The sequence below is a fragment of the Limnohabitans sp. INBF002 genome, assembly GCF_027924905.1.
Classification (GTDB): domain Bacteria; phylum Pseudomonadota; class Gammaproteobacteria; order Burkholderiales; family Burkholderiaceae_C; genus Limnohabitans.
In genome coordinates this window covers 1,430,049-1,545,391 of record NZ_AP027055.1, presented here as the reverse complement: position 1 = coordinate 1,545,391, position 115,343 = coordinate 1,430,049, and the positions used below count along the sequence as shown (strand labels likewise).

The 115,343-nt window shown below is 55.5% G+C and carries 105 protein-coding genes, 1 other RNA gene and 1 pseudogene (2 of these 107 cut by a window edge); 52 read left to right on the top strand and 55 right to left on the bottom strand.

The window, feature by feature from the left end:
* The 4 genes from arsB to QMG15_RS07550 form a co-directional block, all read right to left on the bottom strand.
* Positions 1–614: the 5' portion of an ACR3 family arsenite efflux transporter gene (gene arsB / locus QMG15_RS07565; protein WP_281788083.1), read on the bottom strand. The gene continues 421 nt to the left of window position 1, outside the view; 614 of the gene's 1,035 nt are visible here — the first part of the coding sequence; its start codon is at positions 612–614; its stop codon lies off the left edge, out of view.
* Entirely contained in the window at positions 611–1,123 is a 513-nt protein-coding gene (locus QMG15_RS07560) for an arsenate reductase ArsC (protein ID WP_281788082.1), read from the bottom strand. The genes arsB and QMG15_RS07560 overlap by 4 nt, the downstream gene beginning before the upstream one ends.
* 63 nt (positions 1,124–1,186) lie before the next feature.
* Complete coding sequence (locus tag QMG15_RS07555) at positions 1,187–1,696, bottom strand: DUF6428 family protein (RefSeq protein ID WP_281788081.1); 510 nt, start codon at positions 1,694–1,696, stop codon at positions 1,187–1,189.
* A gap of 18 nt (positions 1,697–1,714) precedes the next feature.
* Positions 1,715–2,041 (bottom strand): metalloregulator ArsR/SmtB family transcription factor, encoded by a 327-nt coding sequence (locus QMG15_RS07550; protein ID WP_108402755.1) that lies wholly within the window; start codon positions 2,039–2,041, stop codon positions 1,715–1,717.
* Positions 2,042–2,164: 123 nt separating this feature from the next.
* Between QMG15_RS07550 and pstS the strand changes: the two genes are divergently transcribed.
* From pstS to phoR, 7 genes are all read left to right on the top strand, one after another.
* The gene (pstS, locus tag QMG15_RS07545) at positions 2,165–3,196 is read left to right on the top strand and encodes a phosphate ABC transporter substrate-binding protein PstS (RefSeq protein WP_281788080.1); all 1,032 of its coding nucleotides are present in this window, start codon (positions 2,165–2,167) and stop codon (positions 3,194–3,196) included.
* 99 nt (positions 3,197–3,295) lie between these two features.
* Complete coding sequence (gene pstC, locus QMG15_RS07540) at positions 3,296–4,288, top strand: phosphate ABC transporter permease subunit PstC (RefSeq protein WP_211308665.1); 993 nt, start codon at positions 3,296–3,298, stop codon at positions 4,286–4,288.
* Positions 4,289–4,297: 9 nt separating this feature from the next.
* The gene (pstA, locus tag QMG15_RS07535; RefSeq protein WP_108401458.1) at positions 4,298–5,152 is read left to right on the top strand and encodes a phosphate ABC transporter permease PstA; all 855 of its coding nucleotides are present in this window, start codon (positions 4,298–4,300) and stop codon (positions 5,150–5,152) included.
* Positions 5,153–5,170: 18 nt separating this feature from the next.
* Complete coding sequence (gene pstB, locus QMG15_RS07530) at positions 5,171–5,947, top strand: phosphate ABC transporter ATP-binding protein PstB (RefSeq protein ID WP_108401457.1); 777 nt, start codon at positions 5,171–5,173, stop codon at positions 5,945–5,947.
* 14 nt (positions 5,948–5,961) lie between these two features.
* Complete coding sequence (gene phoU / locus QMG15_RS07525; RefSeq protein WP_104797256.1) at positions 5,962–6,663, top strand: phosphate signaling complex protein PhoU; 702 nt, start codon at positions 5,962–5,964, stop codon at positions 6,661–6,663.
* Between the two features lie 17 nt (positions 6,664–6,680).
* Complete coding sequence (gene phoB, locus QMG15_RS07520) at positions 6,681–7,367, top strand: phosphate regulon transcriptional regulator PhoB (protein ID WP_281788079.1); 687 nt, start codon at positions 6,681–6,683, stop codon at positions 7,365–7,367.
* A 156-nt stretch (positions 7,368–7,523) separates the two neighbouring features.
* Entirely contained in the window at positions 7,524–8,735 is a 1,212-nt protein-coding gene (phoR, locus tag QMG15_RS07515; RefSeq protein ID WP_281788078.1) for a phosphate regulon sensor histidine kinase PhoR, read from the top strand.
* Here the strand turns inward: phoR and QMG15_RS07510 are convergent.
* The 5 genes from QMG15_RS07510 to ppk2 all read right to left on the bottom strand — a co-directional run bounded on the left by QMG15_RS07510 (position 8,732) and on the right by ppk2 (position 12,413).
* Positions 8,732–8,950: a hypothetical protein gene (locus tag QMG15_RS07510; RefSeq protein ID WP_108401455.1), complete on the bottom strand. Its 219-nt coding sequence runs from the start codon at positions 8,948–8,950 to the stop codon at positions 8,732–8,734. The genes phoR and QMG15_RS07510 overlap by 4 nt on opposite strands.
* Before the next feature lie 11 nt (positions 8,951–8,961).
* Positions 8,962–10,233: a CorA family divalent cation transporter gene (locus tag QMG15_RS07505; RefSeq protein ID WP_281788076.1), complete on the bottom strand. Its 1,272-nt coding sequence runs from the start codon at positions 10,231–10,233 to the stop codon at positions 8,962–8,964.
* 119 nt (positions 10,234–10,352) lie between these two features.
* Positions 10,353–11,051 (bottom strand): hypothetical protein, encoded by a 699-nt coding sequence (locus QMG15_RS07500; protein ID WP_281788075.1) that lies wholly within the window; start codon positions 11,049–11,051, stop codon positions 10,353–10,355.
* Positions 11,052–11,075: 24 nt separating this feature from the next.
* Positions 11,076–11,471, bottom strand: coding sequence for a diacylglycerol kinase (locus tag QMG15_RS07495; RefSeq protein ID WP_281788074.1), 396 nt, complete (start codon positions 11,469–11,471; stop codon positions 11,076–11,078).
* Positions 11,472–11,531: 60 nt separating this feature from the next.
* Positions 11,532–12,413: a polyphosphate kinase 2 gene (ppk2, locus tag QMG15_RS07490; protein WP_281788073.1), complete on the bottom strand. Its 882-nt coding sequence runs from the start codon at positions 12,411–12,413 to the stop codon at positions 11,532–11,534.
* A 156-nt stretch (positions 12,414–12,569) separates the two neighbouring features.
* Here ppk2 and QMG15_RS07485 point away from each other — a divergent pair, with 156 nt between their 5' ends.
* From QMG15_RS07485 to QMG15_RS07475, 3 genes are read left to right on the top strand one after another with little or no spacing between them, the layout of a single operon-like run.
* Positions 12,570–13,421: a TRAP transporter TatT component family protein gene (locus tag QMG15_RS07485; protein ID WP_281788072.1), complete on the top strand. Its 852-nt coding sequence runs from the start codon at positions 12,570–12,572 to the stop codon at positions 13,419–13,421.
* 9 nt (positions 13,422–13,430) lie between these two features.
* Complete coding sequence (gene dctP, locus QMG15_RS07480) at positions 13,431–14,456, top strand: TRAP transporter substrate-binding protein DctP (RefSeq protein ID WP_281788071.1); 1,026 nt, start codon at positions 13,431–13,433, stop codon at positions 14,454–14,456.
* Positions 14,456–16,258, top strand: coding sequence for a TRAP transporter large permease subunit (locus tag QMG15_RS07475; RefSeq protein WP_281788070.1), 1,803 nt, complete (start codon positions 14,456–14,458; stop codon positions 16,256–16,258). The genes dctP and QMG15_RS07475 overlap by 1 nt, the downstream gene beginning before the upstream one ends.
* Here QMG15_RS07475 and QMG15_RS07470 read toward each other — a convergent pair.
* A complete protein-coding gene (locus tag QMG15_RS07470) occupies positions 16,248–16,991 on the bottom strand; it encodes a lysophospholipid acyltransferase family protein (protein WP_281788069.1) in 744 nt (247 codons plus the stop codon). The two genes, QMG15_RS07475 and QMG15_RS07470, sit on opposite strands and share 11 nt — an antisense overlap.
* Before the next feature lie 142 nt (positions 16,992–17,133).
* On the opposite strand from QMG15_RS07470, the gene QMG15_RS07465 reads away from it, so the two are divergent.
* From QMG15_RS07465 to lplT, 6 genes are all read left to right on the top strand, one after another.
* Complete coding sequence (locus QMG15_RS07465; RefSeq protein ID WP_108401448.1) at positions 17,134–17,982, top strand: GNAT family N-acyltransferase; 849 nt, start codon at positions 17,134–17,136, stop codon at positions 17,980–17,982.
* Positions 17,982–18,752, top strand: coding sequence for a UDP-2,3-diacylglucosamine diphosphatase (locus tag QMG15_RS07460; protein WP_281788067.1), 771 nt, complete (start codon positions 17,982–17,984; stop codon positions 18,750–18,752). Before QMG15_RS07465 ends, QMG15_RS07460 begins: the two co-directional genes overlap by 1 nt.
* On the top strand, positions 18,749–19,816 hold the full coding sequence (locus QMG15_RS07455) for a glycosyltransferase family 1 protein (RefSeq protein ID WP_281788066.1): 1,068 nt from the start codon (positions 18,749–18,751) through the stop codon (positions 19,814–19,816). The genes QMG15_RS07460 and QMG15_RS07455 overlap by 4 nt, the downstream gene beginning before the upstream one ends.
* On the top strand, positions 19,813–20,196 hold the full coding sequence (locus QMG15_RS07450; RefSeq protein ID WP_281788065.1) for a hypothetical protein: 384 nt from the start codon (positions 19,813–19,815) through the stop codon (positions 20,194–20,196). The genes QMG15_RS07455 and QMG15_RS07450 overlap by 4 nt, the downstream gene beginning before the upstream one ends.
* A gap of 128 nt (positions 20,197–20,324) precedes the next feature.
* Positions 20,325–21,746 carry a UDP-glucose/GDP-mannose dehydrogenase family protein gene (locus QMG15_RS07445; protein ID WP_281788064.1) on the top strand — a complete coding sequence of 474 codons (1,422 nt, stop codon included), beginning with the start codon at positions 20,325–20,327 and terminating at the stop codon, positions 21,744–21,746.
* Positions 21,739–22,944: a lysophospholipid transporter LplT gene (gene lplT, locus QMG15_RS07440; RefSeq protein WP_281788063.1), complete on the top strand. Its 1,206-nt coding sequence runs from the start codon at positions 21,739–21,741 to the stop codon at positions 22,942–22,944. The genes QMG15_RS07445 and lplT overlap by 8 nt, the downstream gene beginning before the upstream one ends.
* Here lplT and QMG15_RS07435 read toward each other — a convergent pair whose 3' ends face one another.
* Positions 22,945–24,138, bottom strand: a complete 1,194-nt coding sequence (locus QMG15_RS07435) for a glycosyltransferase family 1 protein (RefSeq protein ID WP_281788062.1) — start codon at positions 24,136–24,138, stop codon at positions 22,945–22,947.
* A gap of 151 nt (positions 24,139–24,289) precedes the next feature.
* Between QMG15_RS07435 and QMG15_RS07430 the strand changes: the two genes are divergently transcribed.
* Positions 24,290–24,898, top strand: coding sequence for a hypothetical protein (locus QMG15_RS07430; protein WP_281788061.1), 609 nt, complete (start codon positions 24,290–24,292; stop codon positions 24,896–24,898).
* A 55-nt stretch (positions 24,899–24,953) separates the two neighbouring features.
* On the opposite strand, the gene QMG15_RS07425 is transcribed toward QMG15_RS07430, so the two are convergent.
* The gene (locus QMG15_RS07425; protein WP_281788060.1) at positions 24,954–26,585 is read right to left on the bottom strand and encodes an aminotransferase class III-fold pyridoxal phosphate-dependent enzyme; all 1,632 of its coding nucleotides are present in this window, start codon (positions 26,583–26,585) and stop codon (positions 24,954–24,956) included.
* Between the two features lie 140 nt (positions 26,586–26,725).
* On the opposite strand from QMG15_RS07425, the gene asd reads away from it, so the two are divergent.
* Complete coding sequence (gene asd / locus QMG15_RS07420) at positions 26,726–27,517, top strand: archaetidylserine decarboxylase (RefSeq protein WP_281788059.1); 792 nt, start codon at positions 26,726–26,728, stop codon at positions 27,515–27,517.
* Positions 27,518–27,520: 3 nt separating this feature from the next.
* On the opposite strand, the gene QMG15_RS07415 is transcribed toward asd, so the two are convergent.
* Positions 27,521–28,753: a DUF4010 domain-containing protein gene (locus QMG15_RS07415; RefSeq protein WP_281788058.1), complete on the bottom strand. Its 1,233-nt coding sequence runs from the start codon at positions 28,751–28,753 to the stop codon at positions 27,521–27,523.
* 124 nt (positions 28,754–28,877) lie between these two features.
* On the opposite strand from QMG15_RS07415, the gene ppk1 reads away from it, so the two are divergent.
* Both ppk1 and QMG15_RS07405 read left to right on the top strand, forming a co-directional pair.
* Positions 28,878–31,007: a polyphosphate kinase 1 gene (gene ppk1, locus QMG15_RS07410; RefSeq protein ID WP_281788057.1), complete on the top strand. Its 2,130-nt coding sequence runs from the start codon at positions 28,878–28,880 to the stop codon at positions 31,005–31,007.
* Between the two features lie 22 nt (positions 31,008–31,029).
* Positions 31,030–31,530 (top strand): histidine phosphatase family protein, encoded by a 501-nt coding sequence (locus QMG15_RS07405; protein ID WP_281788056.1) that lies wholly within the window; start codon positions 31,030–31,032, stop codon positions 31,528–31,530.
* Here QMG15_RS07405 and QMG15_RS07400 read toward each other — a convergent pair.
* Entirely contained in the window at positions 31,499–31,741 is a 243-nt protein-coding gene (locus QMG15_RS07400; RefSeq protein ID WP_281788055.1) for a hypothetical protein, read from the bottom strand. The two genes, QMG15_RS07405 and QMG15_RS07400, sit on opposite strands and share 32 nt — an antisense overlap.
* Before the next feature lie 4 nt (positions 31,742–31,745).
* Between QMG15_RS07400 and QMG15_RS07395 the strand changes: the two genes are divergently transcribed.
* Complete coding sequence (locus QMG15_RS07395; protein ID WP_281788054.1) at positions 31,746–31,937, top strand: hypothetical protein; 192 nt, start codon at positions 31,746–31,748, stop codon at positions 31,935–31,937.
* 102 nt (positions 31,938–32,039) lie between these two features.
* Here QMG15_RS07395 and ppx read toward each other — a convergent pair whose 3' ends face one another.
* Entirely contained in the window at positions 32,040–33,548 is a 1,509-nt protein-coding gene (ppx, locus tag QMG15_RS07390) for an exopolyphosphatase (RefSeq protein WP_281788053.1), read from the bottom strand.
* Between the two features lie 96 nt (positions 33,549–33,644).
* On the opposite strand from ppx, the gene QMG15_RS07385 reads away from it, so the two are divergent.
* Positions 33,645–35,555 carry a PhoX family phosphatase gene (locus tag QMG15_RS07385; protein ID WP_281788052.1) on the top strand — a complete coding sequence of 637 codons (1,911 nt, stop codon included), beginning with the start codon at positions 33,645–33,647 and terminating at the stop codon, positions 35,553–35,555.
* Between the two features lie 13 nt (positions 35,556–35,568).
* Here the strand turns inward: QMG15_RS07385 and QMG15_RS07380 are convergent, their stop codons facing one another.
* From QMG15_RS07380 to QMG15_RS07355, 6 genes and pseudogenes are all read right to left on the bottom strand, one after another.
* Positions 35,569–36,933, bottom strand: coding sequence for a protein kinase (locus QMG15_RS07380; RefSeq protein ID WP_281788051.1), 1,365 nt, complete (start codon positions 36,931–36,933; stop codon positions 35,569–35,571).
* 16 nt (positions 36,934–36,949) lie between these two features.
* A complete protein-coding gene (chrA, locus tag QMG15_RS07375) occupies positions 36,950–38,323 on the bottom strand; it encodes a chromate efflux transporter (protein WP_281788050.1) in 1,374 nt (457 codons plus the stop codon).
* Positions 38,320–39,990: an FAD-dependent 5-carboxymethylaminomethyl-2-thiouridine(34) oxidoreductase MnmC gene (gene mnmC, locus QMG15_RS07370; protein WP_281788049.1), complete on the bottom strand. Its 1,671-nt coding sequence runs from the start codon at positions 39,988–39,990 to the stop codon at positions 38,320–38,322. Before mnmC ends, chrA begins: the two co-directional genes overlap by 4 nt.
* Before the next feature lie 6 nt (positions 39,991–39,996).
* Positions 39,997–40,269 (bottom strand): oxidative damage protection protein, encoded by a 273-nt coding sequence (locus QMG15_RS07365; protein WP_104797267.1) that lies wholly within the window; start codon positions 40,267–40,269, stop codon positions 39,997–39,999.
* Between the two features lie 56 nt (positions 40,270–40,325).
* Positions 40,326–41,900, bottom strand: coding sequence for a rhodanese homology domain-containing protein (locus QMG15_RS07360; protein ID WP_281790100.1), 1,575 nt, complete (start codon positions 41,898–41,900; stop codon positions 40,326–40,328).
* A 135-nt stretch (positions 41,901–42,035) separates the two neighbouring features.
* Positions 42,036–42,518 (bottom strand): annotated as a pseudogene (locus QMG15_RS07355) (cysteine dioxygenase); the annotation flags it as partial.
* A 101-nt stretch (positions 42,519–42,619) separates the two neighbouring features.
* Between QMG15_RS07355 and QMG15_RS07350 the strand changes: the two are divergent.
* Entirely contained in the window at positions 42,620–43,147 is a 528-nt protein-coding gene (locus QMG15_RS07350) for a disulfide bond formation protein B (RefSeq protein ID WP_281790099.1), read from the top strand.
* A gap of 44 nt (positions 43,148–43,191) precedes the next feature.
* Here QMG15_RS07350 and argA read toward each other — a convergent pair whose 3' ends face one another.
* The gene (argA, locus tag QMG15_RS07345) at positions 43,192–44,541 is read right to left on the bottom strand and encodes an amino-acid N-acetyltransferase (RefSeq protein ID WP_281788048.1); all 1,350 of its coding nucleotides are present in this window, start codon (positions 44,539–44,541) and stop codon (positions 43,192–43,194) included.
* Positions 44,542–44,609: 68 nt separating this feature from the next.
* On the opposite strand from argA, the gene hrpA reads away from it, so the two are divergent.
* Positions 44,610–48,809 (top strand): ATP-dependent RNA helicase HrpA, encoded by a 4,200-nt coding sequence (gene hrpA, locus QMG15_RS07340; protein WP_281788047.1) that lies wholly within the window; start codon positions 44,610–44,612, stop codon positions 48,807–48,809.
* Position 48,810: 1 nt separating this feature from the next.
* Here hrpA and QMG15_RS07335 read toward each other — a convergent pair whose 3' ends face one another.
* From QMG15_RS07335 to lptF, 10 genes are all read right to left on the bottom strand, one after another.
* Entirely contained in the window at positions 48,811–49,146 is a 336-nt protein-coding gene (locus QMG15_RS07335; RefSeq protein ID WP_281788046.1) for a helix-turn-helix domain-containing protein, read from the bottom strand.
* A complete protein-coding gene (locus tag QMG15_RS07330; RefSeq protein ID WP_281788045.1) occupies positions 49,121–49,402 on the bottom strand; it encodes a BrnT family toxin in 282 nt (93 codons plus the stop codon). Before QMG15_RS07330 ends, QMG15_RS07335 begins: the two co-directional genes overlap by 26 nt.
* Positions 49,403–49,582: 180 nt before the next feature.
* Entirely contained in the window at positions 49,583–49,987 is a 405-nt protein-coding gene (locus QMG15_RS07325; RefSeq protein ID WP_281788044.1) for a YkgJ family cysteine cluster protein, read from the bottom strand.
* Positions 49,984–50,907, bottom strand: a complete 924-nt coding sequence (locus QMG15_RS07320) for a class I SAM-dependent methyltransferase (RefSeq protein WP_281788043.1) — start codon at positions 50,905–50,907, stop codon at positions 49,984–49,986. The genes QMG15_RS07325 and QMG15_RS07320 overlap by 4 nt, the downstream gene beginning before the upstream one ends.
* Before the next feature lie 7 nt (positions 50,908–50,914).
* Positions 50,915–51,853 carry a cyanophycinase gene (locus tag QMG15_RS07315; protein ID WP_281788042.1) on the bottom strand — a complete coding sequence of 313 codons (939 nt, stop codon included), beginning with the start codon at positions 51,851–51,853 and terminating at the stop codon, positions 50,915–50,917.
* A gap of 15 nt (positions 51,854–51,868) precedes the next feature.
* On the bottom strand, positions 51,869–53,032 hold the full coding sequence (locus tag QMG15_RS07310; protein WP_281788041.1) for a pyridoxal phosphate-dependent aminotransferase: 1,164 nt from the start codon (positions 53,030–53,032) through the stop codon (positions 51,869–51,871).
* A 10-nt stretch (positions 53,033–53,042) separates the two neighbouring features.
* A complete protein-coding gene (locus QMG15_RS07305) occupies positions 53,043–53,984 on the bottom strand; it encodes a CysB family HTH-type transcriptional regulator (RefSeq protein WP_108402749.1) in 942 nt (313 codons plus the stop codon).
* Between the two features lie 57 nt (positions 53,985–54,041).
* Positions 54,042–54,428, bottom strand: a complete 387-nt coding sequence (locus QMG15_RS07300; RefSeq protein WP_281788040.1) for a CbiX/SirB N-terminal domain-containing protein — start codon at positions 54,426–54,428, stop codon at positions 54,042–54,044.
* Between the two features lie 9 nt (positions 54,429–54,437).
* Positions 54,438–55,538, bottom strand: a complete 1,101-nt coding sequence (gene lptG / locus QMG15_RS07295) for an LPS export ABC transporter permease LptG (protein WP_281788039.1) — start codon at positions 55,536–55,538, stop codon at positions 54,438–54,440.
* The gene (gene lptF, locus QMG15_RS07290) at positions 55,535–56,638 is read right to left on the bottom strand and encodes an LPS export ABC transporter permease LptF (protein ID WP_281788038.1); all 1,104 of its coding nucleotides are present in this window, start codon (positions 56,636–56,638) and stop codon (positions 55,535–55,537) included. The genes lptG and lptF overlap by 4 nt, the downstream gene beginning before the upstream one ends.
* Positions 56,639–56,662: 24 nt before the next feature.
* Here lptF and QMG15_RS07285 point away from each other — a divergent pair, with 24 nt between their 5' ends.
* The 9 genes from QMG15_RS07285 to QMG15_RS07245 all read left to right on the top strand — a co-directional run bounded on the left by QMG15_RS07285 (position 56,663) and on the right by QMG15_RS07245 (position 67,475).
* A complete protein-coding gene (locus QMG15_RS07285; protein ID WP_281788037.1) occupies positions 56,663–58,141 on the top strand; it encodes a leucyl aminopeptidase in 1,479 nt (492 codons plus the stop codon).
* On the top strand, positions 58,138–58,584 hold the full coding sequence (locus QMG15_RS07280) for a DNA polymerase III subunit chi (RefSeq protein ID WP_108358786.1): 447 nt from the start codon (positions 58,138–58,140) through the stop codon (positions 58,582–58,584). The genes QMG15_RS07285 and QMG15_RS07280 overlap by 4 nt, the downstream gene beginning before the upstream one ends.
* A gap of 40 nt (positions 58,585–58,624) precedes the next feature.
* On the top strand, positions 58,625–59,767 hold the full coding sequence (locus tag QMG15_RS07275; protein ID WP_281788036.1) for a branched-chain amino acid ABC transporter substrate-binding protein: 1,143 nt from the start codon (positions 58,625–58,627) through the stop codon (positions 59,765–59,767).
* Between the two features lie 193 nt (positions 59,768–59,960).
* Complete coding sequence (locus tag QMG15_RS07270; RefSeq protein WP_108358784.1) at positions 59,961–60,152, top strand: hypothetical protein; 192 nt, start codon at positions 59,961–59,963, stop codon at positions 60,150–60,152.
* A gap of 161 nt (positions 60,153–60,313) precedes the next feature.
* Positions 60,314–61,357, top strand: a complete 1,044-nt coding sequence (locus tag QMG15_RS07265) for a rod shape-determining protein (RefSeq protein ID WP_281788035.1) — start codon at positions 60,314–60,316, stop codon at positions 61,355–61,357.
* A gap of 52 nt (positions 61,358–61,409) precedes the next feature.
* A complete protein-coding gene (locus QMG15_RS07260) occupies positions 61,410–61,838 on the top strand; it encodes a hypothetical protein (protein WP_281788034.1) in 429 nt (142 codons plus the stop codon).
* A 62-nt stretch (positions 61,839–61,900) separates the two neighbouring features.
* Positions 61,901–63,025: an efflux RND transporter periplasmic adaptor subunit gene (locus QMG15_RS07255; protein WP_281788033.1), complete on the top strand. Its 1,125-nt coding sequence runs from the start codon at positions 61,901–61,903 to the stop codon at positions 63,023–63,025.
* A complete protein-coding gene (locus QMG15_RS07250; RefSeq protein WP_281788032.1) occupies positions 63,025–66,129 on the top strand; it encodes a CusA/CzcA family heavy metal efflux RND transporter in 3,105 nt (1,034 codons plus the stop codon). The genes QMG15_RS07255 and QMG15_RS07250 overlap by 1 nt, the downstream gene beginning before the upstream one ends.
* Positions 66,126–67,475 carry a TolC family protein gene (locus QMG15_RS07245; protein WP_281788031.1) on the top strand — a complete coding sequence of 450 codons (1,350 nt, stop codon included), beginning with the start codon at positions 66,126–66,128 and terminating at the stop codon, positions 67,473–67,475. The genes QMG15_RS07250 and QMG15_RS07245 overlap by 4 nt, the downstream gene beginning before the upstream one ends.
* Positions 67,476–67,496: 21 nt before the next feature.
* On the opposite strand, the gene QMG15_RS07240 is transcribed toward QMG15_RS07245, so the two are convergent.
* The 4 genes from QMG15_RS07240 to QMG15_RS07225 all read right to left on the bottom strand — a co-directional run bounded on the left by QMG15_RS07240 (position 67,497) and on the right by QMG15_RS07225 (position 75,405).
* The gene (locus tag QMG15_RS07240) at positions 67,497–67,952 is read right to left on the bottom strand and encodes a RidA family protein (protein WP_108401414.1); all 456 of its coding nucleotides are present in this window, start codon (positions 67,950–67,952) and stop codon (positions 67,497–67,499) included.
* A gap of 58 nt (positions 67,953–68,010) precedes the next feature.
* Positions 68,011–69,075, bottom strand: a complete 1,065-nt coding sequence (locus tag QMG15_RS07235; protein WP_281788030.1) for a transglutaminase family protein — start codon at positions 69,073–69,075, stop codon at positions 68,011–68,013.
* Between the two features lie 3 nt (positions 69,076–69,078).
* A complete protein-coding gene (locus QMG15_RS07230; RefSeq protein WP_281788029.1) occupies positions 69,079–71,736 on the bottom strand; it encodes a circularly permuted type 2 ATP-grasp protein in 2,658 nt (885 codons plus the stop codon).
* 102 nt (positions 71,737–71,838) lie between these two features.
* Entirely contained in the window at positions 71,839–75,405 is a 3,567-nt protein-coding gene (locus tag QMG15_RS07225; RefSeq protein ID WP_281788028.1) for a transglutaminase family protein, read from the bottom strand.
* A 509-nt stretch (positions 75,406–75,914) separates the two neighbouring features.
* On the opposite strand from QMG15_RS07225, the gene QMG15_RS07220 reads away from it, so the two are divergent.
* The 5 genes from QMG15_RS07220 to QMG15_RS07200 all read left to right on the top strand — a co-directional run bounded on the left by QMG15_RS07220 (position 75,915) and on the right by QMG15_RS07200 (position 85,317).
* Positions 75,915–79,823, top strand: coding sequence for a hemagglutinin repeat-containing protein (locus tag QMG15_RS07220; RefSeq protein ID WP_281788027.1), 3,909 nt, complete (start codon positions 75,915–75,917; stop codon positions 79,821–79,823).
* 62 nt (positions 79,824–79,885) lie between these two features.
* Entirely contained in the window at positions 79,886–80,284 is a 399-nt protein-coding gene (locus tag QMG15_RS07215) for a surface-adhesin E family protein (RefSeq protein ID WP_281788026.1), read from the top strand.
* 106 nt (positions 80,285–80,390) lie between these two features.
* A complete protein-coding gene (locus tag QMG15_RS07210) occupies positions 80,391–82,871 on the top strand; it encodes a DNA internalization-related competence protein ComEC/Rec2 (protein ID WP_281788025.1) in 2,481 nt (826 codons plus the stop codon).
* 44 nt (positions 82,872–82,915) lie between these two features.
* A complete protein-coding gene (locus QMG15_RS07205) occupies positions 82,916–84,361 on the top strand; it encodes a circularly permuted type 2 ATP-grasp protein (RefSeq protein WP_281788024.1) in 1,446 nt (481 codons plus the stop codon).
* A gap of 2 nt (positions 84,362–84,363) precedes the next feature.
* Positions 84,364–85,317, top strand: coding sequence for an alpha-E domain-containing protein (locus QMG15_RS07200; protein WP_108401409.1), 954 nt, complete (start codon positions 84,364–84,366; stop codon positions 85,315–85,317).
* Positions 85,318–85,325: 8 nt separating this feature from the next.
* Here QMG15_RS07200 and rho read toward each other — a convergent pair whose 3' ends face one another.
* On the bottom strand, positions 85,326–86,588 hold the full coding sequence (rho, locus tag QMG15_RS07195) for a transcription termination factor Rho (RefSeq protein WP_108358770.1): 1,263 nt from the start codon (positions 86,586–86,588) through the stop codon (positions 85,326–85,328).
* 208 nt (positions 86,589–86,796) lie between these two features.
* Positions 86,797–87,129, bottom strand: a complete 333-nt coding sequence (gene trxA / locus QMG15_RS07190; RefSeq protein WP_108358769.1) for a thioredoxin TrxA — start codon at positions 87,127–87,129, stop codon at positions 86,797–86,799.
* A 69-nt stretch (positions 87,130–87,198) separates the two neighbouring features.
* Between trxA and QMG15_RS07185 the strand changes: the two genes are divergently transcribed.
* Positions 87,199–87,852, top strand: a complete 654-nt coding sequence (locus QMG15_RS07185; protein WP_281788023.1) for a DsbA family oxidoreductase — start codon at positions 87,199–87,201, stop codon at positions 87,850–87,852.
* On the opposite strand, the gene QMG15_RS07180 is transcribed toward QMG15_RS07185, so the two are convergent.
* Positions 87,849–88,721 carry a formate/nitrite transporter family protein gene (locus tag QMG15_RS07180; protein ID WP_281788022.1) on the bottom strand — a complete coding sequence of 291 codons (873 nt, stop codon included), beginning with the start codon at positions 88,719–88,721 and terminating at the stop codon, positions 87,849–87,851. The two genes, QMG15_RS07185 and QMG15_RS07180, sit on opposite strands and share 4 nt — an antisense overlap.
* An 86-nt stretch (positions 88,722–88,807) precedes the next feature.
* On the opposite strand from QMG15_RS07180, the gene QMG15_RS07175 reads away from it, so the two are divergent.
* Positions 88,808–89,089 (top strand): hypothetical protein, encoded by a 282-nt coding sequence (locus tag QMG15_RS07175; protein ID WP_281788021.1) that lies wholly within the window; start codon positions 88,808–88,810, stop codon positions 89,087–89,089.
* Here QMG15_RS07175 and QMG15_RS07170 read toward each other — a convergent pair.
* From QMG15_RS07170 to QMG15_RS07155, 4 genes are all read right to left on the bottom strand, one after another.
* Positions 89,079–89,516: a hypothetical protein gene (locus QMG15_RS07170; RefSeq protein ID WP_281788020.1), complete on the bottom strand. Its 438-nt coding sequence runs from the start codon at positions 89,514–89,516 to the stop codon at positions 89,079–89,081. The two genes, QMG15_RS07175 and QMG15_RS07170, sit on opposite strands and share 11 nt — an antisense overlap.
* Before the next feature lie 54 nt (positions 89,517–89,570).
* Positions 89,571–89,667: signal recognition particle sRNA small type (gene ffs / locus QMG15_RS07165), an RNA gene on the bottom strand.
* A 44-nt stretch (positions 89,668–89,711) separates the two neighbouring features.
* Positions 89,712–90,191, bottom strand: a complete 480-nt coding sequence (locus tag QMG15_RS07160) for a hypothetical protein (RefSeq protein WP_281788019.1) — start codon at positions 90,189–90,191, stop codon at positions 89,712–89,714.
* A 193-nt stretch (positions 90,192–90,384) separates the two neighbouring features.
* Positions 90,385–92,109: an alpha/beta fold hydrolase gene (locus tag QMG15_RS07155; protein WP_281788018.1), complete on the bottom strand. Its 1,725-nt coding sequence runs from the start codon at positions 92,107–92,109 to the stop codon at positions 90,385–90,387.
* A gap of 412 nt (positions 92,110–92,521) precedes the next feature.
* Here QMG15_RS07155 and QMG15_RS07150 point away from each other — a divergent pair, with 412 nt between their 5' ends.
* Positions 92,522–94,762 (top strand): FAD-dependent oxidoreductase, encoded by a 2,241-nt coding sequence (locus QMG15_RS07150; RefSeq protein ID WP_281788017.1) that lies wholly within the window; start codon positions 92,522–92,524, stop codon positions 94,760–94,762.
* 1 nt (position 94,763) lies between these two features.
* On the opposite strand, the gene QMG15_RS07145 is transcribed toward QMG15_RS07150, so the two are convergent.
* The 9 genes from QMG15_RS07145 to QMG15_RS07105 form a co-directional block, all read right to left on the bottom strand.
* On the bottom strand, positions 94,764–95,219 hold the full coding sequence (locus QMG15_RS07145; RefSeq protein ID WP_348773315.1) for a universal stress protein: 456 nt from the start codon (positions 95,217–95,219) through the stop codon (positions 94,764–94,766).
* 157 nt (positions 95,220–95,376) lie between these two features.
* On the bottom strand, positions 95,377–96,489 hold the full coding sequence (locus QMG15_RS07140) for a hypothetical protein (RefSeq protein WP_281788016.1): 1,113 nt from the start codon (positions 96,487–96,489) through the stop codon (positions 95,377–95,379).
* Positions 96,490–96,495: 6 nt separating this feature from the next.
* Complete coding sequence (locus QMG15_RS07135) at positions 96,496–97,980, bottom strand: DUF4384 domain-containing protein (protein WP_281788015.1); 1,485 nt, start codon at positions 97,978–97,980, stop codon at positions 96,496–96,498.
* A gap of 228 nt (positions 97,981–98,208) precedes the next feature.
* Entirely contained in the window at positions 98,209–98,631 is a 423-nt protein-coding gene (locus tag QMG15_RS07130) for a hypothetical protein (protein ID WP_281788014.1), read from the bottom strand.
* A gap of 88 nt (positions 98,632–98,719) precedes the next feature.
* Positions 98,720–99,193: a hypothetical protein gene (locus QMG15_RS07125; RefSeq protein ID WP_281788013.1), complete on the bottom strand. Its 474-nt coding sequence runs from the start codon at positions 99,191–99,193 to the stop codon at positions 98,720–98,722.
* A gap of 251 nt (positions 99,194–99,444) precedes the next feature.
* Positions 99,445–99,945 (bottom strand): hypothetical protein, encoded by a 501-nt coding sequence (locus QMG15_RS07120; protein WP_281788012.1) that lies wholly within the window; start codon positions 99,943–99,945, stop codon positions 99,445–99,447.
* A 52-nt stretch (positions 99,946–99,997) separates the two neighbouring features.
* Positions 99,998–100,471, bottom strand: coding sequence for a hypothetical protein (locus tag QMG15_RS07115; protein ID WP_281788011.1), 474 nt, complete (start codon positions 100,469–100,471; stop codon positions 99,998–100,000).
* Positions 100,461–100,856, bottom strand: a complete 396-nt coding sequence (locus QMG15_RS07110; RefSeq protein ID WP_281788010.1) for a hypothetical protein — start codon at positions 100,854–100,856, stop codon at positions 100,461–100,463. The genes QMG15_RS07115 and QMG15_RS07110 overlap by 11 nt, the downstream gene beginning before the upstream one ends.
* A gap of 34 nt (positions 100,857–100,890) precedes the next feature.
* Positions 100,891–101,229, bottom strand: coding sequence for a hypothetical protein (locus QMG15_RS07105; protein ID WP_281788009.1), 339 nt, complete (start codon positions 101,227–101,229; stop codon positions 100,891–100,893).
* Positions 101,230–101,488: 259 nt separating this feature from the next.
* Here QMG15_RS07105 and QMG15_RS07100 point away from each other — a divergent pair, with 259 nt between their 5' ends.
* The 3 genes from QMG15_RS07100 (at position 101,489) to QMG15_RS07090 (ending at position 103,193) form a co-directional block, all read left to right on the top strand.
* Positions 101,489–102,124 carry a response regulator transcription factor gene (locus QMG15_RS07100; protein ID WP_281788008.1) on the top strand — a complete coding sequence of 212 codons (636 nt, stop codon included), beginning with the start codon at positions 101,489–101,491 and terminating at the stop codon, positions 102,122–102,124.
* Positions 102,125–102,237: 113 nt separating this feature from the next.
* Positions 102,238–102,882 carry a response regulator transcription factor gene (locus tag QMG15_RS07095; RefSeq protein ID WP_281788007.1) on the top strand — a complete coding sequence of 215 codons (645 nt, stop codon included), beginning with the start codon at positions 102,238–102,240 and terminating at the stop codon, positions 102,880–102,882.
* A gap of 14 nt (positions 102,883–102,896) precedes the next feature.
* The gene (locus QMG15_RS07090) at positions 102,897–103,193 is read left to right on the top strand and encodes a hypothetical protein (RefSeq protein WP_281788006.1); all 297 of its coding nucleotides are present in this window, start codon (positions 102,897–102,899) and stop codon (positions 103,191–103,193) included.
* Positions 103,194–103,206: 13 nt separating this feature from the next.
* On the opposite strand, the gene QMG15_RS07085 is transcribed toward QMG15_RS07090, so the two are convergent.
* On the bottom strand, positions 103,207–103,947 hold the full coding sequence (locus tag QMG15_RS07085) for a Crp/Fnr family transcriptional regulator (protein WP_281788005.1): 741 nt from the start codon (positions 103,945–103,947) through the stop codon (positions 103,207–103,209).
* 412 nt (positions 103,948–104,359) lie between these two features.
* On the opposite strand from QMG15_RS07085, the gene QMG15_RS07080 reads away from it, so the two are divergent.
* The 4 genes from QMG15_RS07080 to recR all read left to right on the top strand — a co-directional run bounded on the left by QMG15_RS07080 (position 104,360) and on the right by recR (position 107,818).
* On the top strand, positions 104,360–104,758 hold the full coding sequence (locus QMG15_RS07080; RefSeq protein WP_281788004.1) for a hypothetical protein: 399 nt from the start codon (positions 104,360–104,362) through the stop codon (positions 104,756–104,758).
* A gap of 89 nt (positions 104,759–104,847) precedes the next feature.
* A complete protein-coding gene (gene dnaX, locus QMG15_RS07075) occupies positions 104,848–106,857 on the top strand; it encodes a DNA polymerase III subunit gamma/tau (protein ID WP_281788003.1) in 2,010 nt (669 codons plus the stop codon).
* Between the two features lie 40 nt (positions 106,858–106,897).
* Positions 106,898–107,221, top strand: coding sequence for a YbaB/EbfC family nucleoid-associated protein (locus QMG15_RS07070; protein ID WP_281788002.1), 324 nt, complete (start codon positions 106,898–106,900; stop codon positions 107,219–107,221).
* Positions 107,222–107,818 (top strand): recombination mediator RecR, encoded by a 597-nt coding sequence (gene recR, locus QMG15_RS07065; protein WP_281788001.1) that lies wholly within the window; start codon positions 107,222–107,224, stop codon positions 107,816–107,818.
* Between the two features lie 37 nt (positions 107,819–107,855).
* On the opposite strand, the gene QMG15_RS07060 is transcribed toward recR, so the two are convergent.
* Both QMG15_RS07060 and gloB read right to left on the bottom strand, forming a co-directional pair.
* The gene (locus QMG15_RS07060) at positions 107,856–109,187 is read right to left on the bottom strand and encodes a transglycosylase SLT domain-containing protein (protein ID WP_108358747.1); all 1,332 of its coding nucleotides are present in this window, start codon (positions 109,185–109,187) and stop codon (positions 107,856–107,858) included.
* Positions 109,184–109,966 carry a hydroxyacylglutathione hydrolase gene (gene gloB / locus QMG15_RS07055; protein ID WP_281788000.1) on the bottom strand — a complete coding sequence of 261 codons (783 nt, stop codon included), beginning with the start codon at positions 109,964–109,966 and terminating at the stop codon, positions 109,184–109,186. The genes QMG15_RS07060 and gloB overlap by 4 nt, the downstream gene beginning before the upstream one ends.
* Between gloB and QMG15_RS07050 the strand changes: the two genes are divergently transcribed.
* From QMG15_RS07050 to QMG15_RS07035, 4 genes are all read left to right on the top strand, one after another.
* Complete coding sequence (locus tag QMG15_RS07050) at positions 109,965–110,717, top strand: methyltransferase domain-containing protein (protein ID WP_281787999.1); 753 nt, start codon at positions 109,965–109,967, stop codon at positions 110,715–110,717. The two genes, gloB and QMG15_RS07050, sit on opposite strands and share 2 nt — an antisense overlap.
* Positions 110,714–111,166, top strand: coding sequence for a ribonuclease HI (gene rnhA, locus QMG15_RS07045; protein WP_108358745.1), 453 nt, complete (start codon positions 110,714–110,716; stop codon positions 111,164–111,166). Before QMG15_RS07050 ends, rnhA begins: the two co-directional genes overlap by 4 nt.
* A gap of 96 nt (positions 111,167–111,262) precedes the next feature.
* A complete protein-coding gene (locus QMG15_RS07040) occupies positions 111,263–112,723 on the top strand; it encodes an efflux RND transporter periplasmic adaptor subunit (protein WP_281787998.1) in 1,461 nt (486 codons plus the stop codon).
* Between the two features lie 20 nt (positions 112,724–112,743).
* A protein-coding gene (locus QMG15_RS07035; protein WP_281787997.1) for an efflux RND transporter permease subunit crosses the window boundary here: on the top strand, positions 112,744–115,343 show its 5' portion. Its footprint extends 502 nt past the window's final position; only the first 2,600 of its 3,102 coding nucleotides appear in the window; it begins with the start codon at positions 112,744–112,746; its stop codon lies off the right edge, out of view.

Below are 115,343 nucleotides of genomic sequence, written 5' to 3'. Positions count from 1 at the left end.
CCTTGGGTCAGCAATGCTTTGCGAATCAGCTGCGCCAAGATCACTGGAATGACGATATACAACACCACCGACGTGATGAGCGTGTCCCAGGGCACGATGATGGCCGATAGCCCAAGCAAGAACGCCACCAGTGGTGCAAACGCCACCACCATGATGGCGTCGTTCAAGGCCACTTGTGACAAGGTGAACAAAGGGTGACCGTTGGTGAGGCGGCTCCACACAAACACCATGGCCGTGCAGGGCGCCGCAGCCAACAAAATCAGGCCTGCGATGTAGCTGTCAATCTGGTCGGCTGGTAGCAGCGGTGCAAACAAGTAGCGAATGAAAAACCAACCCAGCAAGGCCATGGAAAACGGCTTGACCAACCAGTTCACAAACAGCGTCACGCCAATGCCCTTGATGTGCTGCCGCACTTCGTGCAAAGCACCAAAGTCAACTTTCACCAGCATCGGGATGATCATCACCCAAATCAGCAAACCCACAGGCAAGTTCACTTGCGCGTATTCCAGGCTGCCAATGGTTTGAAACAGTTCAGGTTGCCACTGTCCTAAAGCAATGCCAACCACGATGCACAAAGCCACCCAAGCGGTGAGATAGCGTTCAAAGAAATTCATGCGTGGTCCTGGCTCAGTTCGCGTGCGGTGTGTTGCAACATGGTTTTTTGTAGCTTGTCGGCGGGCAAGTCCACCAGCAGTTGCAAACGTTTCTGAATCATGTAGAGCGTGTTGCGAAATGCGACCATGCGGTCTTCATCACTGCCTTCTACCGCGGATGGATCGGCATAGCCCCAGTGGGCGGTGGCGGGTTGGCCTGGCCAATAGGGGCACACCTCACCAGCGGCGTTGTCACAGACGGTGATGACCAAGTCCATGTGTGGCGCATCGGGCTTGACAAATTCATCCCAGCTTTTGCTGCTGAGGTAAGACGTGTCAATGCCAGCGGACTTCAACACTTGCAGGCCCAGTGGGTTGGGCTGTTGGTTCTCGCGTGGGCTGCTGCCCGCCGAAAACGCTTTGAAGCGTGTGCCACTGGCGCCTGTGGCCATGTGGTTGAGCAAGGCTTCCGACAAGATGCTGCGCGCAGAGTTGTGCGTGCACAAAAAGAGAACGTTCAAGGTGGTCATGGTTGATGTGACGGGGTAAAGGTGTGAAAGATAAAGAAGAAGTTTTTCAAACGTGTGTCAGACTCAACAGCAGCCACTGGTGGGCGAGCAACAAGAGCCTGCTTTGACGCGTGGTTTTTCGGCAGTGGTCAGTGGCGCAGTTGTCGCAACCGCAGCGGCGGGTGCGCAGCACACATCCATCGCCAAGCAAGCGGTGTGTTTGAGCCCCGTGGTCAAGGTCAAGGTGTGGCCATCACTGCTGCCTGCGGTCACGGGGTATTGCGACACCACACCCGCTTCGTGCTCAATCTCTACGGGCAAGTCGAGCGAGGGCAGCACATCACCTGCGATGCGCAAGATGTTGGCGAGCTTGCTGGTTTCTAAGCGGTGGTCCACATCGCTGTGTACCCAGGTTTGCAGCAGGCAACTCTCTTGGCTGCGCTTTGTTCCGCCGCAGTCGAGAAAGTTTTTGGTGACATGGCCCACTTCGGTGATGTGAAAGTGCGGGGCCACCGCTTCGCCGTTGGGCAACACAATGCGCAGGGCTTGGTGTGGGTGGGCTTCTAAGAGGCCTAAAAATTGATCAACATTCATGGCGTTTCCTTTGAAAAATTAACAACAGGTTTTCGATGTCTCGGGCACCACGGCGCACGATTGGCCTTGGCAGCAGTCTTGGGTGAGGTAGGTCAGCAAGTCGTTCATGCGTGCAAACTCGGCACGGTAAATCAGGTTGCGACCACTGGCCTCCGCGCTGACCAAGCCTGCATGGCTCAGATTTTTAAGGTGAAAGGACAAAGCGCTGGGTGCGATTTGTAACAAAGCGGCAAGCGCGCTCGGTGTCAATCCTTCCTTGCCAGCGACTACCAAAGCGCGAAATGCCCGTAAACGCTGGCCCTGTGCCAGCGCTGCCAAGGCTTCGACCACTTGTGTCTCGAGAATCTTTTGCTTTTTCATGTTTCAATAATACTTGAAATATTGAATTGATCAAGCGTCATATTTGTCACAGTTTCGTCACAATGGCTAGCTAAAGTCACAGCTGTTCTAACCAATTGAAGGAATCACATGAACACGAAACGCACATTCATCAAATCCGTGGCCGCTGCTGCAATGGCAACTTTGGCCATGGGTTCTGCCTTCGCTGCCGACATCACTGGCGCAGGCGCAACCTTTCCATTTCCTATCTATGCCAAGTGGGCTGAAAGCTACAAAGCCGCCACAGGTAACGGTTTGAACTACCAATCCATTGGTTCTTCTGGTGGTATCCGCCAAATCAAAGCCAAGACAGTGACTTTTGGTGCAACTGATGCACCGATGTCCGGTGAGGACTTGGACAAAGAAGGCTTGGTCCAGTTTCCTGCCATCATTGGCGGCACTGTGCCAGTTGTGAACTTGGAGGGCTTCAAGCCTGGTGAGTTGCGTATCACGGGTGCTGTGCTGGCTGATATGTTCTTGGGCAAAGTTGCGAACTGGAACGACCCCAAAATTGCCGCTTTGAACCCCGGCAAAAAATTGCCTGACCAAGCCATCACCATCGTGCACCGCGCTGACGGCTCTGGCACGACGTTCAACTTCACCGACTACTTGACTGCAGTCAGCAAAGACTGGTCTTCTACAGTGGGCAAGGGCGCTGCCGTCAAGTGGCCAGCTGCTTCTTCCGTGGGTGGCAAAGGCAACGAAGGTGTGGCGGCAAACGTCAACCGTGTCAAAGGTTCTTTGGGTTACGTGGAATACGCTTACGTGAAAAAGAACAACATGACTTTCATGCAGTTGCAAAACGCCGATGGCAAGTACGTGGCACCCGATGATTTGACATTTGCTGCGGCTGCGGCTGGTGCTGACTGGATGAGTGTCCCAGGTATGGGCGTGTCGATGGTCAACGCCAAAGGCGCTAACAGCTGGCCGATCAGCACAGCCTCATTCATCTTGATGTACAAGCAACCCACCGACAAAGCGGCTGCTGCAGAAGCAGTGAAGTTCTTTGATTGGGCTTTCACACATGGCAAAAAGATGGCACAAGACCTCGACTACGTGGCTTTGCCTGAGAGTTTGACAACTCAAATCCGCGCCAAGGTGTGGACACAAATTCAAAAGTAATTTGAATTGAGCTAATCAATTCCGTCGGCTTGGTTTGTACATGCCGACGGATTTTTAGTTTTTAAGAAGTAGGGTGTTTCTATGAGTCTAGGGTCCGTCATGAGCTCACACAATTTTCTAAAAGAAGAATCAGGTCAAGCCGTGAGTGCTGACATGGTGGCAGTTGCCAAGAAGCAGCGCACGCAAGATTTCTTCTTTCACCGCATCACGCAAGCGTTTTCATTGCTTGTGCTGGCGGCTTTGTTGGGCATCATCATTTCCTTGTTTGTGAATGCATGGCCCACCTTCCAAAAGTTTGGTTTTAAATTTTTGTGGCATGTCGAGTGGGACATCATCAATGAAGATTTTGGTGCCGCCATTGCCATCGTTGGCACCATGGCCAGTGCAGGCATCGCGCTGTTGTTGGCCGTACCTCTGGCGTTTGGCGTGGCCGTATTTTTGACCGAGACATGCCCAACTTGGTTGCGTCGCCCGCTGGGTACTTCGATTGAGTTGTTGGCGGCCGTGCCCTCCATCATCTACGGCATGTTTGGTTTGTTTGTGTTTGCCCCTTTGTTTGCGGATTACGTGCAAGTGCCGTTACAGCAAGTGTTGGGCGGCATGCCTTTGGTGGGCTTTTTGTTTGGCGGTGCGACCAACGGCATGGGCATCTTGGCGGCGGGCATTGTGCTGGCTTTCATGGTGCTGCCGTTTGTCGCAGCGGTGATGCGCGATGTGTTTGAAATCACACCGCCCATCCTGCGTGAATCTGCTTATGGCTTGGGTTGCACCACGTGGGAAGTGGTGCGCCAGGTGGTGTTGCCCTACACACAAAAAGGTGTGATCGGCGGCATCATGTTGGGGCTGGGTCGTGCTTTGGGTGAAACCATGGCCGTGACCTTTGTGATTGGCAACGCCAACCGCATGCCCACCTCGTTGTTTTCTCCCGGCACCTCGATTGCCTCTGTTTTGGCCAACGAGTTTGGTGAAGCTGAGGCCTTGCATTTCTCCACCTTGTTTGCACTGGGCTTCTTGCTTTTTGTCATCACCTTTGTGGTGTTGGCCATGGCCAAGATGATGATTCTGCGTGCTGAAAAAGCCAAAGGCAATTAAGAGAACCCTATGGAAATGAACAATCAACTTTATACAAAACGCCGCATCACCAGCATGCTCGGCTTGGTGTTTTCCATGGCCGCCATGGCCATTGGCTTGGCCGTCTTGTTGTGGATTCTTTATGTGTTGTTTGCCAACGGCCTCTCGGCATTGGATGCGAACTTGCTGACCAGCGACACGCCAGCACCTGGCACCGAAGGTGGCGGTTTGCGCAACGCCATTGTGGGCAGTTTGATGATCGTGGGTTTGACCGTGTTGGTCTCTACCCCCGTAGGCATCTTGGCGGGGGTGTACTTGACCGAGTACGGTGACGAGAGCAAAACCGCTGAGCTCACCCGCTTTGTGACCGACATCATGTTGTCAGCGCCATCTATTGTGCTGGGCTTGTTTGTGTACGCGATTGCAGTGGCCACGGTGGGTAACTTTTCAGGCTACGCCGGTAGCTTGGCTTTGTCACTCATTGCTGTGCCCGTGATCATGCGCACCACCGAAAACATGTTGCGCTTGGTGCCTGGCAGCTTGCGCGAAGCCGCATTTGCTTTGGGCGCGCCGCGTTGGAAGGTCTCTACCTTCATCACTTTGCGCGCGGCCAAGAGCGGCGTGATGACGGGTTTGTTGCTGGCGGTGGCCCGCATCAGCGGTGAAACAGCGCCTTTGCTGTTTACCGCTTTGAACAATCAATTCTTCAGCACCAACATGGGGGCACCCATGGCCAACTTGCCAGTGGTGATTTTCCAGTTCGCCATGAGCCCCTACGACAACTGGGTGCGTTTGGCTTGGGCTGGTGCCTTGTTGATCACCTTGACTGTCCTTGTGCTCAACATCTTGGCACGTGTGTTTTTCCGCGACAAAGTCAGCGCTTAATTTCAATTGGATTTACAAATGTCTGAAATCAAAACAGCACCCAAAAACGCCATCGAAGTTCGTGACTTGAACTTCTTCTACGGCAAGTTTCAAGGCTTGCGCAATGTCACCATGGACATCGCAGAACGCAAGGTCACCGCATTCATTGGTCCCTCGGGCTGCGGCAAATCCACCTTGTTGCGCACCTTGAACCGCATGTATAGCCTGTACCCAGGTCAACGTGCCGAGGGTGAAATCAACTTTTACGGCCAAAACATTTTGGACGCCAAGCAAGATTTGAATTTGCTGCGTGCCCGCATTGGCATGGTGTTTCAAAAGCCCACCCCATTCCCAATGACGATTTACGACAACATCGCTTTTGGCGTGCGTTTGTACGAAAACCTCAGTAAAACAGAGATGGATGAGCGCGTTGAATGGGCCTTGACCAAAGCCGCGTTGTGGACCGAGGTCAAAGACAAACTCGGCCAAAACGGCTTGTCACTCTCGGGTGGTCAGCAGCAGCGTTTGTGCATTGCGCGCAGCGTGGCGGTGAAGCCCTCGGTGTTGTTGTTGGACGAGCCCACCTCGGCGCTCGACCCCATTTCGACGGGCAAGGTGGAAGAGTTGGTGCATGAGCTCAAGGCCGACTACACCATTGCCATCGTGACCCACAACATGCAGCAAGCCGCGCGTTGTAGCGACTACACGGCTTATATGTATTTGGGCGAATTGGTTGAGTTTGGCGAGACCGAACAAATCTTCTTCAAACCCAATAAAACTGCCACAGAAGACTACATCACTGGCCGATTCGGCTAATAGGAGAGATCACCATGCCAGAAAAACACCTGTCCTCACAATTCGATTCCGATCTCAACAACATCTCTTCACACGTGATGGAGTTGGGTGGTTTGGTCGAGTCACAAATTCGCCAAGCCGTGTTTGCTTTGTCTCAGTTCAGCCCCGAAGCGGCTGACGATGTGTTGGTGACTGAAAACAAAGTTAACAGCTTAGAGGTTGAAATCGACCGCGAAATCGCCTCAGTCATTGGCCGTCGCCAGCCCACGGCACGCGATTTGCGCTTGCTCATGGCCATGTCTAAGACTACCGCCAACTTGGAACGCGTCGGCGACGAAGCGGCCAAGATTGCTCGCATGGTCAAGTCCATCATTGAAGGCTCTGCACCACGTTCCTTGCCATCCAGCGATTTGCGTGTTTCGGCTGATTTGGCTTCAGGTTTGTTGCGCAAAGCACTGGATGCCTTTGCCCGCTTGGATGTGCCGATGGCGGTGAGCATCTTGCGTGAAGACAACGAAATCGACAAAGAGTTCGACGGCTTTGTGCGCAAGCTCATCACCTACATGATGGAAGACCCACGCACCATCTCGGCCAGCTTGGATTTGCTGTTCATTGCCAAAGCGATTGAGCGCATTGGTGACCACTCCAAAAACATTGCCGAATTCATCATCTACATCGTCAAGGGTGAAGACGTGCGTCACACGCCGTTGGCCGATGTTGAATCGTCGATGAGTTAATTGAAGGTTTTTAGAAGATGAAAATTGCACGCGTTTTGGTGGTTGAAGATGAATCTGCAATTGCCGAACTCATATCGATCAATTTGCGTCATAACGGCATGTTGCCTTTGTTGGCTTCTGATGGCGTAGCAGCGCAGAAGCACATCGACGAGGTGTTGCCCGATGTGATCTTGTTAGATTGGATGTTGCCTGGTCAAAGTGGTTTGGAGTTGGCCCGCCGGTGGCGTGCCGACCCTCGCACCAAAACCACACCCATTCTGATGCTCACTGCTCGCGGTGATGAGCCCGACAAAATTGCAGGTCTTGATGCCGGTGCGGATGACTACATCACAAAACCGTTTTCTACCCAAGAGCTGTTGGCCCGTATTCGTGCCGTGCTGCGCCGTCGTGCCCCTGAACAAGCCAGCGATGTGGTGCGCATTGGCGGCTTGCAATTGGATGGTTCGACACACCGCGTCAGCTTCAACGACCAAGGCATCAAGCTGGGCCCAACAGAGTTTAAGCTGCTCAACTACTTGATGCACCACGCTGAACGTGTGCACAGCCGCAGTCAGTTGCTGGACCGTGTGTGGGGTGATCACGTGTTCATCGAAGAACGCACGGTGGATGTGCATGTGAAGCGTTTGCGTGAAGCTTTAGGTGCAGCGGGTAACATGGTAGAGACTGTTCGTGGCGTAGGCTACAGAATCACTCATCAGTCCTAAAGCACCTGCAAGGTTTATGTGATCAGTCGATTTCTTTCATTTTTCTCTCTCTTAGCCTTTGGTGCCGCTATCGGTTTTGCATGGGCTGTGATCGGCGACAAGCCGCAACCTGTCATTTATCTGTTGGTTGGGGCGTTGACTGCAGGTGTCATCTGGATGCTGGTTGACGCGTGGCGTGGTTACCGAGTGCGCTCTTGGTTGCGTCATGGGGATTTGGGCATCGTGCCGCAAATGTCTGGCTGGTGGGGGGTGGTCTTAGAGCGTGCGCGCAAGCTTTTACGCGAACGTGAACGCAGCATTGATGCTGGCGAACAACGCTTGAAAGATTTCTTATCGGCGATTCAAGCCTCACCCAACGGCGTGGTGATGCTGGATGCCAATGCGCAAATTGAATGGTGCAACCAAACGGCAGCATCGCAGCTGGGCATTCACCCCGAGCGCGATGTCATGCAACGCATTGGCAATTTGCTGCGTGATCCGGTGTTCACTGCGTACATGGCAGTTGAGCAGCCCAATGAGCCTATCGTGATGGCGGGTCGCAAAGACCGGGTTGAACGTCCAGTGCGCATTTCCGTGCAACGCCATCGTTATGGGGAAGGTAAGCAGCTGTTACTCACCCGCGATGTCACGATGTTGGAGCAAGCTGAGGCCATGCGCCGTGATTTTGTGGCTAATGTGTCGCACGAAATTCGAACCCCGTTGACGGTGATGTCTGGGTTTGTCGAAACATTGCAAACGCTGCCATTGAGTGTCGAGGAGCAAAAGCGCTACCTGGCCTTGATGGCGGTACAAGCCATTCGGATGCAAGGTTTGGTGGAGGACTTGCTCACGCTCTCGCGTTTAGAGGGCAGCCCCATCCCTAATTTTTCTAACACGATGCTCGTGTCGAACTTGGTGCAGACGTGTGAATCAGAGGCGCGTGGTTTATCAGATGCAATTGCTCAGGGGGCCGCAGCGCAAATCATCCAATTTGAGATGAATCCTTTGCTTGCCCAAGCATCACTGATGGGGGAGCCACGTGAACTGCAAAGTGCTTTGTCAAATTTAGTGAGCAACGCGGTCCGTTACACCCCGGCAGGGGGGCATATCTATGTCAACGTTGATCAAGGTGTGGATGGCAGTTTGTTTATCTCAGTGCGTGACACGGGAGCGGGAATTGCTGCAGAGCATTTGCCGCGTTTGACCGAGCGTTTTTATCGTGTAGATCGAAGCCGTTCGCGCGAATCGGGTGGCACAGGCTTGGGGCTGGCGATCGTTAAACACGTGATGCAGCGCCATGGTGGTAGCTTGTCTATCACCAGTGAAGTGGGGCAGGGTTCGTGCTTTAAATTGGTATTTCCATCGACCCGGTGGCGCCTACCCGCTTAAGCTGGAACCGCGCGGCATTCTCCGCAAAAAAAATGGTTGGCATTTAAAAAGCGTCGAAATGAGCCGCTAGATCTTGGCTTGTGCGTGCCGCATTTGATGCAACTCATCATCTCGCCGGTTCTACCTGTGCCCTCAAAAGGAGAGCCATTTTTCTTTTTGCTGTAACGCAAGCCATCGTCTTTGATTTCAGAAGATTCGTGTTTGTGATAAGTCATATCTGTGTTCCTCATTGTTTTTTAAGACGTCGTTTCTCGAAATGCTTGAGCAACACATACGTGATCAAACCGATGAATGCAGAACCTAATAAAAACCCACCATATGCCAGCGGCCAAGGCGTACCTTCCGTCATCATGGAAAACTCAGACATGCCACCCACGCCAGCCAAGATGTTGATAGGCATGAACACCACACTGAACACAGTGAGCTGATTCACGCGTTTGTTTTGGTTGATATTGATGAAACCAATCGTGGCATCCATCAAGAAGTTGATCTTGTCAAACAGAAAAGCCGTGTGACTGTTCAGTGAATCAATGTTGCGCAAAATTTGCTTGGCATCTGAAATCTGATCCGGTGTGAGCAATCGACCGCGCATTAAAAAACTCAAGGCCCGTTGTGTATCAAGAATGTTGCTGCGAATGCGACCGTTTTGATCTTCTTCTTCTGCGATGTCTGCCAAGATACCTGCTGCTTCTTGGTCGGTGATGGCTTCGCTGAGCACATGCCGCCCCACCACGCCTAGCTTGGCGTAAATGTTTTCCAAAGAGTCGGCTGACACCTCAACATCTGCGCCGTACAGGTCTAGCAACAAGTCAATGCAATCGGTGACGTAGTTTGGTTGTGTGAGTGCCCGTCGTCGTTGCAGTCGAAACACAGACAGCTCTTCATTGCGCAAAGAAAACAAAATACCACCATGCAAGATGAAGGCCACTGGTACGCTTTTAGAGCTTCCATCACGGTCCAACAGAAAGTTAGAGTGCAAGTGGATGTCGTCGTTTTCTTCCACATGAAATCGGGCGCTCACTTCCAAATCGGTGGCTTCAATGGGATCTGGTAATTCAACGCCAAAGTGCGACCCTACAAACACCCGCTCTGCTTTGCTGGAGTTGACCAAATCAACCCAAATTGGTTTTGCACCCTCTAGGTCTTTGCGGCCAGACAGTGGAATACTTTTAAGTCGACCGTCAACAAGTTCATAAACATTGATCTTGCTGTCTTCAAAACCAGGTTGTCGATCGCCTGCAATGTCGATGCGGCGTTCGTCCGAGATTTCCCACAGCACATCGTTTTCACGCTCTGCGGGAATCTTGTACCAAAGTTTTTGGGCTTCTTCGAGCGGCAATGCGTCAAGATAGCTGCCGATTTCGGTGGCACTTTGTTTGGCAATAAAGTTTTGCAGTTCTGCATCGTGTTGTTTTTGAAGCAAGGATTCCACAAAATCATGCTTGTGCATGTGTTGGCTGTGGACCATGCCATCGACTAACTTTTGTTTGTTCAACATATCGATTAAATTTTTCAGTGACATGCAACGTAATGACAGGTTTATTTACCTGACGAATTTATTAAATTTTTATGACATGGTGATGAATATTGGGACGTATAGCGTCCTCATCCACAGGATCAAAATATTTTCTCGGGTGTAATCCTCAGCCCAAACGAAATCCAACGTGTGTCGTTGGTGCTATTGAATTGACGGCCCATGGTGGTGTCGAGTTGAAACAAATTTGGAATGATGGTGTAGCGTGCGCCAATTTGCCAATAAGGTGTGCTCTTGTTGTCGCCAAATGATTCGGCGATGAACAAGAGACGTGATGTGGCTTGCACCTCTGCACCCCCACCCCAAGTCGCGCGGTTTTCAGCTGTTGCTTTGTCTCTTAACCAACCCATATTGGTATGAAAAATCACCTTGTCGTTGAGCGTCGAAAATGACACGGGAATATAGGCGTATGTGTTGCCCAATAAGTTTGGCCCAGGTGCAATGTCAGGGTGGTTCACTTTGCCGAGGGCAAGGCCCCACCCCCATCCGTTGGTGGTGAGTTCGCGAAATAGGGTCTTGCCTTGAAGGATGAAATCTTGCGTGGCAATGCCCCCCTCATTTTTTGCTGTTCCGGTGCCTGCCGTGATCTCAAAGTTACCCGTCAAATTGCAAGCGGGAAGTATCCAGAATTCATGGCTTTTTTGGTAAGAACGCGACCAGCTTTCGAGCTGACAGCTTTCGGCGCTGGTTAATCTTGCGTCATCGGTGACGAATGGTCTGGCTGCAAAACTTGGCTCAGAGGTTGTGAGAAGCAATCCCAGTAATAAACGACGAATGCTCATGAAGGCCATCACGCGTGAGCTTTTCTAAAAGTAGTGAGAAAACTTCAAGAAAAGTGCGGTGAGCCAAATGCTCATGCAAAGCAGAATGCTGAGCAGCACAGCGGCGCTTCCCAAATCTTTGCAACGCTTAGAAAGATCGTGCCACTGAGGGCCCACACGATCGATGGCAGACTCTAAGCCCGTGTTTAAAAGTTCGACTGTCAAAACAAAAATCACCGATCCTGAAAGAACTGAAATTTCAACCCAGTTGCTGCCTAAACAAAACGACAACGGAATTAACACGAAAGCAAGATAAGCCTCTTGCTTGAACGCGGGCTCATGCATGGCAGCTTGCAAACCTTGTATGGAATAGCCAAATGCATGGATGACGCGGTTCAAGCCACGTCTTTGCTTTTGTAGGTTTTCATGAATCTGATTCATGGATTATTAATTTACAAATGATTTGTGACGTTGGCATGAAATTCAGACAATGGCTGATCATCAATAGATTTCTGGGACAACCATGTTGTCTGGTACGGGATGGCGGATGTAGTCTGGATTTCGCACACGTGCAGGCAAGTCAATTTCTGGATGCGCGATTTCGTGATAGTTGAAATGCGTGAGCAAGTGGTGAATGCAATTCAGGCGAGCACTCTTCTTGTCCACCGCTTGCACCACCCACCATGGCGATTCGTGTGTGTGTGTGCGCTCGATCATGGTTTCTTTGGCGACGGTGTAGTTCTCCCAGCGTCGACGGCTTTCTAAGTCCATCGGGCTGAGCTTCCACTGCTTCAAGGGGTCGTGAATGCGACCTAAGAAGCGTGCGTGTTGTTCATCGTCGGTGATGGAGAACCAATACTTGATGAGTGTGATGCCGCTGCGTGCCAACATTTTTTCAAACTCAGGCACGGTACGGAAAAACTCTTCGTACTCGTCGTCGTTACAAAACCCCATCACACGTTCGACGCCTGCGCGGTTGTACCAACTGCGGTCAAACAACACAATTTCACCCGCAGCAGGTAGGTGCGCCACATAGCGCTGAAAGTACCACTGCGTACGCTCGCGGTCGTTGGGGGCGGGGAGTGCGGCCACACGGCACACGCGTGGGTTAAGGCGTTGTGTGATGCGCTTGATCACGCCACCTTTGCCTGCGGCATCGCGACCTTCAAACAAGATGACCACTTTTTGTTTGGTAGCCACCACCCAGTCTTGCAGCTTGACCAATTCGCCTTGCAAACGCAGCAATTCGCGAAAGTATGTCACGCGGTCTGTGTTGCTGCCTTCTTCGTCAATGGACATTTCAAGCTCTTCATCCAACGTGTCCAAGAGGTCGTCGCGCAGGCGTTGCATTTGTTCTTCATCGAGTTGGTGTTTATCAGACATGATGTTTTCCTTTCCTCACATCATGGCCAAGCACTGTTTCAGTTTGATGACGCCATGTCATCGAATATTCACATGACAGATTTACATTTTTTGAATTCTGTTCTTCGCCAACTCTGAAGAGGTGTTCTTATTACTTACTACCGCCTAATTCCACTTTTGGCTCTTTCGCTCTTGTTTTCGGGCTGTGCCGTTCGTCCGTTTGTGGTGGACCAAACCGCTCAGGCCTTATCGGCGCAGCCCATGTCCAGTGAAGATGATTTGCAGCTGGCACGTGAAGCCAGTGCTTTTTATCTCAAGTTTTCAGAGTCCATCTTGAAAGAAACACCGGGACATTTGAAGTTGGCCGAATCAGTGTCTGCCGGGTTCACCCAATACGCTTATGCCTTCGTCTCTTTCGATGCCGAAAAGATAGATACAAAAAATCCGAAAGTAGCGGCCCAGATGCGCGAACGTGCTGCACGTTTGTATGCGCGTGCACATCGCCACGCGATGGTGGCGCTTGAGCGCAGTCACCCAGGTTTTGGGGACGCCTTGCGAAAGCCCGATACCAAGAACCCATTGCAACTGACGAAGGCGCAAGTGCCTTTGGCTTATTGGGCGGCGGCCTCACTCGGTGGCTGGATTTCGATGTCCAAAGATGACCCAGATTTGGTGGCTGATTTACCGCTGTCCATGCGATTGGCTGAGCTGGCTTGGCAAACCGACCCCACGTATGGGCAAGGTGCGTTGGCAAGTTTGATGGGCACTTTAGAAGCGGCCAAGGTGGGCGGTTCACGCCCAAAAGCACAGGCTTATTTCGACCAAGCCATTGCCTTGGGGCAAGGCCAAGAAGCGGGGCCACTGGTGGCTAAGGCCGAGGGCGTGGCACTGCCCGCTGAAGACCGAAAGCAGTTTGAACAGTTGCTGCAGCAAGCGCTGGCGATCAGCCAAGCGCACCGCAGTTTGCAGAACGAAGTGATGCGCGAGCGTGCGCAATGGTTGCTCTCATCTGTTGATGAACTTTTTTGAAAGCCTTGAATGTCTCCATTGATTAAATCGTTTTTACAAGTGTGTGTGGCTGCAAGTTTGCTTTGCAGCCAAACAACGTCATGGGCGGCGCCTGACAAGCAGTTGCGCTTGGGAACTTTGGCTCCTAAAAATTCGTTGTACCACCGCCAATTGATGGAAGTGGGTGAGGCGTGGCGCGCTGCGCAAGGTGGCAATGCCAAGTTTGTGGTGTACCCAGATGGCAGCCAAGGCGGTGAGACCGAGTTAGCCCGTCGCATGCGCATCGGTCAGTTGCAAGGGGCCTTGCTGTCGGTGGTAGGTTTGCGTGAAATTGAACCGTCGATTGCTGCCTTGCAATCCATGCCCTTGTTGTTCAAGTCGTGGGAAGAGGTCGACTATGTGCGCGAAAAAATGCGCCCTGCCATGGAGAAAAAGTTTCTCGACAAAGGCTTCGTGGTGTTGGCTTGGGGTGATGCGGGCTGGGTGCGCTTCTTCTCAAAGGACCCAGCCTTCAAACCTGACGACTATCAAAAAATGAAGTTTTTCGCATGGGGCGGTGAGGCCGACCAGCAAGAAATCATGAAGAGCATGGGCTACACACCTGTGCCACTGGAAACCAACGACATCTTGCCTTCGGTGCAGACGGGCATGATCAATGTGGTGCCATCCACGCCTTACTTTGCTTTGGCCAGTCAGGTCTACACCATGGCCCCCAATATGCTGGAAATCAACTGGGCCCCAATCGTCGGTGCGCTGGTGATCACCAAAAAATCGTGGGACGACATGACGCCCGAAACACAAGCTGCCGTGCGTGCAGCCAGCGACAAAGCAGGTGCACAAATTCGCACCAAAGCGCGTCAAGAAGTGGAAGAGGCCGTAGACGCCATGAAAAAACGTGGCTTGGTCGTCAACAAACCCAATGCCGAGCAAATGCGCGCATGGAACGACTTGGCCGAAAAACTCTACCCACGCATTCGCGGCACCTTGGTGCCTGCCGAGACCTTTGACGAAGTGTTTCGCCATTTGAAGGCTTACCGCGCAGGAAAAGCCAAATGATGGCTCGACTGCTCCGTGGCTTGACGCAGGCCGATGCCGGTTTGGCTGCTTTGGCTTTGGCCTTGATGGCGATGATTCCGTTGGTCGAAATTTTGTCTCGGCCTTTGATGGGCAAGGGCATTGATAACGCGCCGGTGGTGGTGCAGCACTTGGGTTTGCTCATGGCCATGTCGGGTGCGATTGCCGCTGAGCGCTTTGGACATTTGACGAGTCTGGGTGTGATGGTGCCGCGCTTGTATGCGCTGGGACAGTTTGGCGCTGCTGTTGTGTGTGGCGTGTTGGCTTGGGCGAGTGGTGCATTGGTGTTCAGCGAAATGTCGGCTGAACAAATGTTGGCTTACGGCATGCCTGTGTGGTGGTTCCAAGCCACCATGCCTGTAGGTTTTGCACTCTTAGGGCTGAAGTTGGGGGCGCGTTGCAGCCAGCAAATGGGCGCTAAGTTCTTATTCGCCCTAAGTGCGCCTGTGTTGGGTGCTTTCCTGGCGTACAGCTTGGATGGTGAAGCCTTGCCGCTTTGGCCTTGGGTGATTGGCTTGGTGTTGATGCTGTCATTCGGTGCGCCTATTTTTGCGGTGTTGGGTGGTTTGGCCTTGGCGTTGTTTTGGCAAGATGGTTTGCCATTGGCGTCGATTGCTTTGTCGCATTACCAAATCACGGTCAACCCGTCATTGCCAGCGTTGCCGCTGTTTACATTGGCTGGGCTGATATTTGCAGGCACAGGGGCTGCGCAGCGGTTGGGTGCTGTGTTTGTCGCGCTATTTGGCGGTGGAAAAACCGGAACGGTCATTGCTGCCACGGTCTTGTGTTCGTGTTTCACAGCGTTCACGGGCGGCAGTGGGGTGACGATTTTGGCCTTGGGTGGTTTGTTGTTGCCCTTGTTGCAAGGCGTGGGTTACCCAGAGCGCAAAGGCATCAGCTTGGTCACCAGTGCCAGTGCGCTGGGCGTGTTGTTGGCGCCCTCGGTGCCACTCATCATGTACGCCATCATTGCGCGTGTGCCTATCAACACCATGTTTTTGGCGGGCATCGTGCCAGCGGTGGTGATGGTGGTGTGCTTGCTTATTTTTGTTGGTTATTTACGCAACGATGGCAATCGTCAAGAGTCCACAGCGGGACCGGCGTTCAACATGGCTGGGTTGCGTCATGCCGCTTGGGTGGCGAAATGGGAGCTGTTAGCACCTGTGGTCGCAATTGGCTCTTTGGGCACTGGTTTTGCCACGCCAACCGAGAGCGCCGCGCTCACCGCGATTTATGCCGTGCTCACGCAAGCCTGGGCGCACCGTGAGTTGGATGCCCAAAAGCTCGGCGCGTGTTTGTCGCAATGCACCCAAATCATCGGCGGCGTGATGTTGATTTTGGGCATGGCGCTGGGCTTGACCAATTATTTGGTGGATGCGGGCATTCCAGACTTGGCCACCGAATGGGTGCAAAGCGTGACGCAAAACAAGTGGGTGTTCTTGTTGGCGCTCAATGTGTTTTTGTTTGCTGCAGGAGCGTTGATGGAAATCTACGCCGCCATTGTGGTGTTGGTGCCTTTGTTATTGCCTTTGGCCATCAGCTACGGCATTGACCCAGTGCACTTTGGCATCATCTTTTTGGCCAACATGGAGATGGGCTTCTTGTGTCCACCTGCCGGGATGAACATTTACTTTGCATCGGCGGTGTTCAAGCAACCCATTCGCACGGTGGCCGCTTCGGTGGCACCTGCGTTGGTGGCGATCTTTGTCGGAACCTTGCTGATTTCTTGGCTCCCATTACTGGCGACAGGGCTGCCAAGTTTGATGGCTTCATTTATGCGCTGAGCAATTCCAATTGGCTGCTGACGCTTTTGTGCGACAGATGCGCCAAGGTTCTGCGAGAGTGTCCTTCGGGTGAGAGGGGCGCGCCCACATGAACCTTGGCGTGAATGCCAGAGGATGCCATGACTTGATGAAGGGATTGGACAAAACCAATGTCACCGATGAAGGCCGCTTTGAGACACAGAGCACCCGTTTGTGGGTTGGTGTAGCGGATGGCCAGAGGTTGTACTTGAATGTTGTGATTGATGGCGGCTTCAAACAAGTTGGCATGAAACAAACTCACCACATGGCCTTCGCTGCTCGTGCCTTCTGGAAATCCAGCCACGCAATAGCCGTGGTGCAGCGCACTCGAGACATCGTCCACCATGCGTCGTGCAGAACTGGGTGAACCGCGATCGACAAAGACAACACCACAGGCTTTGGCAATGCTGCCCACGATGGGCCAGCTTCTCACTTCAGATTTGGCGATAAAGATGCTGGGTTGAATGGTTTGAATGATCAGTGCATCCACCCACGACACATGGTTGGCCACCAGCAACCGCGGGATGTTGATGCTCTCTGTCTGAGGGGGGGTGGCTTCGTGTACCACTTGGATGCCGATGATCTTCAGCGTCTTTTGAGACCAATCTTTGATCGCTTCAAGCTTTCGCTCCTTGCTGAGTTTTGGGAATTTGATCCACAAAATCCAAAAGGCGTGACCAAAGGCGTGAATGAGTCTTAAGTATTTCAGCAGCATAGTTGGCGGGTAAGCATAGACATGCTGCATGACAGATTTGTGAACATGATGACGGAAGTTGTCACGAATATTTCACGCAATCTTCGCGGTTAATTCACATGCCCTGATAAGAATCTACGCATTGAATTACCAAGGAGCAACCATGAAAGAACTGCCAAACCCAACCATGCCGCTGTCGTTCATCGATATGCCCCGGGGGTCACTTCATCGAAACGATCTTGACGCTCAAAAAGTTTCTATCTCGCCCCAAAAAACTGAAGCTCGCTCAGCCCTGATTGTTGAATGGGCCAAGCACCAAGACGAGGTGCGTGAAGCACAGCGCCTGCGTTATGACGTGTTCGCCACCGAGATGGGCGCACGCTTGAAAGACAGCATTCCTGGTCACGACATTGATTTGTTCGATGATTTTTGCGAGCACCTCATCATCCGTGACGATGTGACCGAGCAAGTGATTGGTACCTACCGCGTGTTGACACCTGCACAAGCCAAACGCATTGGCAGCACCTATTCAGATTTGGAATTTGATTTGACCCGCTTGCGTCAATACCGCGAACGCATGGTTGAGTTGGGCCGCAGCTGCGTGCACCCCGAGCACCGCCATGGTGGTGTCATCATGGCTTTGTGGGGCGCCTTGGCTGAGTTCATGGTCCGCAACAAGTTGGATGTGATGATTGGCTGTGCCAGCATTCCCATGCTTCACCAAGGCGTGGTGAGCGGTGAAGTGGCCGCCAGCATTTGGCATCAGCTGAAGAAAACACATTTGGCGGGTGTTGAAAACCAAGTGACACCACGTTTGGCCTTGCCTGTGGATCAGTGGGAAGTGAACCCCGCTTTCGAGCCACCCGCTCTCATCAAAGGTTATTTGCGCTTAGGTGCCAAAGTGTTAGGTGCACCCGCATGGGACCCAGACTTCAATACCGCTGATTTACCCATGTTGATGAAAATCAACGACATGCCACCGCGCTATCGCAAGCACTTCTTGGGCGCTTGATGCATTACAGAGCCATCTTCATCTCTGATTTGCACTTGGGCACGCCGGGTTGTCAGGCAGACGCGTTGTTGGATTTTTTGAAAGAAAACACCAGCGACTACCTGTACCTCGTGGGCGACATCATCGATGGTTGGCAATTACGCCGCCGTTGGTATTGGCCGCAAGCACACAACGATGTGATTCAAAAGTTGTTACGCAAAGCACGCAAAGGGTGTCGCGTGATTTATGTGCCGGGCAACCATGACGAATTTGCACGCCATTTTTTAGACCACCATTTTGGTGGCATTGAAGTGGTGGAGGAGGCGGTTCACAAAACGGCCGATGGCCGTCAGCTGTGGGTGATTCATGGCGATTACTTTGATGCGGTGGTGCAACAAGCCAAGTGGCTCGCATATGTGGGTGACTATTTGTATGAGTTCACGCTCAAGCTCAACCGCTATCTGAACAACATGCGTGGTCGATTAGGCTTGCCGTATTGGTCGCTCTCGGCTTACTTGAAGCACAAGGTGAAAAAAGCCTTGAACTACGTCACGGATTTTGAAAATGCAGTGGCGCATGAGGCTGCTAAGCACGGCTATCAAGGCGTGGTGTGCGGCCATATCCACCGCGCTGAAATTCGTGATGTGAATGGCGTGTTGTATTGCAACGATGGCGATTGGGTGGAAAGCCGAAGCGCCTTGGTGGAAAACGAACAAGGGGAGCTGTCCTTGCTGTACTGGCAGACAGAGCCCGTGGTGATTCCTAAACCTCAGTTGGTCAAAGTCGCATGAAAATTGCCCTCATCACAGACGCTTGGCGTCCTCAAATCAATGGGGTCGTGACGACCTTGGTTGAACTGGTGGAGCAACTCAATGCCAAAGGTCATGTGGTGGAGGTGATTCATCCAGACTTATTCAAAACACGTCCATGCCCTGGATATGCGGGCATTGATTTGGCTGTCAAACCTTACCCACAATTGGCACGTCAGTTGGATGCGTTTGCTCCTGATGTGATCCATGTGGCCACCGAAGGACCTTTAGGCTGGGCTGCGCGAAAGTATTGCTTGAAGCACAGTTTGCCATTCACCACGGCATTCCACACCCGATTCCCAGAAGTCTTGAAAGCGGCTTTGCACATTCCGCTTTGGATGGGTTATGCCATCTTTCGTCACTTTCACAAACCATCGGCTGGGGTATTGGTTCCTACGCAAGGTGTGATGCGTTTGTTAGATGGTTGGGGTTTCAAAAATTTACGCAGCTGGACGCACGGTGTAGACATGCGTTTGTTTAGCTATGCAGACACGGTTGCTCAACATCCTGACCTCAATGATTTGCCACGCCCGATCGCCTTGTATGTGGGACGTGTCTCGTATGAGAAAAATATCGACAGTTTTTTGGCCATGCCTTGGCATGGCAGCAAAGTGGTATGCGGTGTGGGGCCTCTTGAGAAAGAACTGAAAAACAAGTTTCACCACGTGCGTTGGTTAGGGGTATTGCCCCGTGATGAACTGGCTCGTGTGTACGCCAGTGCTGATGTGTTCACGTTTCCCAGTCGCAACGAAACCTTTGGCTTGGTCATGCTCGAAGCCATGGCCTGCGGTACACCTGTGGCCGCTTACCCTGTAGATGGCCCCTTAGAGGTGTTGCGTCCTGATGCGGACTACCCGCACCAACGCAAGGGAGGTGTGTTGCACGAAGACTTGGCTTATGCCAGCTTGGAAGCTTTGAAAGTGCCACGCTCAGAAGCGCGTGTTCAAGCGCTCTCTTTCAGTTGGGATGAGTCAACGCGACTGTTTGAGCAGCATTTAGTTCGAATTCGCCGAAACATTTGTGTGGGCGAGGAGGTTCATTCGTGAGCGGCCTCTATTTTTTACCAAACAGTGTCAGCGACCCCAGTTTTGAAACTTATTTACGCGACACACATCGCTTGATGGATTACCGCGATGTGAAAGCGCAGTTGTTGCCCAAACTGTTCGAGTCCATGGGTGAGTTCTTTCAACACATGCATTGCCGGTTCACTTGCACCAATCGCTTTGAAGGCCGATTCCCGGCCATACGTATTCAGTCGCCTGTGGGCTTTGTGCCAGATGTGATTCACATTGAGTTCCCACACCGTCACGAATCATTCGTGGTTAAGCAAGCCGGTCAAGAATCGAAGTTGCAGGGGATGGAAAACTTAAGCAATCACTTGCGTGTCATTCTGATGATGGGCCTTGCACATTGGCAACCGACGTGAATAACTATTGAAATTCCGCATGACTCTTGGAGTCATTTTTTTTTGCCTATGCGTCATTGAATTGACTTCATTTCTTCTTATTCCTTTCATCATGTTCTGCAACGATGAACGCATTCAGGAGGAAATTTATGCGAGTCACCGTCATCGGTTCTGGTTATGTGGGTTTGGTCACAGGCGCATGTCTGTCTGACTTGGGCTTCAAAGTGGTGTGTCTTGATAAGGATGAAAACAAGGTCAAGATGCTGCAAGCAGGCGAGGTGCCTATTTATGAACCTGGCTTGAAAGAATTGCTGTCACGCAACCACGCAGAGGGTCGAATTTGTTTCACTACAGATGCACAGCTGGCCATTGACCATGGTGATGTTTTGTTCATCGCAGTGGGCACACCTGCACAAGAAGACGGGTCAGCAGACCTGGCGCATGTGTTGTCTGTGGCTGCCATGGTGGGGCGTAATCTCAAAGACTTCAAGCTCATTGTGAACAAATCGACCGTGCCCGTCGGCACGGCTGACCGTGTGCGTGCAGCGGTGAAACACGAGCTGACACAACGCGGCATGTCCAGCGAAATGTTTGATGTGGTGTCTAACCCTGAGTTCTTGAAAGAGGGCGCAGCCATTGATGACTTCATGCGCCCTGACCGCATCGTGGTGGGCATTGATGATGGCATTCATCACGAAAAAAGCCAACGGATGATGGGCGATTTGTACGCCAGCTTCAACCGTCATCATTCACGCACGGTGTGGATGGATGTACGCAGTGCCGAGCTCACCAAGTACGCCGCCAACGCTATGTTGGCCACCCGTATTTCTTTCATGAATGAAATTGCCAATTTGGCCGATGCACTGGGTGCCGATGTGGACCAAATTCGTCGTGGCATTGGTGCAGACAACCGCATTGGTTACAGCTTCTTGTATGCGGGCTGTGGTTATGGTGGCAGCTGCTTCCCGAAGGACACACAGGCCTTGGTCAGCACGGCACACGCACACGGTCAACTCATGAGCGTGGTCAACGCCACCGAGCAAGTGAATGAGCGTCAAAAGACATTGCTCGTCGATCGTTTGGTCAAACGTCTCGGGAATGACTTGACGGGTCGAAAAATTGCTGTGTGGGGCTTGGCCTTCAAACCCAATACCGATGACATGCGTGAGGCACCGAGCCGTGTGGTCATCAAGAGTTTGTTAGAGCGTGGTGCTCACGTCACCGCCTATGACCCTGTGGCAGGTCACGAAGCGATGGTGGCTTTGAAGCTGGACTGCGCAGGTCAAGAGGCCTTGTTAAACAACTTCACCTTGGTGGCGCATGACATGGATGCTTTGCATGGTGTGGATGCTTTGATGGTGTTGACCGAGTGGAAAAATTTCCACAACCCAGACTTTCAAGCCATGAAGTTGAGCATGCGCACGCCGTACATCTTGGATGGTCGTAATTTGTACAACCCCGATGCCTTGGCTGATTTGGGTATTGCGTACCAAGGTATCGGGCGTCGCAATGAGTTGATCAACCTCAGCGTTGAACCTGTGATGCTGGAGACACCCGCACTCAATGCCTAAAGGCTTTTACTTTTTAATTGGTGCCCAGTTCGCCTCTGGCCTCGCCGACAACGCACTGCTCATCCTAGGCATTTACTTTTTGAATGAGCAAGGCTACCCAGGGTGGTGGGCACCTTTGTTGAAGTTCTCGCTGACATTGGCGTATGTGCTGTTGGCCTCCGTGGTGGGGCCTTTGGCAGATGCGTTTTCTAAAAGCCGTTTGATGGCATGCATGAACGCACTCAAGATGGTTGGCGTGTTGCTGCTGTTGGCGGGTGTTCACCCTTTGTTTGCTTTTGCCTTGATCGGGCTTGCCGCATCGGTGTATGCCCCTGCAAAGTATGGGTTGGCCACCGAGGCTGTGCCTGCACGTTTGTTGGTGCGTGCGAATGCGTGGATAGAAGTGTCGATGGTGCTGTCGGTGATTTTTGGCATTGCCTTAGGTGGCGCGTTAACGGGTTTGTCTGAGGTGAGTGCACCGATGGTGTTTGCGGTTTCCACCCAAACATGGCCTGCCATGGCGGTGGTGATTGGCGTGTATCTGGCCGCTGCCATGTTGAATGTCGGGCTCTCGCCCATGGACAAGCATGGGGCCATCGAGCCATTGACATGGCATGCGGTGCGAATCGGAACGTTTTGGAAATCCAATCAAAAGTTGTGGCGTGACCCACTCGGTGGTGTGTCGTTGTATGTCACCACCTTGTATTGGGGGGTGGGTGCGGTCATGCAGTTTGCTGTGCTCTTATGGGCACAGGGCTCGCTGGGCATGACACTCAAATTCGGTGCGTACTTGCAGGCTTTGGTGGCCATTGGTGTGATTTTGGGTGCCTACATGGCTGGACGGTCATTCAAGCTGCACTCGGCCCGACAGGCTTTGCCTTGGGGCTTGTGGTTGGCGGTGTTGCTGCCGTTGATGGTGACTATTTCAAATCTGTGGCTCGCCATTGCGCTGTTGTTGTGCGTCGGTGTGGCGGGCGGCATGTTGTTGGTGCCCATGAATGCCTTGCTGCAACACCGAGGCATGCAAGTGCTCAGCTCAGGACGTTCGATTGCGGTTCAAGGCTTCAACGAAAACCTCAGCGTGCTGTTGATGTTGGCCGCCTACAGTGCGTTGTTGGCCTTTGGCATGTCGTTGACTTACATCATGCTGCTGTTGGCGGTCCTACTGGTTGCAGGCATCGCGCCGCTTTGCCTGCTGCTTTGGCGTCAGTTCCGCTGATCACCCCATCTCGATGGTGCGCTGGAAGATGTCTTCCACTTGTGCCGCAATTTCATCCCAACCCAAGTGCGCCACGCTGGCACGTGTGAATTCACGTGCCAGACCTAATGTGTGGGCGTCATGGGTGATGTCTAAGGCGCGTTGGATGTAGGTCTGTGGCTCGTTGCTGTCAACCAGCCAACCATTTTTGTGATGGGTGACGAAGTCGCTGGCGGCGGCGCAGTCAAACGCCAACACGGGAGTGCCACTGGCTAAGGCTTCTAAGGTGACATTGCCAAAGGTTTCCGTCAAGCTGGGAAACAGCAGCAAGTCTGCGCTGGCGTACAAGGTGCTTAATTGTTCGTGGCTACACATGCCCATGAAAATGGCATCTGGGCACTTTGTTTGAGTCAACGCGCGCATGGGGCCGTCACCCGCAAACACCATCTTCACGCGTCGGCCTGCGGCAATGAGGGCTTGGTAGGTTTGAATGGTCAGGTCTAAATTCTTTTCAGCCGCCAATCGACCGACCGACAGCAGCACCATCGTGTCAGGTGTGACGCCCCAACTGGCTCGCATCACGTCGCTGCGCTTGTCGGGGTGGAACAGGTGTGTGTCTACGCCGCGTGCCACCACTTTGAGGTTTTTAAAACCCATGGCGTCCAGCTGGTACTTCATCGCCTGTGTGGGCACCATGGTGAAGGCGGTGCGGTTGTGGAACTTGCGCAAGTACGCCACGATGGGTTTGCTCAGCCAACCCACGCCGTAGTGCTGACAGTAGCTGTGAAAGTTGGTGCGGAAATCTGAGGTCACAGGCAAGCGAAGAATGTGTGCTGCTTGCAACGCCGACCAACTCAGCGGACCTTCTGTGGCGATGTGCACCAAGTCAGGACGCTTGGTGCTCCAAGCTTTGAGCAGGGCTTTTTTGCTTGGCAAGCCGAGCTTGAGCTGTGGGTAGCGAGGGATCGGTAGCCCGCGCAACAGCAATTCAGACCAACCTGTTTGTTCATGTCCTTCGTCATTTTTGTCTTGACGTGGGCGAATCAGCTGAATGGTGTGGTGTCGCAGACCCAAATGATGAACCAGTTTGGCCAACGTCACTGCCACGCCATTGACCTCAGGTGGCCAGGTTTCGGTCACAACGGCAATGCGCAAGAAGCGTTGTGCGGGTTCAAAGTTTTCAACTGTGATGGGTATGTTGGGTGATCGTTCCATGCAGCCATGTTTGCTGTTGAATTTAACAACTTGATGACATGACAGGTTTTTGATGTTTTTATTTCACCTGCATTTCTTATCTGTTGTCATTGTTTTTTCACATGACAAGCTCATGATCGCTAAGTCTTGAAACACATGAGGACCATCAGACGTGAAAAACTTTTTAGAAGCCTTGCGCATCCAGCGTTGGGATGACCATCGCTATTACCACCACTGCCGCATCAATCAATCTTTGCATTTGCTCAGTGCGATTTGTTTTTTGATCTCGTATGCCTTGTTGTTTGTGAATCCTGCTTGGGCCGCTTTGCTGGCTTGGTTGGTGTCGATGGTGGCGAGGCAATCGGGCCATTTCTTTTTTGAACCCTTGGGCTATGACCATGTGAACGAAGCCACCAACGAGTTCAAAGAAGAAATCAAAGTGGGCTTTAACCTGCGCCGTAAAGTGGTGTTGCTCAGCATTTGGGTGTTGCTGCCTCTGGTGATTTATTACTTCCCTGGCATGTTGGATGTGGTGCCTACGCATGAAACATGGGTCGAGTTTTCAGAAGCTGTGGGCTACTCGTGGTTGGCCTTGGGTGTGGGGGGCTTGTTGTTTCGCACCATTCACTTGTGCTTCATCAAAGATGTGCAAACAGGTTTGGTGTGGATGAGCAAAATTCTCACAGACCCGTTCCACGACGTGTACCTGTATCACAAAGCACCTTTGCAGCTGTTGCGTGGTCAGCGTTTTGACGACGCGTTTTTGCACTCCGCTCAGTAAAATACGCCATTGAAGATTGAAAGGCGTTCAGGTGTTTCACCTGAACGCCTTTTTCTTAACGAAACAACGTTTCTTTCAAGATGCTGCGACGGATGCTTTTGTGGGTCAGTTCAGGTGAATGCCACCACCAGCCGTCGTTTTTCATTTGCGTAGCGGCCATGACAAAGCGTTGCACCACGGTTTCAAAGTCATCGTCGCTGTAGTTCAGGCTGAAAATCAAACGACCTGTGCCAACCCAGCTCAATGCCAAGCCATGGATGCGCAGGTAGTACTGCAGCATCCAGTGGTAGCGGCTCGGTTGTGTGTAAAAGAGGGTCCACACACTCGACATATTCGCGGCTTGCAGCGGGATGTCGTTGGCTTGCATGACGCTGTTGAACCGCTGTGCGCGAGCATTCCAGCGTTCATCCAGTCCTTCGTACACGGCTTGAATTTCAGGGGTTTCTATTTGGTCTAAAAAAGCAGACATGGCACCCATCACCACGGGATGCTCTTTGAAGGTGCCGCGTGCAAAGCAAATATCCGCAGGGCGGTCGGCGTGGAAGCGGTGCATCCACTCTTTTTTGCCACACACCACACCCACGGGGAATCCGCCCCCCAGTGTTTTGCCGTAAGTCACCATGTCGGCTTTGACGCCGAAATATTCTTGTGCGCCACCGGGGGCCAAACGAAAGCCTAAGAAGACTTCATCAAATATCAGCACCACGCCGTTGTCGGTGCACGCTTGACGCAGTTTGTGCAACCACGCGGTGTAAGCCTGTCGGTCATATGCTGCTTTGCGACTGCCGTCGACCAAAGTGGTGTCACCCGGTGCATTGGCGTTGGGGTGCAGGGCTTGCAGTGGGTTCACCAGCACGCAGGCAATGTCTTTGCGTGTGCGAATCACATCTAAGCTGCGTTCACTCATGTCGCTGAGTGTGTAGGTTTCGCGTGGGGGCATGGGGTTGCCAGGGCCTGGTTGCACGTCTTCCCACCAGCCGTGGTAGGCGCCACAAAAACGCACCAAGTTTTTACGTTGGGTGTGGTAGCGCGCCAAACGCACCGCTTGCATCACAGCTTCGGTGCCAGACATGTGAAACGACACCTCGTCCATGCCAGAAATCTTTTTCAGTCGCTCTGCATTGCTGGCAACGCACGGGTGATACGCGCCAAGCGTGGGGCCTAGCGATTGCGTTTTTGCCATGCCATCGGCCATGGTCTTTTTGTAGAAATCTGCACCAAACACGTTCACGCCATATGAGCCTGTCAGGTCATAAAACGACTGACCGTCTAAATCTGTCACGTACACGCCAGTGGCTGATTGCAAGAAGGAACCGATCTTCAAATGCTCTTGCACCAAGGGGCTGAACTGAAAAGGCACGCGGTAAGCCGAAATGAACTGCATGTCCGAGATGTTCTCTCTAGCCGCCGCCGTGGCTTGAATGCTCAAGGGGTGACGCGCTTTGAGCACTTCGGCAATTTTGAAAAAAGCTTGTCGACGAAGATTTTGTATGTCGAACGGCGCGTTGTCACATTTAAAGAACATTTGCTCATCAAAATGGTAGCCGGGTAACAGGCGAGCCAAACGTTTGGCCATGCGCGAATGACCGGCCAGCGAGCGGTGCTTGGCGCGTGAGAGTTGTAGCCGTCGATAGATAGACGGTGCCAATGTCGCCAATACGCCCAAGCTCATCCAAGTGGTGTTCACAGTCAATTTCCTTGTGTAAGAGATTCACCTTTGTATTTAAATTAAGTGACAAGACGATGAAGATTCGACATCAATTGCAAAATTTTCTCCTGCAAGAGGACCTTAATTTTTTACTCACAAACCGTATACCGCGTATCACTTTGACGCGATTCATGGGCTGGTGGAGCCAGCTGCGCCATCCATGGGTTGTCAAAGGCTCTATCGCAGTGTGGCGCTGGTTCACCGATTTGGATTTGAGTGAGTCCAAGCAACAAACATTTGCCAGCGTGCATGAGTGTTTTACGCGTGAACTGCGGCCAGGTTTGCGGCCCATTGATGCTGACCCTGCTGTGATGACTTCACCGTGCGATTGCATCGTCGGGGCCTGTGGCGAAATTCGTAATGGCACGGTGTTTCAAGCCAAGGGTTTTCCGTACACCCTCGACAGCTTGTTGAGCTCTGCGGAATTGGTGCAACGCTGGCCCAGCTTGTTAGAGGGCGGCACATTTGTCACCCTGCGTTTGACCAGCAGCATGTACCACCGCTTCCATGCGCCTTGCGATGCGCATTTGAATCATGTGACCTACATCTCAGGCGATACATGGAACGTGAACCCCATTGCATTGACGCGTGTGAAAGAGTTGTTTTGCAAAAACGAGCGTGCCGTGTTGCAAATGAAAACCACCCAAGGCATGCCGTTTTTGATCGTGCCTGTGGCTGCGGTGTTGGTGGCAAGCATGCGGTTTCATGCTGTGGATGTGCTGTTGAACCTTCGTTACCAAGGCCCCAATGAAATTCCTTGCGATGCGAGTTATGTCAAAGGGCAGGAGATGGGGTGGTTTGAACACGGCTCCACCATCTTGGTGTTTGTGCCGCCAGGCTTTGCATTGGTCGATGGAATTGAGAGTGGCAAGCGAATTCGCATGGGGGAGCCTTTGCTCCAAAGGCTTTGAGTGTTATTCAACCATCAGCATGGCGGCAATGGCTGAGATGAGCATCATGCCCAAACCAGAAGCCATGCGATGGCCATAGCCTCGACTACCGCTGGCATACGATAAGAATAGTTTGGACAGGGCACTTGATGCCAAGATGGCGATGACGCCCCACCGTGCATAAGCAGATTGAATGGGGTCCTGTTGGCTGAGTTGCGCAATGCTCACAGCGGCAGCGTGAATTTCGACCAGCCCCACAAGGACTGATGCTGCAAATGTGCCTGAATCACCCACGAGATTTCTAAGCCAAGCAGAACAGAGTGTGACTGCGCTGATGGTGAGCGCAATGATCAACGCGTGCGATGCTTTGAAGGAATGGTGTGTGGATGGGAGTAAGAGGCTTTCTTTCGTGTCTGTTTGTTGTATGAAATAACTCGCACAGCTCAACAAAGCAAGACCTGCTGAGATGAGCGGCCATTTGACGGACAACATCAACTCTGGGCTGCTGGTTGCAAGCACCATCGTGAACAAGATGAGTGAGGAGAGGGTTGACAGCAATGCGGCGGCGCTGGCCATTGATTCGAGTTCAGGTTTTTCATGTGCTTTTCTTGCATAGGTTGCGACAGCAACGGTGGAAGAAATGAAGCCACTGAAAAAGCCAGCCAATGGCAAGCCCCAGCGCACACCCGATGCGCGCATGCAAACATGAGCCACGATGCCAACGCCCATGATCAACACAACAATTTTCCACATGGCGTAAGGATTGAGTGCATGCCACGGGTCAATCGCTGTGGTTGGTAATAGAGGCAAAACCACCAAGGTGGAAGCGCACAGCATCAGCGCATCTTCTAATTCATGCTCAGTCAATACCTCTTGGCTAAACCGACGCAATGGTTTTTTGACAAATAGCAAACACGCGACAACGACGCCGATGGCTGCAGATAACGAGGCGTCTTGCATGGCAAGCCCCGATAGAACCAAAGTTAAAAGCAAAGCAAATTCACCGGTCATGCCTGGGTCTTGTTGTGCCGAATGCCGGTAACCAATGGCAATCAACACGCCTGTGATGAGCAAGGCGGCAACGAAAGTAGATGCTCCGATGGTGAAGGTGAGTGCGCCCAATAAACCTACGATCGCGTGTGTGCGTACACCTGCTTTCATCACGCCAGGTTTGTGCAAACGTTCACGAACGGTACCAATGAGCATGCCAATGCCTAAGGCAGTTAGCAGACCACTAAGTGATGCATTCCAATTCATCTGCGTATCTTAGTGAGTCTCGATTTTTTGAAAATATGTATGTGAATTAAATACAACCGTCACAAATGTCACATATTTGTCACGATAAATCGTCACACTCAATGCCTGTTAACCAGGTGAAAAAATGACGACAGTCGCCACTGGCAAAGAGCCGCATACACACAAAAATTCAAAGGTTGAATGGCTGGACCGTGATTTGAGCTTGCTCGCCTTCAATGCGCGTGTGCTCGATTGGGCCAAGCGCGCAGAGGTGCCGTTGTTGGAGCGTTTGCGTTACCTGTGCATCGTGTCGTCTAACCTGGATGAGTTTTTTGAAGTGCGCGCCGCGCTGCACAGCAGCGTGGAGCATCCCAAGGCGCCGCTGGATGCCGCCGGCACACATGCGCAGCACTCGCTCAGCAAAGTGGCACACGCCTTGGTCGAGGAGCAATACGCGTTGTACAACGATGTGCTCACGCCTGCGTTTGCCAAAGAGGGCGTGCGTATCTTGTCGCACGGTGACCGCACTTTGGCGCAGCACCAATGGGTGAAGTCATTTTTTGAACGTGAAGTACGTCCTTTGCTGTTGCCGGTGGGCTTAGACCCCGCACACCCGTTTCCACAAGTGGCCAATAAGTCGCTCAACTTCATCGTGCGCTTGTCGGGCAAAGATGCGTTTGGACGTGACAACGAAATTGCGATTGTCAAAGTACCACGCAGTTTGCCGCGATTGATTGCTTTGCCTGAAAAACTCTGTGGCAAACGTCAATTGTTTGTCTCGATTTCCAGTGTGATCCGTGCGCATTTGAAAGACCTGTTTCCGGGACGCGATGTGGGGCAGTTTTCGCAGTTCCGTGTCACGCGCCATTCTGATTTGTCAGTGGACGAAGAGGATGTGAAAAACCTGCGCACCGCGCTGCGCAAAGGCTTGGTGCATCGCAATTACGGTCAGGCTGTGCGCTTGGAGGTGTCGTCAGGTTGCTCAGAATATTTGTCTGAATTCTTGTTGCATCAGTTTGAGTTGCCGCACTCGGCGCTGTACCGCGTACATGGCCCTGTGAACTTGGTGCGTTTGAATCAGCTGATTGATTTGGTGGATAACCCCAAGTGGCTGTTCCCGCGCTACACCGCCAGCTATCCGCAACAGATGGTGACCAATGGGTCTATCTTTGAGCGCTTGCAAAGCGGTGATGTGATGATTCACCAGCCCTACGAAAGCTTTGATGGGGTACTGGCGTTCTTGCGCGAAGCCGTGCGCGATCCCGATGTGTTGGCCATCAAGCAAACCATTTACCGCACGGGCGCTGATTCGGTGCTGATGGAGTTGCTGCGCGAGGCGGTGCAACGCGGCAAAGAAGTGACCGTGGTGGTGGAACTCAAAGCACGCTTTGACGAAGAGGCCAACATCAACTGGGCCGAAAAGCTGGAATACATCGGTGCACAAGTGGTGTACGGGGTGGTGGGTTTGAAGACTCACGCCAAGATGCTGCTGGTCACGCGCCGTGAAGGCCGCAGCATTCGTCGCTATGCGCATTTGTCCACGGGCAACTACAACCCACGCACAGCCAAGCTCTACACCGATTTGAGCCACATCACCTGTGACCCCAAGCTCACGCAAGATGTGGAGAGCGTGTTTAACCTGCTGGCGAACCAAAGCAAGATTCCACGCTTGAACAAGCTGATGATTGCACCGTTCCAGTTGCAACGCAGCTTGATCGACAAAGTAGAGAAAACAGCGCAGGCTGCTGCGCAAGGTGTGGCCAGCCGCATCATCTTGAAGATGAACACGCTCACCGATGAAAAGCTGATGGAAGCGCTGGTGCATGCCGGGCAGGCCGGGGTGCAGATTGATTTGATCATTCGCGGTGCATGCATGTTGCCTGCACTTCGTCCAGGCGTGACCGACAACATCCGTGTGCGCTCCATCATTGGTCGCTTTTTAGAGCACTCACGTGTGTTTTATTTCCGCACAGGTAATGATGAGTCTTTGTATTTGTCGAGCGCCGACTGGATGAACCGCAACATGCTGCGCCGTGTCGAATTGGCATGGCCTGTGGAAGATGCCGCCTTGCGCCAACGTGTGATTGATGAGTGTTTGGTGGCGTACTTGCACGACAACGTGGATGCATGGAGCTTGAATGCCGACGGGCAGTACACGCGTGTGCAACCTACCAAGCCTAAACGTACATCCATCAAGGCGGTGCAACCGACAACACCTGTGCCATTGCATGGCGCGCAAGCCGCGCTGATGGCGCTGTATGCCGCCAAATCGTGAGACCGTCAACGAAGGGCAAACCATGGATTTAATTTTGTGGCGTCATGCAGAAGCAGAAGTTGCCCCCGCGGGCGGTGACGACTTGTCGCGCTCACTCACCAAGAAAGGCGAGCGTCAAGCCATGCGCATGGCAGCTTGGCTAGACCGTCATTTGCCAGAAGGCACGCGGGTGTTGGTCAGTCCTTCACGGCGCACGCAACAAACGGTGGCGCCTTTGGGGCGTAAATTCAAATTGCGCGATGAATTAGTGCCCGAAACCTATGTGGAGGATGTGCTGACGCTGCTGAAGTGGCACCCTGAAACAGGACCGCAACTCAAGGGACCTGTCTTGTTGGTGGGGCATCAGCCTTATTTGGGCGAGCTGGTGGCCAAGTTGCTGGGTATGCAAGAGCACACATGCCCTGTGCGCAAGGGCGGTGTGTGGTGGCTGCGTACCCGCCTACGCGACGGGCAACCCCAAACGGTGTTGCTGACCGTCGCGTGTCCAGAACTTACTTCGAGTTCTTGGGACGACCGGTCTTGATGGTCGGTACGTTGCTCAATGCTGCTTTGAACTGAATGTCGCTCATGGCGGCGAGGGCTTTGACGCCAGCGCGCAGCAATTCGCTTTTCTTCACAGCTTGACCGAGTTTGCCAGCGCGAACTTTCAGGCTGTCGATGACCACGTATTCGTCTTTAGGAATGGTAAAGCTGTCGCGTACCAACTTTGGCTTTTTGACTTTGGCTGGTTTCACCACTTTGACGGCTTTCACTGGCTTTGGTGCGGCTGTCTTGATGGGCGCCTTTTTAACTGCAGTTTTTGTCGTGGTTTTCGTTGTTACTTTTTTCACAACTGGTTTTTTAACGACAGATTTTTTCGTGGCGGCTTTTTTCACAACAGGTTTTTTGGCTGCTGGAGTTTTGACTGTTGGTGCTTTAACGGCAGCTTGAACGAGGGCCTTTTGAGCAGTGGTGTTCACTTGTTGATTCCTTCAAAATTAATGAAGTAAACAGTTTATACGGTTTAAATAAATACACCAAGTGTCACATATGTCACTTGTTTGTCACAAACTCAAATGCCCAAGGTGTTTTTTGCCATGAGGCGCTTTCTTGTTTCAATAAGTGCGTCGATTGTGGGTAGTCATTGACCCACGCATCAGAAGCGGTCAGGGTGATGCGTTGCTTGTGGTCATCGCAGTGCAACTTCAACATTTGGTGTTCGGGGTCTTTGCGCGCGTGGCAAAGAATCAGGCTCAGGCGCAAGGCCATCAGCAGTTTGGCAAATTCGGTTTCTTCTAATTCGGTTTCTAATTTTTTGAGCTTGCCGCGTTGGCCCAAAACCAACAAGCCCAATCGGTGAAGCTCGGGCATGCTAAAGCCCAAAAGGTCAGCGTTGTCTAGGATGTAAGCGCCGTGTTTGTGGTAGTCGCTATGAGAAATCGCAACACCTACCTCGTGCAGCTGAGCGGCCCAGCTCAGTTTGCGGCAACGTCGTTCCATGTGCGTGGCTTCATCGCTGCTCAGCTTGGGGTGCATGAATTGCAGCAAATGCACGGCCACACGACCCACGCGCTGGCCTTGGGTGGTATCGACTGAGAATTTCACAGCCAACCGTTGAATCGACAAATCGCGCGTGTCTGTGTTGTGATCTTCGCGTTCCACCATTTCAAACAACACGCCATGGCGCAAAGCACCTTGTGCCACATGCAACTTTGTGATTTGCAGCAGCGTCATCAAAGCGCGCAAGACACTCACGCCACCACCAATCACGGCGCGGCGGTCATCTTTCAGACCTTCGAGCTGAACTTTGCTGGCTTGGCCTGCGCGAACCAAGCACTTCACCAACCAATCCAAACCTTCTAAGCTGATTTCGCCTTCTGGGAAACCAGACAAAGCCAAGATGTCGGCCACCGCACCTACCGTGCCTGACGCGCCGTAGGCTTTTTGCCATTGGTCACGTGGGTAAGCGGAGATGGCTTCTTCAAGCACCGCTTGTGCGGCAATTTCGGCGCGGTAAAACGCTTGTTCTGTGAACTCGCCCGTAGGGAAATACGTCATCGACCACGCCACGCTGCCCACTCGGAACGAGGCAGTTTCTCTAGCGTCTAAGCCTTGGCCTAGCACCAGCTCGGTGGAGCGTCCGCCAATGTCAATCACCAATCGACGTTCGTTGTCGCTTGGCAGCATGTGGGCGACGCCTTGGTAAATCAGGCGTGCTTCTTCGGGGCCTGCGATGACTTCGATGGGGAAGCCCAAAATTTCACAGCCCTTCACCAAAAACGCTTCACGGTTTTTGGCTTCGCGCAACGTCTGTGTCGCCACAGCGCGGACCTGTGATTTTTTGAACCCAGCCAGTCGCTCGGCAAATCGTGCCAAACAGTCCCAACCGCGCTGCATGGCTTCTTCGGTGAGGTTACGGTCGTCGTCTAAGCCATTGCCTTGACGCACCGTTTCTTTGAGGTAGGCCACACGCTGAATTTGACCGTGGTCATAGCGACCAATTTCGAGACGGAAGCTGTTGGAGCCTAAATCAATCGCTGCGAGGAGTGTGCCGTGTTTCATGAAAACAATATTACCGTTTATTCATGACAATCTTATGTCATTGCTTTGTCATGAATTGCGCTTAAAGTTTGCGTCACTTATTTCATTGAGGCTGCTATGAATACCTTTGACGAAAACGACCAACGCAACCATCCACGTCCGGAGGACACTGATTTCAGCCGCATGGTGAACACCCTGTTGAGCCGTCGCCAATTGCTGGGCGCGGCAGGGGCGGGTGTGGGCTTGTTCTTGGGCGGTCAAGGCTTGGCGCACGCGGCCCCCGCAAGCGCGAGCGCTGGCCCACGCATTGGTTTCACACCCATTGCCGCTAATTCTTTGGACACCATCACCGTGCCAGCAGGCTACCAGTGGCGCGTGTTGGCTTCGTGGGGCGATGCCATCCTGCCTGGTGGCACTGCGTTTGACCCCGCCACGCGTGGGACAGCCATCAGCCAAAGCCTATCCATTGGCGATAACAACGATGGCATGAGCTTTTTCAGCTTGGGCGCTGACCACGGTGTGATTGCCGTCAACAACGAATACGCCAATTACGAATACTTGTTTGTTAACGGCCGTTGCAACAGCATCGAAGATACCCGCAAAGCACAAGCGGCCCATGGTGTGAGCGTGTTTGAAGTGCGTCGCATGGGTGGCGTGTGGAAGCTGCAACCCCAGGCTCGCCTGAACCGTCGCATCACGGCCAACACCGACATGCGTTTGAGCGGCCCTGCCGCAGGCAGCGCTTTGTTGAAAACCCAAGCCGACCCCACAGGCACCGTGGCCTTGGGCACGTTCAACAACTGCGCCAATGGCCGCACGCCGTGGGGCACGTACTTGACTTGCGAAGAAAACTTCAACGGTTACTTTGGCAGTGCCGAAAGCTTGCCTCAGAATGTGGCTGAGAGCGCCGCTTTCAAACGCTACGGCATCAGTGCCAAAGGCGCGGGCCTGAACTGGCACCCCTTCGATGGCCGATTCGATTTAGCCAAGAATCCCAACGAACCCAACCGTTTTGGCTGGGTGGTCGAGATTGACCCGATGGACCCCACCAGCACGCCCATCAAGCGCACGGCCTTGGGCCGCGTCAAACATGAGAACGCCGAGGTGGTGGTGAACGCCGACGGCCATGTGGTGGTCTACATGGGCGACGACGAAAAGGGCGAGCACATTTACAAATTTGTGTCTGCTAAAAAGTTCGATGCCAAGAATCCAAAAGCCAATCGCGACTTGTTGGACGAAGGTACCTTGTACGTGGCGCGCTTCACCACGGTGGACGGCAAAGCGCAAGGCGAGGGCGAATGGCTAGAGTTGACCCACGGCAAAAATGGCTTGACGGCAGAGGCGGGTTTCAAAGACCAAGCCGAGGTGTTGGTCCACACGCGTTTGGCTGCCACCGTGGTGGGCGCCACCACCATGGACCGCCCTGAGTGGATTGCCGTGCATCCCACGCAAGCGCAGGTGTACGTGACCCTCACCAACAACAGCGACCGTGGTGCTAAGCCCAACCAAGCGGTGAACGGTCCCAACCCACGCGCCAAAAACGTGTACGGCCAAATCGTGCGTTGGACGCCCAAGGGCAACGACCACACGGCCAACTCATTCACGTGGGACATCTTTGCGTTGGCGGGTAACCCCACGCTGCACAAAGACGCCTATGCAGGCTCGGCCAACATCACGCCCGACAACATGTTCAACAGCCCTGACGGTTTGGCATTTGACCGCGATGGTCGCTTGTGGATTCAAACCGATGGCGACTACAGCAATGCCAAAGACTTTGCAGGTATGGGCAACAACCAAATGCTGTGCGCCAATCCTGTGACGGGCGACATCCAACGTTTCTTGGTGGGGCCGGTGGCATGTGAAATCACAGGTCTTGCGTTCACACCTGACCAGAAGACGATGTTTGTGGGTATTCAACACCCAGGTGAAAAGTTGGCGCCTTCGCACTTTCCGCAAGGAGGCGATGCAGTGCCGCGCTCGTCCATCATCGCCATCTCACGTCGCGATGGTGGCGTGGTGGGCGCTTAACGATTCAAGCGTTTCAGTGGCTCAAGGCCTCTAGCTCGGCGCGCACCTGCGCCAAGCTAGGGCGCTGGGATGGTGTGTCGTGCAAACATCGTTGCGCGAGTTGGGCCAAGGCTTGGCGTTGGTGGGTATGTGATGAAGGCGTCACTGCGCTTGCTTCTGTCTGTGAATCAACGGACGTGGCATCGCACTGCATCGCCAGTTCTTCTAGCAAACAACCCAAAGCACGCACTTCGAGTTTTTCCAAACCTTGTGCGAGTGCTGCATCGTTCACATCAAAAAATGCCGCAGCGCCAAAGTCGCTCAAAAGGGCATTGCCTTCAGACGTGTGCAAGATGTTGTGCGCGTACAAGTCGCCATGCAAGATGCCGCGTGCGTGCAAGTGCTGCGTGGCGGATGCCATGCCAAGTGCCATGCGCAGTGTGGCGTGCCAGCCAAAACGTTTGCCATTTGGGTACACATCTCGTGTGCAGCTCTCTAAGCTGGGTGGCCCTGCGAGGTTGCCAAACTCTGGCGAAATCAGCGGCATGACCAAGGCTTGCTTGTTCTCTGGATGCTCGGTCACCCGTGCCATGGCCGACACCACATGCGGATGCACGCCTGCGTGCATGCACGCGGCCATTTCGCAGTCGGGCAAACCATCGCTGGTGACGGCGCCTTTGAACAACTTCACCGCTACGGCTTGTTCACCTTCGCGAGTCCACAGAGTGGCTTGGTGAATCACACCAGACGCGCCTTCACCCAGTTGGTGTTGCAGTTGTAACTGAGACCACGCGATGTGCTGCATGGGCGCGTTAGCGATAGCGGCTGATTCCAAGTGTTCGCAGAATGGGTTGCCTGCGTAGGCCAGCCAAGTCAAGCGTGGCATGTTGAGCAGCCAGCTGGGAAATTCAGTCAGCTGGTTCGCGGAGATACGGAGGAGTTCTAAGCGACTGCAATTGGCCAACTCTGGCGGCAAGCAGCGCAATTGATTACCTGCCAATGCGAGCTTTTGCATCTGCGTGCATTGCCCAATTTCAGCAGGCAATGTGGTCAACGCGTTGTCCGTGAGGATGAGCCAACGCAACAGCGGCGGCAAAGCCTTGGGCGACACCTGCGCGATGCGGTTGGCTTTGAAGCCCACCATGCTGAGCTGCTGGCATTGGCCCAGCACTTCGGGTAATTCGGTGAACGGGTTGTCGGAGCAAAAAATCACGCGTAGCTTGTGTAAGCGTGGCAGGTCATCGGGCAGGGCGCTCAGTTGGTTGCCCGATAAATCTAAGATTTCTAGCGAATCGGCCAGTTCAAAAATTTCGCGTGGAAATTCGGTCAAGCCGCAGCGCAGTTGCAAGCGCTGAATGCCTGTCAGTTCGCCACGACGCAGTTGTTCAAGGGTGTGCATGCTTCAGCGCAAGGAGTTAAAGCGGAATGAGCTTGACGGCCAAACCCACCAAGGCGCACAGGGTGATGACTTCCATCACGCCGCGTTTGTATTTGAACAAGGCCACTGCCGCCGCGATGGCAATGAGTGCCGAGCGCACATCAAACGTGCCTGCGAAACCTTCGGGCCACAATAGGTGGTAGCCAAAGAACAAAGCGAGGTTGAGCACCACGCCGACCACCGCCGCAGTGATGGCGGTGAGGGGCGCTGTGAACTTGAGGTTGCGGTGCGTGCTCTCCACCAACGGGCCGCCCGCCAAGATGAAGATGAACGAGGGCAAGAACGTGAACCACGTCACGAGGCACGCGGCCAAGGTGCCTGCGGCGAACAAACTCTCAGGCCCCAGCAACGCTTTGACATAACCACCGATGAACGCCACAAACGCCACCACCATGATGAGCGGACCGGGGGTGGTTTCGCCCAAGGCCAAGCCGTCCATCATTTGCGTGGGCGTGACCCAGCCAAACTGGCTGACTGCGCCTTGGTACACATAGGGCAGCACGGCATATGCGCCACCAAAGGTGAGCATGGCCGCTTTGGTGAAGAACCAACCCATTTGCGTGAAGCTTTGGTCCCAGCCAAATACCGCACACAGCACACCCATGGGCACAGCCCACAACACGGCACCGGCCAACAATACGTGCGCCAAACCTGCGTAGCTGAAATGCGCGTGTGCAGGTGTGGGCGTGTGGTCGTCAATCAAGGCAGGGCCATACGAAGCCTTGGAGGCACCATGCCCACCGCCGGTTTGGAAGGTGTGAGGCGACACGCGGCCACCCATATAGCCCACGGCAGCCGCCACACCCACGATGAGCGGAAACGGCACATCGAGTGCAAAGATGGCCACAAACGATGCGGCGGCGATGGCCCACAACACGTTGTTCTTCAGCGCACGCGAACCAATGCGATGTGCCGCTTGCACCACGATGGCCGTGACCGCAGGCTTGATGCCAAAGAACAAACCGGCCACCCAAGGCACATCGCCAAACGCGATGTACACCCACGACAACGCGATGAGGATGAGCAAGGATGGCAACACAAACAAAGCCCCCGCCACCACACCACCCCAACGCTTGTGCATGAGCCAGCCGATGTAGGTCACCAGCTGTTGCGCCTCAGGACCTGGCAACACCATGCAGTAGTTGAGCGCGTGCAAAAAACGTCGCTCAGACAACCAACGGCGACGCTCGACCAGCTCTTGATGGAGGATGGCAATTTGCCCCGCAGGCCCTCCAAAACTGATGAACCCGAGCTTGAGCCAAAACCAAAAGGCGTTGGCCAGGCTGACAGGGGCAGGGGCTTGCATGTCTGACGCGGCAGTGCTTGGTTTGTCGTGTGAGGTTTGTGTCATTTTTTGAACCGCGTGGCATCTAAAAACTTAGCCAATCGTGCTTCGATGGGCAAAGGCTCGCCATGCCATTGTGCGGCCAGCAATTCACCGCACAACAAGCCCAGTGTCAAACCGCGCGAGCCCATGGCGGCATTCATGTACACGCCCTCGGGTGTGTTGGGCACGCGTCCCGTCATGGGCAAGCGGTCGTGCACGCCGCAGCGCACACCAGCCCAGCCGTGTACGCGTGGGGCATCTGTGCCTACCGTCGCAAACAAGGGGGCCAGTGCTGCAGCGGTGTCTGGCTCTAAAGCCTGCAAGCGTTCTAAGTTCTCAGCATGGTCGGCATCCAGTAAACGGGCGTCGCCGTTGATGCGGTCATACGTGGCGCCGGTGTACCAAGCGGGTCCGTCGGGCGAGGTGATGTTGTGCACAAAGCTGCCATTGCCGTTCACCGGTGTGGCGGGCATGTACGCACCCGCAGGTACATCGGCCATCAAGCCCCAAGACACTTGTCCGCGTAGCGGGTTGATGTGCGGCGCGCAGCCGTCTTCTGTTGCGGTGGCGATGAGTGCTGCAGAGCCAGGGCCTGCAGCCAGCACCACGCGTGATGATTCGGCTAAGACCTTGCCGCCTTGCAGAATTTGCCACTTTGATGCGCTTGTGTTTGCAAGGTGATCGGGGTTTGTTGTCTGCGGTGTTGGTGCGTTGGAAGCCTTGTGCTTCTCGTGTGTGATGCACTTGAGTGCATCCACTTTCGCGTGGCCTTGCCAACGGATGTTGGGATGGTTGAGCAACGCACGCACCAATTGCGCAGGCCTGAGCCACGCGCCGTGTGGGTGCCAATACGCGTCATCGGGGGCGGGCGGTGGTGCTTTGTGTGTCCAGTCGTTCGCGGTGTGGGTGTGCTCGTGGAGCCAGCTCAGGGGCACACCACCGCGTCGGGTTTTGCCGGGCAGGCGGCGTTCACGCACGCCGGTGCAACCCCAATCCACACCTTCGGTCAGCAACAAGCGCATGGTTTGTTCCATGAGTCGCAAGCCCGCACGCGAGAGACGTGACACACCACTGTCGTCGTGCGAGGTGTGTGGCGCGACCACGCCCACGGGCAAGCCCGATGCACCCGCAGCAGGCGCATCCCCTGCATCCAGCACCGTCACTTGCCAGCCGCGTTCGGCCAGTGCGCGTGCCGTGCCTGCGCCTGCAATGCCTGCACCGATGATGGTGACGGTGCGCTCGCTCAAAGCGGGGGCATCGACAGGTGGGGTGCACAGGCCCGTGGGATGTGCGCGCAGCACGTCGGCAAACTCGGGCCAGTCTTCGTGTTGACCCACGCACAGCGTGAGCGAAAGGCGGGCATGGCTGTGCGAATTCTGTGACGTTGCAGTCGTGTGGCGGCGTGCATCGCCATTCAGCGCAAACCGCAAGCGATGTATGCCAGGCAGCAAGCCCCAGCATTGATCGGCCAGTTGTTGTGCGAATGAAAGAAGCTCTGGGTGTGCAGCGGCAGTTGTTAGCAATGCATCTGCTTTTAACGGCTGTGTGGTGTGCGCCACCACATGCAAGTGGGCGGGGCGTGCCGCATCGGCGGCCCAGTCGTGCCATAACGCAAGAAAAGCCAGCTCGTCAAAGCTGGCTTGGGTGTGGCACCAGCTGTTACAGCCGTGCCATGCGTTGCGACGCGTCACGCAGGTTTATGCGCTCGGCGGCACGTAGCCTTGCACAGCGTCCGCGCCGTCGCCAAAGAAATGTTTTTCCATTTGACGCTTCAGGTATTCACGGGCGCGCAGGTCGGCCAAGTTCAAACGGTTTTCGTTCACCAACATGGTTTGTTGCTTGATCCAATCGGCCCAAGCTTGTTTGCTGACGCTTTCCCAAATGCGCTTGCCCAGCTCGCCTGGGTAGGGTGGCAAATCGAGGCCCTCTGCTTCGGTGCCGAGTTTGATGCATTGAACGGTGCGTGACATGTGATGTGCTTTTCTGTGATCAGGGTTAAAAACTTCAGGCAAGACTGTAGCAATATTTAAATCACCCTGAAATGGTGGGTGCCATCGCGGGCGAGTTGTTCGACCAAACCAAACTCCCAGTCGAGGTAGCCCTGCATGGCTTCCACGGGGTTGTTGGTGCCCTCGTAGGGGCGGCGGTAGCGGTCAACGCGCTCAACGGCCATTTGGTGGTCGCCGGTTTGCAGCTTGCCACCTGCGGCCAGCCAAGCGGCGTTGCCGCCTTCCAGCCACACCACGTCCACGCCAGCTTTGGCCAGTGCTTGCACATCGGTCACGGCAAAGCGTGACACGCTGCCGTTTTGGCAGGTCAACACATAGCGGTAGCCTTTGTGGGCGGCCGCCAGTGATTCTTTGAGCTGCGTGCGCAGCACCCACCACGCGCTGTGGATGTGGCCTTGGATGTATTGGGCGCTGGTGCTGAAGTCCAGCACCACGGTGTGGCTGTTGCGGTCGGCCAGCCAAGCTTTGACTTGTTCGACGTTGACGGACGTGACCTTGCCTTGCGTCTCAGGCACTCGCAGCGACGGTGTGTCGGTGTGTGTGAAGTCTTCGGCGGTGAGACCTGCTACCACGTACACCTCCCAACCCATCTGGGCCAGCCACGAGGCAGACATGTTGGCACGCGTACCGTCGGTGTCGCACAGCACGATGCGTGCGCCGCGCACGGCGGCTTGGTGGTCGGTCTCTTGCACCAGTTGACCGCCGGGGGCGCTGCGTGCGCCTGCCACATGGCCTGCTGCGTACTCTTCGGGGGTGCGCACATCAAAGAAATAGGTGGTGCGTGTGTTGTCTGCCAGCCAAGTGTTGAGCTCATCCATGCGCACGCGTTTCACACCGGCTCGCATGGCCACGGCAAATGCGCTGGCCGCTGCTTTGGTGCGGGTGGCATCGTCCACTTCGGGGAAATGCTCGCTTGCGCCTTTGACCAGTTCTTGGCCGGCCAGTGTCCAACCAATCGTGCCGTTGCGCAGGGCGCTCACGGGGTTGGGGATGCCCGAGTTGATGAGCGACTGCGTGCCGATGATGCTGCGTGTGCGGCCCGCGCAGTTGACGATGATGCGCGTGGTGGCATTGGGCGCGAGTGCGCGGGCACGCAACACCAGCTCAGCGCCTGGCACGCTGATGCCGCTGGGAATGCTCATGGTTTGGTATTCGTCAAAACGGCGTGCGTCCATGACCACCACATTGGCTTTGGCGTCGATGAGGGCTTTGACTTCTTGCGCTGACAGAGACGGTGTGTGGCGCTTGGACTCGACCAACTCACCAAACGACTTGCTAGGCACGTTGACATCGCGGAACACTTCGCCGCCTGCGTCTTGCCAGCCTTTGAGGCCACCGGCGAGCAGATGCACGTTGGTGTAGCCCATGCGTTTCAAGGTGCGGGCTGCGGGCAGGGCGAGGTCGTCGCCATTGAACGCGGTGCCGTACACCACGATGAAGGTGTCGAGACGCGGGATGCGCGTCCAGGCATCGGCTTCGATGCGGCCCAGTGGCAAGTTGGCTGCGAACAGTGGGTGGCATTGGGCGAAGGGGTCTTCCTCGCGCACGTCGAGGATCGCGATTTCTTGGCGTTGCAAGAGGGTTTCGCGAATGCGGGCGTAGGCAGCGAGGGGAAACTCAAGCGGCGCTTCAGCCTTGGCATTGCTGTAACCAGAAATAAATTCTTTCACCGTGCCGTCTTCATGGAACACATGGCGGCTCACCTTGCCAATGTTGGCGCCATACACATGGATGCTGATGGAGGCTTGGTCACTCAGCGCGTTCCACACGCGGTGCACATCGCCAATGGTGGGCGACACGGCTTCGACATGGCCGTGCTCCAGGCGGGTTTGTTCTCCGCTGGGTTGCCAATGGCCTTGCGCATTTTTGGCAAAAGGCTGGCACAGCTCAGCGCCGCGCAACATGCCAATCAAGCCCCACACGGTGTGGTCGTGGATGGGTGTGGCTTGGCCGGGGCCCCACACAAAGCTGACCACCGAAAAACGGTCATCAGGGTCGGCATAAAGCAAAAACTGTTGGTAGCGCTCGGGGTTGGGCTGGGCGTACTGGTCAGGCAGCCAATCGTCTTGGGTCACCAGCTCGGCCAGCAGGGTTTTGCCGCTCGCCAAAATGGCGGCTTCGTCAGAGGTGCTGGTGAGCAAGGCATCCAGCTGGGTGACGAAGTTGTGTAAACGGGGTGTATCGGCGAGCTGTGGCGTGCGTAAAGTCATGGCTTTGTATCGTGTAATGTGCGCTGGTCGCGTCTGCTCTGATTGTTTCACAGCGACAATCAAGCCTAGCCCCTTTGGAGACAGTTGTGTTTGTAAAACTTTTGGATAGTCCTCGCCGCGTTTGCTTGTTCATCTTCTTGGTGTGTGCGGGTTTGCTGAGCTTTGGCATGTATTTACAGCATGTGGTGGGTTTAGAGCCATGCCCCATGTGCATCGTGCAGCGTTATGTGATGGTGTTGATGGGTTTGGTGGCCTTGTTGGGCGCAGGCTTGTCCGGGCGCAAAACCTCGCTGGTCGTGGGCAGCTGGTTGGTGTTGCTCGCAGGCAGCGGTGCCTATGTGGCAGCACGCCAAACATGGCTGCAGTGGTACCCGCCCGAGGTGGTGTCGTGTGGCCGCGACTTCTACGGCATGATTGAAACTTTCCCACTGCAACGCGCCATTCCCATGATCTTCAAAGGTGGTGGTGATTGCTCAAAAGTCGATTGGACTTTCTTGGGTGGCTCGATTGCCAACTGGTCGTTTGTGGCGTTTGTGGGTTTGGGGCTGTTGGCCTTGGCCACCGTAGCTCTCTTGCTGTATCAACCGGTGACGACTGACGAAAACGCGACCGAAGACGTGGCGTCATAAACTGACATTTGCTAAATAAAAACGGGGCTTGTTAGCCCCGTTTTTTATGACAGCTTTTTCACCAAGACCAAGCTCTTGCGGTCCCAGTTGTATTTGCGCTTGCGGGCTTCGGGTAACCAATCGGGGTCGACCTGCATAAAACCGCGTTTCAAGAACCAATGTTTGGTGCGCGTGGTCAACACAAAAATGCTCTTGAGGCCTTTGTTACGGGCGCGCTGTTCGATGCGCTTCAAGATCTTTTCACCATCGCCTTGACCTTGCGATTGGGGTGACACGGTGAGTGCCGCCATCTCAGCGGTTTGGGCTTCGGGGTAGGGGTACAGCGCGGCGCAGGCAAAGATCACGCCGTCATGCTCAATGACGGTGTATTGGCCCACATCACGCTCAATCTCATTGCGGTCGCGTTTGACCAGCGAGCCGTCTTTCTCAAAGGGTTCAATCAGTTGCAAGATACCGCCCACATCTTCGTGTGTGGCTTCGCGAAGTTCTTCCAGCTTCTCGTCCACCACCATGGTGCCGATGCCGTCATGCATGTACACCTCCAGCAGCAGCGAACCATCCACCGCAAACGGCAAGATGTGGCTACGCTCCACGCCCGTCTCACAGGCCTTCACGCAGTGCTGCAAGTAAAACGCAATGTCGGAGGGGTCTGTGGTGTGGGGCAGGGTGGCCAGCAGTTTTTTGGCTGCGTCCAAAGGCAACTCGGTGTCGATGGGGTTGTCTTCGCTGGCAGGCTCCGCAGGGTTGATGCGAATACCCGGGGTTTCGGTCACAAACAGCAGTTTGTCAGCTTGCAAAGCGGTGGCCACAGACGTGGCTACTTCTTCCATGGTCAGGTTGAACGCTTCGCCGGTCGGTGAGAAGCCAAACGGCGAGATGAGCACCATGGAGCCCGAGGCGAGGGTTTGGGTGATGCCCGCCACGTCCACTTTGCGCACGAGGCCTGAGTGTTGAAAGTCCACGCCGTCCAAGATGCCCACAGGGCGAGCGGTGATGAAGTTGCCAGAAATCACGCGCACCGTGGCACCTGCCATGGGCGTGTTGGGCAGGGCTTGGCTGAAAGCGGCTTCAATCTCAAAGCGCAGTTGGCCTGCGGCTTCTTGTGCGCAGTCGAGGGCCACGCCGTCAGTGATGCGCATGCCGTGTGAGTAGTGGGGCACGTGGCCTTTGGCGGCCAGTTGCTCGTTCACCTGTGGGCGAAAGCCGTGCACCAACACAATGCGCACGCCCATGCTTTGGATGAGCGCCAAGTCTTGTGCCAAGTTGGGCAGCTTGCCTGCGGCAATGGCCTCGCCCGCGATGCCGACCACAAAGGTCTTGCCGCGATGCATGTGAATGTAGGGCGCGACCGAACGGAACCAAGGCACAAAGGTGAAGTCAAAAACGGCGGACATGTGGGCTGGTTTGTGGCGGGTAAGTGGGTGAGCGTGTTCGGTGGAAGCCGGACGGGGATAATTGCGGATTGTCTATCAAGTTAGTGCCTGTTTTGTCCACGTCCGTTCCCTTCCAGATTGAATTTCCAGAATCGTTGCCCGTCTCGGCCAGACGCGAGGAAATCATGGCCGCCATGCAGGCCCACCAAGTGGTCATCGTGTGTGGCGAAACGGGCTCTGGCAAAACCACGCAGCTGCCCAAAATGGCGCTGGCTCTGGGCCGCGGGCAAGGGCGCGAATTGGGGGCCAACCCCAAGCCTGGGCAACGCAAACAAATCATTGGCCACACGCAGCCGCGCCGCATTGCCGCCAGTTCGGTGGCCAAGCGCATTGCCGAAGAGCTGAACACGCCCTTGGGCGATGTGGTGGGTTTCAAGGTGCGGTTTCAAGACCGACTGAGCAAAGACGCTTCGGTCAAGTTGATGACCGACGGCATCTTGCTGGCCGAAACCCAAACCGACCCGCTGCTCAAAGCCTACGACACCATCATCATTGACGAGGCCCACGAGCGCAGCCTGAACATCGACTTTCTGCTGGGCTACTTGCGCGAAATCTTGCCGCGCAGGCCGGACCTCAAAATCATCGTCACCTCGGCCACGATTGACGCCGACCGGTTTGCGCAGCACTTTGCGTCGATGAGGCCGGCGCAGGGCCGCCCCAAGGCGGGCTCAGCCCCCTCGGGGGGCAGCGACCCACACGAAGTGGGGGAGCGTGGGGGCATGGTGTTATGCCCCGCGCCAGTCTTGATGGTCTCGGGCCGCACCTTTCCCGTGGAGATGCGCTATCGCCCCTTCGAAGAAAGCCGTGATTACGACTTGAATAACGCCATTTCTGACGGCGTGGACGAGCTGTGGAGCAACCCCTCGCAGCAAGGTGACATCTTGGTGTTTTTGCCTGGCGAGCGCGAGATTCGCGAAGCCGCCGACCACCTGCGCGCGCACCTGAGCCACTCGCCCGTGATGCGCAGCGCTGAAGTGCTGCCGCTGTTCGCGCGCCTGTCCAGCGCCGAGCAAGACCGCGTGTTCGACACGCGTGGCGGGCGCCGCATTGTGCTGGCCACCAACGTGGCTGAAACCTCGCTGACCGTGCCTGGCATTCGTTATGTGATTGATGCAGGCACCGCCCGCGTGAAGCGTTACAGCTGGCGCAGCAAGGTGGAGCAGTTGATGGTCGAGCCCATCAGCCAAGCCGCGGCCAACCAACGCGCAGGCCGATGTGGTCGCGTGGCCAACGGCATTTGCATTCGCTTGTACGACGAAGTGGATTTCAACGGCAGAACGAAATTCACCGACCCCGAAATTTTGCGCAGCTCGCTGGCCGGTGTGATCTTGCGCATGAAGTCGCTGCATTTGGGCAACGTGGAGCAGTTCCCGTTCTTGGAGGCGCCACGCCCCAAAGCCATCGCCGACGGCTACCAACTTTTGAGCGAACTCGGTGCGGTGGATGACGACAACGAACTCACGCCCATGGGCCGCGAGTTGTCCAGACTGCCCCTCGACCCGCGCGTGGGTCGCATGATTTTGGAAGCGCGTGACCGCAACGCTTTAGACGAAGTGTTGGTCATCGCCTCGGCCTTGAGCGTGCAAGATGTGCGTGACCGCCCGATGGAAGCGCAGGCTGCCGCCGACCAAGCGCACGCCAAGTTTGACGACGACCGCAGCGAATTCAGCGGCTACCTCAACCTCTGGCATTGGCTAGACAACGCACGCGGCGGCAAGCCGCATGCACCCGCTGCCGTCAACGCGCAGAGCATGGGCAAGCTGCAACTCGGCGGCAAGCCACAGGCTCACAAACAAGGCACCATCCAAGTGGGGGCAACCGGCGTGCCTGCCGTGCACAAGCTGAGCAACCGCCAATACGAAGCGCTGTTGCGTCAAAACTTCATCAACGTGCGCCGTGTGCGCGAATGGCGCGATACCCACTCGCAGTTGTTGACCGTGGTGACGGAGCACAAATGGCGCTTGAACACCTTGCCCGCCAGTTACGAGCAGCTGCATTTGTCTATGTTGGCGGGCTTGCTGGGCAACGTGGGCTGCAAGCTCGAACCCGCCGCAGGGCAAACCAGCAGCAACGAATATTTGGGTGCGCGCAGCATCAAGTTTTACCCGCACCCCGGCGCGCACTTGCGCAAGAAGCCGGGGCGCTGGTTGGTGGTGGCTGAGTTGGTCGAGACCACGCGCTTGTTTGGCCGTGGCATCGCCGCCATCGAGCCGCAGTGGTTAGAGCAAGTGGGCAGCCATTTGCTGAAAAAACAATTGCTCGACCCACATTGGGAAAAGAAAGCGGGCGAAGTCAAAGCCCTAGAGCGCGCCACCTTGTACGGCTTGGTGGTCTACAACGGCCGCCGCGTCAGTTACAGCAAAGTGGACTTGGCCGGCGCACGCGAAATCTTCATCCGCGAAGCTTTGGTGGCGGGCGAGCTTGACACCAAGCTGCCGTTCTTGGCTGCCAACCAAAAGCTCATCGCGCAAGTGGAAGAGCTAGAACACAAGTCGCGCCGCCAAGACGTGTTGGTGGACGACGCGCTGATTTACGCCTTTTACGACCAGCAGTTGCCCGCCGACGTGTGCGGCTTGGTGACGCTGGAAAGCTGGTACCGCGACGAGGTGAAACGCCAGCCCAAGCTGCTGCACCTCAGTCGCGAAGAGCTGATGCGCCACCAAGCCGCGGGCATCACCACGCAAGCGTTTCCGAAGACGCTGCGTATGGGCGGTGTGGACTGCGCGGCCGATTATTTGCACGAACCCGGCGACGCCAAAGACGGCCTGACCGTGACCGTGCCGCTGTTTGTGCTGAACCAAGTCAGCGAAGAACGCGCCGAGTGGTTGGTGCCGGGCATGCTGAACCAAAAAATTCACGCCTTACTCAAAACCTTGCACCAACGCCCTCGCTCGCGTTTGGTGCCGTTGCCTGACAGCGCCGCCCGCTTGACCGAGGCTTTGTCGGCTGACGTGGTGTTTGGTTCTGGGCCGTTGGTGGATGCCTTGCTCAAGCTGGTGCGCGATGCCACCCAAGTGGACGTGAAGCGCGCCGACTTCAAGCTCGACATGCTGGCCCAGCACCTGTTCATGAACTTTCGGGTGGTGGACGAACACGGGCGCCAGTTGGGCCACGGTCGCAACTTGGGCGCGTTGAAAGCCGAGTTGGGCAGCCAAGCGCGTGGTGCGTTTCAGGCGTTGGCGGCTTTGAAAGGTGTGGGTACTTTGAGTGCTGGCGTTGGTGCGGGCGTTGACGGAGCTGCGGCGTTGGCTGATGGGGAGCCGCGGGTTCCTCATGCCTCACAGAAATCGTCACCCGCGGCTCCCCATCAGCCAACACCTTCTGGTCGTGTGGCGTCTGTTGCTGCGTCTGCTGCTCAGCGTTACACCAGCTGGACTTTTGGCGAGCTGCCCGAGTTGATGGAGATCACCAAAGGCAACCAAACCCTCATTGGCTTTCCGGCCTTGGTGGATGTGGGCGACGCCGTGTGCATCGAGGTGTTTGACGAGCCCGAAGTGGCCGCGACCAAACACCGTGCGGGCCTGCGCCGCTTGTTTGCCATGCAGATCAAAGACGCGCTCAAGTACTTGGAGAAAAACTTACCCGACCTGCAAAAAATGTCGGTCGCGTACATGATGGTCGGCAAGTCGCCTGACGGCTCAGGCGGCGGCACCGCCGAAGAACTGAAACAGCAAATTTTGGATGTGGCTTTGGATCGCGCCTTCTTGCTCGACCCACTTCCAACAAGCGAGGCCGATTTCAAACGCCGTCTCGACGAAGGCCGAGGCCGATTGACATTGATTGCCAACGAAGTAGCCCGTTTGGCCGCCACCGTGCTGACCGAATTTGCCGCTGCCAACCGCAAAGTCAAAGACACCAAAACCAGTCCCGACAGCGTGGCCGACGCCGCTCAGCAACTGCAGCGCTTGGTGGGCAAACGCTTCATCACCGACACGCCATTTAGCCAGCTGCAACACTTTGCCCGCTACCTCAAAGCCGTGGTGCTACGCCTCGACAAACTGCGCGCCGACCCCGCACGCGATGCCGCCAAACTGGCCGAACTCAAACCGCTGGAGCAAAAGTATTGGCGCTTGGTGGCCGAGCGCAAAGGCGTGACCGATGCGCGCATGCAAGAGTTCAGGTGGCTATTGGAAGAGCTGCGTGTGAGCTTCTTCGCGCAAGAGCTGCGCACGCCTCAGCCGGTGAGTGTGAAGCGACTGGATAAGGCTTGGCAGCAGTTGAGTTATTGATTTAATGCAACGCCGCCAGCGCTGCCTCTGGTGCTTTGTCCAACACTTTGAGCAAGGCCTTGGCTGCACCCGTTGGGCTGCGCTTGCCTTGTTCCCAGTTGCGGATGGTTTCTAACGACACATCAATACGCGTGGCAAATTCGGCTTGGCTAAAGCCCAAGCGGCGGCGTACGCGGCGTGCAAATTTGGCAGCGTCTTGCATGGCTGCTGCATCGTCTTGTGCCGCGTGCTGTGCGATTTGAGTTTCTGTGGTGGCGTCAAGCTTGGCCGTGTTCACCCGACCCATGCGTTTGGTGCTGGGGGTGTTGGGTTCAATCTTCATGCGTACCGTTTTCATAGTGCTTGACCTCTCGTGCATTGGCTTTACGAGCTGAGATGATGCGTGTGGCTTGCGGGCGAGGTGTATAGACCACCACAAATATCCGCAAGTCGATTGCGCCTAGCAACTGAAAGCGTTCTTCACCGTAGCTGTGCCGCAGGTCTGCGCGGATGAGGCGCTTCGGGTCGAAGAAAGCTTGGGCCGCATAGGCAAAGTCAAAACCGCGTTCGTCAAAACAAGCATCGCTTTTGGCTTCATCCCATTCGAAATTCATGGCAAGTGTAGGCCAATGGCCTACCTTTGGCAATCTCCCAAAAGTTAATTTGGGTCAGGTCGAGCTCCGAGCCCCGAGCCCCTCGTTATTGAACGTGCAGAGTTTGTACTTCTGTACAGGCTGGGGCTATGTAAGCGGCGATCACGCATATGCAAATGGAATCGCCGGTTATTACAAGACTTAGCGCGATTTTTTCACCGCCCCAAACGGACAGTGATTCGGCCTTGGCCCCACTTGCGGGTGCAGTCGGCAGGTATTGGGGCGTTTGTCGTAAACGGTGCAGCGGCGGGTTTGGGCATCTAAGAATTGGCAGTCGCCGCTGGCACGGCGGGCGAGGGTGAAGATGCTGTTTTTGAAATTGAAGTGCTCAATCAGGCCGGCTTTGCTTAAGCGTTTGGCGATCTGTTTGGGTTCTTCGTGTTCGGCTTCAAAGGGGTCGACCAGTTCTAAGCGCACCAAGTCTGGCAGCTTGACTTCGACGGGCATGGTGCAGCAGTTGGCAGCGCAGGTGTCGCACAGGCCATTGCGATAGCGTGTCCAGGTTTCTGGGCGGTCCACATCAACCACTGAAATGGGCGATCTCATAGCTCGGGGGCCTTGTACACCAGCACTTTGAGCGCGCGTTCGGGCGACACATCGGCAAACACCGCGGGGTTGGGGACGCGTTGTTCAAACACAAGTTCCGGAGCGAGTTCTTGCATTTGGTCTTGCAAAAAAGAGAGGCCCAGTTCGGGGGCGTTGAGGCACAACAAGGCGTGCCCGCCAGGTGCCAACAGCTCTGGCAAACGGCGCATGAGGCGGGCGTAATCTTTGGTGGCCACAAAGCTGCCTTTTTGGTAGCTGGGCGGGTCCACGATGACGAGTCCGTAAGGGCCGCCGCGTGTGATCTTGCCCCAGGTTTTGAAAATGTCGTGCGCTAAAAAACTCGCACCCGAGTTGAGGCCGTTGAGCTGGTGGTTTTGCTGGCCCGTGGCCATGGCACCGTGGCTCATGTCCACGTTCACCACGTGTTTGGCGCCGGCCTGTTGTGCCACGACGGAGAAGGCGCAGGTGTAGGCAAACAGGTTGAGCACTTTGAGCTTGGGATGGGCGGCCACATGGTGGCGTACCCAGCGGCGGCCTTCGGCCATGTCGAGAAACAGTCCGTGGTTTTGGCCTTTGAGCACATGCACCCGAAAGCGCGCGCCTTCTTCGGTGACCACATGCGGGTCAGGCACAGCGCCGCTCATCAGCCGAGTTTCAGTTTGGCTTTCATGGCGGCATTGAAACACCCAGTTCAGGGGCTGTTCAGGGGCGATGTGTTGCCAGCGCGCATGCAAGGCTGCACCCACGGTGGCCAGCTCGTCGTCGGTGGTGGGTTTGAAGCTGGTGAGAACCAACACAGGCGGGAAAGCGTCGAGTGCCCAATGTTCACAGCCTGGGTGCAAACCGCCGCGGCCATGAAACACGCGGTGTGCGTCGGTTGAAAGTGCCATCGTGGCGATGGCGTTGAGCAAGGCTTGCATGAATGTCTTAACCGCGCATCGGCCCTGTTTTGGCCAGCATCGAGAGGGCATCCCACAGCAACACCGGTTGTTTGCGGTTTTTGGGATTGCTGGGCAGCACATAGCGGTTGCCTGCTGGTAGCACATGCAGTTGCAGGCCCAGCATTTCGAGTTTGTCGCCTTCGTCAATCGTGTCTGAGTTGCTGCGCATGCGTCGTGGATCGACCAAGGTGACGGTGCCGCGCCCAACAATTTCTACCGACTGGTTGGGCTCAATCACCAAGGCGGTGTCTTCGTCAATGCCCACGCCCAAGAGGTCGGGGCGTTGTGCCAAAGCCGAGAGCAAACGGCTCAGACGGTGGCGTTGTGAGAAGTGTTGGTCCACGATGGCGTTGGGCATGAAGCTCAGGCCAATGTCCATCAATACCACGTCCTTTTCAGGTGTGGGCGTGGGAGCGCCTTGCGCCAGCATGTGGCGCGACATCACAGCCGCGCCTGCGCTGGTGCCCGCAATGCACGTGTTGTTCAGATGAAAAGCGCGGTGCATGGCCTGCGATGCAGGGGATTCCCACAAGCATTGCATGAGTCTGTTTTGGTCGCCGCCGGTGATGAAGATGCCATCGGCCTCGGCCAGTTGGCTGACCACATGAGGTTCAGATGCATCGTCGCGGGTGAGCATGGGCACCACCTCGCAGTTGAGCGCACCTAGGTCTTGAAACACAGCTTGGTAGCTGGCCCACACCACATCGGGCACACCGCTGGCTGCTGTGACGACACGAATTTTGGCGTTGGCACCACCGCTGAGCTCAAGAAACTTGCGCAAGATGATGCGGTCTTGCTTGCGGTCTTCCGCGCCACCAATGATGACCAAGCGGCCTTGTGTTTTCGCGGTTTGTGCAGCGAGCCCGATGGGCAACGCTGCGCTGGCCAGCAGGCTGAGCAGCTGGCGTCGGTGAATGGAGGTCATGTTTTGAAAGGGAGCTTACAAACGCGCCAAACGGCCCAGTGCCAACTTCAAAGTTTCGTCCTTCTTGGCGTAGCAAAAGCGGACCACGCGTTGGTCAAACCCATCGGCGTAAAAGGCCGAGAGGGGAATGGCGGCCACGCCAATTTCAGAGGTGAGCCATTTGCAGAAGTCGGCTTCGCTCAAGTCTTTCTCGGGTACGCCTAGGTTGGCTATGCGCACGCACTGAAAGTAGCTGCCTTCCGAGGGCAACAACTCAAACTTGGTTTGGGCCAAGCCTTGGCGAAACAGATCGCGCTTGGCGCCATAGAAGGCGGGCAGTTGCAAATAGGGCTGTGGGTCTTGCAGGAATGCAGCCAAGCCGTGTTGCACGGGCGTGTTGACGGTGAACACGTTGAACTGATGCACCTTGCGGAACTCGGCGCTGTAGGCCGCAGGGGCCGCCACGTAGCCAATTTTCCAGCCCGTGACGTGGAAGGTTTTGCCAAAGCTCGACACGATGAACGCACGCTCGGCCAAGCCGGGGAAGCTGGAGGCGCTCAGATGTTGCAGCGGGGCGTAGACCATGTGCTCGTACACCTCGTCGCTGATGAGCACGATGTTGGTGGGGGCAAGCAGCTCTTGTAATTTCAACATTTCCTCGCGCGTCCACACGGTGGCGCTGGGGTTGTGCGGGCTGTTGACGATGATCGCGCGGGTCTTTGGGGTGATGGCCGCCGAGATTTTGTCGAAGTCGGGGCGGAAGGTGCCGGGCGTGAGCGGCACGCGTACGGCCACGCCGCCCGCCATGTCGATGTTGGGGATGTAGCTGTCGTAGCAGGGTTCGAGCACGATGACTTCGTCACCCGCACGCACCACGGCCAAGATGATGCTGAGGATGGCTTGTGTCGCACCCGCAGTGATGGTGATTTCGCTGGTGGCGTCGTAGCGGTATTGGTAGAGCGACTCAATCTTGTCTGCCACGGCTTCGCGCAGCGCGGGCACGCCGGTCATGGGCGGGTATTGGTTGAGGCCGTGGGTCATGGCGTCGTTCACGCAGGCGACGAGTTTGGGGTCGCAGTCAAAGTCGGGAAAGCCTTGGCCGAGGTTGACGGCGTTTTTCTCAGTGGCCAACGCCGACATGACTGTGAAGATGGTGGTGCCGATTTTGGGGAACTTGGTATCGAGGTGCGGTGTGGTCATGTTGCGTGGCTTACATATTGAAGTCAGTAGGGTGGCCGTCGAGGGCCTTCATGATGAGGTTGCGGTCGAGGCGGTCGCTCAACAGGGCAGCAAAGTCATACACAAAGTGGCGAATGTAGGCACTGCGCTTGAACGCAATACGCGCCACGTTTTTGCCAAACAGCTGCGAGGCGGGGCGGGCGACGAGGTCGTCGTCCAAGCCGTCTTTCACGGCCATCTCGGCCACGATGCCCACGCCCAAACCCAAACGCACATAGGTCTTGATGACGTCTGAGTCAATCGCTTCAAGCGCGATGCGTGGTGAGAGGTTCTTCGCTGCAAAGGCTTTGTCAATGCGGGTGCGACCTGTGAACGACGGGTGGTAGGTGATGATGGGCTCAGCCGCCAAGTCTTCGAGCGTGATGCGTACTTTGCCCGCCAGTGGGTGTGATTTGGGGATGACCAACATGTGTTCCCACTCATAACAAGGCAGGGTCACCAGTTCGGGGTACTCCGAGAGCGATTCTGTGGCAATGCCAATCTCGGCCACTTCGTCCATCACCATTTGCGCCACTTGTGCGGGCGCCCCTTGGTGCAGGCTGATGTTCACGTTGGGGTAGGCCTCGCGCAGCTTGGCCACGGGCACGGGCAGCACATAACGGGCTTGGGTGTGGGTGGTGGCGATGGACAAGGTGCCGCTGTCTTCGGCGCTGAACTGCTCGCCAATGCGCTTCAAGTTGCCCACCTCGCGCAGGATGACCTCAATGCTGCGCAGCACATGCTGGCCTGGTTCGGTCACACGCTTGAGGCGTTTGCCGTGGCGCGAGAAAATTTCGATGCCCAGCTCTTCTTCTAGCTCAATGATGGCTTTAGACACGCCCGGCTGTGAGGTGTGCAGTGACTTAGCCACCTCGGTGAGGTTGAGGTTGCGGCGGACGGCTTCTTGAACGAAGCGGAATTGATGTAAGTTCATGGCGCAATGGCTAAATTTGCGACCCATTATGCCTTAATGATCTAATTAATCAGTTTCTTATGCTTTTGATGTGGGCTGACTGTTGGCGCGCCCCAGTGCGATCTCCGCGAGCAAGTCGAGCAAGGCATCTTGCTCACCCACGGCGGGTTGACAGGTGATGTCGATGCTTGGGTGGCTGGCTTTGAGGGCGTGCATCAGTTCGGGCAAATCTTCGCGCGCATGTCGGCCCACCCCCAAAAACATAGGCACCACGCATAAGCTGGTCGCGCCTTCGGCGACCAAGGCGTTGGCCACATGGGGCAGGTCGGGTTCAGTCAGCTCAAGGTAGGCGCAGCGCACCACGGTGCCGGGCGAGCGCTGAGCGATGCGTTCGGCCACGGTTTGGATGGGCTTGTGCCACAGCGGGTCGCGTGAGCCGTGGGCAAACAAAATGATGGCGTGCATGTAAAAACCTTATTGGCGCAGCACCAGCCAGCCAAAGGCTGCCAGTGAGGCGAGGGTGTAGAGCATGCCAGGTGCCGCGGCTGCAAACCAGGGTGCCCAGCTGTTGATGTTGCCGATGTAGCTGAACACGTTGTTGAGCAAAAAGAAGCTGATGCCAGCCAAGACCCCACCAAACACATGGCTGGCAATGTTGCCGCTGCGGAAATGCAGGTATGCAAAGGGGAGCGCAAGCACCACCATCACCAAACAACTCAGCGGATAGAACACTTTTTTCCAGAACTCAATCTCAAAGCGTTGCGTGGTTTGGCCGTTAGCGCTCAAGTGTTGGATGTATTGAAACAAGTCAATCGTGCCCATGCGTTCGGGCTTGAGCAGGGCAACAGAGATCATTTCAGAGGTGATGCCGGTGGGCCAACGCTGGCTGTCCGCATGCTTGCGCGCCAACGCTGATTCATTGTTTTGGCGAACGACCTCGTTGCGTTCGATGTTGCGCAAGTCCCAGGCCTCATCGTCTGACAGCAAGCCCACCTCAGCCTTCGTCAGTGCGACCCATTGGCCGTCTTTGTTGAATTCAAAAATTCGGATGCCTTTGGGGTTGCCTTCAGGCGTGAGGGTGCTCACATTCACAGCGTAGCTGCGGTCGTCTTGACGCTCGCGCAACCAAGCACCGGTTTGTCCCACGGTGATTTGCCCCAAGTAGCGCGATTTCAAGAGCTGGCCGTAGCGGTCACAAAACGGTGACAAGTAGTCGCCCACCGCAAACGTCAGCACCACAAACGCCAACCCCAAGCCCATCAGGTTGCGCAGCGCCAAAGTAGGCCCAAGTCCGCTGGTGCGAAGGATGGTGAACTCCGAACTTTGTGCCAAACGTGCCATCACAAAAATAGTGCCGATCAACACTGAAATAGGGAGCAATTCATACAAGTGGCTAGGCACGAGCAGCAGCACGTACGAGAACGCGTGGCTCACTTGGTAGTTGCCGCCGTTTTTGCCAACGTTTTGCAGTTCGTCCACAAAGTCGAAAAAGAAGAACAGCGCCAAAAAGCTCAGCGTCACAAACGCCACGGCAATCAGCACTTCGCCGTAAATCAGTCGTCGCAAGGTTTTCATGCGGCAGTTTCCTTGGCGCGGCGTTTGACCAACAGGTTGCGCCAGCTCCAGTTGTTGTGGCGGACGGCTAACCAAGTCATGGCAAACAGGAACACGCCGCCGTGCAAGGCAATCAGGTTCGGCAAGAACTGAACTTTGCCCGAGCTGATCCAGCTTTGGCTGAGGTTGATGAAGTTGTAATACACCACAAAGATGAACAAAGCCAAGGCCAAGTTGCCGCCGCGCCCCACTCGGTGGTTGGCACTGGTGATGGCCAAGGCGATGACCAACAAGTTAAATGCCGCAATGGCCAGACCCAAACGCCAAGCCAACTCACCCAAATTGCTGGGTGTTCGATTGCGCAGGAGCTGCAGCGAATGGATGGTTTTGGTGGGTTGCTCGGCTGCGGCCTTCACATCTTGGCTGATTCGTGTGCCGTAGACCTTAAATTCGCTGACTTTCAGCTCGGTCTCGCCGTTGGTTTGCTCCACGCGCTGGCCAATGTCTAACACCAAGAAACGGTCTTCATCGATGGTTTCAACGTGGCCCTTTTTGGCAGACGTCATGGCTTGCTTGCCACGCTCGCTCGAAGAGATGAAGACGTTTTTGCCTTCTTTGTTCTCCACGCTTTCCTTGTCAACGAAGAACACCCGCAAACCATTGGCAGACTCTTGGAACTGTCCGGGCGAGACGCGTTCTAAATCGCCGCGTTGTTCAAAGCGCTCTTTGAGTTCACTGATTTGCTGGTTGGACCAAGGCCACACCAGCAACACCAAAACACTGACCGTCAGCAACGTGGGCCACGCAAAGCGAATCATGGGCTTCAGGATGGCGCGCAAGCCGCGGCCGCTGACCAACCAAATCACCATTTCACTTTCCAAATACATGCGAGACAGGGTGCCCACCGACGCGATGAACAGGCTCATGGTGAGCACCGTGGGCAAGTGTCCCAACATGGTGTAGCCCATGACCAAACTGATTTCAGTTGGGTTGACGCTGCCGCTCGAGGCCTGACCGAGCGTGCGGATGAGCATCATGGTCATCACGATGGTGACCAAGACGATGAGCGTGGCGCCAAAACTGCGTGCCAGCTCTTTGCGAATGGAGGAATGGAATAACATTAGCGACAGAGGAAAACCGCAATTATGAACTTCGAGCTCAAGACCCTAGATTTACACGCTGCAGCCACGCATAAAACCGATGCGTTGATTATCTTGGTATCTGCCAAGGACAAGCCTGCCAAAGACGTTTTGTCGCAACTTATTTCTGAGGCACGCAAAAGCGGTGATTTAGACGAGTCGCCCGCCAAGCTGCTCAGCGTGTGGCGCCCGCAGGGCGTGAGCGCCCAACGTGTGGTTTTGGTGTCCAGTGGCGATGGCAGCGCTCGCATCGTGCGCCAAGCCGTGACAGCGGCAGTGGCTTCGCTCAAGACGGCTAAGCCCGCCCACATCACCGTGTGTTTGGCCGATGCCAGCGCACATCGCCTGCAAGCTGCGGCTCAAGCTGTGGCCGACACCAGCTATGTGTACACCGCCACCAAACCCTCGGCCAAAGCCGCAGGCTTGACGCGCGTGGTGCTAGCTTTGCCAACGGCTGAAAAGACCAAAGCCGCCAAACACGAGTTTGACCTTGCCCGTGCCCAAGTGGCCGGTGTGTCACTGGCCAAAGAGTGGGGCAACCGTCCCGCCAACCACGCCACCCCTACCCATTTGGCCGATGTGGCCCAGAATTTGGGCAAGAAGGCGGGCATTCAATGCCAGGTGTTGGGCCCCAAAGAAATCGAAAAACTCGGCATGGGCTCGTTCGCTGCGGTGGCACGTGGCTCGGTCGAGCCTTTGCGCTTCATCGTGTTGCAGTACAACGGTGCCGCCAAAACAGTAGCCCCTACGGTGTTGGTGGGCAAGGGCATCACATTTGACACGGGGGGTATCTCCCTCAAACCAGGCCCCGGCATGGACGAGATGAAGTTCGACATGTGCGGCGCAGCCAGCGTGCTGGGCACGTTTGAAGCGCTGTCGCATTTGAAGCCCGCCATCAACGTGGTCGGCCTCATTCCTACTTGTGAAAACATGCCCGATGGCACAGCCTTGAAGCCCGGTGATGTGATCACCAGCATGAGCGGCCAAACCATTGAGGTGCTCAACACCGATGCCGAAGGCCGCCTGATTTTGTGTGACGCCTTGACCTACGCCACACGCTTCAAACCCCGTGCGGTGATTGACATTGCCACGCTCACCGGCGCTTGCGTGATTTCGCTGGGCCATGTGCGCAGTGGTTTGTTCTCGCCCTCGGACGACTTGGCGAATGCCTTGTTTGCCGCTGGCGAAGCTGCGTTGGACCCTTGCTGGCGCTTGCCTTTGGACGAGGAATATGCCGAAGGTCTCAAGTCCAACTTCGCCGATGTGGCCAACGTGGCAGGGCGCGAGGGGGGCTCCATCACCGCAGCCAAGTTCTTGCAGCGTTTTGCCAAAGACTACCCTTGGGCACATTTGGACATCGCGGGTTCAGCCTGGAAGAGCGGCGCTGCCAAAGGCGCGACAGGCCGCCCCGTGGGCTTGCTGTTGCAATACCTGTTGGGCACGACTCAGGCCGCGTCAAAAACGCCTGCAAAGAAAGCGAAATGACCGAAATCGCTTTTCACTTCAACGCGCCCGACAAACTGGCCTACGCCTGCCGCTTGTTGCGCAAGGCCGTGGCCAGTGGCGCGCGCGTGGTGGTGACGGGCGCGCCTGCTTCGCTGCAAGCGCTAGACACGTTGTTGTGGACCTTCTCGCCTCTTGAGTTTGTGGCGCATTGCCGCGCTGGTAGCCCCGCTGAACAGCTGATGGCATCGCCCGTGGTGTTGGCTGCACAAATTGAAGGTGGGCCTGAGCTGCCGCATCACCAAGTGCTGCTGAATTTGGGCGGCGAGGTGGCAGCAGGTTACGAGCGCTTTGAGCGCACGATTGAAGTGGTCACCCTTGACGACGAAGACCGCCAGCAAGCGCGTCAGCGCTGGAAGCACTACGCGGATCGCGGGTATTCCATCACGCGCCATGATTTAAAGCTGAAGGACACTTCGGCCTGATTTTTCTGTGTTTTTCTTTTCCACTTTTAAGGAGTTCTTGATGCATCTCTCTTTCAAATTGACAGCCGTTGCAACTTTGGCTGCGCTCAGCAGTTTGGCGCTGGCGCAAGAGCAAGTGGTGAAGATTGGTCATGTGGCACCTGTCAGCGGTGCCATCGCTCACTTAGGCAAAGACAACGAATACGGTGCACGTTTGGCCATTGAAGAGCTCAATGCCAAAGGTGTCAGCATCAACGGCAAAAAAGTGAAATTCGAATTGGTGGCCGAAGACGATGCCGCCGATCCCAAGCAAGGCACAGCCGCCGCGCAAAAGTTGGTGGACGCCAAAGTCAGCGGCGTGATTGGCCACTTGAACTCAGGCACGACCATTCCAGCGTCCAAGATTTACAGCGACGCCGGCATTCCCCAAATTTCGCCATCTTCGACCAACCCCAAGTACACACGTCAAGGCTACAAAACAGCCTTCCGCGTGGTGGCGGACGACGTGCATTTGGGCGGCACTTTGGGTCGCTATGCGGTGAACGAACTTAAAGGTAAATCCATTGCCGTGATCGACGACCGCACAGCCTACGGCCAAGGCGTGGCTGAAGAATTCGAAAAAGCGGTCAAGGCCGCTGGCGGCAACTTGGTGGGCCACGAGTTCACCACTGACAAAGCCACTGACTTCATGCCCATCTTGACCACCCTCAAAGGCAAGAAGCCAGACATCATCTTCTTTGGCGGCATGGACGCCGTGGGTGGCCCGATGATGAAGCAAATGAAGTCCCTCGGTATCAAAGCCAAATTCATGGGCGGTGACGGTATTTGCACCAACGAGATGATCAAGCTTGCAGGTGACGCCATGGCTGACGGCCAAGTGGTGTGTGCGGAGGCGGGCGGTGTGGACGGTGCGTTGAAGAAGGGCATGGATGACTTCAGCGCCAAGTTCAAGAAGCGCTTCAACGACGATGTGAAGCTGTATTCGCCTTATGTGTATGACGCCGTGTATGTGATGGTCGATGCGATGCAGCGCGCCAAGTCCAGCGAACCTGCCAAGTATTTGCCAGAGTTGGCCAAAACCACAGGTTTCAAGGGTGTGACCGGCACGATTTCGTTTGACGCCAAAGGAGACATCAAGAACGGCGCCCTGACGCTGTACACCTTCAAGGCTGGCAAGCGCGATCAAATTGCAGTGGTTCGTTAATCCTTATTGACTCATTTGGGATTTTTAAAAACCACCTTCGGGTGGTTTTTTTATGCTTTTTGAAATCAATAAATCTATACAAATCAAGCACTTATCTTTTTATTTTTAATTTGATCTTAATTATTTTATAAATTGTGTACACCAAATGAAAGTCTGACGCGTTGATTTCTCACTAAGTTCTCAGGAGCCTAAATTGGATAAATCAGTTGTTCAGATCGAATCGCCAGATGTGGCCGTGGAGCGTCGCTTCAAAATTGTGTCTTCAGAGAAGACCGGCATCAAAGCCACATTCGATCGCATCCGCGCCCAGCTCGCCCAAGAGGCAGAGCAACGAAGCCGTCCCGCTTCGCGCATGTATTCTGGTTTCAGAGCTGTAAAAGCTTAAGCTCAATTTATTTTCAAAGGCGCCTTGATGGCGCCTTTTTTATTGGGCCTATTTAATTAGTTTTTCTTTAAATTAGAAGATTTGTACACCTTGAAGCGTATGGACGGCACAGGTGGTCGTACGGATAATTTCCAGTGACGACTCCTTAATGTGAGGTTATTTTGCTTTCCAAATTGACGAAGTTTTTTTCGACTGATATTGCCATCGATTTAGGCACAGCGAATACGCTGATTTACACCAAAGAACACGGCATCGTTTTGGATGAACCTTCAGTCGTGGTGATTAAAAAAGACGGCAAGATCTATGGCAAAACTTCGGTCTTGGCTGTGGGCAACGAAGCCAAAGCCATGTTAGGCCGTGTGCCCACAGGGATTGAGGCGATTCGCCCCATGAAAGACGGCGTGATTGCTGACTTCACCGTGACTGAGGTGATGCTCAAGCACTTCATCAAGCTGGCGCATCCCCAGATGTTGTTCAAGCCCAGTCCACGCATTGTGATTTGCGTGCCCTGTGGTTCCACCCAAGTTGAGCGGCGCGCCATTCGTGAGTCTGCCGTGGGCGCTGGCGCCTCTGAGGTCTATTTGATTGAAGAACCCATGGCTGCCGCCATTGGCGCGGGCTTGCCCGTGACCGAACCTTGTGGCTCTATGGTGGTGGACATTGGTGGCGGCACCACCGAGGTTGGCATCGTGTCCCTAGGCGGCATGGTTTACAAAAACAGCGCGCGCATTGGTGGCGACAAGTTTGACGAAGCCATCGTCAACTACATCCGCCGCAACTTTGGCATGTTGATTGGCGAGCAAACGGCAGAGCGCATCAAGAAGCAAATTGCCACTGCATTTCCCACGGGTGATGTGAGGGAAATGGAAATCACTGGGCGTAACTTGAGTCAAGGTATTCCGCAAAGCTTCACCATCAGCTCCACCGAAGTTTTGGAGGCCTTGACTGACACGTTGAACAACTTGGTGTCCACGGTCAAGATCGCGTTGGAACGTACGCCGCCAGAGCTGAGCTCTGACATCGCTGAGCGCGGCATCATGCTCACGGGCGGTGGTGCTTTGTTGCGTGATTTAGACCGTCTGATTTCTGAAGAAACTGGTTTGCCAGTGTTGATTGCAGAAGATCCTTTGACCTGTGTGGCCCGTGGTTGCGGTTTGGCGTTGGACCAGTTGCACAGCGTCAGTGGCATCTTCACGGCAGATTGATAAGGCCTCCGCTTCAGCGGGGCTTAAGCTGGCTTGGTTTAAGATTCCAGCCGTGACGCAGCAAACCTCCCTATTCAAAACGATGTGCCTTTATTTGGCCATTGCGCTGGTCGCCTTGTTGGCGATCGGCCCGTTTTTGCACGCGCATTACGGCACCTCCAAGGTGACAGGTTTGCATGTGGCTGGCGTGAGTTCTGTGGCTGTCACGGCCGAGCCAGCATTGGCCATGACCAGCTTTAGCCAGGACGATGAGCAAGAGTCTGCGGCGGTGGGCGTCGAAACTTCTTATGCACGCCAAGCGGCGTTGGATGTGCAAGAGCAGCCGCAGAGCCTGTTGATTCTCACCGTCTTTGTCATGGTTGCGCTGATTCAGCGTGTGGTTTCTTTCTTGCTCACGCCAGACACGCAACGTGCTGGCCGTCCTTCTTTTCTTGCCGGCTTTCCGCCGTTGCCGCACGCACCTCCCACGTCTCGCTTCTGATATTTAACGCGTGTGCACGTCTATGTGCATCGTCTATCGGTCAGTGATGTGTGGAGTTGGTGATGTTCACTTTTTTCAAGTTGTTTGTTCGTGGTGCTTTTGCGTGGGCGCTGTCTGCATGGGTGTTGGGTGCGTTGGCGCAGGTTGCACCGACCCAATCTACGGCCAGTGCGCCTTTGTTGTTGCCTCTCAACGCCAAGCAACAAGCCAGCCTCGGTGTGCAAGTGGCAACGGTGCAGGCGTCTACAGGCGGGCAGTTGCTGGCCAGCGCCACGGTGGTGATGCCGCCAGGCAAAGAATTCACGGTGTCTGCGCCGTATGCAGGCCAAGTGTCTCGCCTGTTGGTGGGCGTCGGTGACTCAGTCAAAGCGGGCGCTGCCTTGGCGCATTTCACCAGCCCCTTGTTGGGGGATGCACGTCGCTTGCTCAACGAAGCGTCGTTGGATTACAAAAACGCCTCAGCTGCTGCACAGCGTGACCAAGCCATGTTTGACGAAGGCATCATCCCCGCCGTGCGTTTGCAGCTGAGCCGTTCCAAACAAGAAGCCGCGCAAGCGCAGCTGCACGCACGCGAGGCCGAGCTGGTTGCCGCAGGCATGCGTTTTGATGCCAACACAGGCTACGCCACGGGCACGCTCAAAGCACCGTTGTCGGGCACCGTGTCCGAGGCTTTTGTCGCCGTGGGTCAACGCGTGGAGGCGGGGGCTATGTTGTTTAAGTTGGCTGACAGCTCGCAGTTGCAGCTCGATGTGCAACTCTCATCCGACAAAGCCGCGCAGCTGCAAGTGGGCGACGAGGTGAGCATTGCTTCGCGCAATGCCAAAGCCAAAATTATTGGTGTGAGCCGCGCGGTGGATGCCAGTCAATCGGCCCGCGCACGCGCCACAGTGACGAGCCGTGGTAGCTTGCAAGCGGGTGAGTTGGTGTCGGTCACCGTGCATGCCAAAGGCAAAGCCGGCTTGGCCAAGTCCGATACGCAATGGCTGGTGCCTGCACGTGCCGTCACGCAATGGCGTGGCAAGCCTTGGTTGTTTGTGGCGAATGACAAAGGCTTTGAAGCGCAAACGGTGAACGTGATTTCTTCCACCGATGACTTGTCGTTGGTGGAGGCAACCTTGCCTGTGGGCAGCAAAGTGGCGGTCACAGGCATTGCCTCTCTGCGTGCCTTGTTGCAAAAGGACGAGTGATGTTTGAACACCTCATCCGTCTGAGTCTGCGTTTTCGCAGCCTCACGCTGGCGTGTGCTGGCGTGCTGTTCATCGCAGGCACATACGCCTGGCTCAATTTGCCGATTGACGCCTTTCCCGATATCTCGCCCACGCAGGCCAAGGTCATTCTCAAAATTCCTGGCATGACACCCGAAGAGGTGGAACAGCGCGTGGTCAAACCCATCGAGCAAGAGCTGCTTAGCATCCCCAACAAACGCATCGTGCGTTCCATCTCCAAGTACGGCATTGCCGACATCACCATCGACTTTGACGAGGGCGTGGATTTGTATTGGGCGCGCCAACAAGTGTCTGAGCGTTTGGGCTCGGTCATGCGCGATTTGCCCGCCAGCGTGAGCGGTGGCTTGGCCCCCATCACCACGCCCCTGAGCGAGGTGTACATGTTCACACTTGAAGGCGACTTCGGCTTGGCCGAAAAACGCCGCGTGCTCGACTGGGTGATTCGCCCCGAGCTACGCACCATCCCCGGTGTGGCCGAGGTCAACTCGCTTGGTGGCGAAGTGCAAACCTTTGAGGTGATTCCCAACACGGCCAAGATGGCGGCCATGGGCGTGAGCATGACCGACTTGCGACAAGCCTTGCTCGCCAACAACAGCAACGACGGTGCAGGCCGATTGACCGCTGGCGAAGAAGCCTTGGTGGTGCGCGTAGAGGGCGCTGTGAAAACGCTGGACGATTTGCGTGCCGTGCGTTTGACCACCACACGTAACGCACGGGTGCAGCTCGACGATGTGGCCACCGTCACGCATGGCGCACTCACACGCTACGGTGCCGTGACGCACGATGGACAAGGCGAAGCGGTCGAAGGCCTGGTGCTAGGCATGCGTGGTGTGAATGCCCGCCAGTTGGTGAATGCGGTCGATGCCAAGTTGGCCGAGATGGCCCCGCGCTTGCCCAAAGGCATGACGGTGAAGACTTTTTACAACCGAGGCGAATTGGTCACGCGTGCCGCAGACACGGTGATTCGCGCTTTGATTGAAGCGGCTGTGTTGGTGTGCATCACCTTGTATGTGTTCTTGGGCGGCATGCGTGCTGCGGTGGTGGTCGCCGTCGCGTTGCCCTTGTCGTTGCTGAGCACTTTTGTGCTGATGCGCAGCTTTGGCTTGACTGCCAATTTGATGAGCTTGGGTGGCTTGGCCATCGCGCTGGGTATGTTGGTGGATGCAGCGGTGGTGGTGGTGGAAAACATCGAAACCGCATTTGCGTCGCACCCAAAGGGTCACGCTCTGTCGAAGACCGAAATTTTGTTGCGTGCCGTGCGTCAGGTCGTCAAGCCCGTGGCGTCTGGCGTGCTGATCATTTGCGTGGTGTTCTTGCCATTGCTTAGCCTTGAAGGCTTGGAGGGCAAGCTGTTTGCGCCTGTGGCGGTGACCATCATCATGGCGCTGGCATCGTCTCTGTTGTTGGCCTTCAGTGTGATTCCGGCTTTGGCCTCCATGGTGCTGAAGGAAGAGGGCGCGCACGAGCCTGTGGTGATGCAAAAAATTCATGCCGGGTACCTGCGCTTGCGGGAACGCGTGTGGGCCAAGCCGCAGTGGCTGTATGGCGTGTCGGTGGCATCACTGGTGGTGGCGGCGGTGCTGTACAGCTTCATTGGTAAAACCTTCATGCCGACTTTGGATGAAGGCGATATCTTGGTGCAGCTGCAAAAGCTGCCTTCGATTTCCCTGGAAGCTTCGCTGGAAATTGACACCCGTGTGCAGCAAGCCATTTTGGAAAATGCGCCCGAGGTCAAGTCCATCGTCGCCCGTGCAGGCTCTGACGAGTTGGGGCTAGACCCCATGGGCTTGAACGAGACCGACACCTTCTTGGTGCTCAAGCCTAAAAGCGAATGGCGCGGTAACAAAGACGACATCGTCGACGCGCTGCGCGTGGTGCTGGATGGTTTTCCGGGTTTGGTCTACGGCTTCACGCAGCCCATTGAAATGCGCGTGTCTGAAATGCTCACGGGCACACGCGGCGATGTGGCCATCAAAATTTTTGGCACAGACCTCGGCAGCTTGAACGAAGCCGCCCACCAAATTGCCGATGCCGTGCGCACCATCCCCGGTGCTGCCGAGGTGATTGCGCCCAAGGCCGAAGGCTTGCAATACGTGTCGGTCCGTTTGAACCGCACCACCCTAGGCCAAGCAGGCTTCAGTGTGGAGGCCTTGCAGCAAGCATTCAAAAACCAAGTGGAGGGTGAATCACTCGGCTACGTGTTGCAAGACGGTGTGCGCATGCCGCTCACCTTGCGCGGCAATGAGGCCACGCGCCAAAGCCCAGAAGCGTTTAAAAACCTGCAGCTCGCCGCACCCGATGGCCGCGTGTGGGCCGCCAGTGCGTTGGCCGACATCCGCTTGGTCGATGGACCCATCCGTGTGGACCATGAGCAAAGCGCGCGCTTCACCAGCATTCAAGTGTCGGTGGATGGTCGCGATTTGACGGGCTTTGTGGGCGATGCCCAAAAGGCTGTGGCAGCCTTGAAGCTGCCCAGCGATGTGCGCATTGTGTGGGGCGGTCAGTTTGAAAACCAGCAACGCGCGGCAGCGCGTTTGGGGCTGGTCATTCCTGCGGCCATGGTGCTCATCTTCACCATCTTGGTGTTCACCTTTGGTTCGGCCATTCAGGCGGGCATCATCTTTTTGAACATCCCGTTTGCGTTGGTGGGCGGTGTGGTCGCACTCGCGGTCTCGGGCGAATATTTGTCGGTGCCCGCGTCGGTGGGCTTCATCGCGTTGTTGGGCATTGCCGTGCTCAATGGTGTGGTGATGGTCACGCACTTCAACGAACGTTTGCTCGACGGCGAAGCGATGGACGTGGTGGTGCGCCTAGGCACCGAGCGGCGTTTGCGTCCTGTGTTGATGACGGCGGTCATCACCGCGCTGGGCATGATTCCGTTGCTGTTTGCCACGGGGCCCGGTTCGGAAATTCAACGTCCTTTGGCCATTGTGGTGACAGGTGGTTTACTCAGCTCCACCTTGCTGACCTTGCTGTTGTTGCCCAAATTGTTTGAACGCTTTGGTGGGCTAGAGAGCGTGCCGTGGCATGCGCTCACGCGCTTCTTGCCTTGGAGAAAATCATGATACGTTTTGTGACATCTGATGTCGTGGCCTTTGCTGTGGCTTGCACTTGTGTTTTGACGCTAGGGGCAGCGCAGGCGCAGCAGCCTGCTGTTTCTGCAACAGCAGCATCTTCTGCTGCGTCATCAGCCTCAGCCTCGACGGTGACATCACCGCTCTTGCCTTATCTCCCCGCTGAAGCTGCGGTGAAAGATGCCTTGCTCAGCAGCCCCTTGATGCAAGCCGCGCGCTCTAAAAAAGAAGCAGGCACAGCACGCGCCAAAGGTATTGACTCAGGCAACGCCGAGTTCACCTTGCGCAGCACGTCGCAACGCCGCCGTGATGTGGCCGCAGGTACACAGCTGCACGAATCGATGGTGAGCATCGAGCGCCCCGTGCGCTTTTGGGGCAAACGCGGCATGGACGCGGACCTTGCCACACAAACCCAAGCCTTTGCCGACATCGAATACGCCGATGCCATGCACGAAGGCGCGCGCGAGTTGATGCGTTTTTGGTTTGCTTACCTGCGCGCTTTGGCTGACCAAAAAAATGCGGTGACCACCTTTGACTTGGCCGCCAAGATGCAGCGCCTCACGCAAAGCCAACTCAAGCAAGGTGAAATTTCCCAGCTCGACGCAGAGCTGGCCAATGCCGAGTTTGAGCGCATCACCGCAGCACGTTCGGTGGCCGATGCGCAGTTGGCCTCCAGTGCGTCAGCCTTCACGCGTCGCTATGCGGGCATGGCCTTGCCCACGCACATGCCTGTGGCCTTGCGTATAGACGCGTCAGCTAGCTTGCCCGCTTTGACTGAAACCATGGCTGCCATGCGCCAAGAGTTTTTGGATAAAAACCACGAACTCAACATGATGCGTGTGGACGCTCAACGTTTGCGTCTCGCCGCTGACCGTGCTTCGCGTGACAGATTGCCTGACCCCACATTGGGCGTGTTCAGTGGGCGCGAGCGGGCAGGGGCCGAAACCATTTCGGGTGTGATGTTCTCGATGCCGTTCCCCAGTGCCTCGCGCTTTCACCACGCCAGCGCAGCAGTGGCCGATGCGCAAGCGGCCAGCGACAACGTGCGGCTGGCTGAGCAACAACTGGGCGCCATGTTTGACAGCATGTGGATTCAGTTTCAGCACAAACGCACAGCCGCCGACAACTTGAAATCTGCGGCCCAACGCCAAGCCTTGGCCGCAGAAAAATCGGTCAAGGCCTACACCTTGGGCGAGGGCAGTTTGTCGCATGTGTTGCTGATTGCGCGCCTCGCCAGTGACAACCTCAACGCCGCTGAGCGCATGCAGCTCGAGGTGGTGGAGTTGCTGGCGTTGATTCGTCTAGATCTACATCAGATCTGGGATTTTGATGAATGATTTGGTAACGGAATAAGCTACTTAGGCGAGTTCGGCAATCAACTCAATTTCCACGCAAGCGCCCAGAGGCAATTGCGCCACGCCAAACGCGCTGCGTGCGTGTGCGCCTTTGTCGCCAAACACTTGGCCAATCAGTTCGCTGCAGCCGTTGGTCACCAAGTGGTGTTCGGTGTAGTCGGGGCTGGAGTTGACCAAGCTCATCACTTTGACGATGCGCTTGACTTTGTTCAGGTCACCTACGGCGGCGTGTAAGGTGCCCAACAAATCTACTGCCACTGCGCGTGCGGCTTGCGCGCCTTCGGCGGTTTGCATGGTCTTGCCCAGTTGGCCCGTCCACACTTTGCCGTCTTGTTTGGCGATGTGGCCGCTCAAAAACACCAAGTTGCCTGTTTGCACAAATGGCACGTAGGCCGCAGCGGGCACAGCCACGGGAGGCAGGGTGATGTTCAGGGCTTGGAGTTTGTCGTAAACGCTCATGTGGAATTCCTTGTTTGAATTCAGCGATTTTAAGAGCGCACAACGCGTGTGACGGCGTTCAAAGCACTTCGGTTTGGTTCTGACTTTGTGATTGGCTTTGCGATGTCCCTTGGGACTGCGTCTGCGACTGCTCTTGTGATTGCGACTGAGATTGCGTTTGCTCAGATGTCGCCATCAACTCCGAAGCCGGTTGCACCGTCACAGCCACTTCAAGTGTGTGGCTAGCGCCGCCATGAATCACGCCACGCACAGGCGATACATCGGCGTAGTCGCGGCCAATGGCCAAGGTCACGTAGTCGATGCCGGGTGAGCTCAAGCCCCAACGGTTGTTGGTGGGGTCCAGATCAAACCACTGGCCGTGGGTGGCGAGTGCACCTGTCTTCGCGGTTTCAGCGGCATCGTCCAAAACGTCTGGCACATAGACCGACACCCAGGCGTGAGAAGCATCGCTGCCAATCAAACGGGTTTGGCCTTCAGGCACTTCGGTCACCAAATAGCCGCTCACATAGCGCGCCGCCAAACCTTGCGTGCGCAAGCAGCCGATGAGGATGTGGGCAAAGTCTTGGCACACGCCTTTGCGGTTTTTGAGAGCTTCAAGCGCAGGGGTGTTGATGTCGGTGCTGGCGGTTTCGTAAGTGAACTCTTGGTGAATGCGCGTCATCAAATCGCACGCGGCTGCCAGCACGGGGCGAGCAGGCACAAAGCTGGCGCGCGCGTATTCGGCAAAGTCGGGATGCGGCTGCACATAGGGCGAGGCAAACACATATTCAGTCGCAGCGTCCCACGCAGCGCCCGAGTGATACACAAAGTGTTCGCGCACGTTTTCCCAAGCGGGGGTGGTCAGCGCTTGCTCGGGTGGGTAGGGGATGAAGTGGGTGTCAACCGTGCTGTTGGCCGTGATGCTGAGTGTGTCGTGCACCACAGGCAGCGAGAAGAAGGTGCGGTTGTTGCCAAACACATCCACATGCGTGCTGGTGGCCGCAGGCGTGGGGGTGATGTGCAGCTCGGCGTGTTGCACCGTTTGTGCGGCATCGCTGCGCGGTAGCAAATGCGCCATGTGCTGCGCGGTGTTGACCTGCGGCACATAGTGGTAAGTGGTGGTATGGGTGATGTACAGCAGCATGGTTCAGGCCCCCACGCTGTCGGCGTCGTCGGTGTGGCTGAAATAGTGCGACGTGATGGCGTCAGATACTTGCCATGCGGCTTGCATGCACTCGGTCAGGCACGCACGCAGGTTAGGGTGGTGGCCCACATCGTTCGGCATGCAGAGTTGTTCTAAATCGGTTTGCTTCAAATCGGGCACCAAACGGGCCAAGGCATCGGGCTCACCCATGGGGGTGTTTGCCAATTTGGACAAACGGCCACGCAGCGTGCGCGCCACCCATGCGAGTGAGCGCGGGTTGTCGTTGTCTTGCACCAGCAGCTCAATCAGCGGGGCCAGTTCGCGGCTTTGTTGGTACTGCGCTTGGAAAGTGATGGTGCTGTCAAACAGCGACAACAGCGCTGCGTAGTGCGAGCTGTTTTCATCTGCACTGTCAGCGTCATCGGCGGTGTGTTCAAACGCACCCACTTCGACAGCCAAGTCGAGTGCAGATGACAAAAATCCCAAACGCTCCACGTGGCGGCCAATGCTCAGCAGTTGCCAGCCGTCGTCACGCGTCATGCGGTCGGTTTGCGCACCAGTGATGGCGGCTAATGCCGAGCTGGCCGCATCGAGGGCCTGCATGGCTTGTACGGCAGAGAACGCACGCGGTGAGCCCGCTTGTGCGCAATCGGCGCTGAACTGGTCCACACAATGCACGATGGCGTTCCAGTGCTCGGGCGACAAGCGCTCGCGCAGCGACGAGGCCGCTTGCTGCAAAGCGCGCAAGTTGTAGCCCACGCTGGTGCTGTGATCGTCTTGGTCCAAGCAGGCAATGAGCGTGCGTTCAAACACGCGGCGGCGTGCGCCCATGCTGGGGGTGCTGTTGGCTTTGTCTTCGCCAGCAGCGTGTGCCGATGGCACGCCCGCAGGCACGAGGCCTTGGCGTTGGGTGAGCAACTGCAGCCATGCCCACAGGCTGCGTGAGGCGGGGTCTTCGCCATTCAAGGCTTCGATGCACAGGCGCACCAAACGCACCATGTTTTCGCTGCGCTCGGTGTAGCGGCCCAGCCAATACAAGTTTTCGGCGGCGCGGCTGGTGACCATGCGCTCGCGGTGTTTAAAGCCAGAGGTGGCGTTGTACTTGGGCAGCAAGCTGCTGCGGTCAATGTCGGCATGGGTTTGCACCCACACATCGGCGCTGCTGCCGCCGCGTTGCATGGAAGCAATTTGTGCATCCGGTGCTGCAATGCGTGCCAAACCACCGGGCAACACACGCCACGCATCTGGGCCATCGCCAGCGCTGTTGCGCAAGGCAAACACACGCAGCATGACCGAGCGTTGCACCACGCCTTCGGTGGTGTTTTTCCACGTGGGCATTTGCGACAGTGGTGAGTAGGCCTGCAAGGTGTAGCGGTCGGGTTGGCGGGTGATGCGGCCCACCCATTCGTCGCGTTGTGCTTGGGTGAGTGTGCGACCTAAAACAGACTGAATGGTTGCATCAAACGTGCCGTGCGTGGTCGAGCCCGGGTAGGTGGGCTTGATGGCCATGTGTTCGAGTTGTGGCAACACCGAAGCCAAGGCTGCACGCTCGCCACACCACCAAGTGTCGAGTGCAGGCAGTTGCAGTTCTTCGCCCAACAGCTTTTCGCTGAGTGCGGGCAAAAAGCCCAACAAAGCGGGCGACTCTAAAAACGCCGAGCCAGGTGCATTGGCCACCACCACGTTGCCAGCGCGCACGGCTTGCAGCAAACCGGGAATGCCCAAGGTGGAGTCAGCGCGCAATTCAAGTGGGTCTAAGAACTCATCGTCCATGCGCTTGAGCAACACATGCACAGGCTCTAAGCCACGCAAGGTGCGCAGGTACACACGCTCGTCACGCACGGTCAGGTCATGGCCTTCGACCAATGTGAGGCCTAAGTAGCGGGCGAGGTAGGCGTGTTCAAAATAGGTTTCGTTGTACGGTCCGGGCGTGAGCAAGGCCACGTGGGCATTGGCACCTTCGGGGCTGTGCGCCTTGAGCGACTCCACCCACACACGGTAGGTGGCCGCCAAGCGCTGAATGTTCATGGCCTCAAACGCTTGCGGAAATTGGCGCGAAATGAGCAAACGGTTTTCTAGCAAATAGCCCAAGCCCGAGGGCGCTTGCGTGCGCTGCGACACCACGGCCCAGTGGCCGTCGGGTCCACGCGCCAAGTCAAATGCTGCGATGTGCAAATGCGTGCCACCCACAGGTGCCACACCATGCATGGCACGCAAGTAGCCCGGGTGGCCTTGCACCAAGGCGGGCGGAATCATGGCTTCGCGAATCAATTGCTGCGGGCCATACACATCGGCCATCATGCGCTCGAGCAAACGTGCGCGTTGCTTCACGCCCACTTCAATGTGCTGCCAGCTCTCAGGCGTGACGATGAGGGGGAACAGATCCAAAGCCCAAGGCCGCTGCGGTCCGCCTTGGCTGGCATACACGTTGTAGGTGATGCCGTTGTCGCGCACTTGGCGCGCCAAAGTTTGGGTGCGACGGTCTAGGTCGTCGAGGCCGGTGTTGCCCAGCTGTTCAAAAAACGTGCGCCAAGGTGAAGATAGGTCATGTGCATTTGCCTCTTCTGCCATTGCTTTGGCTACCGATGTAGCGGCAGGCGAACACTTGCCTTGCAACTCATCAAAGTGCCCGCTGTCGGCGGGATGTGCAAGGCCTTTCACCACGTCAACCAAACGTGGCGAGGCAACAGACGCTGAAGGGGGTGAGGAGGGCTTTTGCACAGTGGCTGCATTGTCTCACCGCCTTCGGGTTTGGCCATGTTTTTAAACCCGTCGCAAATCCAGCGTGAACGGGAACTCTTTGCTGGCAGGCACCCCCACGGTGGCTTGCGGCACATCGAGTTTGCCCGGCGTGTGGCCCAGCGGGAAAAAGCGCGACAAGCGGCGGCTTTCAGCCTCGTAGGCGTTGACAGGAAAGCTGTCGTAGTTGCGCCCGCCCGGATGCGCCACGTGGTACTGGCAGCCGCCGACCGAGCGCTTCATCCACGTGTCCACAATGTCAAACGTCAGCGGCACATGCACGCCAATCGTTGGGTGCAATGCGGATGACGGCGCCCATGCGCGGTAACGCACGCCAGCCACGTATTCGCCCACCGTGCCTGTGGGTTGCAATGGCAGCGGCGTGCCGTTGACCGTGATGGTGTGGCGGCTGGGGTTGAGGCCCGCCACATGCACCTCGATGCGTTCCAGCGACGAATCCACATAGCGCACCGTGCCACCACTCGAGCCTTCTTCGCCCATGACGTGCCAAGGCTCCAAGGCGTTGCGCAGCGTGAGGTTGATGCCCAGTGTTTGCAAGTCGCCCACGCGTGGAAAACGGAATTCAAAGTGCGGCGCAAACCAGGCAGGGTCAAACTGAAAACCACAATCGCCCAGCTCAGTCAGCACATCGTCAAAGTCGGCTTTGACGAAATGCGGCAGCAAGAAGCGGTCGTGCAGCTCGGTGCCCCAACGCGTCGCAGGGGCTTGGTAGGGGGCTTCCCAAAAGCGAGCCACCAAGGCGCGCAGCAAGAGCTGTTGCACGATGCTCATGCGTTCGTGCGGCGGCATTTCAAAAGCGCGTAGTTCGAGCAAGCCTAAGCGGCCTGTGGATGAATCTGGCGAGTAGAGTTTGTCGATACAAAACTCACTGCGGTGTGTGTTGCCTGTGACGTCAATCAGCAGGTTGCGCAGCGTGCGGTCCACGATCCATGGTGGCATGAATGTGTCGCCCCCACGTTCCCCCACTGCGTGTGGGTCACTGCCCCCCGAGGGGGCTTTCGCAGCTTGGGACGGCCCGGCGCTGCTCAGACCAAATTTCTCGCTGTGTCGACGGATCTCTGCCAGTGCAATTTCTAGCTCGTAAATTTGGTCGTTACGTGCTTCGTCCACACGCGGTGCTTGGCTGGTGGGGCCAATGAACATGCCGCTGAACAAATAGCTCAATGACGGATGGTTGTGCCAATACAAGATGAGCGATGCCAACAGTTCGGGCTTGCGCAAGAACGGGCTATCCGCTGGCGTGGCACCGCCCATCACGATGTGGTTGCCACCGCCTGTGCCGGTGTGGCGGCCATCGGTCATGAACTTCTCGGCCGACAGGCGTGATTCAAACGCGGCCTTGTACAAGAACTCGGTGTGGTCCACGATTTCCAGCCAGTTGTGGGCGGGGTGGATGTTGACTTCAATCACACCGGGGTCAGGCGTGACTTGCAGCACTTTCAGGCGCACATCGCGTGGGGGCGGATAGCCTTCCAACACGATCCGTACGCCCAACTCTTCTGCCGTGGCTTCGATGGCACTGAGCAGTTCTAGGTAGTCTTCCAAGTCGCCGAGCGGCGGCATGAACACGTAAATCAAACCTTGTGGGTTCTCCATCGCCTTCAACTCAACGGCAGGGCCGTTGGCGCGCGATGGATCGCGCACTTCCACGCAAATCGCGGTGCGGGTGATCCAATGCGCCGATTGGTCTTTGGCTGGCACAGGGTGTGCGGTGCCGGGCACAAAGCCGTCTTCACCCATACCCGTTTGCAGGCCCACCGTGCCGCCTTGGGCTAAGCCGCCGCCTGCCACGTGGGTGTTGATGTGGTGGTCGTAATGTGTGTGACGTGCGTGGTGCGAGTACTGCGCGCGCAAAGCCGCCGCGTGGGGCAGGGGCTTGCGCTCGGCAAAGTGGTCTTGCTCAATCGCGTAGGGGTAGTCGGCTTGGCTGACCCACGGCAGTGAGTCGAGTGGCAAGCGCAAGCCCATGGGCGAATCGCCGGGCACGAGGTACATGCGCTCGTCGCGCAGGAACCAAGGGCCCGTGCTCCAGCGCGGACCGCCTGCCACTTCACCGGCTTTGAGGGGCAGCACATAGCCCACGGTTTTGTCTAAGCCTTGGTCAAACACGCGGCGCAGGCGCACGCGTTCCATCTCGTCGTCGAGCTTGGCATCAAACGGGTCCACGTTGACAGGCAAGCGTCGCTCGCGCCACAGGTAGTACCAGGTGTCTTCATAGCCCGGGGTGATGTATTGGTCGTCCAGCCCCAGTTTGTGTGCGAGGGTTTGGGTGAAGCGTTGTGCGTCTTCGGTGGTGTATTGGCTGGGCACGCGCTCGTCGGCAAACAAATCGGGGTTGTGCCAGCAAGGGTGGCCGTCGGTGCGCCAGTAAATGCCCAACGCCCAGCGTGGCAGCTGCTCGCCCGGGTACCACTTGCCTTGGCCGAAATGCAAGAAGCCGCCATCACCGTATTCGGCACGCAGCTTGTGCACCAATTCGGTGGCAAAGCCGCGTTTGGTCGGGCCCAGTGCATCGGTGTTCCATTCTGGTGCGTCGCGGTCGTGCACGGTGACGAAGGTGGGCTCACCACCCATGGTCAGGCGCACATCACCTTCTGTCAGTCGGCGGTCCACCTCGTCACCCAAGGCCAGCACTTCCATCCATTCTTCTTCGGTGTAGGGCTTGGTCACGCGTGGCGATTCAAGAACGCGGGTGACTTTCATCTCATGGCCAAATTCGACCTCGGCTTCGTCCACCAAGCCTTCAATCGGCGCGGCGCTCGATGGCTGTGGTGTGCACGCCAGCGGAATGTGGCCTTCGCCAGCCAGCAAGCCAGACGTGGGGTCAAGGCCAATCCAGCCTGCGCCGGGCAGATACACCTCGCACCACGCGTGCAAATCGGTGAAGTCCACCTCGGTGCCGCTGGGGCCGTCGAGCGACTTCACATCGGGGGCGAGTTGAATCAAATAACCAGACGCAAAGCGTGCGGCCAAGCCGCAGTGGCGCAGCAAGTTCACCAGCAACCAAGCGCTGTCGCGGCACGAGCCGCTGCGCAGGGTGAGCGTTTCTTCTGGCGTTTGCACGCCGGGTTCCATACGGATGGTGTACGCAATATCTTCGTGCAGCTTGCGGTTGATTTCCACCAGAAAGTCGATGGTGCGAATTGGCTCGCGCTTCAGTGCTTTGAAGTCGATGCTCTTGAAGTAGTGCTTGAAGTTGGGCGTGAAGCGGTTGGTCACCAAGTAGGGGGCCAGTTCTTGCGCCGAGGTGACGCCATAGGCGAAGGGGAACTTTTCGGCGTGTGGCTCGAGGAAGAAGTCAAACGGGTTGTACACCGCCATCTCCACCACCAAGTCCACCGTGACTTTGAACTCGGTGGTCTTCTCGTGAAACACCAAACGCGCTTGGTAGTTCGCAAACGGGTCTTGCTGCCAGTTGATGAAGTGCTCGGGCTCGACCTTGAGTGAGTACGAAATCACGTTGCTGCGGCAGTGGGGAGCAGGGCGAAGGCGAATGACCTGCGGGCCTAACTCAACCAAGCGGTCGTAGCTGTAGTGGGTGACGTGGTGGAGTGCGGCATGGATAGACATGAACTACAACTAGCAAAACACGCGCCAAGCCTGATGCGCCAATGCGGTGCACGTTTTGGGGCATGCGCATGATTTGTATTGCTGTGCGTGCACGGGGGCTTGGTCGTGTTTTAAACACCAAGCTAATATTTAACTAGAAGTAAATATTAGTTAATTTTAATTCGATATTATGAGTAATAAATAGTTAATTTAAAGAATGACTTCAATGCTTCATTATCTAGCACAGCTCTTGGTACTAAGACGCGGACACCAAGTTGCGAGTCTAGTGACTGTCTTATGTTTGGCCATCAATGTTTCAGCTCAAATCACTTCCGCTCAAGAGGGTGATCTTGGCATTCGTAACCGGCAAGAGTTGCAGAGGCAGCAGCAACAAGACCAGCAATTGAGGCAGCAACTTGAGCGCACCTCGGATGTTCGACTGTCTGTCCCCGAAAAAGCGACTTCGCAGACACTGCCCATCGAAACACCTTGCTTTTCGATTCAGCGTCTTCAACTTCAAAACGGCTCTGGTGTACAACCTCACGGCCAACAACATAGACAACACAGCCACAGGCGAAATCTCAGCCAACACTACCCAAGTCAATGCAAACAGCACCTTGACTAACCGAGGATTGATTGACGGTGTGGACACGCAAGTCAATGCCAACACAGTGACCAATATTGGCACAGGCCGAATCTATGGCGACCACCTCAGTATTGCAGCGATCAATCTCACTAACAACACCGAAACCATTGCAGGTGTGACCAAAGCAGGCACGATTGCAGCGCGTGATCGTCTAGACCTCGGCATCAGCGGCACATTGACCAACCGAGAGCATGCCCTCATCTACAGCGTGGGAGATATGGCAATAGGTGGGGCGTTGGATGCGAATCGTCGAGCAACAGGATCGACGGCAACATTAAATAACAACAGCGCAACGATTGAGGCAGGCCGTAACTTAAGCCTTTCTAGTGCCACAGTTAACAACACCAATGACCACTTTGCTTACGAGATCAGAGTGGCGACTACAGAGTTAAACGTTCGAGAAGATATCAACTCTGGTTTATATCGGGTATTCACACGCACAACCTATTTGCCATATCAAACGGCCAGTGATCCAGCGCAAATTTTGGCAGGTGGTGACATCAACTTGAATTCAGCCAACGCCACCAACTATGCCAGTCACATTTTGGCGGGTGGTGTGTTGAGTATTGGTTCATCCACGTTAGCGAATACGGATGTGATGGCAACCAAGAGCATCCGTGACGTTGGGACGACTTACACCTTGGTGCATGTGCCAGGTTCGGGCATTTGCGGAAAAATCTCAATCAACTGTGTTCATGCCCATGACGAATGGCAAACAGGCCCCTATGACAGCACAGCCAACAGCACGGTGGTGGTCGCGCAAATTACTGCATCCAGCAATAGTGGCGCACAGGTGGGCGTGCGCACTCAAGCTGCAGTTTCGGGTAGTACCAGCGGCGCAGGGTTTGCCAATGCACGCAATGGGGCCGTGCCTCCGACCACACTGCCCACAAGCAGCCTGTACAAGAACAACCCATCGCTCACTTCGGCCTATCTGATTGAAACAGACACCCGTTTCATTGACCGAAAACTTTGGCTAGGCAGCGACTACATTACTCAGAGCTTAAGCCTTGATCCCACAGTCACTCAAAAACGCTTAGGTGATGGGTTCTATGAACAAAAGCTTATCCGCGAGCAGGTGGCAGAACTGACAGGCCGCCGCTTCTTAGCTGACTACACCAGCGACGAACAAGAATACAAGGCGCTGATGACCAGTGCTATCACGTTTGGCCAGAAATACAACTTGCGCCCGGGCATCGCCTTGACAGCACAGCAAGTTGCCCAACTCACCAGCGACATCGTGTGGTTGGTGGAACAAACAGTCACCTTGCCGGATGGCTCCAACCAAAAAGTCCTCGTACCTCAGGTGTATGTCAAAGTCCAACCGGGTGACTTGGACGCAAGCGGCGCATTGCTTGCAGGCAAAGACGTGAATATCAACCTCAGTGGCGATTTGACCAATAGTGGCACTATCGCTGGGCGCAACGTGGTCAGCCTCACGGCTGAAAACGTCAATAACTTAGGCGGGCGTATTGGTGGCAACGATGTGAGTGTGGCCGCACGACAAGATCTCAACAACATTGGCGGCAGCATCGGTGCAATCAACAGTCTGAGTGCAACCGCAGGGCGAGATTTGAATATTCAAACCACCACCCAAAGCACCAACACACAAGTTGGTTCAGCCAACTTTAGCCGCACAGGTGTTGACCGTGTGGCGGGTTTATACGTTTCGGGAGCCAACGGCACATTGGTGGCCAGCGCAGGCAGAGACATGAACATCGTCGCAGGCGTGGTCAGCAACGCGGGTAGTGGTGCAACCAGCTTAAGTGCGGGCAACAACTTCACTCTTGCTTCTGTTCAGACAGGCGAACAAAACAACATCACGTGGGATGCGGACAACCACCTGAACTACGGCAACACCCAAGCTGTAGGTAGCACCCTTAGTGGCGGTGGAAATGTCAATCTCAAGGCAGGCAATGACCTGACAGCCACAGCAGCCAATGTGCAGGCTACCAAAGCACTGGGAGTGCAAGCCGGTGGCAGCGTCAACATCTTGGCAGGAGAAAACACCACCAACTTAGACGAAGCCCATAAGACATCCAGTGGCGGTGGTTTCTTGGGCGGGTCAACCTTGGTGACACGCAATGTCAGCAACACCAGCACAGCGGTTGGCAGTAATTTTGGTGGTGGCACGGTAGACATTGCGGCCAACACCAAGGACATCAATGTCAAAGGCTCTAACGTGGTCAGTGACAACGGCACCACACTCACAGCTGGTGGCAATGTGAGCATTGAAGCCGCGCAGAACACCAGCCAGCAAAGCAACTACAGCAAACAGACGGATACGGGCTTCTTAAGTGGCGGTGGCCTCAGCCTGAGTTACGGCACTCGCACTCAAAGCAATGATGGCAAAGATACCACCACCACAGCTGCAGCCAGCACGGTGGGCAGCGTAGGTGGCAACGTGAGCATCACCGCGGGCAACCAATACAAACAAGTGGGCAGCGATGTGGTTGCACCTAATGGAGACATCACCATCCAAGCCAAGACGGTGGACATTCAAGAAGCCCGAGAAACCAACAAACAAAGCACAGAACAAAAGTTTGAGCAAAGCGGCCTCACTTTGGCAGTCACCAGCACGGTGCTTAGCACGTTAGAAAACGCACAAAGCCAAATCAAGGCCACGACACAAACCAGCGATGGTCGTATGAAAGCACTAGGCGCAGCAAACGCTGCAGCCAACGTGAAGATGGCTGCCGATGCTCTCAAATCGGGACAGGGCGATGAAAATGGTATGGTCAAAACAGGTGCTGAAGGCGCAGATGGCAGTCCAGAAGTAGCACAAGCCAATGCCGCAGACAAAGCAGGCGGCATTCAAGTGTCTTTGAGCTACGGTCAAAGCAGCAGCCAAAGTAACAGCACCGCCACAAGTGATACAGCAAGAGGCAGCACCGTCAAAGCAGGCGGTGCCACCACAATCAAAGCGACAGGCGCTGGGGCGGACAGCAACCTCACCATCCAAGGCAGCGACGTGAGCGGCAGGCAAGTGAACCTAGAAGCCGACAACAACGTCAACTTAACGGCAGCCCAAAACACCAGCACCCAAACCAGCGACAGCAGTAACAGCAGCGCCAGTGTTGGTATTGCACTGCAACTAGGGGCGAGTGGTGGTGGTCTTGGTTTTACAGGCAGCGTCAGCAAAGGCGGTGGCAACGGCAACGGCAGCGAGACCACGTACACCAACACGCACATTGCAGGCGCAGACAGTGTGAGCATCAAGAGCGGCTCAGACACCAATGTCAAAGGTGCGACGGTAGAGGGCAAACAAGTAACAGCCACGGTAGGCGGCAACTTGAACATTGAAAGCCTGCAAGACACAGCCACCTATGTTGAGAAAAACCAACAAATAGGCGCATCAGGTATGGTGGGAGCAGGCATGAGCGGCAGCGTTAACTACGCCAAAAGCGACATCAACAGTACCTATGCAAGCGTGACGGAGCAAAGCGGCATCAAAGCAGGCGATGGTGGCTTCACCGTCAACGTGCAAGGCAACACCGACCTCAAAGGCGGCGCCATTACCAGCACGCAAGCTGCGATAGACAACAACAAAAACGCCTTCAGCACAGGCGGCACGTTAACGACAAGCGACATAGAAAACAAAGCCAGCTACGAAGCCAAGAGCGTGAGTGTTAGCGCAGGTGCAGGCGGCTCACCCATGCCAGGTCAAGGCCTTAGCGCAGCGCTTTGGCATTCCCCCAAATCAGTAGACATATTTCATCACGCAGTCCGACTTGCGCGCCAAAGTGGTGCGCATTTCTTGCTCAAGTTTTCAGTAGCCCCGCCGATACCCTAGACAAGTCAGTTTTATCTTTCATATCTACCATGCGCTCACGCCATTTTTCTGTTGTTGCTTTCGTGTTGACCAGCCTTTTGGCTTGGGCTGCACCTGCCTCGGCCGAGTGGAGCGAGCTGGTGAAGGAAGACGAAGCCACGTATTACTTCGACAAAGAAGCGGTCATGCCCGTGCACGTGTCGCGTTTTGCTTGGGTGTTGACCGATTTGCCCAAGGCTGAAAAGACCCCCACGGGCGAGAGCTACAAGTCGATGATGTTGCGCGTGCGCATGTACTGCAAGAACGACACCGTGGTGCGCCTGTCTGTGAGCTACTTTGACAAGCAAATGGGCAAGGGCAAAGAAGTGGCCTCGGACGATGTGCACGAATGGCGTCCACGCGAATACCCGATTCGTCCTAATACTTATCTGGCCGCTTTGAAGAAAGAAGTGTGCGGCGGTTCCAAGGCCGCTGCGGGCTAAACCCAGCACCTCTGAGATGCCTCAAGCCCCTGCCGAATGGTTGGGGCTTTTTAACTTGTGAGTGGGCATCGCCCACGTGCCGCCACGTTGCACTGAACATGCGGCCATGTTTTCTGTCATCACACCTTTGGCCTTGGGCTGGATTGCGGGCACGGCTTTGCAGTTGCAGCAGGCGCAGTTGTGGGCGGGGGAGGTGTATTGGGGTTTGGGGGCAGCGGCTATAGCGGTTGCTTTTGTTGTTGTGCGCGTCAGCCGTGTGTTGTCTGGCGCAGGGGCACAAGCCGCTGTTTGGTTTGCGTTGGTGGGCGTGTTATCAGGTGCGTTGGCTTTTGCCCAAGCAGGCGCACGAGCCAGCCACTACGCCCAAAGCGCTTTGAACCCCGCACTCGAAGGCCGCACTTTGCACGTGGTGGGCATCGTGATCAATTTGCCGCAGCGCATGGAAGACAGCGCGCGGTTTCGCTTCGAGGTGGAATCGGCTCGCGACAGCGATGGCGCACTGGTGCAGCTGCCGCCGCAGTTGCTGCTGGGTTGGTACGGCAACCGATTGAATGGCAATGACGACAAAGTGCAACCTCCGCCTGCAGACTTGCGTCCCGGCGACCGTTGGCAATGGGCGGTGCGCCTCAAAGCGCCGCATGGCCACATCAACCCACACGGTTTTGATTACGAGCTGTGGCTGTGGGAGCAGGGCTTGCAAGCCACGGGCTATGTGCGCAACGGAGCCAAAGACTTACCGCCGCAATGGTTAGGCAGCACATGGGCTCATCCCGTGGAGCGGCTGCGTCAGCGCGTGCGCAGCGCCATCGACGCACGCGTGGCCGACCGTGCAGTGGCCGGCATTGTGTCGGCCTTGTTGGTGGGTGACCAAGCGGCGATTGAGCGTGCGGATTGGGATGTGTTTCGTGCCACCGGCGTGGCGCACCTGATGGCGATTTCGGGTTTGCACATCACGGGCTTGGCGTGGCTGGCAGCTTTGTGTGTGGGCTGGTTGTGGCGGCGCAGCGATGTGTGGTCGCCCCGTAAACCTTGGAGCTTGTGGCTACCCGCGCCCATTGCCGCAAGTGCGTGTGCTGCAGCGGTGGCGCTGGCGTATGCGGTGTTCACGGGTTGGGGCGTGCCCGCACAGCGCACAGTGTGGATGTTGGCGGTGGTCACGCTGCTGCGCGTGTATGGTTTGCGTTGGCCTTGGGTGCAGGTGTGGTTGAGCGTGTGTGCGGTGGTGTTGGCGTTAGACCCGTGGGCGCTCATGCAAGCTGGCTTTTGGCTGAGCTTTGTGGCGGTGGGTGTGCTGTTTGCATCGGGTTCGCATGCGCCTGCCACCACGCTGTGGGCCGCTGCCCAACGCATGTGGCGCGAGCAGTGGTTGATGAGTGTCTGCTTGGCCCCGCTCACTTTGCTGCTGTTTCACCAAGTGTCGGTGGTGGGTTTGTTTGCCAACTTGCTGGCCGTGCCATGGGTGACCTTGGTGGTGACGCCGCTGTGTTTGTTGGGGCTGGTGTTGCCATTCGCATGGAGCTTGGCGGCTGAGGCTTTGCAGGGGTTGGTGTGGGTGCTCAAAGCGTGCGCGGGTGTGTCGTGGGCGCAATGGTCTGCACCTGCTGCGCCTTTGTGGGCGGGGGCAGCCGCGCTAGTGGGTATGGGCGTGTGGGCTATGCGCTTGCCCATGTGGTTGCGTTGTTTTGGTGTGGCTTTGGTGTTGCCGGTGCTCAGTTGGCAAACACCGCGCCCTGCACACGGTATGTTTGAACTGGTGGCGGCTGACATGGGGCAGGGCCACGCGGTGTTGGTGCGCACGGCCACGCACAGCTTGCTGTACGACACAGGGCCGCGTTACTCGGCCGAGACCGATGCCGGCCAACGTGTGCTGGTGCCACTGCTGCGTGCCTGGGGTGAGCGGCTAGACCGCATCGTCATCAGCCACCAAGACAGCGACCACAGCGGTGGCGCGCCTGCGGTGATGGCGATGCAGCCGCAAGCGGATGTGCTGACTTCTATTCCATCAGAGCATCCGTTGCAGCAATTAGGCGCTATGCAGCGCTGTGAGCGCGGGCAGTCGTGGACGTGGGATGGTGTGCAGTTTGAGGTGTTGCATCCGAGTGCGGCTGACTACACACGCAACCTCAAACCCAATGCGCTGAGTTGTGTGTTGCGCGTGACGGCTTCGCGTTTGCAGGCCAGCAGCACAGGCGATGTGGCCTTACATCCCACACACGCGCGGCAATACAAAGACAGAACCGTGTCGGCCTTGCTCGCGGGCGACATCGAAGCCGCCCAAGAGCAAAACCTCCTGGAAAGCGGCCAAGCCCTACAAGCCGATTGGCTGCTGGTGCCGCATCACGGCAGCGCCACATCGTCCACGCAAGCCTTTCTGGATGCGGTGCAGCCCAGCGTCGCCATCGTGCAAGCGGGCTACCGCAACCGCTTTGGTCACCCTAGGCCTGATGTGCTGCGTCGCTACAGCGATTTAGGGGTGCTCGTGGTGCAAATACCCCGTTGTGGTGCATCGACATGGCGCAGTGAGCAACCCAACTTGGTGCAATGTGAGCGAAATCAAAGACAACGCTATTGGCAACACGTATTCTGAAGGCTGGCATCCAATTTGCGTAAGTGTTGCTAGGAGTTCCCAAGATGCACAAGTTTGATGAAATGTATGCCCAGCTGCCGTTTATCGACAGCGCGGTGCGCCCCCACTACCGGAACTACTTGGATTGGCTCAAGCGCCAAGACCCACAGACCATGCGCGACAGGCGCGAAGAGGCCGAGATGATTTTTCGTCGCGTCGGCATCACCTTCGCGGTGTACGGCGACAAGGATGAAGACGGTGCAGGCACCGAACGCCTGATTCCGTTTGATTTGATTCCTCGCATCATTCCCGCCCACGAGTGGACGAGCATGCAACAAGGCTTGGTGCAACGCGTGAATGCGTTGAACATGTTCATCCACGACGTGTACCACGAGCAGAACATTCTCAAAGCCGGCCTCATTCCGAGTGAGCAGATTTTGAACAACGCGCAGTACCGCCCCGAGATGCATGGGGTGGATGTGCCGCATCAGGTGTATTCGCAAATCAGCGGCATCGACATCGTGCGTGCGCCTGATGCCCAAGGCAACGGCGAGTACTACGTGCTCGAAGATAACTTGCGTGTGCCCAGCGGCGTGAGCTATATGCTGGAAGACCGCAAGATGATGATGCGCCTCTTCCCCGAGCTGTTCAGCCAACACCGCGTGGCCCCGGTGGCGCATTACCCAGACTTGCTCTTAGAAACTTTGCGGGCCAGCAGCCCATCCACCACCGACAACCCCACCGTGGTGGTGCTCACGCCTGGCATGTACAACAGCGCTTACTTTGAGCATGCCTTCTTGGCGCAACAAATGGGTGTGGAGTTGGTCGAAGGCCAAGACCTGTTTGTGAAAGACAACTTCGTCTACATGCGCACCACACGCGGCCCTAAGCGTGTGGACGTGATTTACCGCCGTGTGGACGATGACTTCTTGGACCCCAGTGTGTTCCGTTCCACATCGACCCTTGGCTGTGCCGGTTTGATGGAGGTTTACAAAGCAGGTCATGTGAACATTTGCAACGCGGTGGGCACCGGCATTGCCGATGACAAGTCGATCTATCCCTATGTGCCGCAAATGATTGAGTTCTATTTGGGCGAGAAGCCCATCCTCAACAACGTGCCCACCTTCCAATGCCGCAAGAAAGACGACTTGGCGTACACGCTGGCCAACCTCGACAAGCTCGTGGTGAAGGAAGTGCACGGCGCAGGTGGCTACGGCATGTTGGTCGGGCCTGCCGCGACCAAGGCTGAGATTGAAGAGTTCCGCCAAGTGTTGCTGGCCAAGCCCGATGGCTACATCTCGCAGCCCACGCTGAGCTTGTCGAGCTGCCCCACGTATGTGGAGAGCGGCATTGCGCCGCGCCACATCGATTTGCGTCCCTTCGTGTTGAGCGGCAAGACCGTGCAAATGGTGCCCGGCGGCTTGACCCGCGTGGCGCTGAAAGAAGGCTCACTGGTGGTGAACTCGTCCCAAGGCGGCGGCACCAAAGACACATGGATTCTTGAGGTTTAACTATGCTGAGCCGTACCGCTGACCACCTGTTTTGGATGTCTCGCTATACCGAGCGAGCCGAGAACACCGCACGCCTGTTGGACGTGAACTACCAAACCTCTTTGCTGCCGCAGTCTGCCGAAGTGGCGCTGCTGGGCTGGGAAGGCTTGCTGTCCATCAGTGAATTGCTGCCCGCCTACCAAGCCCGTCACGGCGACATCACGCCACAACGCGTGATGGAGTTCATGGTGAAGGACGAGAACAACCCGTCTTCCATCATCTCGTGCTTGCGCGCTGCGCGTGAAAACGCACGCGCTGTGCGCGGCAGCCTCACCACCGAAGTGTGGGAAACGCAAAATCAAACGTGGTTGGAACTCAACCGCATCTTGAAGAGCGGTTTGTTGGAGAGCGACCCCGGCGAGTTTTTTGAATGGGTCAAGTTCCGCTCGCATCTCTCACGCGGCGTGACTGTGGGCACCATGCTGATGGATGAAGCTTTGCACTTCATGCGCTTGGGCACTTTCCTAGAGCGAGCTGACAACACCGCACGTTTGGTGGATGTGAAGTTCCACGCCGTGCATGGTGATTTGTTTGCCGATGGCACAGAGAAAACTGAGCAGCACGACTTCTACCACTGGAGCGCAATTTTGCGCAGCGTGTCGGGCTTTGAGATTTACCGCAAGGTCTACCGTGATGTGATTCACCCCGAGCGCGTGGCCGAGTTGTTGATTCTTCGCGCCGACATGCCGCGCTCGCTGCATGCGTGCTTGAACGAAGTGGTGAACAACATCTCCATGGTGTCGGACGATCGCTCGTTAGAAAGCTATCGCCGAGCAGGCAAGTTGTGCGCCGAGATGGAGTTCAGCCGCATTGAAGAAATTTTGGCCAATGGGCTGCATGCCTACCTCACGCAGTTTTTGGACCGCGTGAATGAAATTGGCGCAAGCATCAGTCGGGAGTTTTTGGTCCCGAATTGATTCGGGGATTAACCGCCGCGACGCATCATGTCGAAGAACTCGACGTTGGACTTGGTCGCCTTCATGCTCTTCAAGACCATTTCCATGGATTCGATTTCGTCCATGTTGTACATGAACTGACGCAAGATGCGGGTCTTTGACAAGATCTCGGGTGGCAACAACAACTCTTCGCGGCGTGTGCCGCTGCGGTTGAGCTGAATGGCTGGGAACACGCGCTTTTCGTACAAGCGGCGGTCGAGGTGAATTTCACAGTTACCTGTGCCTTTGAATTCTTCAAAGATCACTTCGTCCATGCGGCTGCCAGTGTCGACCAAGGCTGTGGCGATGATGGTGAGTGAGCCGCCTTCTTCCACTTTGCGTGCTGCGCCAAAGAAGCGCTTGGGGCGTTGCAAGGCGTTGGAGTCCACGCCGCCAGACAACACTTTGCCCGATGAAGGCACCACGTTGTTGTAGGCGCGAGCGAGGCGGGTGATGGAGTCGAGCAAGATGACCACATCTTTTTTCAATTCCACCAAACGCTTGGCGCGTTCAATCACCATTTCAGCCACGTGCACATGGCGTGCGGCGGGTTCGTCAAAGGTGGAGGCAATCACTTCGGCTTTCACCGAGCGTTGCATTTCGGTCACTTCTTCGGGACGCTCGTCCACCAACAACACCATCATGTGGGCGTCGGGGTAGTTGGCCGCGATGGCGTGGGCGATGTGCTGCATCATCACGGTCTTACCGCTCTTGGGCGGGGCGACGACCAAGGCGCGTTGGCCTTTGCCGATGGGCGCGATGATGTCGATGATGCGGCCGGTGATGTTTTCTTCGCCCTTGATCTCGCGTTCCAGCTTCATCTGTTCGCGGGGGAACAGCGGGGTCAAGTTCTCGAACATGACCTTGTGCTTGTTGTTCTCAGGCAGATCGTCGTTGACCTTGTCAAGCTTGGTCAGTGCAAAGTAGCGCTCGCCGTCTTTGGGGATGCGCACTTCGCCTTCAATCATGTCGCCGGTGTGCAGGTTGAAGCGGCGCACTTGGCTGGGGCTGATGTAGATGTCGTCAGTCGAGGCTGTGTAGCTGGTGTCGGGGCTGCGCAAGAAGCCAAAGCCGTCGGGCAAGATTTCGAGCACACCATCGGCAAACACTTGTTCACCCGCGCGAGCGCGCTTTTTGATGATGGCAAACATCAGCTCTTGCTTGCGCATGCGGCCTGTGTTTTCGATTTCGAGTTCTTCGGCTTGTTTCAGCACTTCAGACACATGCAGTGCCTTGAGTTCGTTCAGATGCATCTTGGGACTCCAGTAAGGGAGTTCGTTAAAAAAATTGGGGGGGAGGTCGGAGCGAGGTGAGACATACCTCTGGACCGGAATTCAAGCCCTGATGGGGAGCCGAGTAGCCTCATGGGCCGCAAGGTGAATTCGGATTTAATTATGACAGGAAAAAAGCCCGCAGACCAAATAATCTGCGGGCTTTCAGGATTGACGTTTTTGGCAGTTTTTAAGCCAATTGTTGGTCAATGAAGGCGGTCAACTGGGCTTTGCTCATGGCGCCCACTTTGGTGGCAGCCAGTTGGCCACCTTTGAACACCATCAAGGTGGGGATGCCACGGATGCCCAGCTTGCCGGGGATGTCGCGGTTTTCGTCCACGTTCATCTTGGCAATTTGCAGCTTGCCTTCGTAGGCGGTGGCTACTTCGTCCAAGATGGGGGCAATCATTTTGCAAGGACCGCACCATTCGGCCCAATAGTCCACCAACACGGGTTTGTCAGCTTGCAGAACGTCTGCTTCAAAGCTGCTGTCGGTGATGTGTTTGATCAAATCGCTGGCCATGGTTTATTTCCTCTTTCAATTGGCGATAGAGCTACAGTTGGGGCATTGTGGCAGAAACCAAGTACCCCCATGAAAACTCTCACCATTGATGTTGTCTCCGATGTTGTCTGTCCCTGGTGCTATGTAGGCAAACGCCGCTTAGAACGTGCTTTGGCACTTTTGGCAGTTCAGCACCCCGATGTGGACCCCGAAGTGCGCTGGCACACCTTCCAGCTGAACCCCGACATGGCCCCCGAAGGCATGGCCCGCGCGGACTATGTGCGCAACAAGTTTGGCGACGAAGGCAGTGCCATTTACGAACGTGTGGCTGGCGTGGGCAAAGAAGTGGGTATTCCGTTTGCGTTTGATCGCATTGTTCGACAGCCCAACACGGTCGTGGCGCACAGCTTGATTGCCGTGTCTGAGCCCGGCATGGTGCAAGACGCGATGGTGGAGGCCTTTTTCAAGGCTTATTTTCTGGACGGCCTGGACCTGACCCAAGCCTCGGTGTTGCTAGACATTGCCGAGTCAGCGGGGATGGACCGTGCGGTGGCCGAGCAACATTTGCAAAACTCGGCGCTGCACAGTCAAACCATTGACAGCGACAAAGCCGCGCGTGAAATGGGCATCACGGGCGTGCCGTTTTTCATCTTCAACCGCCAAGTGGGTTTGTCGGGTGCGCACGAGGCCGAAACCCTGTTGCAAGGCATGGTCGAGGCGATGAACGCCGCCACAGACGATTAATCTTTTTCGATCAACGGGGTTTGAAGGGGCCGGGCCACTGCCGCCACGCGGTAGATGAGGTGATAAACCAAGCCCACAAAGACGCTACCGCCCACGAGGTTGCCCAAAATCACGGGCACCAAGTTGCCCAACATGCCCGCCACGCTCAAGGCATTGCCCGCTACGCCAAGGGCGTTACCAGCAGTCACTGGCTCAACGTATTGAATGATGAGTGCGAGCTGCATGACATACATATTGGCAATGCTGTGTTCAAACCCCGCCGCCACAAAAGCGGTGATGGGGAAGACGATGGCAATCACCTTGTCTATCACGCTGCGGCCCGCCATGGCCATCCACACCGCCATGCACACCAACACGTTGCACAACACGCCTCTGAAAAATGCTTCGTGCCAGACTAGATTTTGTTTGGCCAGTGCAATTTTCAAAACGGTTGTGCCAATGGCTCCGCCATTCATGTGCGTGTGACCGCTCAGGTACACCAGCAGTGCCAAGCCAGTGGTACCCACAAAGTTGGCCGCGCACACCCAGAGCCAGTTGCGCAGCACTTCGCGCGTGGTGATTTGCCCATCCGCCCACGCCATGGCCAGCAAGTTGTTGCCTGTGAACAGCTCAGCCCCTGCAATCACCACCAAGATCAAACCTAAGCAAAACACAAAGCCGCCCAGCAGCTGGCTGACGGCAAAACTGAGGCTGGCGTCGGACTTGACGATGATGAAAAGCAAGCCGCCCAAGCCAATAAATGCCCCCGCCAACAAGCCCAGCATGACCAAGGGCAGGGTGGCCATGTGCGCTTTGGCGACGCCCACGGTTTCTACTTTGGCGGCGATTTCTTTGGGGGCATAGGCATCAGAGCCAAACAGTTCGGGCATAAGCGTTGTGGCGAGTGTTGATTTGCTGAATTTACTACTTCAACTGGCAGAATTGATGCACTCTTTGTTTTTTTCGGAGCCTATGTATGTCTCAGTCATCTTCCAACATGGTTCGCGCCTTGGTGTTGCGCGAGCTAGAAGCAGGCAAACGTGACGATGGGCTGTGGCTGCAAGCCATGTCTGAATCAAAGATGGACTCAACCAAAGCACAGGTGCGCTACTTAGAGTTGCGCACACAAGCCATGCAAGGTGATGTGAAGGGTTTGCTGATCAAGCAAATTCGCGGTGCAGTGGCGCAAGACAGTGGCGTGCGTCTAAGCAACGCCAGCTTGGCGGATTACCTGTCGGCCAAAACCCTCAACAAATAACGTTGCGCAGTTTGGGCGGCATGTCTATCGCGGGGTAACGCTTGGCCGGCTTGACTTGCGTGCGTTGGAGCGACAGCATGAGTTCTGTGTACGCCGAAGGGTCTGGCAACTTGAATTCATGTCCCATACCAATGTGTGTCGCAGCGGCTTTGCGTTGCAACAACTGAGAAACCATCATGTGGATGTAGGCGTCTTTGGCGCTGTCTGACCAGGTTTCCCACTCTTCGCGGAAGGTCTTGATGTGGGCGCGCAAAAATTTGCCCAACTCAGCACTTTCGACCTCGTGCTGGATGGTTTCGTGGGCCTTGTCGATGAAAGGCTGAATCGCATCGGGGGTTTGAATTTCTGCAGGTGCAGACGCCTTGTCGGGCGCTTCGGGAGCGCTCGGTGCAGGATCTTGGGGTGCTTCTGTGATTTCTTCGGCCATCCCACCGTATCGGCACGGGTTGAGCTTTTCTTTAGCGGATAAAGAAAAAATATAGGTGACGGGCCCGACCCTCAGCACTGGCTCCACAGTTAGGGCTGCTCGGTTCCCCGCCTGACCCAGTTGGCCGCTTCACCATGTGAGGAGGCCCGTCGAACTCAATTGTAGGACACAAGCGAGTTTTTCAAGCCCGCCGCATCAAGCTTCTTGCTTTTTTGGGGTCTTGGCTTCTTTGATGAGGTGGTGGTGGTTCGACGCGGCGCTCCACGACTGGTTCGCCAACTCAGCCGTGCGCTTAGACGCCACTTGTGCAGAGTCAATCACATGGTTGCTCATTTCCAAAGCCGATTTGAATGCGGTCAGCATCAAAGCCGAGCTGGCCAAGGAGCCATTGGGAAGGTGATCAATGGACGAGCTCAGCGATTCGCTGCTTTCAATCAATTGTTTCTGAAGCGCGTTCATGAAGGCCAGATGCTCTTGGTAACCCATTGAGTTTGTTTTCAACGCAAACTCAATCCAATCGTTGGCGGTGGCCGCCATGTGCTCGGAGGTCATCTGCATGGCCGCTGTCGAGTTTTTGGTTTGAAAAATATCGAGGCAACGTGCTTGCGCTTTCTCCATCATTTTGGTGTTTTCTTTGACCGCCAGCTCCATGAATTTCTTCATGTAGTTGGACAAAGAGTTTGAGTAAAGCGAGCTTGATTGCGTCAATAAATTGAGATGAGGCATGGATTGATCTTTCATATAGCTACCCTGTTGGTGAAGTCGGCAAACCGATGGTGTGGATGGAATGAGTCAGACGTTGACTCATTCACAGTGTCTGGTTTAGGCGCGAAAAAATGCGTTCGCTAAGCCACATACCTCTGCTTGCTCAGTCGTCGTATCGCACGAAGACATATGAGCCGGGGGCTTTGGCGATGGGGTCAAGTGCTTCGCGCTGATGCGCAGGGATTGAGCCGCTGCTGTGCGCCACAAGCCACGCATGCCATGCCGGCCACCAAGACCCGTTGACAGACCTGGCCATGTGTTGCCAAGTTTGCGGGGACTCGATACGTAAATCCAAAGGCATGGTGTGGTGCTGGTAGCTGCGATCAGTCGCGCCTGGCGGCGAAAGAATGCCTGCGTTATGTCCGCCACTGGCCAGAATGAATGTCACTTCCGATTGGGTGAGTCGGCTCACCTCATAGGCCGATTGCCAAGGCGTGACATGGTCTTTCACGGTGCCTACGGCAAACACGGGCACACGAATGTCGGACAACGAAACCGGCGCGTCATCCACTTCGTATTGGCCCAGTGCGAGCGCGTTGTGCAAGTAAAACTTGTGCAGGTATTCGCTGTGCATGGACGCTGGCATGCGGGTGACGTCGGCATTCCAAAACATCAAATCGCTCATCACATCGGGTTGTCCCAACCAGTACTCGCGGATGCGTGCAGACCAAAATAAATCACGTGCTTTCAAGAATTGAAAACACGCGGCCATTTGTCGACCGCTTAAGAAGCCTTGCTCCGCCATGATGTCTTCAAGCAAAGAAACTTGAGGTTCGTCTATGAACACGCCCAACTCGCCAGGGTTACTGAAATCTAGCTGTGATGCCAGCAACGTCATGGACGCCACAGGTGCAATCTTTTCTGCCCCTTGGATTGCGCCAGGTCGTGACAGCGCAGCAACTGCCAGCCCCAACAACGTGCCGCCCAAGCAATACCCCACGGTATGAATCGGTACGCCTTGGGTGCGCTCGGTGACGACCGCCAAATTGTTGAGGACCCCAAGCTCTAAGTAGTCCCGCATGTCGAGTAGCGCATCTGATGCATCGGGATTGCGCCAAGACAACATGAACACCGTGTGACCTTGATCGACCAAATACTTCACCATGGAGTTCATCGGCGAGAGGTCAAGGATGTAGTACTTCATGATCCATGAGGGGACGATGAAGATGGGTTCACGTTGGACGCGTTGTGTGCTGGGCGTGTACTGAATCAGTTCAGCCAAGTGGTTGCGATGGATCACTTGACCGGGTGTGCAGGCCACATCTGTGCCAATGCGAAATTGCGTTTCCTTTTCCAAACGTGGCAAGCCTTGGTGGTCTCGCCAGTCATCCATGGCGTGGGCCATGCCGTGTGCCACGCTTGCACCCTGTGTGTCGAACATGGTTTTTAAGATCGTCGGGTTCAGCGCGGGTGAATTGCTAGGCGACAGCATGTCCAGCCATTGACGGATGAAAAAGTGCATCACGTCTTGGTGGTGATGCTCCATGCCGCGCAACTGGGTCACTTTGCTCCACCAAGACTCCACCATGTGGTGCATGTCTTTGGCACCCGAGAACGGCCACGTTTGCCAGTTGGCATCGGCATAGCGTGGGTCGTCGGCGGTGAGGTCTTTCTGAGCGGCATGCGCCTCAATGGTTTGGCGCCAAGTTTCTAAGGTATGGCACATCAACAGGTTGGGTGAGGTGGCCATGTGGTAGGCCCAATCCGTGCCTGCCAGTGCCAGTGAGATGGGGGAGAGCCCACCGGTCAGCGCAGCCAGCGAGACCTCAATTTGACGGTCGAGCGCGAACGCCAAGTCAGACGCTGATCGATCTGGCGAGTCACACATATTGGGTCGATTGATCACATCTGCATTTCATGAATAAAGGAGTGAGAAAAGTCTAGCCAGCCAGAGCCCAACACATCTGTGCGATGCCTCACCCATCCGGCAATCACGTTTATCACTTTTACGTGTGATGGCGCACAGTGGGATTGACGCCCCCTTCGTACATTGAATCCGTATCAGTTTTATGTGATTCAGTATGAGCAAAACATTTGATCCATCCGTCCAGCAACTGCCGACTTGTCGCAACTGCCACAACCTGTTGGCGTCTGACAGCTCGCAAACTGGGTTTCGGTGCGGGCTGGTTTATTTCAGTCTTCCTCCGAGGGAGCGAAAGCCAATTCAATACAGGCATTACCCCGAAGTGGTGGCCGAATCTATATGTCCTGCGTGGCGTGTGAAGGCCTGACGATTTGTTGTGACGAATCATTTTGACTTTGTCATCGTGGGTGGTGGCCTTGCCGGTGTCACGGCTGCCGAGACGCTGAGGAACGAAGGCGCCCAAGGACGAGTTCTTTTGCTCACGCAAGAGGCGTATTTGCCTTACCAACGGCCGCCGTTGTCCAAAAAACTGCTGCTTCGCGAAGAGCCACCTCAGCCTAGCTTGATCTTGTCGGCATCCAAATACCAAGAGCTGTCGATTGATGTGCGCTTGGGTGCCTTGGTGACCTCGGTGCAACCCCTGAACCAAACGTTGCGCACGCTCACGCATGAGTTGATCCATTACAAAAAACTACTCATCGCCACAGGTGTGAAACCGACCCGCTTGGCCATTCCGGGTGAGTATTTGCAGGGGGTGTATCACTTGCGTACCTTGCTGGATGCGCAAGCCATTTGGCGCACCATGCAACACGCGCGGCATGCCGTGGTGATTGGTGGCAGCTTGATGGGGCTAGAGGTGGCTGCAACGCTGCGCCAAAAGGGGCTAGAGGTGACTTTGATAGAACGGGACAGTGTTTTAGAAAAACTCAGCACCCCAGAAATTTCCGTTCACTTTCAACAAAAACTAGAGGCACAAGGAATTCAAGTCTTGGTCAGCGACATGCCTAGGTCATTTGAAGGAAGAACCGTGGTCGAGTCGGTGACCACCGCCGCAGGAAAAACCATCCCCTGCGAGTTGGTGGTGGTGGCTGCGGGTGTAGAACCCGACATCCACTTCTTAAAAACCAGTGGCCTCAAGTTGGACAACGGCGTGCGTGTGGATCGTTTTCTTTGTACCAACAATCCCCATGTTTTTGCCGCAGGCGATGTGGCCAACTTTCAGGATGAGGTGTTCCATTGCCAACACCGTGTTGAGCATTGGGACAACGCTGTCAAACAGGGGCGTGTCGCGGCGCGCAACATGCTTGGACAGCATTTGCCCTATGCCGAGGTGAGTTACTTTTACAGCCATGTGTTTGACCAGAGCTTCACCTTGTTGGGCGTGGTGAACCAGCATGCTGAAAAAATTGAACGGGGTTCATTGGCTGAAGGTTCGTACGCCTCGTTTTTTTTGAAAAACGACATCCCCCGAGGTTTGTTTGCCTTAGGGAGACCGACAGACGAAATCAAGGTGACGGAAACATTGATCAAGCACCGTGTGAACCTTCATGCGCTCAAGCATGAGCTGTCCAATCCTGACTTACGGTTGAACCACATTCCCAATCAGACCATCTTCATCTTGCAAGGTGGCGGTGCATTTGGCGCCTTTGAGTGCGGTGCCGTCAGCGCCTTAGACGCCGCGGGCGTGCGGCCTGATATCGTGGCGGGCATTTCGATTGGCGCGTTCAACGGTGCCATCATTGCGGGCAATCCGCATGACCCGGCTTCAGCGCTGAAAGCGTTTTGGCGAGACCTTGCTTTGGTGTTGCCTGAGGTGCCAGAAGAGAATTTGCGGCGTTTTTTTGCTTCTCAACACGCGGTGTGGTTTGGTGTGCCAAATTTTTTCAAACCACGCTGGCTCATGTCGACGCTCAAGTCTGAGAACACATCCGCTCGGTGGCCAAGTTTCTACGACTTGACGCCAGCCAAAGCGTTGCTCACACGGTACGTTGATTTCAGCCAACTCAAAAGCAGCCCCATTCGTTTGCTGATTCAAGCGGTGGATGTGCAGACCGGTGAGTTGGCGATGTTTGACAGTTACATCGATGACATCACGCCTGCGCATGTGCTGGCCAGTGGTAGCTTGCCACCCGCGTTTTCTTGGACATCAATCAAAGGTAAAAAATATTGGGACGCGGGCATCGTCAGCAACTCACCGTTAGAGGATGTGCTGGCACGCTGTGGCTCTGCAGGCAAACGCGTGTTCATCATCGATTTGTTCCCCGGTAAACGTACCTTGTTGCCGCAAAACTTGTTGGATGTGATGGGGCGGCGCGATGAAATTGTGTATGCCGAGCGAATTCATACGGATTTACGGATGAGCAATTTGGTGCGTGAGTACCAACGTTTGGTCGAAGAAATCGTTCACGAATTGCCCGCTGACGCGGCTAAGCGCATTCAGCATCAACCGCGATTCATTCAGCTGATGGGCGGCGAAGCGCCCATGGCCATCACCCGCATCGTGCGTGAGCACAGTGGCCATGTGCCGTTTGCCAAGAGTTATGACTTCTCCCTCAAAACCATTGAGCAATTAATTCACGCCGGTTACCGCATGGCTAAAAAAGCCATTGGCTTGTGATTTAACTGTCTTTGGCTTCGGGGTTGCGAACCATCAGCACAGGTACGGGGGCGAGTCGTGTGACTTGCTCGGCACCGCTGCCCAGCAAGAATCGGCCAATGCCACGGCGTCCGTGCGTGCCCAACACAATCAAATCGGCCCCCCAAGACAAGGCTTCATCGGCCACCGTGTCACCGAGTCGTGCGCCTGCAAAATCAATGAGCTTGGTGTCGCCTTCAACGCCCATGGATTTCATGAACTCAAGGCCTTCGGCCAAAATTTTGGCACCGTACTCGCGTGCATATCCCACCATCTCGCCCGCGTATTCATGGCTGGAGACATAAGCCAATTCGTCAATGGCGTGAATCAATCGCACTTGGCTTTTTCGCTCAAGCGCCAATTGAAGTGCTGTCGCGACCGCCTTTTTTGAGGTGTCGCTGCCGTCTGTGGGAACTAAGATTTTTTTAAACATGGTCATGGTGATCTCCAAATAAATGTTGAGTGCATCTAAATGCCACTCGGTGCATGTCGATGGGTGAGGGACTTTTGACGTTTGGGTAACTTGTGGTGGGTTTACCAGCAGATCACCGGTAAGGAGTTGGACTTGGGTTGGCATGAGCAGTGCGCATTCAGCGTCATCCAGGCGGGGCCGTCGTTGTTTTCCATAGCTTTGGCAGCAAGTCATACAGCGGCGTTGGTTCGCGGTGCAACAACTGAACGGCCGATTGACTGTTGAAGTGTGGTGTTTTGCCTGTGACATCCGCATTGGCCAATTGCCGCATCCAAAGCATGTCGATTTGGCCGTCGGGCTGGGTGCGTGCAAAGATCAAATTCAACATGCGCTTGGCTTCTAAGCTTCCCAAACGCTCTGCCATTTTGTAGAGCCGAACAGCTTCGTTGTAATTGGCAGGAATGCCTTCGCCGCGGTGGTATTTCTGCGCTTGCTTGAACAGTGTTCGTGCATCCGCAGGCGTGGCTGGCTTGGACTTTTTGGCTTGCTCTGCCGCGCGTTGCTGTGTTTGCCGGTCTCGGATGAGCTTGGCGTTATCGGTTGCGATTTGCGAGTGCACGGCGGCACGGTCAAAGTAGGTCAGCGCTTTGTCTGTGCGGTTCAGTGAGGCGCTTTCGATGCCCAATTCGATGAGCGCATGCACATTCCCTGAATTCGCAGCCGACACCAGCAAATGCCGATTCGACAACATGCCATTTTTGCCATTGATGGGTGAGAGTTGTAGTTTTGAAACCCACGTCAAATACTGAGCGCGTGGGGCATCAATTTTTTCTAGCACGCGAATCCACTTTTTGGCCTGACTCGGATCCGGAAAATGCCCACAGCCCTGTAGCTCGCACCACGCCAGACCCGCGCTGGCCATGGCGTCTCCTTTGTCGTAACTGATCTCAAACCAATGACGCGCCTGCGCAGCATCGGCGCGAACGCCTGTGCCATGCAAATACAGCAAGCCTAAGATCCATGCGGCACGGGCTGCCACTGCATCCTCATGCGCGGATGCATGTGTGGTTTGCGTCGCCATGATTTGGAGCTGCTCCAACTCTTTGGCTTGCGCGGCGGAGAGGGGCTTGAGGTAACGCGTTTGTAAATCAGGCGTGCCGGTTTCTTGCTTGGGCTCCAGCAGCGGAGCGACGTCGGGCAAGGACTGGCTCAGCAGCTGTGCATTCTTGTCTGTCGACTGCGCTTGGCTCGTTGCAGCAACCAAAAGAGCACTCAAGAAGTACAGACGGGTTTTCATACGGTGTCATCCACGCTTGCCAGGTTCGGCGATGCGTCGGGGTGCCACGCGCCATTCCATCGTGCTTGATGTGAACTGTCCTTTGGGCAGTGCTTCGGTGTAATGCTTGGTGATGTCTTTCAAGCCTTGGATGCCCGGCATCGGTGTGAATGCTTCGGTGCGCATGGCTTCCGGCAAGCGTTGTGTCACGTCATCATCGGTAGCGACGCACAGCACGCCTTCTGTGCCCGGTGACGCGGTTTCAATCATGTAGCCAGGGTTGGGGCTCATCCAATCGGGCAGGCGAATGGCTTGGTTGGCACTGACTTGTGATTGGTTTGAGATGGGGTTCGGTATCAAGCGAATCACACCGCCCGTGGCGTTGGACAAATAGCAAGCCAAGTGCGAGGCCCGTGACACGGTGGCCGAGACAAACACTTGCTCACCCACTTCAAATTGCGAGCGACCCATCATCACGTTTTCAATTTGCAGGTTGATGCTGCGTGGCCCGTCATTCTTGCCATACGACTTGCCCGAACTTGCCGCCACTTGTTTGCTGTTGCGCATGTCCACCGGATCGGAGGCCGTGGGCGACCAGCCGTAGCGCATCAAGTTGCCGTCCATATCGAGCGAGACAAAATCGCGCAGCGCACGTTCGTAGGTGTTGAAGTCCACCACGCCCGTGACGACCATGCCATTGTCCGATTGAAAGCGACCCAGTGCGGCGCGGAATGCGGACACATTGCTGCTCTCCAGCATGGCGGTTTCGCTCAGGTAACCTTTGGAAATCAAGGAGCGTTTGACCAAGTTTTGGTGAACGCCCATGGTGCCTTCGTCATACCAATCGCGAAGTTGACGCTGAAAGTTGGGGTGTGTTTGCTCCATTGTCAAACACTGCCAATACGGCACACGTGCCCATTTGCCAGTCAGCTCAATCACCGCAAGTTCTACCAAAGTGCGGATCGCTGCACCCGAGCCTTGCGCATAGTCTTTGCCGACGTTGAACTGCCAGCCGTATTCGCTGATGCGGCCTGCTAAGTCAAGACCTTGGCCGCCATTGCCAATGACCACTTCGTTGGCCGAGTCCATGCCGGGGATGAGTGTGCGGGTGCGAAAGTCACCCAAGTGCAACTCCAACCCGATCACGGTGGCGTTGCGGTTTTTGCTGTAACCCGTTTCAAGCCGTGAACCCGATGTGCCGACGTCCATGCGGTTGTTCAGTACGTTTTGATCCACGAACGACACTGCGCCTGACAGATAAAGTGATGGGCGTTGAAGTTGAATTTGGTTGTTGTTCAACAAAATGTTGGTCAGGTTTTGCACCGTGTCTTGGCGCACCAAGTCCACTTCATAGTCGACATATCTGAATGCATTGCTCAGACGCGACATTTGCAGCAATGCTGTGACCACCATTTCTTTGGCGGCAACGGGGGCGCGTGTGGAATAGTCCGGAATTTGTTTGCTGGTGATCAACGTGGTCGGGACTTGTGCGTCCCTGAGCAATCTGTCCATGCATTGCAACGAGTCTGAAAAGCTTGACATCGAACGAACAGGACGAACCGTTGGCCTACTGGCTGCATTGCCGTAGCTTTGAAACGCGGCATCTTTGCGAACATCGGAGGGGGTGCTGCACGCTGTTAAGGACATAGCCAAGATGCAAAGCAGCGTTTTATGTAGGGGGCGGGCGTGAAAAATCATGGGATTGACGTGTCCAGGTTTTTAAGATTGATGCGCAAGATGTCAACGGCAGATGTTCACGAGATCGCCTCGCAACACAACAATTTGGGGGTCGGTTTTAGGGCCGTAGCGTGCTGTGGCTGCCGCTTGGGCGGTGTTGCTTGCGAGTTCTTGCACACAAACTTTTCGCAAGCCATCCGTGGCCACGGTATTCACGATGTTTTCATCGGTCTGTATGCCTGTTGTGTCTGCTGAGAAAGCTTTGGCGAGCAGTCGTGCCAGTTTGGCTTCCATCCACGAAGGCATTTCTTGGTTGTTGTTTTGGGCAGCAGATGGTGTCACCGGATTCAGGGGCAGCATTTCACGCATGATTTTCTGGTTCAGCGTCACAGGGTCTTCGCCAGGAACTGGCTGCGCGCCAAGTTGCCAAGCAAGCAATGTCAGCGTGAATCCAATCACGTATTTGAAACTTTCAAATGTTTTCATGATCAACCTATTTCCCCAAATCAAAAAGCAAGGTGATGACCTGTTGGTGCAAGTGCCCCAGCCATCACCTCGCAGACACTAGCTCAACTTATTGGCAAGTCAGGCAGTTGCTGTTGGAAGACACGTTTTGCAACGCTTTGCCACCCCAGCTTGCTTTGTTGATGACAGCAGAGTCTTTGATGTAAGCCATTTGCACAGTGGCTGTACGCAAGCCATCTTCACCCACGTTCGATGCAATGTTTTGGTTGGCTTGACCGCCAAAACCGCTGTTGGCGATCAAAGCGTTTTTAGTCATGACCAATTGCGTTTCGGTCATATTTGATGAAAACGTACCGACGTTAGACGCCAAGTTTTGTTGTGCTTGACCGTTGAAACCGAAAGCTTTGTTGATCACGGCTGTGTTCACCAAGACAGTGGCTTGGAGCGTGGGGTTGCTTGGGGTTGGGTTGCCACCGTTGCCATTGCCGTTGCCATTACCGTTACCGTTACCGTTGTCAGCGAAAGCAAATGCAGAGGCAGTGGTTGCAATGATGGCCAAGGCGATAGAAGTGATTTTTTTCATGATGATTTCCTTTGAAACAAAGTCGTAAAGTTTTGCCAAATATCTTTTGATACTGGCTGCTTAGACGAAACTTGAAAGTTGCCTTCTTCGTTTTGTCTGACGAGAGTTTCTAAAAATCAATCAATCCAAACAATCCACTTGATTGGGTATAACTTGTTGCATATAGACAAGGCCATCGTCTTGTGATCTGCGCAACAAAAAAGGCACCCGACAGTGTCGGGTGCCTTGAAGGCGTTGTTGAATTTTGAGAGTTAGGTCGTGTGGTTGTCGTCTCTCGCAGAGCGTGCATATTCTGCTGCTTTGTTTGACATCAAAACGGCTTGTGCTGCGAATGCTGCAGCTTTCTTTGAGGCCTCCGCTGCCACCGATGAGCCTTGGGCAGATGCGTCTTCTGCGTGGTTTGCAACTGCAAGTGCTGCCGCAGCGGCAGCAGAGGCGGCGCTTGCGGCGCTTTGTATCGCTGACTCTGCGGCTGAGGTTGCGGCACGCGCTGCGGCCTCCGCCGCTTCTATCATCGGAACTGATGCGGCCTGTTTCGCAATATCCAGACACTTCTCTGAGCAGATGGCCGAAAACTCGGCGGCTTTGGCTGCTTGTTCGGCTGACTCAGTGGCGTGCTGGGTCAGTCCACGCAGCATCAGCAAGGTGTCTGCATAACGACGGTTGGTGTCTAGGTAACTTTGCTTGAGCTCTCGAAACTCGTCGCGCATGACAGCCACTTCTTTTCTCAAAACATCTACTTCGTCTGCCATTTTTTATCCCCGTTCTCCGAGTTTGATTTGATAAGAGTCATATCGTAGCTGTTCAAACACTTGATTTGTATGCACTATTTGACGTCGCTGTGGCTGATTCCTTTTTGAGCGATTCTTTTTCTAAAGCGTGCGTTACCCCTGTCATCAAGAGTTGTGAGAGCAAGCCAAGCCATGTGTCTTTTCGTGCAAGCCACCGCCAAGGGCGGCTCGCGGCAAATCCAGCACCAGCGAGGACGGCCAGCCCCAGCATCCAGCGCGGGTGCTTTTGTGTCGTTGTTTCCAACAAACTTTTTGCATGTTGTAAGGCGGAGGTGTCCGTTGGCAGTCTGGCAGAGCGCTTCAACACGCGTTCAGCAATGGCGATCAAGAGTAGCCCGGCCAATACGTTGGGGCTTGCAGATGTCTTCGTATCGAAGGGGGCGGTGGCATCGGCTTGCGACGTTGTCACTGGATGTGCCTTGAGCCAGTTGGCAATTTCTTGTCGCGTCTGCGCGAGTTGCGCGTTGGGGTCTTGCTCAGTTGACATGGGTGTCAAGCAGCGCCATGTCTGCTGCAATTTGACCCTGTAAGGCATCCCACAAGGGATACGGTGGCTGTTGCCGCAATGCAAGCCATGTCAAAACAAGCCCCGCCAAGGGCAGGGCAGGCACCAAGACAAAAATCCACGCATGGATCAGTGCTGCGTTTGGCGTTGTGCCCCACATCATCAATGCGATGCCTAGGAAGCCGAGAAACATCACCGCGCATGCGACCAATGCCACCCACAAACACAGCCGGTAGCGCAGGTAGGCTGCTGCAAGTTCTGCTTCGTCGCGCATCAACGCGGCATAGCCCTGCATATGCTGAGCGAACAATTGCGGTCGAGCCAGCAACAAGCCCCACACTGCGGCTATGAAATCAGGCGCATTCATTTTTTGGTTTGTCTCCTCCAGTGGTATCTCAGGGTTAGCGCTTGTTGCGATGGCCGATCCAGTTGCCCAAAAACACAAGGGCTGCGCCAACGCCTGCTGCAATCAGCAAGGCTTTGGCGGGTTCGTGCTGGACATAGCCCAACGTTGACTCCCGAGCCTTGAGGGCTTGTGCACGAATTTGCTCAGACTGTTGATGCAAGGCTTGCGAGCTGCGTTGCATCAGGTCGGCCGCTTCTGTCTTCAATTCATCTATGGTCTTGTTGATCTTTGCGGCATATTCCTCTGAGTTGCACGATGCCGCGTGGGATGACGGGCTGCTTGTGCTGGGTTTTGCGGTGTTATCGGTGAGCGCGGGAGGGGTGGGCGAGGGCATAACTAAGTTCCTTTTCTAAGATGGATTGAACTTGGGGTACAGAAGATCACCCAAGGGCGATTATTTTTATGGGTCTAACGCCATATCGTTGTTCGGTATCGCACATATATATTCGTCCATCATGTACCGGTTCCTTGTGACCTAAATAATGGTTTTAAGGGATTACTTTAAGCGCCTTGCTTCTTTATCTTCTCTCCCCCCTCTGTTTGATTGCCCTGAGTTGTTTAAGGCATTGGCAGAGATGGAAAGGTATCGAAAAGTGACCATTGACCTTGTTCTTGCAGATCCACATCCAGTCGTTTTAGATGGGTTGCTTCATGTATTTCAAAATATGGAAGGTTTTTCTGTGAAATCGTGTGCAACCGATGCTGAGTCTGCACTGCAGGCTGTGATCGAATTTAAACCAGACATATTGATCACAGAGCTTTTTTTACAAAAAAACACAGGGTTGGTATTGATTGAAGAAATACAGAAAAAAGCCTTGAGTACACATGCGGTTGTCTTTACCGCAGCGTGTGTCCGCGATGTTTGCAAAGCCATTGACTTGGGGGTGCAAGGCATGGTGTCCAAGGACAAACCGAAACAAGTTCTCGCCCAATGCATCCAAAGCGTTCATGCTGGAGAAAAATGGTTAGACAAAGACCTAACCTTGCATTCACTCACCTATTTATTGGATAAAAAAGCGATCCACGTGTCTTTGCCAGAGGTCTTGACTGCCCGAGAAATGGTGGTTGCCAAAATGGTCAGTGAAGGTCTGCCTAATAAAAAAATCGCTCAAATTCTTTACATCACTGAAGGCACAACAAAATTACATTTGCATCACATTTACCAAAAGCTTAACTGCCCAGGACGAGTGGCGCTGGCGTTGCATATGCAAAGTTATGGTCTGGCGTAGTCCGTTCGATATACATCCTTCTGTGTGTTGTCGCTCGCATTGTTTTGATATATGTGCCTATATTCAATCTTCACGATGGCATTGTGTCCGTGCTTTGATATGAAAGAAAATATATGGCAATTCGTGTTTTTGTCGCGTACAACCAAAAAGTCATTGCAGAAAGTGTGGCTGCTATGCTCCGAACGCACCCAGATATTGAGGTTGTCGGGGTGTGCGACAGCCATAATTTCAATTTATCGTTACTCGAAACATTGATGCCAGATGTGACGGTGATTGGCAGCAGTGCGGTGGACAAAGACGGCAACGGCTTATATGCACTGATTGCGTCGCACGCTTCAACCAATCGCTTTGTCGTTATTTCCAGTGGCATTTCTCGCTTATCCATCAGTGAGGTATTGAAGGCCGGGGCAAAAGCCCATATTTCAATGAACAGCGAGGTCACCGATTTGATTGCCGCGATTCGGTTGGCCGCGGTTGGCTCGTGTTATTTGTGTGAGGGATCGATGCATGAACTCACCCGTGACTCGGAAGAACCCCTGTCACAAGCGATTGCTGGCAGACGTGAGTTAGGCCACCGTGAAACGCAAGTGTTAAGGTTGGTTGCAGTGGGGCAAAGTTCGAAGGAAATTGCACGTAATTTAGACATTTCGCCCAGCACCGTGGAGGTCCATCGTCGCAACATCATGCGTAAATTGGGCTTGCACAAAGTGGCTGATCTCACGCGCTTTGCCATTCGTCACCAAATGGTGGTTGTTTGAACGGGCGTGCATAGATGACACAACTTAGCCTGCAAACACCGAATTTAACAGCCCGCGTTGTGTTGCAAAAAAATGAGCGCTTGGATAAGGTTGCTTTAGACGCGCAGATCAACGAAGGCTTGAATGTGCTGGCAAAGGCGATTGGCATTTTCACCCGTAGCGATGAGTTGGATATTTCCTATGATGTCGAAATCTTAGTTCAAGATTATTCGATTATTTTAAAAGGACGTGTTGTGTCAGCGCCTGCTCCAGCGCCCAAGATTCACTTAAGTGCTGAAGAAATGCAAGCTTTATTTGAAATAAATATTTAAATTTTTATTTACTTCACTGGACGAGTCTTGATAAAAATTGAGTTGGGATAAGTTTTTCATATTCATCTTTCACGATGCCATAACATTCGCAGGCATGGCGGCTCAGCTTGTCACGGTTTAATATGGATATATGACCACGGGTGTATTTGATAAGCCCGCCATTTTGCAATTTTTTGGCGGCATGGCTAATACCTTCTCGGCGTACGCCCAAGGTCTTGGCAATTAATTCATGGGTAAATGTTAATTCGTTACCTGGAATTCGGTCTAAATTCTGAAGAATTGTTTTACACAGTTGTTGATCAATTGAGTGACGTCGGTTGCAAACGGCGGTTTGTGATGCATAACTCATCATGGCTTGCATGTATCGCAGTATCAATCGTCTAAAGGCACTTGAATTATTGAACTCTTCAAGTAGAAAGTCAGTTTTGATTCGGTAAGCCGACCCGCATCCAATGACCACCGCTTTGCTGTTGGTAGATTGCGCCCCCATAAAGGTGCAAACGCCACATAAGCCCTCATTGCCTATTTGTGCAAACTCAGCGGAGCTCCCATCTTGGAAATCGTATTGGAGTGAAATGATGCAATTAACTGGAAAGTAGACATGTTGTATGTTTGATCCGCTTTCATAAAGAATTTGATCAATTTTTAAATTGACCATTTCAAATTTGGGCTGCCATCTTTCCCATTCTGCAGTGGGTAATGCTGCAAGCAGTCGGTTGCTGGCCTTAATTGGATACATCACACGTGGGTTCACAGATGCCACCTTTTTTCAATTAACTGTGTTGAATGGAACTGAGAAATTCTATGGCCTCAAAAAGATAAGTATTGTGTGTTTGCGAACACTACTGGCATATTACTTATTCTTACAAAATGTTTTTCTAAAATTGAATTAATACATTTTCAATATACTGACTCGTGTTTGTAATTAAATTAGATGGTTTTTAATTTAAACATTTATGAGTGGTGCTATAAAAATATTTCTCTATCCTATATTTATATTTGTTTGGAATGGCACATAAAGATCTCGTTCAAAAGATATTTATTTTTAATTATCAAATTATTCATTCTGTGCTTAATCGAACAGATTGAGAGTTGTATTTATTTTTTAATCTCACACGTTGGTTTTTAGTTTTTTAAATCCACGTCAGTGGGAAAGGACGAATGTCATGTCTTCAAAAAATGTGTACCTTAATTACTTGGTTCAAAGCAAAGCAGAACCCGTGGATGCCATGCTTTCCCATGCTTCTCCTGCCTGTATTCAGTTGCTGAGCACCATTGCGGTGGCTGATTTTCAAGGTCAGCCCCTCACCATTTCTCAAATCATGGCGATGATTCACTTTGCAAGTCCTGGGACGATTCACCGACGCGTCGAATCGCTGCGCCAAAAAGGCTTGATTGATTTGATTTACAAAGATGGCAATCGACGTACCAAATACATTGTTCCCACCGAAGCTGCCAACGCTTATTTTGAAAGGATGGGTGATTTGTTGGTTAAAACTTTGTCGATTGAATCCCCGCGCCATGCGTTTTATGAAAACACCCATGAGTTAGCTCGTGCAGCATAGGTGGTGGAGCCGCTTGGCTGAGGGATGAGTGGCAGACTTGTCGGTGGGCCGGTTTATCGAGGGGGCGCTCGCTTTAGAATGAGCAGCTTATGTCCTACCTCGTGCTCGCTCGCAAATACCGCCCAAAAACCTTCACAGAGATGGTGGGGCAAGAGCACGTCGTGCAGGCGCTGACCAATGCGCTGACCACCCAACGTTTGCACCACGCGTATTTGTTCACTGGCACACGCGGTGTGGGCAAGACCACCGTGTCCCGCGTGTTGGCCAAGTCGCTGAATTGCCAAGGCGTGGACGGCACGGGGGGCATCACCGCCAACCCGTGCGGCGTGTGCCAAGCCTGTACCGACATCGATGCTGGTCGCTTTGTCGACTACACCGAGCTCGACGCGGCTTCCAACCGTGGCGTGGACGAAGTGCAAAGCTTGCTGGAGCAAGCCGTCTACAAACCCGTGCAAGGCCGCTTCAAAGTCTTCATGATTGACGAGGTGCACATGCTCACCAACACCGCGTTCAACGCGATGTTGAAGACGCTGGAAGAGCCACCTGAATATTTGAAGTTCGTGCTTGCCACGACCGACCCACAAAAAGTCCCGGTCACCGTGCTGTCGCGCTGTTTGCAGTTCAACCTGCGCCCCATGGCCCCCGAGACCGTGCTGGAGCACTTGGGCCATGTGTTGGGTCAAGAAAACATTGCTTCTGAACCCCAAGCCTTGCGCCTGTTGGCCCGTGCCGCGCGTGGTTCCATGCGCGATGCGCTGAGCTTGACTGACCAAGCCATAGCCTACGGCGGCGGCCAGTTGCAAGAAGCCGCTGTGCGCCAAATGTTGGGCAGTGCCGACCGCTCGCATGTGTTCCGTTTGATTGAGGCTTTGGCCCATGGCGATGGCAAATCGGTGGTCGAAACCTCAGAAGCTTTGCGTTTGAATGGCCTGAGCGCTGCCGCGACGCTCGAAGACATGTCGATGGTCTTGCAACGCATGGCCGTGCTGCAAGCCGTGCCCGACATGGCAGAAGCCGATGCCTCAGACCCTGAAGCTGCCGAGATGGCACGCTTGGCGGGTGTGATGCCACCCGACGAAACCCAGTTGCTTTACAGCCTGAGTTTGCATGGCCGTCAAGAGCTGGGCTTGGCCCCAGACGAATACGCCGCACTGACGATGGTGCTGCTGCGCTTGCTGGCGTTCAAACCACAAGCCTCGAATTCCGCTTCGGCCTCGGCTGAAAAAAAAACTCTAATTAATCCGCAGCGCGCTGCTTCGCCACCTGCAGCTGTGGCCTTTGCGCCAGCTGCCAGCGGTGTCGTCAAACCCGCACTAGCCACCGCCCCACCTGTTGCTCAGTCAGTTGCTCGAGCGCCAGCCGCGCACGTGCAGCAGGCGCCAACGCAAGTGGCACAGCCTCACATCGCCCCAACGCCACCTGCCGCTGCTGCACCCGTGCAACCCGCAGCTCAGCCATCGCCTCCTGTTGCGCCACGCCCCGCCGAGCCGCAACCCTCAGCCTCCGTGCAAGCCTTGCCTGTGCGCGACATGCAGCCCCGCGAAGTGGCCCCTTGGGAGGATGACCCCAGCTACGACCCCGACGGCTCAGACAGCCCTAGCTACGACCACGATTCAGATGCCGCTGTGGTGGCCATGCCCGTGCGCCAACAAGCCGAGCCCAGCGCTGCGCTTGAGCCGCAAATGCCCACCACCGACGTGCCGCACATCGAGGCCACACCCGAAGGTGAGTTTTGGCACAAGTTGGTGATGGACATGTCTGCTGCTGAAAGCATCAACGCCTTGGTGCGCGAGCTGGGTTTGCAGTCGCAGCTGGTGGCGCGTGATACCGACACTTGGATGCTGCGCGTCGAGCGCGAGTCGCTTAACAGCACCACCAGCCGCGAACGTTTGCAAAAAGCACTCGAAACCGCGGGCTACCCTGTGCGCCTGACCGTCGAAGTGGGCCGCGTGCAAGACAGCCCTGCCAAGCGCAATGCCGCTGCCGCCGCGCAGCGCCAAGCGGGGGCAGAGGCCATCATCCTCAATGACCCCTATGTTCAAAGTTTGATGCGGGACTACGGCGCCAAAATCGTGCCGGGCAGCATCAAGCCGCTTTAAGCTCAATCGCTTTATTTTTTAGTTTGTAAAAGGGAAACACATGTTCAACAAAGGACAACTCTCGGGCCTGATGAAGCAAGCCCAAGCCATGCAAGAAAACCTGAAAAAGGCACAAGACGAATTAGCCTTCGTCGAAGTCACGGGCGAATCAGGTTCTGGTTTGGTCAAAGTCTTGATGACCTGCAAACACGATGTCAAACGCATCACCATCGACCCCAGCTTGCTGGCCGACGACAAAGACATGCTGGAAGACTTGGTGGCTGCCGCCTTCAACGACGCGGTGCGCAAAGCTGCTGAAACCAGCGAAGCCAAAATGAGCAAGCTCACCGCTGGTTTGCCACCTGGCTTGAAACTGCCGCTCTAAATGAGCGACACGTCCGTGCTGGAAGGCCTGATTCAGGCTCTGCGCCGTTTGCCCGGCGTGGGGGTGAAATCGGCCTCGCGCATGGCGTATCACCTGCTGCAACATGACCGCGAAGGGGCGGAGTTAATTTCTCAGGCCTTGCACCAAGCAGCGAGTCAGGTGCAGCACTGCGAGCGCTGCCACACCTTCACCACCCAGACGGTCTGCGACACCTGCTTGGACGATGGCCGCGACACCACCCGTTTGTGTGTGGTGGAAACGCCCGCCGACCAATCGGCGGTGGAGCGCACAGCGGCCTACAAAGGGCTGTACTTTGTGTTGATAGGGCGCATCAGTCCGCTGGACGGTTTTGGCCCCAAAGACATTGGCCTGGAAAAGCTGATGGCGCGCGCCAGCGATGGCATGGTGAAAGAAGTGATCTTGGCCACCAATTTCACCGCGGAAGGTGAAGCGACGGCGCATGTGTTGAGCGAGGGCCTGAAGAAGCGTGGCGTTCAAGTGACGCGCCTAGCCCGTGGCGTGCCAGTGGGCAGCGAGCTCGAATATGTGGACTTGGGCACCATTGCCCACGCGTTGGTGGACAGGCGCGACGCTTAACGCATGGAAGGCGCAAAGCCTTCCGTTTTGCGCAGCTTTATTTCTTGGCGACCTTGGTGTCGCCTTTTTTATCGCCTTTGCTGGCAACTTGTTTCTTGCCCGAGCCTTTGCTTTCTTTGGCAGACGCCAGCTTTGTGCCTTTGGCGTTCTTGCCACCTTTGGCCGCGGCTTTGCGTTTGGCCACGGCTTCGGGGGATAAATCGAGTTTGCCGTTGTCAGCCACTTGTGCGGTCACATCACCCAATACGTTGGCATGGCGGGGCACCAGCAGGGCTGAGCCCGCTTTGATGAGCATGCGTGGCGGGATGTTGTTGATGGCGCGAAAGTCCGCCTCGCTCATGTTCACCTGTTTGGCTGCATCGGCCACTTTCATGGTGGAAGGCGCAATCCAGGCTGTCCATGTGGCCATGCGACCCAAGGTGGAGGCTTCGTAGTTGCGCTGGAACACTTCGGCGTTGTCCCAAGGCAGCAAGATGTTGGGCGAGCCAGCGGCCAGCAACACGGGGCGGTGTGCCGAAGGGTTCAAGGCTTTGAAGTCTTGTTCCGAGATGTCGGCCAGCTTGGCCGCCACCGTCACGTCCATGTCGCGTGGCAGGGGCACGCTTTGGAAGTAGGGGTGGTTGGGAATGCTGGGCAGCACCACGCCGTATTGGGGCGGGTTGCCCACAATGTTTTTCATGGCCTGTAGCTTGGGCACGTACATGCGTGTTTCCATTGGCATGTTCAAGTCGGTGTAGCCCGTGGGCAAGCCTGCGCGTTTGTTGCGCGCAATGGCTTTGCCCACATTGCCTTCGCCCCAGTTGTAGGCGGCCAAGGCCAAGTGCCAGTCACCAAACATTTTGTGCAGGCGCTCGAGGTAGTCAAGTGCTGCGCGGGTGGAGGCTTGCACATCGCGGCGGTCGTCGCGGAAGACGTTTTGTTTCAGGTCGAAGCTTTTGCCCGTGGCGGGCATGAACTGCCACATGCCGCTGGCACGTGCGCTAGACACGGCTTGTGGGTTGAACGCGCTCTCGATGAAAGGCAGCAAGGCCAACTCGGTGGGCATCTTGCGTGCTTCAAGTTCTTCAACGATGTGGAACAGGTATTTGCTTGACCGTTCGCTCATGCGTTGCAGGTAGTCGGGCTTGTTGGCGTACCACTGGGTGCGGTCGTTGACCAGGTCGCTTTCCAGGTCGGGCATTTGGTAGTTTTTACGGATGCGCTCCCACAAGTCGTTGGGCAAGTTCAGTTGCGCCACACCATCGCGTTTGGCATTGCCTTTGGTAATGGGGCTCAAGCCGCCGGGGCTGGTCGCGCCTTGCTCGGCCAAGTTGGCGCAACCTGTGAGCAGGGCGAGGCTAAGGCTAAATACAGCGAGTAAAAATCTCATTTGAAATCGTTCTTCCATTCACGAAGGGCTGCAAAGACAGCCACGTCGTTGGTTTGTTCGAGCGCTGAGAGTCCAGCGTGCTGTGCAACAGCATGTCGCACACGGGGATGTCGAGCCCGTAAAAACGGGTTGATTTGCAATTCGGTGCCCAGCTGGGCGGGCAGGGTGGGGATTCCCTGGGCTCTGAGCTGCTGGCACTGCGCCATGTAGGTCTGCAAATCTGTGTTGCCAGGTTCTACGGCGAGGGCGAATCGCAAGTTGGAAAGAGTGTACTCGTGGGCGCAGCACACCCGCGTTGTTGGGGGTAATGCCGCCAAGCTTTCCAGGGAAGCCAGCATTTGTGCGGGCGTGCCCTCAAAAATGCGTCCACAGCCGCCAGAAAACAAGGTGTCGCCGCAAAACAGCACGGGGCTGTGAGGGGCATTTGGCAGGAAGTACGCCACATGGCCCGCCGTGTGGCCTGGTACATCCATGACCTTCACCGTTTGGCCCAGCAATTCAAGATGGTCGCCGTGCATGACGGGGGTAAAGGGGGCAGGCACCTCTTCGCGGGCGGGGCCAAACACGTGGGCGCCTGTGGCGAGGTGGAGTTCGCGCACGCCGCCCACGTGGTCAGCGTGGTGGTGGGTGACTAGAATCGCGGCCAATGTCAGACCGTGGTCGGCCAGCGCTTGCAACACAGGCGCAGCGTCGCCGGGGTCGACCACCACGGCCAGTTGGTCTTGTTGCCACAACCACAGGTAGTTGTCAGAGAACGCGGGCAGTGCAATCAGCTTCATGTCATCCACACCTTTAAAAAACGATAGTTTGCCTGACTGGCTGGCGTCTCCCGCCGGGCAGTACCTGCGTGCGTGGGAACAAACCTATTTAGACCGCGCCGTGGCCGATGTGTTTGGCTTTCATGCCTTGCAACTGGGCTTTCCAGCGCTGGACGCCTTGCAAGCCAATCGCATGCCGCACCGCTGGCTGGGCTGCGATACGGACCCCGAGCCTTGGCCCTTGGGTCGCGATGTGCTGCTGACCAACTACGAAGCCTTGCCTTTTCCCAGCGCTAGCTTGGACTTGCTGGTGTTGCCCCACACGCTTGAGCTGAGCTACGACCCACATGCCACGCTGCGTGAGGTCGAGCGCGTCTTGGTGCCCGAGGGGCGGGTGGTGATTTGTGGCTTCAACCCCAACAGCCTATGGGGCCTGAGCAAGAGCTGCAAGCGTGGCTTTTCCGAGGTGGGCGAGTTCATTGGCCAACGCCGTTTACGCGATTGGTTACAGCTGTTGAGTTTTGAGGTGGAGTCCACCAGTTTTGGTTGCTACCGCCCGGCAGTCAAAACAGAGCGCTGGTTGAACCGCTTGGATTGGATGGACGAAGCGGGCGTTCGCTGGTGGCCCATCTTGGGCGCGGTCTACGGCATGGTCGCGGTCAAGCGCGTGCATGGCATGCGACTGATGTCGCCGGCATGGAAAAAAGCGGTGCCGCGTGCGGCTACGGTGGTGACGACAGCCTCCAACACGGCATCCAAAGGAATGGAATGAACACGGTAGAGATTTACACAGACGGCGCTTGCAAAGGCAACCCTGGCCCTGGCGGTTGGGGTGCTTTGCTGCGCTCGCCTTCGGGCCAAGAAAAAGAGTTGTTTGGTGGCGAGCTAGACACCACCAACAACCGCATGGAATTGATGGCCGTCATTGAAGCCCTTCGCGCTTTGAAGCGCCCCTGCGTCGTGGCTTTGTATTTAGACAGCGAATACGTGCGCAAAGGTATTACTGAATGGATTCACGGCTGGAAAGCCCGCAGCTGGCGTACGGCGGCCAAGCAACCCGTGAAGAATGCCGATTTGTGGCAGCAACTCGATGCCTTGACCCACCAAGGTGACCACGACATCGTGTGGCACTGGGTCAAGGGCCATGCCGGTCATGTGGACAATGAGCGGGCCGATGGCTTGGCTAACCGAGGTGTGGAATTGGCCTTGTCGGGTAGGTGACAGATTTTGTGAAGCTTAGGTAAATTTGTCATTTTCGAAACTAGCCGCTGGTACATTGCTTGGTTAGTTTGTCAATCACTTAAAAGAATCGCACTCATGGCCTCCAAAAAGATGTATTCCGTTGTTGCGGTCGTTGGCATTGTGGTTGCCTCGACCTTGGCTTGGTGGCTGCAAACACCCAAGTCCGATGCCGGAGCCGCCGCGGGCGTACGTCCAAGTGGCGTTGAAATCACCCAAGTCAAAAAACAAACCTTGCGTGACGATGCCGAGGCGGTGGGCACGTTGCGCTCTTCACAAAACGTGATGCTGCGTCCTGAAATAGCCGGTCGTGTCTTGTCGCTGGGCTTTGCCGATGGTGCGCGTGTGCGTGCTGGCCAAGTGTTGGTGCAAATGGACGACACCCTGCAACGCGCCGAAGTGCAGCAGTCGCTCGCTCAAATGTCGGTTGCCCGTGCCAACCACAAGCGCAACCAAGAGCTGGTGGCCCAAAGTTTCATCGCCCAGCGTTCTTTGGACGAGAGTGCTGCTGCGTTGCAAGTGGCCGACGCCCAACTGGGTTTGTCGTGTGCGCGTTTGGAGCGCATGCGCTTGATCGCGCCGTTCAACGGCGTGGTCGGTATTCGCAGCGTCAACGTGGGCGACTATGTGAAGGACGGCGCTGATCTGATCAACCTCGAAAACATCGGCAGCTTGTATGTGGACTACCGCTTGCCCGAGCGCTACCAAACCAAGGTGATGCCAGGCCAAACGATTGAGGTCAAGCTCGATGCGTTCAGTGGCCGCTTGTTCAAAGCCAAAGTGGAAGCGGTCGATCCTTTGATTGATGCCAATGGCCGATCCATCGGTGTGCGTGCGTTGCTGGCCAATACGGCGGGAGAGCCGATCTCTGTGGGTGGTGGCAAAGGCCCTGCCACCCAAGCTGCGCCTGCTGCTTCAGCTTCAGCGCCTACGGTGGCAGCCAAGCCTGCGGCATCCGGACCCGTGGTTGCATCCACTGCAAACCGTGGTGCCGCTTTGCCTTCGCCTCAGAGCTTGGGCTGCCCCTCCAATATGTTTGACCGCACGCGCACCAGCGCAGGTGGCGAGCAAAACGGCCCCTTGCGTCCGGGCATGTTTGCCCGCGTGACGGCGGTATTTGCGGTCAAGCCCAACGCCTTGGTGGTGCCTGAAGAGGCCATCGTGCCTCAGGGTGGCAAGCAGTTTGTCATCAAGGCGGTGGCACCGTCTGAGTTGCCTGCACCTGCTGCCAGCGCTGCGGCAAGCGCACCTGTGCTGCCCCCTGATACCAAGCTGGTGTCTCAGCGCGTGGAAGTCAAGCTGGGCATCCGCCGTGGTGGCCAAGTGGAGATCACCGATGGCTTGGCAGAAGGCGACACCATCGTGATCGCTGGTCAACAGCGTTTGCAAAAAGATGGCTCGCCTTTGCGCGTGGTCGAGTTGGGCCGAGGCTCAGCCAATCCCGCATCGGCGCCTGCATCAGCCTCTGCATCAGGTGCCGCTTCTGGCGCATCGGGGGCTGATGCCGCCAATGCAGCCTCTCAAGCCGCCAGCCGCTAACCCGAACGCAAAGAGCTCACATGCAGTTGCCTGAGATATCCATTCGCCGCCCGGTGTTCGCCACCGTGCTGTCGCTGCTCATCGTGTTGGTGGGCGTGGTGTCGTTCACCCGCTTGAACGTGCGCGAGTACCCCAAGATTGACAACCCCGTGGTGACGGTGGAGACCAAATACACCGGCGCGTCCAGCGCGGTGGTGGAGTCGCAAGTGACCAAGGTGCTGGAAGATTCGCTCTCAGGCATTGAAGGTGTGGACGTCATCACCTCGTTGAGCCGCCAAGAGCAAAGCCAAATCACCATCAACTTTGTGTTGTCGCGTGATGCCGATTCAGCCGCCGCCGATGTGCGTGACAAAGTCAGCCGCGTGCGCCAGCGTTTGCCGCAAGGCATTGACGAGCCGGTGATTGCCAAGGTTGAGGCTGATGCCTTCCCCGTTATTTGGTTGTCGTTCAGTGCTGACACCTTGAACGTGTTGCAGCTCACCGACTACGCCAACCGCATTGCCAAGCCCATGCTGCAAACCGCGCCGGGCGCGTCTGACGTGCGTGTGTATGGCGAGCGCAAATACGCCATGCGCATTTGGCTAGACCCAGATCGTTTGGCTGCCTACAAGCTCACCACGCAAGATGTGGAAGACGCGCTGCGTCGCTCCAACGTGGAAGTGCCTGCTGGCCGCATTGAAAGCAAGCTGCGCGAGTTCAACGTCACAGCCTCCACGGATTTGCAAACCCCAAGCGAATTCAGCAATGTGGTGGTGAAGTCCGTCAACGGCATTCAAGTGCGCATTGGCGATGTCGCCCGTGTCGAACAAGGCCCTCAGGCCGAGCGCACCGCGACGCGTTTGAACGGCAAAGAAGCCATCACCTTGGGCGTGATCCGCAACGCCACGGCCAACCCGCTCGACCTGAGCGCGGCGGTGCGCAACATGATTCCGAAGATCAAAGAAAACTTGCCGCCAGGCGTTGAAATTGAAATCGCCAACGACAACTCGGTGTTCATTGACCGTTCGATCAAGGCCGTTTACCAAACCATTTTGGAGGCTGCCATTTTGGTGGCCTTGGTGATCTTTGTGTTCTTGCGCACTTTGCGTGCGTCCATCATTCCCTTGGTCACCATTCCTGTGTGTTTGATCGGCACATTTGCATTGATGGCCATGTTTGGCTTCACCGTGAACACGCTCACCATGCTGGCGCTTGTGTTGGCGATTGGCTTGGTGGTGGATGACGCCATCGTGGTGCTAGAAAACATTTACCGGCACATTGAAGAAGGCATGTCACCGTTTCATGCCGCCATCAAAGGCGCCAAAGAAGTGGGTTTTGCGGTGGTGGCCATGACCATGACCTTGGCTGCGGTGTACGCGCCATTGGCCTTCACGCCGGGGCGCACGGGTAAATTGTTCACTGAGTTTGCGTTGGCCTTGGCGGGTTCGGTGGTGGTGTCGGGCTTTGTGGCGTTGACGCTCACACCCATGATGTGTTCCATCATGCTCAAGCACAACCACAACCCCAGTTGGTTTGACCGCACGATGGAGCGTCAACTGGAACGCCTCTCCAACGGGTATGGCCGCCTCTTGCAATGGACCTTGTCGCGCGGTGTGGTGTTTGGCCGTGAGATGTCGCGTCGTTGGCTGGTGGTTGGGGTGATGGTGCTGGCCGGTATCGGCACGTGGACCTTGCTGAAAACCACCAAGAGCGAATTGGCCCCCATGGAAGACCGTGGCGTCATCTTGACCGTCATCAACGGCCCCGATGGCGCGACGATGGACTACACCACGCGCTACACCATGGCCCTTGAAAAGATGGCCGACAAATACACCGAGTTCGACCGCATCTTCACCGTGGTGGGTAACCCCACCGTGGCGCAAGGCAACGTGTTTTACCGCGCCAAGCCTTGGGAAGATCGCAAAAAAACCACCTTGGAAATTGCCCGCGACATGACACCCGCTGTGGCTGGTTTGCCCGGTGTGACCGCGTTCCCCATCACGCCACCTTCGCTGGGTCAGCCGTTTCGCGAGCGTCCTTTGAACTTCGTGATCTTGACGTCGGACAGTTACCAAAACCTCGCGCAAGTGGTGCGCAGTTTCCAAGAAGAAATTGCCAAGAACCCAGGCATCGTCAGCGTGGACACCGACCTGCGTTTGAACAAGCCCGAAATCAGCATGGAGGTGGACCGCGAGCGCGCCGCTGACATGGGCGTGCCCGTAGACCAAATTGCCCGCGCGGTGGAAACCATGATGGGTGGCCGACAAGTCACGCGCTACAAGCGCGAGGGCGACCAATACGACGTGATTGTGCAAACCGCGCCCACAGGCCGTGACACGCCTGACGACATCGAACGCGTGTTTGTGCGCGGCAAGGGCGATGCCATGATCCCTCTGTCCGCTTTGGTGAAAACCAAAGAGGTGGTGGTGCCGCGTGAGCTGAACCACTTCAGCCAGCGCCGCAGCGCATCCATCAGCGCCAACTTGGCGCCGACCTATTCCTTGGGCGAGGCGATCACCTTCATGAATGCGACAGCGCAAAAGGTGCTCAAGCCCGGTTACTCCACCGACCTCAACGGCACCTCGCGTGAGTTCGTCAAATCATCGGGCTCGTTGGTGATTGTGTTTGTGCTGGCCTTGTT

Excerpts from the sequence above, each read along its gene's own strand:
- QMG15_RS07095 (WP_281788007.1), top strand. The coding sequence starts at position 102,238 with ATGGCAATTCGTGTTTTTGTCGCGTACAACCAAAAAGTCATTGCAGAA.
- QMG15_RS07385 (WP_281788052.1), top strand. The coding sequence starts at position 33,645 with ATGAATACCTTTGACGAAAACGACCAACGCAACCATCCACGTCCGGAG.
- QMG15_RS07405 (WP_281788056.1), top strand. The coding sequence starts at position 31,030 with ATGGATTTAATTTTGTGGCGTCATGCAGAAGCAGAAGTTGCCCCCGCG.
- ppk2 (WP_281788073.1), bottom strand. The coding sequence starts at position 12,413 with ATGTCTGATAAACACCAACTCGATGAAGAACAAATGCAACGCCTGCGC.
- dnaX (WP_281788003.1), top strand. The coding sequence starts at position 104,848 with ATGTCCTACCTCGTGCTCGCTCGCAAATACCGCCCAAAAACCTTCACA.
- QMG15_RS07300 (WP_281788040.1), bottom strand. The coding sequence starts at position 54,428 with ATGCACGCCATCATTTTGTTTGCCCACGGCTCACGCGACCCGCTGTGG.
- phoB (WP_281788079.1), top strand. The coding sequence starts at position 6,681 with ATGAAAATTGCACGCGTTTTGGTGGTTGAAGATGAATCTGCAATTGCC.
- QMG15_RS07240 (WP_108401414.1), bottom strand. The coding sequence starts at position 67,952 with ATGAGCGTTTACGACAAACTCCAAGCCCTGAACATCACCCTGCCTCCC.
- dctP (WP_281788071.1), top strand. The coding sequence starts at position 13,431 with ATGTCTCCATTGATTAAATCGTTTTTACAAGTGTGTGTGGCTGCAAGT.
- QMG15_RS07180 (WP_281788022.1), bottom strand. The coding sequence starts at position 88,721 with ATGCCCGAACTGTTTGGCTCTGATGCCTATGCCCCCAAAGAAATCGCC.
- pstA (WP_108401458.1), top strand. The coding sequence starts at position 4,298 with ATGGAAATGAACAATCAACTTTATACAAAACGCCGCATCACCAGCATG.
- QMG15_RS07325 (WP_281788044.1), bottom strand. The coding sequence starts at position 49,987 with ATGAGATCGCCCATTTCAGTGGTTGATGTGGACCGCCCAGAAACCTGG.
- ppx (WP_281788053.1), bottom strand. The coding sequence starts at position 33,548 with ATGAAACACGGCACACTCCTCGCAGCGATTGATTTAGGCTCCAACAGC.
- QMG15_RS07200 (WP_108401409.1), top strand. The coding sequence starts at position 84,364 with ATGCTGAGCCGTACCGCTGACCACCTGTTTTGGATGTCTCGCTATACC.
- QMG15_RS07555 (WP_281788081.1), bottom strand. The coding sequence starts at position 1,696 with ATGAATGTTGATCAATTTTTAGGCCTCTTAGAAGCCCACCCACACCAA.
- QMG15_RS07105 (WP_281788009.1), bottom strand. The coding sequence starts at position 101,229 with ATGCCCTCGCCCACCCCTCCCGCGCTCACCGATAACACCGCAAAACCC.
- QMG15_RS07280 (WP_108358786.1), top strand. The coding sequence starts at position 58,138 with ATGACCGAAATCGCTTTTCACTTCAACGCGCCCGACAAACTGGCCTAC.
- rnhA (WP_108358745.1), top strand. The coding sequence starts at position 110,714 with ATGAACACGGTAGAGATTTACACAGACGGCGCTTGCAAAGGCAACCCT.
- gloB (WP_281788000.1), bottom strand. The coding sequence starts at position 109,966 with ATGAAGCTGATTGCACTGCCCGCGTTCTCTGACAACTACCTGTGGTTG.
- QMG15_RS07140 (WP_281788016.1), bottom strand. The coding sequence starts at position 96,489 with ATGAAAACCCGTCTGTACTTCTTGAGTGCTCTTTTGGTTGCTGCAACG.
- QMG15_RS07080 (WP_281788004.1), top strand. The coding sequence starts at position 104,360 with ATGTCTTCAAAAAATGTGTACCTTAATTACTTGGTTCAAAGCAAAGCA.
- QMG15_RS07310 (WP_281788041.1), bottom strand. The coding sequence starts at position 53,032 with ATGACCACACCGCACCTCGATACCAAGTTCCCCAAAATCGGCACCACC.
- QMG15_RS07155 (WP_281788018.1), bottom strand. The coding sequence starts at position 92,109 with ATGTGTGACTCGCCAGATCGATCAGCGTCTGACTTGGCGTTCGCGCTC.
- rho (WP_108358770.1), bottom strand. The coding sequence starts at position 86,588 with ATGCATCTGAACGAACTCAAGGCACTGCATGTGTCTGAAGTGCTGAAA.
- QMG15_RS07475 (WP_281788070.1), top strand. The coding sequence starts at position 14,456 with ATGGCTCGACTGCTCCGTGGCTTGACGCAGGCCGATGCCGGTTTGGCT.
- QMG15_RS07210 (WP_281788025.1), top strand. The coding sequence starts at position 80,391 with ATGTTTTCTGTCATCACACCTTTGGCCTTGGGCTGGATTGCGGGCACG.
- pstC (WP_211308665.1), top strand. The coding sequence starts at position 3,296 with ATGAGCTCACACAATTTTCTAAAAGAAGAATCAGGTCAAGCCGTGAGT.
- ppk1 (WP_281788057.1), top strand. The coding sequence starts at position 28,878 with ATGACGACAGTCGCCACTGGCAAAGAGCCGCATACACACAAAAATTCA.
- lptG (WP_281788039.1), bottom strand. The coding sequence starts at position 55,538 with ATGAAAACCTTGCGACGACTGATTTACGGCGAAGTGCTGATTGCCGTG.
- QMG15_RS07250 (WP_281788032.1), top strand. The coding sequence starts at position 63,025 with ATGTTTGAACACCTCATCCGTCTGAGTCTGCGTTTTCGCAGCCTCACG.
- QMG15_RS07465 (WP_108401448.1), top strand. The coding sequence starts at position 17,134 with ATGAAAGAACTGCCAAACCCAACCATGCCGCTGTCGTTCATCGATATG.
- QMG15_RS07040 (WP_281787998.1), top strand. The coding sequence starts at position 111,263 with ATGGCCTCCAAAAAGATGTATTCCGTTGTTGCGGTCGTTGGCATTGTG.
- QMG15_RS07470 (WP_281788069.1), bottom strand. The coding sequence starts at position 16,991 with ATGCTGCTGAAATACTTAAGACTCATTCACGCCTTTGGTCACGCCTTT.
- phoU (WP_104797256.1), top strand. The coding sequence starts at position 5,962 with ATGCCAGAAAAACACCTGTCCTCACAATTCGATTCCGATCTCAACAAC.
- QMG15_RS07365 (WP_104797267.1), bottom strand. The coding sequence starts at position 40,269 with ATGTCACGCACCGTTCAATGCATCAAACTCGGCACCGAAGCAGAGGGC.
- pstB (WP_108401457.1), top strand. The coding sequence starts at position 5,171 with ATGTCTGAAATCAAAACAGCACCCAAAAACGCCATCGAAGTTCGTGAC.
- QMG15_RS07050 (WP_281787999.1), top strand. The coding sequence starts at position 109,965 with ATGTCATCCACACCTTTAAAAAACGATAGTTTGCCTGACTGGCTGGCG.
- recR (WP_281788001.1), top strand. The coding sequence starts at position 107,222 with ATGAGCGACACGTCCGTGCTGGAAGGCCTGATTCAGGCTCTGCGCCGT.
- QMG15_RS07500 (WP_281788075.1), bottom strand. The coding sequence starts at position 11,051 with ATGAGCATTCGTCGTTTATTACTGGGATTGCTTCTCACAACCTCTGAG.
- QMG15_RS07335 (WP_281788046.1), bottom strand. The coding sequence starts at position 49,146 with ATGAAAACGGTACGCATGAAGATTGAACCCAACACCCCCAGCACCAAA.
- QMG15_RS07205 (WP_281788024.1), top strand. The coding sequence starts at position 82,916 with ATGCACAAGTTTGATGAAATGTATGCCCAGCTGCCGTTTATCGACAGC.
- QMG15_RS07330 (WP_281788045.1), bottom strand. The coding sequence starts at position 49,402 with ATGAATTTCGAATGGGATGAAGCCAAAAGCGATGCTTGTTTTGACGAA.
- QMG15_RS07225 (WP_281788028.1), bottom strand. The coding sequence starts at position 75,405 with ATGTCTATCCATGCCGCACTCCACCACGTCACCCACTACAGCTACGAC.
- QMG15_RS07275 (WP_281788036.1), top strand. The coding sequence starts at position 58,625 with ATGCATCTCTCTTTCAAATTGACAGCCGTTGCAACTTTGGCTGCGCTC.
- QMG15_RS07380 (WP_281788051.1), bottom strand. The coding sequence starts at position 36,933 with ATGCACACCCTTGAACAACTGCGTCGTGGCGAACTGACAGGCATTCAG.
- QMG15_RS07115 (WP_281788011.1), bottom strand. The coding sequence starts at position 100,471 with ATGTCAACTGAGCAAGACCCCAACGCGCAACTCGCGCAGACGCGACAA.
- QMG15_RS07185 (WP_281788023.1), top strand. The coding sequence starts at position 87,199 with ATGAAAACTCTCACCATTGATGTTGTCTCCGATGTTGTCTGTCCCTGG.
- QMG15_RS07120 (WP_281788012.1), bottom strand. The coding sequence starts at position 99,945 with ATGGCAGACGAAGTAGATGTTTTGAGAAAAGAAGTGGCTGTCATGCGC.
- QMG15_RS07305 (WP_108402749.1), bottom strand. The coding sequence starts at position 53,984 with ATGAACTTACATCAATTCCGCTTCGTTCAAGAAGCCGTCCGCCGCAAC.
- argA (WP_281788048.1), bottom strand. The coding sequence starts at position 44,541 with ATGTCCGCCGTTTTTGACTTCACCTTTGTGCCTTGGTTCCGTTCGGTC.
- QMG15_RS07130 (WP_281788014.1), bottom strand. The coding sequence starts at position 98,631 with ATGAAAACATTTGAAAGTTTCAAATACGTGATTGGATTCACGCTGACA.
- QMG15_RS07135 (WP_281788015.1), bottom strand. The coding sequence starts at position 97,980 with ATGGACAGATTGCTCAGGGACGCACAAGTCCCGACCACGTTGATCACC.
- lplT (WP_281788063.1), top strand. The coding sequence starts at position 21,739 with ATGCCTAAAGGCTTTTACTTTTTAATTGGTGCCCAGTTCGCCTCTGGC.
- QMG15_RS07460 (WP_281788067.1), top strand. The coding sequence starts at position 17,982 with ATGCATTACAGAGCCATCTTCATCTCTGATTTGCACTTGGGCACGCCG.
- QMG15_RS07415 (WP_281788058.1), bottom strand. The coding sequence starts at position 28,753 with ATGAATTGGAATGCATCACTTAGTGGTCTGCTAACTGCCTTAGGCATT.
- QMG15_RS07495 (WP_281788074.1), bottom strand. The coding sequence starts at position 11,471 with ATGAATCAGATTCATGAAAACCTACAAAAGCAAAGACGTGGCTTGAAC.
- QMG15_RS07090 (WP_281788006.1), top strand. The coding sequence starts at position 102,897 with ATGACACAACTTAGCCTGCAAACACCGAATTTAACAGCCCGCGTTGTG.
- chrA (WP_281788050.1), bottom strand. The coding sequence starts at position 38,323 with ATGACACAAACCTCACACGACAAACCAAGCACTGCCGCGTCAGACATG.
- QMG15_RS07235 (WP_281788030.1), bottom strand. The coding sequence starts at position 69,075 with ATGCTGCTGTACATCACCCATACCACCACTTACCACTATGTGCCGCAG.
- QMG15_RS07285 (WP_281788037.1), top strand. The coding sequence starts at position 56,663 with ATGAACTTCGAGCTCAAGACCCTAGATTTACACGCTGCAGCCACGCAT.
- QMG15_RS07510 (WP_108401455.1), bottom strand. The coding sequence starts at position 8,950 with ATGACTTATCACAAACACGAATCTTCTGAAATCAAAGACGATGGCTTG.
- QMG15_RS07560 (WP_281788082.1), bottom strand. The coding sequence starts at position 1,123 with ATGACCACCTTGAACGTTCTCTTTTTGTGCACGCACAACTCTGCGCGC.
- QMG15_RS07125 (WP_281788013.1), bottom strand. The coding sequence starts at position 99,193 with ATGAAAAAAATCACTTCTATCGCCTTGGCCATCATTGCAACCACTGCC.
- lptF (WP_281788038.1), bottom strand. The coding sequence starts at position 56,638 with ATGTTATTCCATTCCTCCATTCGCAAAGAGCTGGCACGCAGTTTTGGC.
- QMG15_RS07145 (WP_348773315.1), bottom strand. The coding sequence starts at position 95,219 with ATGACCATGTTTAAAAAAATCTTAGTTCCCACAGACGGCAGCGACACC.
- QMG15_RS07435 (WP_281788062.1), bottom strand. The coding sequence starts at position 24,138 with ATGGAACGATCACCCAACATACCCATCACAGTTGAAAACTTTGAACCC.
- QMG15_RS07070 (WP_281788002.1), top strand. The coding sequence starts at position 106,898 with ATGTTCAACAAAGGACAACTCTCGGGCCTGATGAAGCAAGCCCAAGCC.
- trxA (WP_108358769.1), bottom strand. The coding sequence starts at position 87,129 with ATGGCCAGCGATTTGATCAAACACATCACCGACAGCAGCTTTGAAGCA.
- QMG15_RS07110 (WP_281788010.1), bottom strand. The coding sequence starts at position 100,856 with ATGAATGCGCCTGATTTCATAGCCGCAGTGTGGGGCTTGTTGCTGGCT.
- QMG15_RS07455 (WP_281788066.1), top strand. The coding sequence starts at position 18,749 with ATGAAAATTGCCCTCATCACAGACGCTTGGCGTCCTCAAATCAATGGG.
- pstS (WP_281788080.1), top strand. The coding sequence starts at position 2,165 with ATGAACACGAAACGCACATTCATCAAATCCGTGGCCGCTGCTGCAATG.
- QMG15_RS07505 (WP_281788076.1), bottom strand. The coding sequence starts at position 10,233 with ATGTTGAACAAACAAAAGTTAGTCGATGGCATGGTCCACAGCCAACAC.
- phoR (WP_281788078.1), top strand. The coding sequence starts at position 7,524 with ATGCTGGTTGACGCGTGGCGTGGTTACCGAGTGCGCTCTTGGTTGCGT.
- QMG15_RS07320 (WP_281788043.1), bottom strand. The coding sequence starts at position 50,907 with ATGCAAGCCTTGCTCAACGCCATCGCCACGATGGCACTTTCAACCGAC.
- QMG15_RS07170 (WP_281788020.1), bottom strand. The coding sequence starts at position 89,516 with ATGGCCGAAGAAATCACAGAAGCACCCCAAGATCCTGCACCGAGCGCT.
- QMG15_RS07255 (WP_281788033.1), top strand. The coding sequence starts at position 61,901 with ATGTTCACTTTTTTCAAGTTGTTTGTTCGTGGTGCTTTTGCGTGGGCG.
- QMG15_RS07245 (WP_281788031.1), top strand. The coding sequence starts at position 66,126 with ATGATACGTTTTGTGACATCTGATGTCGTGGCCTTTGCTGTGGCTTGC.
- QMG15_RS07445 (WP_281788064.1), top strand. The coding sequence starts at position 20,325 with ATGCGAGTCACCGTCATCGGTTCTGGTTATGTGGGTTTGGTCACAGGC.
- QMG15_RS07175 (WP_281788021.1), top strand. The coding sequence starts at position 88,808 with ATGTCTCAGTCATCTTCCAACATGGTTCGCGCCTTGGTGTTGCGCGAG.
- QMG15_RS07060 (WP_108358747.1), bottom strand. The coding sequence starts at position 109,187 with ATGAGATTTTTACTCGCTGTATTTAGCCTTAGCCTCGCCCTGCTCACA.
- QMG15_RS07315 (WP_281788042.1), bottom strand. The coding sequence starts at position 51,853 with ATGACCTCCATTCACCGACGCCAGCTGCTCAGCCTGCTGGCCAGCGCA.